Here is a 115343-nt window from a genome sequence, read left to right as displayed (position 1 = left end):
GAGGATGACGTGCAATCTTTGACAGTCAAAACTCAAAATCAGACTTTAAATCTGGAACGTACTGACAAGTCTGAAGAACCCAAGTGGATGATGAAATCTCCCGAAACTGCCCGAGCAAGTAGTGCTATTGTAGGTTATTTGATGAATTTGCTAGTGGAGGGAAAGAGCGATCGCATTGTATCCGCCTCACCCAACCAGCTTGCAGAATTCGGCTTAGATCAGCCGCAAACAACTATCGATGTCAAACTAAAAAATCAGAAAACACATCAGTTGATTTTGGGTAAGCCTGACTTTAACCGCCGTTTCCTGTATGCTCAAGCTGATCCTTCTACAAAACCAGGTGGCAATACTGATGTGCTATTAGTATCTACGGATTTTGAAAATGCAGTTAATCGAGAACTGTCAGAGTGGAAACAACCGATAGATGATGGCAAAAAACCCACTCCCAATACTGATAAACCGATAGATGATGGCAAAAAACCCACTCCTAGTAGTGAGAAATCTATAGATGATGGCAAAAAGCCCACTCCTAGTAGTGAGAAACCGATAAATGATGGCAAAAAGCCCGCTCCCAATACTGATAAACCGATAAATGATGGTAAAAAACCCACTCCTAGTAGTGAGAAATCTATAGATGATGGCAAAAAACCCACTCCCAATACTGCTAAACCGATAGATGATAGCAAAAAGCCCACTCCTAGTAGTGAGACATCTATAGATAATGGAAAAAAACCCACTCCCAATACTGATAAACCAACTCCAGCAAACAGCAAATAACAGCTTTTCTTATTTGAGGTGATGGTATAGTTTATTTTCAACAAACTTCACTCGTCATAACTACCACCTTTAGGTACGTTTATCAGTAAATCGATGAGATTTTTATGCTTTTTATGGAACTTCAGTAATTCCAAGTAAGCTAAAGGAACAATGATTGGCCACAAGATAGTAGCTACAACCAAAACGATAGTAGAATAGAAGCGCTGATCTGAATCCATGTCTTCATCTGCTATAAAAAATACCACCCATTGATTAAATAAACAGGAAGCCATGATTAAGTAGACTATAATTGCAAGGTAAGTAATAAGCATTTGTGTCATAATATAGTTTTAAATAAAACCAAGTACAGTAGAAATCTTGCCTCACGTTTATAACAAGACCCTAGTTCAGATATATCATGTATTTTTTTTATTCTTTCGTATAACGTCTAGCTTAAAGTACGACTCAACTCTATTCTAGACAAAACAAAAAAGAGAAGTTATTCACTTTGCATAAAACCTACTATAAGATTAGAAAGTTCTCTTACATTAATAATGTATATAAAAATCCTTTTTCAAGAGTAATTATACGGAAAAGGTCATTTTCAAAAATTTGTTAGTCTTTATAATGTGTTCATGATAAGTCCAACAGCAACACTACTCATTTCCTGTCCCGACCAAAGAGGATTGGTCGCAAAAATTGCCAACTTCATCTACGCTAATGGTGGTAATATTATCCATGCTGATCAGCATACAGACTTTACAGCAGGGTTATTTCTCACTCGTATTGAGTGGCAGTTAGATGGGTTTAATTTGCCGCGTGACTTAATAGCACCAGCATTCAGTGCCATTGCTCAACCACTGCAAGCTAAATGGGAATTGCACTTTTCTGATACTGTCCGGCGTATTGCCATTTGGGTGAGTCGTCAAGACCATTGTTTATTTGATTTAATTTGGCGACAACGTGCAAAAGAATTTGCTGCACAGATACCTGTCATTATCAGCAATCATCCTGATTTAAAAGTAGTAGCAGAACAGTTTGATATCGACTATCACCACATCCCCATCATCAAGGAAAACAAACAGGAACAGGAAGCCAAGCAACTAGAATTACTACAGCAGTACAAAATAGATTTAGTTGTATTAGCAAAATATATGCAAATTGTTAGTGGAGAATTTATCGCAAAATTTCCACAAATTATTAATATTCATCATTCCTTTTTACCAGCTTTTGTTGGAGCAAATCCCTATCACAAAGCTTTTGAAAGAGGTGTAAAAATTATCGGCGCAACCTCTCATTATGTCACTGATCATTTAGATGCAGGACCAATTATTGAGCAAGATGTGGTACGAGTCAGTCATCGTGATGAAGTTGAGGATTTGATTAGAAAAGGAAAGGATTTAGAGCGAGTTGTTTTAGCAAGAGCAGTGCGTCTACATTTACAGAATCGTATATTAGTGTATGGTAATAAAACAGTCGTTTTTGAATGAGTAAAGCAGCCATAGCACTTCTTTTTGAGTTGTGAAAATTATCGATTAGCAACAAGACGAGGCTGCTATATTGCTTATTTCAGACAACCTCAAAGTTTCCAAGTGTGCAAACTGCCTCTTGAGATTTTAGCTTGTGGGCTTCTCTTCTATTTTGTTGTTGTTAGCAACTTTAACGTGTTCAAAAAAGTTAGACATCCAAGGTAAAACCACAAGAATTATGCCTAAGACTATCAGAAATAAAGATATTCCAAAGATTTGGTCACGAGGAATTTCGAGAACACCGCGTAAAATAACTTCTCGCAAAGCAGAAACAATAGTAATTTCTACTGCTGCTATTACGGATATTCGTTGGTCTTGCAAGTAATCAATTAACAGTCTAAACAACTCTACCAGAATCAAAATAAACAGAATATCAGATGTAACTTGCCGTAAATCTAGTGGATGCAAAAAAGAGAAGAACATATCTCCCAATCGTAAAAGCATCACACAGAACAAACCAAGACAAAGAGAGATGACAATAAAGTCTTGAAAAATCTCTAGATTACGTACGATTGTATCTCTTTGGAACCAAGTATTTAATCCTATAATTATCCGTTTTGGCATGGTATCTCCGGACATTCTAGATTCGTCCAGCCCCATGATAAGCAATTCAAAATTTAAAGTATGTTCTTCAAAGACGCTACGCGAACAAAACTACAAAATTTGTTTTGGTCATAATACCGATTTTAAAACCGCACCAGCAGGAAGCTTGGGCAGGCTTGTAAACAAGCAGGACTTATACCATGTCCGCCTAATTAGTTATAATTTGGTGCATCTGTGCCAAAACCTGAAAACTCTTTCTGCGGTGCTCCCTACCCCCTGCTCCCTTACAGCCTTAATGATAAGTCTTTAACCGGACACGATATTATACACGAACGACCTAACTATAGTCATTGCGATCGCAGGGGTTGTTTTTCTGTAATAAGTAGTATTTCCTGCTCAGCTCATATCGATTCATAATTAAAAAAGAGTTAAGAAAGATTAAGCTGAACCATGAGCAAAATATCTCTAAACTTAATAGCAATATCTGTCTTTATCATGACGATGTCTAGCCTCCTGGGACCGTTGTTGCACATATCACCCACAATCCCGGCTACACTAACCTTTACCGTTTTGGGAATAGCAACTCTTGATTCATTTAGTTTACAAGGTAAGGGTGGTAGTTTACTTATAGACTGGATAGCTGGTTTTTCCCCAGAACACAGAGAACGCATCATTCACCACGAAGCTGGACATTTTCTCGTTGCTTATCTCTTAGAAATTCCAGTGATGAACTATACCCTCAGTGCCTGGGAAGCAGTCAAACAAAAACAACCAGGACAAGGTGGTGTGAGTTTTGATGATGGGGAATTAGCATCCCAACTAGAACGGGGTACAATCAGTGCTCAAAAACTAGATCGTTACTGTACCATTTGGATGGCTGGTATTGCGGCTGAAACATTGGTTTACGAAAACTCAGAGGGGGGAGCTGATGACAGAAGTAAGCTCTTAATGGTCTTGACAAATTTGGGTTTTTCTGAGTCGTTAGGTGACCAGAAACAGCGCTTTTGTACACTCCAAGCCAAAACCCTTTTGCAAGAAAACTGGTCGGCATATCAAGCCTTAGTGAATTCTATGCGAGAACGCGCAACAGTCGCAGAGTGTCAAACTGCAATTGCACAAGCTTTTGACACTCCCCAAACTGCGTAATTTATGAGAATTGAAAAATTAAGCTCCTGGACTTCTGATGAGAAGTCTGGGAGCTTTTTTATAAGGAATCATTTAGAATCACTTCTGTATTCTGCGTTCTTCTTTAAGGTATATTTGCGGTGTTGTGGCATGAGAACATTCGGGTATCAGCCATGTTTCGTTCTATCAGCGTTGTTTGAAGCACGCAGTTTGGAAGCTGTGAATGGTGCAGTTGCACAGTTTGTCAATGGTACAAGTTGGAGTGTTGGAATGCGAAATCCTTCCTCTTGCTCTTTATACAGGACTTGAGGAGTTGTTTGAACTTTAAGATCACGTTCATTGCACACATTGAGAGGAAGAAAGTATGACCATTTCAAAATTATCTGCTTCAGAGCAAGAGACAATCACAGATGCGGTTTTAGCTAATAGCTTAAAAACTCAGCAAGAAAAAGGACCAGATTTACGCCAACTACACCCAAAAAGCCATGCGTTAGTTTGGGGAGAATTTATCGTCGAGAATGACATTCCTGCTGCACTAAAAGTTGGCGTGTTCGCAACAGTTCAAACCTATCCCATCTGGGTTCGTTTTTCCAATGCTGCAGAAGCAGAAAAGCGGGGTAAGTTAGTTTCAGATAAACAACCTAATGCTCATGGCTTGGCAATAAAGTTAATGAGTGTTGAGGGCGAAAAAGTTGTTGATGATGAAGAAAAAACTCAGGATTTTATTCTTCTCAATCATCCAGTCTTTTTCGTTCGAGATGTGCAAGGATATGTTGATCTTGCCAAAGTAGGAGGTGGACAAGCTGATCCAGAATTAACACAAGCCATGCAACCTTCTTTTGCAATACTCCAGGAAATGGCTAGTAAAAAAATCAGCAATCCACTTTTTATTCAGTACTGGAGTACGACACCATACAAATTAGGTTCTCAAGCTATCAAGTTCTCTGTCAAACCTCAACAAATAGAAGCAGTTTCTGACTCAATTCCAGAGTCTGATAATTATCTACGTGAAGCTGCAGTCAAATATCTGACTCAGGAAGGTCAGGATGCTTTTTTTGACTTTTTCATTCAGCTTTATGTAGATGAAGAAAAAACTTCTATTGAAAATCCAATGCAGGAGTGGAAAGAGGAAGATTCACCTTTCATCAAGGTAGCTACTATCAAAATTCCTAGCCAAAAGTTTGACTTTGATGAGCGAAAACGATTGGATGAGGGTTTATCTTTTAACCCTTGGCATACTTTACCTGAACATGAACCAATTGGTAGCGTGAATTTAGCTCGGAAAAAAATTTACCAAGAACTTGCTAAATATCGACGGGAGGAAATCGAAAAGCGTTTGAGAGAACCTCAACCTTACACTTTTACAGAGGATGATCCTCGTTAAATAGACTTCTTGCAAAAGTCATCATAACTGAGATCCTGCACTATTGTTATTTAGCTCCGACTAAGGAGGCAGAGGCTCCCAACCCTCGTTACCAGGCTCAGCCTGGTAACGAGAATAAGGCTCATCCCCTACACCCTTACACCCCTAGTTCACGACACATTCTTTACAGCAACTTGCTGTTGTTTATTTTGCAAGGATGCATACAGTCTATTCAATGCATTCACGTAAGCTTGAGCGGATGCTACGATGATATCTGTGTTTGCTGCATGACCGGAAAACACTCTACCCTCATGCTTAAGACGGATAGTGACTTCACCAATTGCATCAATACCCGCTGTGACTGATTGTACAGAAAACTCAATTAACTGGTTCGGTACGTTGACAACACGATTGATAGCTTTATAAACTGCATCTACTGGTCCTGTACCGATCGCAGCATCAATTAATTCTTCGCCTTCTGGAGTCCGCAGTGTAACTGTTGCAGTGGGACGAGCATTACTACCACAGGAAACTTGCACTAATTCTACACGGAATAAATCTGGAGCTTGTTGGATTTCATCAATAACAATTGCTTCCAAGTCCCAATCAGAAATTTCTTTCTTTTTGTCTGCGACTTCTTTAAACCTGACGAACGCTTTATTTAATTCAGTTTCTGTCAGTTCATAGCCTAATTCTCTCAAGCGTGTCCGGAAAGCATTTCTCCCTGAATGTTTGCCCAAGACAATTTGATTTTCTGTCAAGCCAACGAGTTGGGCATCCATAATTTCATAGGTGAGCTTATTTTTTAGCACACCGTCTTGATGAATTCCAGACTCGTGAGCAAAAGCATTCGCACCCACAATTGCTTTATTCGGTTGAACGAGCATTCCTGTCAAGTTAGAAACCAGACGGGATGTTTTGTAAATTTGTCTGGTGTCAATATTTGTTAATGGTTCTTCCGAATCAATTGAACGTCCAAAGAAGGGGTTGAAATATTGCCGACGGACGTGCAAAGCCATCACCAGTTCTTCTAATGCTGCATTTCCTGCACGTTCACCAATACCGTTGATAGTACATTCTAACTGTCTGGCACCATTTTTCACAGCTTCTAAGAAGTTAGCGACGGCCATTCCTAAATCATTATGTCCATGAACAGAAATAATTGCTTGATCAATGTTAGGTACGTTTTCTTTAATCCCTTTAATCAGTGCGCCAAATTCACTCGGTGTGGTGTAACCTACTGTGTCAGGAATATTAACTGTTGTTGCTCCTGCGGCGATCGCTCGCTCTAAAACTTGATAGAGGAATTCTGGCTCAGATCGTCCTGCATCTTCCGGAGAAAATTCTACATCATCAGTGAATGTTTTGGCATAAGCCACCATTTCTTCAGCAATTGCTATAACTTCTGATTTTGTCTTTTTCAGTTTGTACTTGAGGTGAATATCGCTTGTTGCAATAAAGGTATGAATTCTTCCTTTGGCGGCTGGCTTGATTGCTTGGGCTGCAGTTTTAATATCTTCGTGTCGCGCTCTTGCTAAACTACAAATCACAGGACCATCTTGTGTCCCCACAAGTTGAGCAATCTTAGTCACAGCCTCAAAATCTCCAGGGCTGGCAAAGGCAAAGCCTGCTTCTATCACATCCACACCCAGACGTGCCAGTTGCTTAGCGATAGTCAGTTTTTCATCTATGTTCAGTGTTGCTCCTGGACACTGTTCACCGTCTCGAAGTGTCGTGTCAAATATGATGATTCTCTCTTGTGTCGTGTTCATTTGCAGCTTGTTGTTGACTTCTTACTTGTGACTTAAAATACTTTTTACCTTAGTTTCTTTGCTATTCCTCTTGTAAATTATTGCTAAGGTAACTGAGAATCTACTTTTTCTATTCTGTCCCGAATATCATTTAAATCTATATATCTATCAGTAGCGTTACGTAGTTCTCTGGCTATCATTCCTTCTGTTGATACTACTGTAATATGCGTATTTTTCCCGCGTAACAGTTCTATTGCTCTTTCAAAATCTCCATCTCCACTAAATAAAACAACTCGGTCGTACTGATCTACTGTATTAAACATATCTACAACAATTTCTATATCTAAATTAGCTTTTTGTGAGTAACGACCAGATGAATCATCATAATATTCTTTTAAAATTTTTGTCCTAACTGTATAACCTAAACTAATGAGAGCATCTCTAAATCCTCGCTGATCTTGTAGATCTTTTAAGCCAGTGTACCAAAAAGCATTGATTAATGTTGTCTCTGATTGTTCGTGCCTAAAGTATTCTAAGACTCTTCGTGGGTCAAAAAACCAGCCATTTTTTTGTTGAGCATAGAACATATTGTTTCCGTCTACAAAAATAGACAGACGATTCATCGTAAAACCCATAGTAAAGTTACACCTAATAATATATAAGCAATTTAGATTTAACAATAGATGATAGCAGGAATTAGAAAATATTAAATTTGGTCGTATCTATAAATTATATATTGTCATATCTAGCTTTTATCTAACCTCTCGCATAGAAAAAATCGACGGAAGCATTTTAGTAGTCGCTGTCCTCCTGTTTAGTAGTGTTAACTTTTTTCTCTATTGGCTGGTAAGCGTGCCGCTATAATCAAAATCTACCAATAAAATTGACTACGTAACAGCATTCTTGAGTCTATACCAGTCAAGTTTACTCCTAAAGAGGTATCGAAAAGTTTAAGAATTAGGTCGCTTACCAAGGAGCAGACTGCCCGCATCGTCCAGACCGCTTTGTGCTGGCGTAACCTCTGTGAAGAAACACAGGGGTGTAAGGGTGTAAGGGTGTAGGGGTGTAGGGGTGTAGGGGAGCCACTGCCCTTGGGGTTCGCAGGCGACTGGCGAACCCCAAGGGGTCTCCTGCTCTCACGGCGACTGGCGTATGCGCAAAGCGCACGCCCAGAGGTCTAAAGCGCAGCGGAACCGGAGGTTCTCCCCGATAGCCCTCCGGGTTCGCCAGTCGCCTGACGCCACATTCTTCAACGGGGGGAACCCCCGCACAGAAGTGGCTCCGGAGGGAGACCCTCCCGCAGCGCTGGACTCACCGTAAGGCGTGGCCGAAGGGTTTAGGGGTGTAAGAGAAAAAGGTGTTTTTTCATTCGTAGCAGGTGGTGGACTGCCAGTTGAACTGCTGCTAAGGAGTTATGGAGCTATGCAAAGCCTCTGGTGGAGGAAATACAAAGCAGTGTCTGGGCAGGAGATATTCCGAATTCTGAGTAGAGTAAGGTAAACTAAGAGTACGGTTATGGTGCTAAAATTTACTATATCTAACCTATTGATCACTAAAACAATTCTTAGCCACTGTGAACTCACAATTTTTGAGGAGCCGCCTGAGAGTGCATCTACCGCAACAACTACCACTAATGGTGGCTGCTTCACTCACAGAAATTTGGAGAAGAAAACAGAATTGTTTACAAATCTATAAGATTTTCATTTCAGGTGTGTTGCACTTCAAGACTCTGTCAATAGATAAAAAATGTTGAACGTAATTAAATTAGCAGTCTGATATGGCACCAGAACCTACAACATTAACCAAAAAAAACGTCTCTGCTGCCAATCGACCGTCAAAGAATTCTACAAAAGCAACTTTGACGGTATCAGCACGTCGATCAAAGCGATTAGCTCGTTTGGGTCATTTACTTGCTGGTGTTTGCGCAGTGGGTGCTACACTCCTGGCAGCTTCGAATGTGAACTTGGCTAATTTCATGGAGAGCCAAGCTCAAAGTACATTTTATCTATTACGAAAACCACAAACCCCTCCGAAAGATATTGTGATTTTGGCAATAGATGAACAGTCCATATCACTTGGCGAGCAATACTATAAAGCAGATCCACAAAAATATAGTTTCTTTGAACCACTCCAAGCTTTTCCCTTTAAACGTGCTGCATATGCTCAAGTGATTGAGAAGTTAATCAAGGCAGGGGCACGTTCTGTTGCGTTAGATGTAGTTTTTAGTACGCCAAGTAGTTACGGTGTTGAAGATGATCAAAAGTTGCGACAGTCGCTGCAACGCTATGGAAGTAAAGTGACTCTGGCTGAACTCTACGAAGAGTCTCAAACACCTCAAGGTCCTGTCATGCAATTGACACAGCCCCGGCAAATGTTTCGCATTGGATCTGTGGCAATTGGCTCTGTTAATTTCCCTCTAGAGATAGATGGCAGAATTCACAAACTGGCTAATGAGTACCCCAAGGTCATCGATAAAGAAGATACTTTAACAGTGAAGATGCTCTCTTTTGATGAAGCAGCATTAAGAGCAGCCGAAGTAAATTATCCTCCACCCAAGGGCGATCGCATACATTTTTACGGGCCAGCAGAGACATTTGACCAAGTTCCCTTTTGGTACGTACTCGATCCAGAAAACTGGAACAATTTGCAGCAGCGCAAGCTTTTTAAAGACAAAATTGTGCTAATTGGAGCAACAGCTAAGTCAGACAAGGGGGACGATTATCATTCAGTCCCGGCTATGGGCAATTGGTTGTATCCAGAGCGAATGTCAGGGGTGGAGGTTCACGCCAACGCGATCGCAACTTTAATGCAAGATAAAGCAATCAGCGAAGCAATTGAGAATCCATTCATCCGTGGTTTATTTGTGCTTTGTTTAGTGAGTGGATGTGCAGTTATTATTACCTTAAGAAAAAGAGGTATAACTAGATTTGTCATTAGTATCGCCCTCGCTATAACTTGGGGAGGTATTAGCTATCTCACCTTTGTCTACAATTTACTCATCTTGCCGACTGCGGTACCGGTGGTGGCGATCGCCATGATTGGACTCGGTTACCTGGGAACAGAAGCAGCAAGAGAAATTATCAGGAAAAGCCAATTACTCGATATTTTCCAAAAATATTCCTCTCACCGTGTTGTTCAAGAAATCCTTAGCCAGCAGGATGACTTGAAAGATTTGTTACAGAAAAGGGAGATGGCAGTATCAGGAAAAATCTTGGATGGACGCTACAAAATTGTCAAAGTTCTTGGTTCAGGTGGATTTAGCGAAACTTACATTGCTGAAGATACCAAACTTCCAGATAACCCTTTGTGTGTTGTCAAGCAGTTAAAACCAGCTAACAGCAAACCAGAGCAGTTGGCGATCGCTAGACGTTTGTTTAGTTCCGAAGCTCAAAGCCTACAAAAACTGGGAATTTACAAACAAATACCACAACTTTTAGCTTATTTTGAAGAAGATGAAGAATTTTACCTAGTTCAAGAATATATAATTGGTCATGCTCTTAGCCAGGAAATGTTGCCAGGTCAACGGCTTCTAGAAACACGAGTTATCGAGATTTTACAGGATTTATTAGAAACATTGGCATTTGTTCACAACAATAACGTTATTCACCGAGACATTAAGCCCAGTAACATCATACGACGAGACTCAGACGGCAAACTGGTTCTGATTGACTTTGGTGCCGTTAAAGAAGTTACAACACAAGTCCTGGATCATTCAGAGCAAACTGCCTTCACCATTGGAATTGGCACTCGGGGTTATGCACCAAGTGAGCAATGCTACGGACGTCCACAATATAGTAGTGATATCTATGCAGTCGGCATGATTGGCATCAAAGCCTTGACTGGCATGGCTCCCCACGAAATAGAAAGAGATGCCAATGGAGAATTGAAATGGGTTGATAAGGCATACGTCAGCCACTCGTTGTCAAATATTCTTACTAAAATGGTGCGGGAAGACTTCCAACAACGTTATCAATCTGCATCCCAGGCTTTAGATGCGCTCGCTTTGTTGAGTAGTCAACACAGCGAACGAAGTTTGCTTCAACACAACTCAGTAGGGAGTTTTTCTTTAGAAGAGATAGAGACTCCTACCACACCTTGGACAGGAATATCCGAAGACAGTTCACAATCGGCTGTTTCCACATCTCTACTACCAAGTCGTTATGAAAATTCGATAGAAGACTGCCAGGATTTTCCTACTGACACACGCCCGTGATCCTCCCGCTTTCTTAGAATGTGGCCTCAGGCGACAGGCGTTCCCGGAGGGCTATCGAGAACGCCCGTCTCCTGCGCCGTGCTGACTCACAAAATCAGAGATTCTCTCGTTCCTTGCCTCTGGAAAGGAACGAGAAACTAAGTCTAGTAGTCACCAAATTAGGACAGGTCGAAGTCCCCATTTTATGGGGCTGTTATTCCATCCACCTGAAAGCCTCAAATCTATATGGGTAATACCATGTCCGCCTAATTAGTTATAATTCGGTGCATCTGTGCCAAAACCTGAAAACTCTTTCTCCGGTGCTCCCTACCCCCTGCTCCCTTACAGCCTTAATGATAAGTCTTTAACCGGACACGATATAAGACACTTTTTCGGGTCGGTAAAAGGGTTGGTAAATATCTCCACATCAGTCACCCCTGTCACATCTCGAAAAGCTTCCATTGCTCAGAAAAAGCTTGGATTTCGTCTGTTATCCGTTCTCCTAGATGCTCGTAGCAGACAATCACACTAACCCACCTTCCTGCACAAAGTTCAAAATTAAAGAATCTTTTTTTTGAATTTTGAGAGAAGTTTGAGCCCAGAACAGCGCCTTACCGAGTGTATCTGGCCATTACTTAGAGAACGATTAGCCAATGAAGTGTTTGATACCCTCGATTCTTTAGAGACCGTTTTGATTGAGCAGTGTCAGTGGTTGATGAACAATCCAACCACTGTCAAAGGAGAAGTCGGATTTTCCTGGTTGTGTTCAATATAACGAAATGTAACAATACTATCTTTGGCAACTTCGTATTACTAAAGTTATGTCGCCTCACCAGATTAGACATAGCGCGATAACCAGCTACCTCAATTCATCTGATGGTGATACGCGCGGTGCCCAAGCCCTCAGCCGTCACGCCGATGCCCGCACTTTGTCCATCTACGACAGTAATCGTCATCAACGCCAGAAGCATGTCTCCAACACATTGGGTGGAATGTTGGATTAAGGGATGAAAATAGCCAAAACGCCACCTGATGAGTTGTCCGACAAATTCTGTACTTAAGGAACAGTCTGCAAACTCAGGAACTGCGACTTACATACACAATTGTTCATACCACTTAAGTGATGAATTGCTGCTTTCAAGGAATGATATTCTCGTGGCGTAATCTCTCGAAGAGATCAAGGAAGGACAGCAGCGTTTTTTGATAATCGAGAAATCCAAAGCCCCTGCTCTTAGACATATCGTTGAGGCATTCGATTTCCCGGTCCAAATCTGCATCAGTATGCCACCAAGAGGCAAGTTGGGTCAACAAATGCGGCTTGAGACCGTGTTGAACAACAATACCATCCCACACTGGTTCAGCCTCTCTCATCTGTTCAGCCAAAGGAGTCGCATACCCAGGGTAAGGTGCGGCCTCAATGCCAAAGAATGCCGCGAGCTGTGGCCACAGCCAGCGCCAGCGGAAGATATCACCATTGACGATGTTGAAAGCCTGGTTGGCGGCTTCAGGCGTAATCGAAGCCCACTCGATATGCCGTGCGAGCAGACGTGCGTCGGTAACATCGACCAAGCTGTTGTACTGCTGGGACGAGCCGGGAAAGACAAAGGGGCGTCCGGTTTCGCGGCAGATAGTCGCGTACACTGAAAGTGTGACGCCCATGTTCATCGCGTTGCCGAGTGCGTAGCCAATGATCGTTGATGGCCTGTGAACACTCCACTTAAAGCCTCGCTGTGCTGCCTTTTCAAACAGAATATCTTCCAGCACGTAGTAGAAGTTCAGACCAGGGACACGAGGCTGCTCCTCCCGAAACGGCGTGTCCAACCTGCTTTGTCCATAGGTCTCGAACGAGCCTAGATAATTCTTCGTGCCGGTTACAAGCGCAACGTGAGTAAGCCTGGGTGCCTCATCCAACGCCTCAAGCAGGTTGCGAAGCATCGCACCATTGACATCGCAGTTCTCTTGCTCGGTAGCCTGACGAGACCAGGTACAGAAAAAAACGTGCGTCACATCGATTTGGACCAGTGCCGACTTCAGTTCGTCACGGTCGAGCAGATTTGCCGAAACGGGAAGGATTCCTTGCTCTGTCGATGGGTTGCGGGCTAGCCCGTACACCGTCCAATCGCTCGTCCTTACAAGGTGGTCGCAAAGGTTCTTGCCCACAATGCCTGTCGAACCTGCGACAAGCGCAATCTGTCTGGTGCTCATCAAGATCGTCCTTTCTACTGCAACTGTCAGTTTCAATAGTGCCACAGGTTGAAAACAAGTACCATCTGTGTGTACTGGTACCAGGATCAGTTGTACCATTATCACGTCTACGGCAAGTGATAGATGATTTTAGATCAAAGTGCGATGCCCTTGGCAACCACTTCGTGGTATCGCGCCACTTTTACGGAAAGAAATTTCTAAACTAGTATCGTAAGGTGCGAGTCAAAAAGCAACTTGACAGTGCCAGTTGGATCATTACGATGCTTTGCAACGATCAATTCGGCAATTCCTCTATCTTGCGTATCATTGTTGTAAGAATCATCTCGGTAAAGCATTAGCACCAAATCGGCATCTTGCTCAATACTGCCGCTATCTCTCAGGTTAGAGAGGATGGGGCGCTTATTTCGTTCTTGTAAGTCCTTACGGACACGCTGCGCGTTCGCCCAAGTCGCGTGCGCTTGCGCTTACGGGCACGCTGCGCGAACGGTGATGCGTGAATTTTGAATTTTAGCGTATCTCCTGAGCCTGCGGCACGGCTGCGCCAAACGGAGACGCGCTCGTCGCTTTGCGACGAGCGCGAGTGACTTCAACTAAACTGCTGCGCGTAGAATCTAGCATAGCGACGCCCAAGCGTTAACAATTCTTCATGAGTTCCTGATTCGACAATTTGCCCGCGTTCGAGAACTAAAATGCGATCGCACCGCCTGACTGTACTCAAACGATGAGCAATAATAAACACAGTTCGCCCCTCCATCAATCGTTCCAGTGCTTCCTGTACCAAAGCTTCCGACTCTGAATCTAAAGCAGATGTGGCTTCATCTAAAATCAGAATTCTGGGGTTTAATAAAACAGCACGTGCAATAGCAATTCTTTGTCGTTGTCCACCAGATAAATTTACCCCCCTTTCTCCCACCCATGTGTGATAACCATCTGGAAGTTGCGTAATAAACTGGTGAGCATTAGCAATTGAAGCCGCTTTCTCTACCGCTTCCATCTCAAAAGAATCTTGCCCGAAAGCGATATTTTGGGCAATTGTTCCAGAAAACATGATAGTTTCTTGAGGAACAATTCCAATCTGTCGCCGCAAGCTGTCAAGCGTAACATCCCGAATATTAACGCCGTCAATGAAGATCTCACCAGCAGTTGCATCATAAAAGCGGGGGAGAAGATTGACAAAAGTCGTTTTACCTGCACCCGAAGCACCGACAAGAGCGATCGCTTCTCCCGGCTGTGCCAACAAACTGATATCTTTTAAGACAGGTTCACCTGGTTTGTAAGCAAAAGACACACGACTATATTCCACCTTACCAGTCACTTGGGGAAGCAAAAGAGCATCTAATTTTTCTACCACAGTTGGCTGAACTGCCAACAATTCAAAAACTCGGTCAACAGAGGCCTCACCTTGCTTAAACTCATTGTAGTTGTTCGTAACGTGACCGATAGGATCAATTAACAACGCTGCTGCAGTCAGGTAGCTGAAAAACTCTGCCACCGTCAAGTTATCATTCGCAATTTGCGCCGCGCCAACGAATAGTAGTGTTAAAGCACTCACAGCTTCTAAGAATCCTACAATAGGAATTTGAATTGCTTTGAGCCGTTCCACTGAGTATTTCGCGCTCATTGTGCGTTCTGCTTCCCGACTAAACCTGGCAGTTTCGTAGTTTTCTGCAGCAAAAGCTTGTACTATGCGGATACCACTAACAACTTCGGTGAGTATTGCTGATAAGTCTGAGATGCGATTTTGACTTTTAAGAGAGAATCGGCGTAACCGTTCACCAAACCAACCAATTAAAATACCCATTAACGGTGCAACGATGACTATGGCTAATGTCAGTTGCCAATTCAGAGAAATCATGTAAATGGGAATTGCTACTAGCTGCAAAATGCAGGGGATAAAGTCGTGGAAGACTTTGTGCACAACTTCCCCAACTCGGTCGATATCTTCAGTGAGGCGGTAAGATAAATCACCTGACTTGGCAGTTTCAAAATAGCTGAGATTGAGCTTTTGCAAATGTGAGTAAACTTTTTTACGGAGGTTAAAAGCAACTCGCAGTGCTGCTTTTGCCATGTAGATATCTTGCACGGACTGAAAAAAGCCTCGTACGAGAAAGACTGCTGCGATGATGGCAAGTTGTAGGGCGATCGCCTTCAAATCCCCCCCACCAAAGACAGTTGCAAATCGACGCACATATGTCAGAAGTGACAAAGTTGCCAGGACATATCCTAAAATGCCAATGAACCCCTTAACGATAGTTTGCCATTGGGGTCGAATATACGGTAGAAGCTGCCAATAGTTAGAGCGCGTTTTCAAGCTGTCACATCCACAAAAAGACTCTTCTTTGTTTGACGCTATCAGCTTTTGTGTAGTTTCTGAAGACTTATTGATGTTGGAGCGCGAATGACTAATACCGTTTCACTTTAAGGTTGATACAAATGGGGAGCAGGGAGCACCGGAGCAGGGGGAAAGAATTAGAAACCAATCATTTGTATCAGGGATTTCGTGAAATGGTATAAGCTGTAGGTTTATTGAGAAACATACCATTTTTCAAAAAGGTCGCTTTCCAGCCCCATCCAAGCGCCGCTATCATCCACGTTGATAGACGCCCTCCCTCTGGTCGGGCGTCACCGCCAAAATTTATAAGTTAAACTTGTGTGAACGCCTAACTTCTTTGAGATTTACCTTATCAATCAAATTTGGGGTGTCATATCAAATCCGGTAGCATCTGAGTGATAAAAAAACCGCAGAGGCGCAGAGGACACAGAGAGAGAGAGGAAGGAGGAAAAATTCCGATATAAACGGATTTGATATCACCTGTGCTTGCAAATTTGCACGCTAGCATTTGCCTCATCTCAAAAGCTGATTCTTCCGTCTGACCCGCGCGACTCCGAACATTCCACCGAACTCCGAACATTAGCACCGCCACCGCGCGGTCGCTTCGCTCCCGCGTCTGCTATCGTCAACTCAAAAAAAGTGTAGCTAAAGTTACAAAAAAATATCGGGCGCAGGATCTATATCCCCAGAGTAAGCAAAATTTGCGCCCGATATTTTTGTAGTACATTTCAAAAAGCTCTCCATAAATGTTTCAGGCTGTGTGTACTACAAAAATTTTGCTCCAAAAACCCGACGACTCGATTTTTTGGAGCAGATTTTGACTTTCAACTATTGCTAAATGCTTCTATTAAAAGCAATTTTTGAAGGAGATAATCAGGGTTTCAGCGATTGTCTGATGGCTGAAATCGATCCAAGTATAAATACTTGGTTCATTTCAGTCATTTTCAAATATGAGATTTGAAATCAATTTTTTTTTAGATGAAAAATGTTCTCAGACACCAAAATCACCCATAAACACATCGAGATGCAGGTGATTATGAGTTATGAAGGGTGGCTCGGCGACGACGCGCTATTGTTAACTGACCCTCACCCACCTAAGTTTTGGCAATCTGTCAGGAGTCACCTAGGAGAGATATGGTGTCTAGGTGGTACACCAGGATTAATAGTGGCTGCCAACTCTTCTAACAATTTTCCACACTTAGTTTGCGGTGTTTTGACTGTTAAGTGATAACCACGTAATTCAGTAAAATTATGTACCATTGCAATTAATTTCCTATTCGTAAAAAGCCAATCTACCAATTCGGTAGATCGTCCGTAAACACGGCAAAAATTCAACTTGCTTTAACTAGGGTATGGCATCTGTTGCATCAGCATAGTAACGAGTACTAATACAACGATGCCTAACAAAACACTGATAAACAACAGACCTACTTGAGAGCCAGCGCCTAGTTGCTTATTTTCTAGACCACCAGTCTTGGCGGGTGACCTAGCTGGGAATGAATTGATCGGGTTAAAGCTACTAAAATCAGGTCTAACGACAACAGAACTTAATAGTTTATTTGATTTTAAATGTAAATCTGTTTCCATATAATTATTCTAAAAAAAAATGCTAAAAAAACCGTTTTATGGTATAAAAATTATTCTTCAACCGAGAAGACTACACACTATCGTTTTTATTTTCAAATATTCTACCGCCGCCCATTCCCGCCACCACACCCGCTACTCTCAGAGCGCAAAACCAACACAGTAAGCGTTTCACAACATTAGTTGTGATGAGGCTTATAGACGCCTCTAATGGGATATTTGCAAAATAAACTAACGTACCTGAAAGAAATTTTGAAGGTGTTGCAGTCTATTATAGAGGGGCTTTTTGATGAACATTGCACAAAACACCTACGTTGAAAGATGCCCTCCTTCCGGTTGGAGCGATCACGCCACACCCCGGAAATTTTCAACTTCAAAAACGACCACCATAGCTGGCTGTTAGTTTTTTTTAGATCAGACGGTGGCTAATTAGTCGAGTGTATTTGCCAGCACAAAAATTCTTAATCAAATCCCAATCTTTTGAGGGAATTAAAGGAAACTTGATCTAATTACTATTACAAATAGCTGGTAGAAAAAAGCCCCCATTTTTCAAAGATGGTAGCTAATTCTGTACCCTCCAAAACTATCTGGAGGGCATTTTATCTTACCTAATTAAAAAAATCCGACCTCCTTAGCTGGCTGTCGGTTTTTTAATACGTCAACCACGCCATAACCCTATCCATACTTTTTAATAAAAAACCCTCAGTGGCGCTCCGAGGGTTTCTGTCAAGTTATTGTTAAACATTTGGTTTCTCCAATACTATAGCTATCGGGTTTTTAGAAAACCCCTTTCTCAAGCATGAGTTGAAGTTACAAATAACTGTGTTGACCAATACCTCAACCACGCCATAACCTGATCCACAGTTCTTAATTAAAAACCCCCAGTGCCGCTCCGAGGGTTTCTGTCAAGTTATTGTTAAACATTTGGTTTCTCCAATACTATAGCTATCGGGTTTTTAGAAAACCCCTTTCTCAAGCATGAGTTGAAGTTACAAATAACTGTGTTGACCAATACCTCAACCACGCCACAACCTGATCCACAGTTGTTCATTAAAAACCCCCAGTGACGGTCTGAGGGTTTATACCGAATTAACGTCCCATATGTTCCAATACTATAGGTGTTGTTTCTTGTAAGACCCTTGTCTATTGCAGGATTTAAGTTACAATAAACTGTGTTGACCAATACGTCAACCACGTCATAACCTTGTCCACTGCTTACAATAAAAAAAATCCCCAGACCTGTTACTAGGGGATTATGTCGAATTACTTGTATTCGTTCCAATATTACTAGTGTCGTATTTGTAAACCCCTTTCTAAAGCAGGAATTTAAGTTACAATAAACTGTGTTGACCAATACATCAACCTTTTTCTATTGGAGCGCCCCCTACGGCCACGCTTATGGACATTCGGGCAACCAAGTTGCCCCGACCGCGCCCGTCCACAACAGCCGCCACAGGAACCGTCACAGCTTACAATTAAAAACCCCCAGATCTGCTACTAGGGGTTACATCGGAGATTTGTAATTGTTGTCCCAATATTACTCACGTCGTTTTTTGTAAAACCCTTGTCTATTGTAGGAATCGCTCGTTACAAAGAACTGTGTTGACCAATACGTCAACGTTTTTTATTGCTGTATGGATATCAATCATCCACAGTTTACCGTTTTGAAAAATCCGCAAGATATCAATTTAACTGGATTAAGTCAGCTTGATTCTATGAAACACGCCTAAACATTCCTCTTGGCTAAACCAAATTGAGATTTGGTTTAGTATCCTTGTACGTAAATTGCTAAAGCGTGCGAGCTTTTATAGCAAAGATAATCTCAAAACCCGCATCGAAGATTTCATCAACTACTTTAATCGCACTATGGCGAAACCATTTAAGTGGACTTATAAGGGCAAGGTTTTGGCTGCTTAATGGTAACTCTATTTCCGCCGTGCTGTACTAGTCGCACCAAGCTTGGAAGTCCGTGATGATGTCTGGGGTTGTGGTTGTGGTTTGATTTCAAATTTGAGTGTTCATCGTCGTATTTGAAATAGTCATCAACGTAATTTCCTTAACATCTCACCGATGAACCAAAGTAAAACCAACTGCTCCTTAATACTGAGTTGATTGAATGATTCAACAATAGCTGGAACTGCATTAGCAACTTGAGTGTCACCAAAAATGGAGTGTGCAGACTTGATAGTAAATGACATTTTTTCAAAATCCCCAGAATCAAATGACATTGATTTGTTGAAAGTTTTTCAAAAATGGTGATACTAACTTTGGAATTCGAGTTCTAACTGCTTTTCGAGACTTAGCTCACCATGTCTAGAGGCATGAGCCAAAACCAGTTGTGTCATCGCTAAACAGGCAAGCATAACAACGAACTCATCAAAATCCAGGGGTTTGGTGAACCACAGGTCAAAGCCAACACACAGAGCACGTTGAAGCATCCTTTCATTGATATAGTCTGTCACAGCAATGGCTAGCACCACTTTCCCTTGCTCTCCTGTTTTGGTTCTCACTTGTTGAATCAGCGAATAGCCATCCTCCTTTGGCAGGGCAATGTCACTTACGAGGACATCAGGTTGCCATTCCACAAATATTTTCAAAGCTTGCTGGGTTAAAAATGCTGTTTGCACCTGGACACCATAGGGTTGCAGTAACACTGCGAGCAATTCGCACAAATCGACATTATCGTCTACAACAAGTACTCGCAGCCCTTGGAGGGACTGAAGATTAGTCGGAAATTTCTTATTTGAACACATACCTGTCCCAATCGTCATTTCAGCTACACCTGGATTAATAGTGGTTGCCCATTCTTCTAACAATTTGTCACGTTTAGTTTGCAGTCCTTTAACTGTTAAGTGATAACCACGTAATTCAGCAAATTATGTACCATTGCAGTTAATTTCCTATTCGTAAAAAACCGAGTGTAGGATGAGTGATGTCTTATTGATTTACCTACAGCATGACAGGCTACTGTTTCATTTCTGGGGTTATTTGTTTAACTACAATATAAAATATTACAAAGGTTTCCAAGGTTGGTAACCTCTTAAATCCTACTAAGTAACCGTTGATTAGTTAGTTTTGGGATATACCTGCTAAAATTGCCTGCAACGCGTCTATACCCAAAAACAGCCGTGACTACCGCACCGCTAAAAACAAACCCATACTAGCTCATCCTGGAAGAACTATTTATTGGATAAGGCTTGGCTACGGAATGAGGTGCTTGTCTACCAAAAACAAAACCCCACAACCACATCGGATTATGGGGATAATTACTAGTTTTTCGTTGATAAGACAGAAAATTACCATTTAGGATTTGTATTCATCAACACAAAAAAATTTACATCGATTCAGACTTATGTATGACTTTTAATAACAGGCAAATAAATCTAAAGAAAGATTTAAGTAGCGATGATTGAAGACAATAATTCCTAATATAAAAATCCTATTTGATTTTTGAAAAAAATCACGAGAAAATACGGATAAGTGTACAAGTGTAAGAGTAGACAATGACCAATCAGGATCTACAAACGGCAACACGCCCTGTAGTGGCAACTGCGATAAGCCGGAGGCTTGACGCAAAGCGTATCGCGGAGTTACAGGATTTTATCGCAGGTTGTCGTGATGCCCGTGAGGCAAGAAAAGCCTTGGCGGTCAAGTTGGTTTACCAAGATTACTTGTACGAAGAAATCCAAACTATTTTAGATGTGTCTTTAGGCTCGATAACAGGTTGGAAACAAGCCTATGAGCAAGATGGAGTTGATGGACTACGGTTAAACTACAAAGGGAAGAAAAGCTACTTGAGTAGCGAACAACGAGAAGAAGTATTGAGATGGTTGCAAACCAAGGACTGTTGGGAGCTTGGAGAACTAGAGTATAAGTTAGCTTTTGAATACGACCTGGTTTATGAGTCAAAACAAAGTTACTATGACTTGTTCGATGCAGCTGACATCAGTTGGAAGAAAACAACAAAGCTAAATCCGAAAGCCGATGCAGAAGCTGTTGCAGAAAAAAAAAGAGATTCAGTCATTGTTGGCAAACCACCGCTACAAAATCCAAACACGAAAGCTAAGAGTACTATTAATTGATGAGTGCCATTTAATGTGGGGAGACTTAAGCGGCTATGTCTGGGGGAAAACAGACTCAGAAATTGCGGTTCCAGTTGTAAATGAGCGAAATAAACAAACTTACTATGGGGCAGTAGACTATATTACAGGATAATTATTGCTCAAAGCCTACGATGCAGGAAACTCAGATTCGACTATTGATTATCTACGCTATCTTCTAACACAGTCCCCCAACCAGAGATTACTGATTTTTTGGGATGGTGCGATGTATCACCGTTCCAAACAAGTTCGAGGTTTTTTGGATGAGATTAATCAAGGACTACCGACCAACCAATGGCAAATATACTGCGTTCGCTTTGCTCCCAATTGTCCAGAACAAAATCCAATTGAGGATATTTGGTTGCAAGCTAAAACATGGGTTCGACGTTTCTGCGCCTTGATTCCAAAATTCTCGCATTTGAAGTGGATGTTTGAGTGGTTTATTCGACACACTACCTTTGATTTCCCCACTCTTGGGATGTACGGAGTTTTTTCAAAAATCAAATAGGAGTCCTATATACTCGTCGTGTCCTGAATCATCAACACCACATCATGTTCTTTGATTCGAGCAACTGTGCTTTTTACATGGGCGTTAGGTATATCATCTGGCTGAAAGTAGGGTGAGTTCCAAAAATCGTATGCTGCGCTGGTTGCGGCTATGTTTCCACAGGCTTGAGGTACGCTACTGCTTGGTTGTACTGCCAAATCTTCTACGATCCTTACTAGACGCTTGTTTCGTCTTGTGTCTCCTAAATCTGCCTGTTTTAATTCAACTGAAGCCCATTTTTCCATGATCCACTATTACCCGCAAATATTCTCTTCTCTCAAAAACTATACCTATCAATGTTTTTGGCATATTTTAACTAATACCAATTCTGTATGAACATGCGCCCAATTATATGAGGAACGAACCGCGTAGACGCGCAGCGGCTTCCCGCAGGGTAGGGCGCAAAGCACACAAAGAAAGAAGAAGTCAAGAAAATTTGGCGCATCCTCACAAAGAAATGGTATAAGTTGTATAAATGTTGAGAAAGATGCGGGTAATGGATAGCTTTTTAAGGGGGGGACAAAGAGGGGCTCGACCAAAATATTTTATACTTCTCAAACATCCTCTAAACCTTCTCCGTCATTTATTCTTGTTTTCTTTAATAAGATGAAGAATTGATGGCAATAAAGAAACAACAATAATTAATCCAATAATGGGTAACAAATACTTATCTAGCTGTTCAGCTGGTAGAGATTTTCCTAAGAAAAATCCTAACAGAGTGATGCCGAATGTCCAAAGAAACCCACCAATCAAGTTATAGGACATAAATGTGCGATAATCCATGCTACCAACGCCAGCAATAATGGGCGCGAAAGTCCGCACAATTGGAACAAATCGAGCTAAGATAAGCGTTTTTTTACCATGTTTTTGATAAAATTTGGTTGTTGAGATCAAATGTTTTTTATGAAATAACCATGAATCTTCTTTTTGAAAGAGCCTACGACCAAATTTGTATCCAGTCGCATAACCGACATTATCACCAAGTACTGCAGCAAGAAAAGCGCCAATGATGAGAATCCAGATATTAAGCGGTGATTGCGGAACAGATGCTATAAATCCAGCAGTAAATAGCAAACTATCTCCAGGTAGAAAAAAGCCAATCAGTAACCCAGACTCTGCAAATACAATTGCCCATACTCCAAAGTAGCCTAAAGACTTTATTGTTTCTACTAAATCAAAATGCATAGAATATCCTCTAAATCAATAACTTATTTAACACAAATTTAGAGGAATATCAGAATTTTTTTTGGCGATAGCGTTTGCGTAGCGCCCCTCCGGGGCTAGCGCTGCTGCTTTGCTGCACGCGCACTTATAGTGCTTTTCCGTTGCATACACGCAAATGGAACGAGATAAGTCAGCAACCATAAATCCCCCAGAACAGTTGTCATCTATACTAGTTACTGAAGATAATTCGGTTTGGATTAACTTACCAGAACTAAGGAACATCCTCATACATAAGTATGAAAAATTACATAATCACAGCTTATTACTCGTTCATTTCTTTCATTGTCGCCAAGGCTGAAGGAGACAATTTACTCAGATAGCGGAATATCCAGTATTTAAAAATAGTGTCCAAAATCACAGGAAAAGTGGCAATAAAAAGAGATATTGCGCTTTTTTGTGCTGGAAGCCCTAAATGTTCCGCAAATGCTTCAAGAATCACCTCCCAACCATGTGGTGAGTGAAATCCGACAAATATATCTGTGAATAAAATAATCAAGAAAGCTTTAGCACTGTCACTCAAACCATAGATAACATCATCCATGAAAGATTTCACAATTGCAATTTCTCTTTTGCTTGTAACAATTACGAATGCAAAAGCTACAAGTGACAGCAAATCAGCAAAAACATTGCTAATAGCGCTATTGCCTTTCTCTTTAAATTCTTCAGCAATTTCGTGGACTTTATTTTTTACTTTTTCCTCTACGGCTTCTGAAGAAAGTGGTGGTGCTTTACTAATTAGGCTCTGAAACTTTAATTTTTCTTCAAAAGTTTTTAACTCTGTCAAAGCTTCTTCTTCCATTTCATAGTTGAGGAAAACGTGACTTAGATTTTCGCCTCTTATCCGCTCTACAATTGGACTAACTAAGAATTGTTTAGAGAGATACTGAGTTAAGAGCGGCACAATAACTAGGATTACCAAAAATCTGACAGCACTTCTTGTTCTCTTTCTAGAACTTTGAAAATTTCTAATATATTGTTGTTCTGCTTCCGGCGAAAAATCTGCTTTAATTCTATTTAATGTTCTTCCAATTGATCTAGGAAATATACCTGTTTTATTAAAAAGAGGGTCACCTTTTATATTGTTTACACCAGATGAATCTGACTGGTTATTAACTTCGTCACGGTTAATTTCTAATGGTTGAGAGACTGGTGTTATCCCGTCCTGATTTAATTCTTGTTCTAAATTATATTTGAGGCTCACCTCATCAATAAAAGTTAGTTTCTCTAAAAAAGCAGAACTTGACATATTCAACAGAGAAGAACTTAAACGGAACTCTGCTAATTTTGCCTTGATAATCATTAAGTTCTTGTTAAGAGAAACCTGCCAATAAGCCCTGACACTGTCAGTGTAGTTGCTTAAATAAGGTGTAATTTTTTTACCATTAAACTGATCGATCTCAATATTTCTAATTCTTTGAGCAGCCTCGTAAGCTTCTAATAGTGCTCTTTCTGGTGTACTCAGGAACCGTTTGTTACCAGCCTGTAAGTATTGTTGAATTTTTTGTCCGATGAATCCTGAATTTTTGTTTAAAAACGAAATTTTCATATTCTACTCTTGATTTCTTATAGATTTTACTGTTATTATTTTATTTAATTTAAAAATCATTAATTGCTAAAAACCTATAATTTATCTTTATACTTGATTAGCCAATTAGATTGGGTATCCTATTCTGAGTGTACACCTAGCAGCTTCGATTTATTTTATAATTGTGAAGCACTTGCCCATCAGTTAACCATAAGCTGGACTAGCGTAAAGCAGCACCCATAACCAGGCAAGAACCCAAATCATAATTAATCCCAATATACGAAGTAGGATTTGTTTCATCATGTTGTGCTTGGTCTTTTGTCAAAAATCATTTGTCCCCAACAAAGGACAAATGACTTATGATTAATAACTACTTCCAATCCTTACCAATCCGGATTGTGATATCAGATTCTAGATCGCCCGTCGCGGACACTTCAACCTGACCCAAACCTAAGATTTTTTGTAATTGTTCTCCTGCTTGTCGGTTGCCTTTTTGGACAATAATCTTAGTTTCGCTTCGGTTATCAGACCAATCTGGTATAGCGTAAACTTTTGTAAATCCTTGCTGTTTAAGATTATTGATAACTTTTTGAGTTAGTTGAGGTTTTCTAGAAGCATTCTGAATGGCAATTTTCAGGCTAGCGGGCGGTTTGACACTTGAGGACACACCCCCTATTGTCACCCCAGCGTAATCTTGTAGCAAGTCAACTCGCCCAGTCAGATCCAACCAATAGCTACTCGGATCTTGGCTCAGACGGCTGAAAATTCCAGGTAATATGGTCATCTGGTAATTATCTCGCTCTATATTCAAAGTAAAGTTCACTATTGCCATCATTTCTTCCAGCTTGAGGTTAGTGTCGAAGTGCCTTCCCATAACGCGGATGATCTGAGGCAATTTGGGTAAAACAGTAGGACTGTTTAGGCGATCGCGCAATCCCACCAAAAGTGCTTGCTGTCGCTGGACTCTTTCCAAATCGCCCATACCTGGTTCGCGAAACCGCACAAACTGTTCTGCCTGTTCACCATTGAGTGTTTGCCAGCCGTTGACTAAGTTAATCGAAAATCGTGTTGCAGGATCTTTGTTAACCATTGGTTTAGGAACAAAAACCTCTACTCCACCCAACTGATCCACTAGGCGTCGTAACCCACTGGTAGAAATACGAATATAGCGGTCAATAGGTGCATTACTGAGAGTACGACTGACAACCCGCGCTGCTAAAACTTTACCTCCTTGCGCGTTGGCATCAGATACCTTAGTTAATCCTTTTCCTGGAATAGCTGTCATGGTATCTTTAGGGATAGAAAGTACCCGGATTGTTTTGTTGCTTGGATCGAGTCGTATCAGCAGTATCGTATCGCTATGACCTGCAAAACTTTCGGGAGTTCCATCTACACTGCCAGGTACTGGCTCAATACCCATGACCAAAATATTCATTGGTCGAGTGAGGTGATATTGTGAAATGTTACTCCACAGCTCCCCTGGTAGAGGTATTTTTTGGTCTTTCCCACCCAATCCTACTTCTTCATCTGTTCGATCAATGTCACTCCACAGTGGAGTCCAAAGTGCCAAACTCGATACCAGCAAACCCGACAAGGTCATTCCTACAACAATTGTCAATACCCAAAAAAGCCATCGAGGCATGGCTAACCCCAGCCGATGATACAGCTGGCTGGGAACAGAACCCGAAGATACGAATTTACGAGAAATACTTTTTTGGTTTGTGAGTGTTACCCCATTTGAGGATTGTTGTAATTTATTTGAGCTGCTCTGGTGTTTTTGACTTGCTATTTGCTTGACCACAATACTTTCCCCACTCATCCACTCCCTAAACGTAATGTTAATGCAACTTAAAAATCTTGCCGGTGAACTACCTTACTCGAAGTTTGAGTAAGAGTGTAAATTTATCATCTAACCTCATCCTAGCTATCCTACGGTAAGTCCCCCAGAGTCGCTCTATACCTTTACCATTCGCTTTTTATGGTGTCTATTTGTGTCATTTCCTCTGACTTGATCCAAGTATATTTATACTTCATTACTTTTATTTGTCACAGTACACTTGTAGTATTCTTTAGTAAGTTACTCTGACCCAATGACTAGAACTTTGTTCCCTGTAATCCTTGCTGGTGGGAAAGGTGAGCGTTTTTGGCCCTTGAGTCGTCAAAATCGACCCAAGCAATTTTTGAATCTTGATGGTACTGACAGAAGCCTCCTACAAGCAACGGCTGACCGACTATTGACACTTGCAGGTGGTTGGGATAACCTGTGGGTTATTACTTCTGGTCAGATAGCTCAAGGAGTTACAGAACAACTACCCGAGTTGCCATCAGATAACCTACTTGTTGAGTTGCAGGGAAGGGACACCGCTGCAGCGGTTGCCTGGACAAGTTTGGAAATTCAAAGACGTTATGGAGACGACGCTATTATCGGTTTTTTCCCCGCTGACCATTGGATAGCCGACCAAGAAGCATTTCTATGTACAATAGATGCGGCAATTCAGCTTGCAGCTACCCAGGCAGCAATTGTCACACTCGGGATTAAGCCTGCCTTTCCATCAACTGGTTACGGCTATATCGAACAAGGGGAAAAGATTGGCAGTTTTAAGGAGTTGCCAGCTTATCACGTCAACCGGTTTACTGAAAAGCCTGACCGTCAAACGGCTGAAAACTTTCTCTCTACAGGACGTTTTAGCTGGAATAGCGGGATGTTTGTTTTTCGAGTAGGTGTTGTTCTCAAGGAACTGCACAGACACGCTCCAGAAATTATCGAACCGATAGAAAAGTTCGGTCCTGATATCTACCAGGATCTCCCTAAGAAAAGTATAGACTATGCTTTGATGGAAAAGACAGATATTGCTTATGTCTTACCCGCAGAATTTGGCTGGGATGATTTGGGAGATTGGAATGCGATCGAGCGTTTACTGAAAAAAGAAGGCATCCCCAATGTTGAATTTGCGACTCATATCGGACTGGACACACAGGGAGCTATAGTCTATTCCACAAATGAGGAGGATGTCATTGTTACAATTGGGTTAGAAGATGTGGTGATTGTGCGCGATCGCAACGTTACCCTGATTGTCAAAAAAGACCGTACCCAAGAAATTAAGCAAGTCCTCAAAACCTTACAAAGTGATGCGCGATTTTCTAACTTGCTTTAAAACTTAAAACCCCTGGCAGAGGCGCATGAGGTGTATCAACCAGTATAACATTTGTGTCTGTTATTTCATTTGAACAATTATGCAAATTAGTCGTTATCAGCCTCTAGCCAAAAGCATGGCAATAAACAGCATTATTGCCTATCAAAAGCAGATTTCTCCTCGTAAAGGATTTTCGTGTCCCCATCGTTTATTACACGGTGGGGATTCCTGTTCAAATTACGTTAGGCGGATGCTGAGCGAACGCAGTTTTATAGAAGCTGTCAAATCATCTTTATCAAGATTTAAGGATTGCACTAGAGCAAGCCAAACCCTTAAAACCAACAGCAGTACCAACGGCTTCAGGTGTATCATCATTCCCTGCTGCTTACCTCTATAACCCCTCTGTTTGCTTTGTATTTTTTTGTGATCTTTGCGGCTCAATAAAACTATGTTCCTCACCCAAACTGTTCCTCGTCAAAGAGAAATCATTGAAGTCCTGCTTCGTAATGGTTGGGACTATATGCGACGACTGCTGACTGGAGGAAAAGCCGATGAACCCCAGCTACCCCCACCTGCTGTTTTAAAGAACATCTTGGTAGACTTAGGACCAGTCTACATCAAGCTAGGTCAGTTAATGTCTACCCGTCCAGACTTGCTGAGCGGAGCATACATAGAGGAATTGTCAACACTACAAGATGAAGTACCACCAGTTCCTTGGGCAGATGTAGAAGTCGTCATTCGCAAACAGCTCAAACGTCCTTTAGAAGAAACCTTCGCTACAATAAATGCGATCGCAGTCGCAGCAGGCTCGATTGCCCAGACACACAAAGCCACACTCGTAGATGGGCGGGAAGTCGCTCTCAAGGTGCAACGTCCAGGAATTGATATCACTGTTCCCCAGGATATCGCCTTAATTCAAGGTATAGCCGATTTAGTGGCTCGTACCGAATTTGGGCAAAATTATGAAATCAAAGCGATCGCCGAAGAATTTACCAAAGCCTTAGAAGATGAATTAGATTTTACACGGGAAGCAAGTTTCACCGATCAGTTACGACGCAATTTATCCCAGAGTCGCTGGTTTGATCCCACACAATTAGTTGTTGCCGAAATTTTCTGGGATTTGACGACACCAAAATTACTCGTGATGGAGTGGCTCAACGGAGGTCCTCTGTTAGACGCAGATCTTGAGAGTGACAACAATGGCAAAGATCCAGCCGAAAAACGTAAAGAAATTACTACATTACTATTCCGAGCTTTCTTTCAGCAACTGTATATTGATGGCTTTTTCCACGCTGATCCCCATCCTGGTAACTTATTTTATCTAAAAGATGGTCGCGTTGCTCTGTTGGACTGTGGCATGGTGGGACGGCTTGATCCCCGTACACAAGGCATATTGATAGAAATGTTGTTGGCAATTGTAGATCTAGATGCTCAGCGGTGTGCTCAGTTAACTTTGCAGCTGGCGGAGTCTACACAGCCAGTGATTATGGTTAAACTGGAAAATGATTATGACCGAATGCTGCGAAAGTATTACAACTTGAGCGTATCGCAAATTAATTTCAGTCAAATCATCTACGAACTTTTGCAAGTCGCTCGTAACAACAAAATTCGCTTGCCCAGTAACATGGGTTTATATGCCAAAACCCTGGCTAACTTAGAGGGAGTGGCACGAGGATTTAACCCAGAGTTGAACTTTCTCGATGAAATTCAGCCATTGCTGACAGATGTGTTTCGCCAACAGTTGCTTGGTGACAATCCCGTGCGATCGCTCCTTAGAACAGCTTTGGATGTCAAAAGTCTTTCTTTACAATCTCCTCGACTCCTAGAGTTTCTGCTAGAGCGAATTACCTCGGAAACATTACAGTGGAATATCTCACTGCGTGGTTTAGATAGCTTACGCCGAACAACAGATGATGCTGCAAATCGTCTTTCTTTTAGCATCTTAGTGGGTTCACTGATTATGGGTGCAGCAATTATCTCTAGCAACGCGAGGACATCTCAGTTGTTGTTATTGAGCAATGTGTTGTTTGCTACTGCTAGTTTATTGGGGCTGTGGTTAATTATCAGTATTTTGCGCTCAGGACGGCTACGTTAACAAGAATAGGACTTACGCACGAACAACGTAACTATACTCATTGCGACCGCATCTCCTGCGGAGACGCTACGCTAACGCGCAGCGTGCCGTTAGGCATAGGGAAGCAATCGCAACCGGCTCTTTTAAAGTAGCGCGTGCGTAAGTCCTAAAGAACTCAGAAGTCAGAATGGACTTCTGAGTTCTTGTTTAACTTTTGATGCAAGAATATATCGAAAATGGTTGTCAGCTTGGTTGGTTGATTAACCAGCAAAAACAGGAAGTAGAAATCTATCGTCCAGGACAAGAAGTTGAAGTTTTAAAATCTCCTCAAACTCTTTCTCCTCAATTTTTTGCCATATTTTAAGTATTATTGCTTATTGATAAATGGTGTCAGACCTTAACCTCTCACGAATGGAGGGAAATGTTGCCATTCCCCTCGACTCTACCTCTGGGCTGTACCCCATCTACGCCAACTTAAGATATTAGAATCGAGTATTTTCAATAATTACCGATTCGATTAATTCAGTCAGTTCAAAGCCGAAAATACGTGAATAAAAGTAGAGTTCCGCTTCTAGTGATTTTTTGATGTTTTCGGCTTTGCGGAAGCCATGTTGTTCACCTTCAAAGGGAACATAAGCCACTGGCAGACCTTTAGCCTGCAAGGCTGTAACCATTGCTTGTGTTTGGCTTGGTGGAACGACTTGATCTTCTAGTCCCTGAAAAAAAATTACAGGGCAGGCAAGACGGTCAGTAAAATTGATTGGCGAGCGTTGTTGATAAATCTGACGCTGTTGTGGGTAAGCACCAATTAAACGCTCCAAGTATCGCGATTCAAATTTGTGTGTATCCCGTGCTAAAGCTTCTAGGTCACTGACTCCGTAGTAGCTGGCACCGGCTTTGAAGGTATTACGGAAAGTCAAGGCACAAAGCGTTGTATAACCACCAGCACTGCCACCGGAAATTGCCAAACGCTCGCCGTCAACTATCCCTTGTTCTACTAGGTAACGCGCACCAAAGACGCAATCATCTACATCAACAATTCCCCACTGACCATCTAATCTTTGACGATACTCTCGTCCATAACCTGTGCTACCACCATAATTTACATCTAGAACCGCTATACCCCGGCTAGTCCAGTACTGAATACTAAAGCTCAGGTTACTAGAAGCAGCTGCGGTTGGCCCACCGTGGCTTTTGACAATCAGAGGAGGTTTCTCAGTTTCAGGAGCAGTGCAATCAAGGTTTTGAGGTCGGTAAAATATAGCATAGGCGGTTTGACCGTTAGCTGTCGGGTACTCAATTGGCTGAGGCAGGGAAAGATAACCAGGATCAATTGTTACATCATTAGAAGGGCGTAACACTTCCAGTTTTTCGGTAGCCAAATCAAGTTGCACAATAGCGGATAACTCAGTCGGAGAACTTGCTCGGAAAACAACTCGTCCTAAGGTTGCCTGAATACCACTAATTTCCGTATATGGTGTTGGCAGCGGTTTCAATTGAGTTGTTGTTGTGTCAAGACTCGCTAAGTGCCAAGTACCTTGTTGGGTATATGTGCAGATAATGCGGTTAGCTGACTCGAAAGCATAAGTTGACATACCTAAAAGCCACTGGGGACGACCAAACTCTGCCTTCATTTGTGTCAAAGCTTGTATTTCTCCATCTTGCCAACGGTAAAGATTCCACCAACCAGTACGGTCACTGATAAAGTACAATTTGCCATCACTAGACCACTCCGGCTGAAATATGGATTCATTGAAACCACCAGCAATTTGTTGAGTATTACCTAAACAGCCATCTGCTAGAAGTTCCCCCACCCATAGTTGAGTACCATCCCAAGGCATATTTGGATGGTTCCAAGCCAGCCAAGCCAAGCGAGAGCCATCAGGGCTAAGACGGGGTGAGGCGTAAAAGTCGTTTCCAGATACTAACGGTTTGCTATCTCCTTCTAATCCTAGACTCACCAGTGTGTTGATTGGCTCACGGTCAGGAATGGTGTGATCCTCAGATACACAAATAATTCGGTGGCGTTGACGGTCAAAAATTCCGTCTGCATAGCGCACAGCAACTAGGGGTGTGATGGCTTGCGGTTCAGTATTAATCTCCTGACGATAGAGACGTTGGTCGGCAAAGTTGCTAAAGTAAACAGTGTCATCAACAACGAAAAAAGAGTTACCGCCATATTCATGAACACGGGTACGCACATTGAAGGGCGCAGGAGTGACATCCTGAATTTGATTATTGGCACTCCGTCTCACTACCACAGTTCTGCCTTGCTCGGACGGTCGTAACTCACTCCAATAAATGTCTTCGCCATCAATAACAATTTGCCCCAATCCAATTGTACGTGCAGTAATTAAGTCTGTTGTGATCGGTGATCTCCAAGAACCGTAAGATGCTACCTCTGGTTGAATCACAGGCTATAAACTCCCTAATTTCAATAATTATTTTTAAAAAAAATTCTTAACACCGAAGAAGGAATAAAGGTGTTAAGAGTTCCCCGATTGCCGAAGTTCAAACTGAGTCGATATGAGCAGGTTTCCAAGTACCGTGGAAACTGTGGGGAATCACGCCAGGTAATGCCAATCTGCACACAGGTGAATCATCTAACCTATCTGCATCGTAAACCCAAACTTCACTACAATCAGAATTGCCATCATACACAACTGTGATGATCCATCCTTGCTCAGGATTTTGGGGATTTTGAGCATAAATGGGTTCACTTGGATAGCGGTTTTCGCCACAGTCAGCAATTGTGAGGGTATCGGTTTTGTGATCGAAACGGGCGATCGCCCCAAATATTTCTTTGCTCGCACAAGCCCCTTGGCGATGTACGACGAGATAAGTTTGGTTACTGTATTGTCCCGTCTCTTGCGGTGGTACAACTGGAAATTCACAGTGGCGATCTACAATTTCCTCAATTCCCTTGACTTTAGCTGTACTCGGTTCAATATGTATTCGCCACAAAGTACTTACAGCAGGAGTGTGAGTCTGACCTGTTGCGACTTGCCTTAGATACTCGTTGATTTGAAAGTCTTCATAACGCACGACATCGACTACTATCAATCCACTATCATCCACATACCCATTACCAAAATGCCACTGAAACCAAGGTTCGGTTTCACCACGACTTACCAGAGACAGAGTTTCACAGTCAAACACCAGAACCTGAGTACCCAGTTGCGGCTTCCATTCAAAAGAATTACTATAGCTGCTAAATCCAGTTAATACTGCTAGGGCATTTAACCGCAACGGAGAAACGAAAAATACTAGATATTGCCCAGCGAGAACAAAATCATGTATTAACGGGAAACCATCAAGTTCAAACGATGTTTTTTGTTGAATTTTACCCGTAAAATCGCTCTTATATATATTCAGTATCCCATTTAATCCTATGGAGATACCAAAGTTAAAAATTGAGCCAGATTTTTGCTCAATTTTAGGATGGGCAGAATAAGGCAATCCATTCTTCAATGCTCCTAAATCATCTTTGCCCAAAGTGTGGAGCATTTGCAAGTCGAGGGCATGAGGGTTACCGCCTTCCCACAGTGCAAGTAATTTATCTGGTAACGCCAGCACAGAAGTATTGGCAGAATTCTTAACTGGTTTCAACCATCTGTTCCAAAATGCCCCTGGTGCAGTCATTCCATAATTGCCGTAAAGCAGTTGTCCTGCTGCTGCTTCTTCTTTATATTCATCAGTTTGTACGTAGCGGTAAACTGCTGTTGCACCCTCCTTTTTCCCCTCTTCATAAGGAGAGTTGAAATGTACGGCAAGAATCGCGCCATCGCCATCAAACCAGTGTCCCATGTTCATACCGCCGCGTTCTAACCTTGCCGGACCATTGCGGTACAGTGTGCCCTGTAAGCCTTCAGGTATTGTGCCAGAAAGGATTTGCAATTGGGTGAGAGGGAATTCTTTTGCGGGTTGGGCAAGAGCTTGTGCCCAGGTTTTTTTTGTTGACTTTTTATCTATTGTATGCATTAACACTAGAAAATGTATCAATAAAACAACTGGATTATTTTAGATTGTCGTTATAATCTTGTTACAATTCCTCTGTCCGAAGGATTCTTTCCTAAGTAAAGGTGCTGTGCCACAGGAGATCTGAGGTGGTTTGTTGCAGATAAATCACAACTTGGTGCATCTGCTTTTAGGAAAGCAACGATTTGCTTGAGTTCTTGATGAAGCATTGACAAACACCTAGAGCATATTTGCAAAGTCAGTATAAAGTGTCCCGATTTCTGAGAATCTTTTGTGCTTAATGTTACTAGAGCGCCAACGATTGGACTTGAAAAAACAGTTCAATGGATGTCTCAGCAAAAGTAGCTTTTTTTATAGCAAAGGAAAGAATGTATGAGTAATTTTGATTTTGATGAGGAATTGCCTTTAGATGTTCAGATTGGCGATGCTCTGGAAAAAAAAGATATCGATGCTCTGCGCTTAATTCTGATTAAGATCAAGGAGACTATAAAGAAATATCCCGATCAGGCTATAACCCACCGTACAAGGGTTTGTAAGATTCTGGAGGAGTTTCCTGATTTAATGGCTGAGAACCCAGAGCTTTGGCATCAGTGTGCATGTCCAGTAGACCCCTCCAAAAATGATTGTTAGTGCAAGCGCGGTAAACTCCTAACTTGCACATTTTATAAGCCTTATATAGCAAAGCTTTTAGCCCTCCTTTGAAAAATGTACAAGTTTTATTTGTTGCTAGCGGCGAAAAAACGCGGCTAGTCGGGCGCTCAGATCTTGCACCATTATTTTCGTCCGCCAAGAAATAAATTTCTTGGCTCAAAGTTCAAGTCCGTTAAAACGGACTGGATAAGTCTTTGAGGAGGCACTGCGTTGGGGAGCCAGTACTGCAGGAGGGTCTCCCTCCGTAGGTATCTGGCGTCCGGGTTTCCCGACTTGAAGCATGTGCCGTTCCGTTTTAACGGACTTAAGCTATTAGCCTTGAACTTCAGTTCAAGGTGTGATCAGGTGGAGATGCAAGATCTGAGCCTCTCACGGGCGCGATTAACGCTCCCGCAAAATATGAAACAAGCACATTTTTATGATGTTTCTCAATGCCTTACTGTATAACGGTTCTAAAATGTGCAAGTTAGGAGTAAAGGTTTCATAGCCATTTTTGGAGAGGTCTAGTAGAAGAGTTGACCAATAGCTGATTGACTCTATATTTATACTTTACACGATTCTAAAAGGACATTTTTTGTTCTGGAAACTGGGAAAAGGATGAAATTTCTTCCAGATACCCAATCTCCAGAGCTAAAATGTCAATTTTTGACCTAGAGCAGTCTAGAATTTATAGGAGATTAGTTGGAGAGTAGAAAGTAGGTAAGTTATCAAAGTGATTTAATTTTTTTGAGTTCATCCCTAAGAAGCAAAAAGTATATTTTCAGCCGCTCTAACACTTCATCAGATATCTGCTCAGACTCACTATCTAGACATCTTGGAATTATCTCCTCCCAAATTACCCTAAATATGTCTAAGTATACAGAACTAGGCAGTTTAAGCTTCATTGCCTCTGAAATAGAAAGATTCTGGTGTGCAGAGAGACTTTCTACCAAAAGATTTAACAATCTTTCAATATCCTCGCTAAGTTGATTGATTTTCTCAGGTGGATACAGAAGACCTCCCGCCTCTTTGATCTCAGGTTTTTTAGTGAGAATAGCTTTTATTCCACAATCTTTCAAGCTTTGACACTTAAGTTTTAACCACTCACTGGCAATACTCTCAAATTTCTGTCGCTTGTCAACATTCTGTATTGCTATATCAGCAGTATCTTGAAAAGCCTGTAACTGATTCCTGAGTTTTTCATCTAAATCTCTATTATTGTCATCTGAGTTTTTCTGAAGCAACTCTTCTACAACATCTCTAACAATTAATTCTGCAGAAATTGTATCTTGTGTTGAAACGGTTTTCTCACCACTGAGTAACTCCATTGCTTTATCAAGCTTATTCTGTAGCATTAAACGTTCTTTTCTTTCAACAGACTCAGTAGAAATCAAGATGTTGACTAAACGTTTAAATAACTCATTTTCTGCTGAAGTTTTTCTTTTGTCTTTCATTACAAATTCGTCAGTATATTCCTCTCGCGACAACAACTCGCCTAGTTCTGGTGCAAAGTCTTTTCCATATGTAGCCTTTTCCCAATTTTTAGCTTTCTTAACTTGATTTATATCAAGTTTTTTTGCACCTGCAAAGTTGGCATGCTCTACATCGGCTTCCTTAAGCTCGGCTCGCCACAAATTAGCACCTCGAAAGTCAGCACCTGATAGATCAGCTTCTTGAAGTTGAGCTTCTGCTAAGATTGCTTGCCTAAGAACTGCTCCACCAAGTTTTGCGCCTTGAAGCTCAGCTTTCTCTAAGTTAGCCCTTTGGAGATAAGCCATTCGTAGATCGGCTCTGCGTAGCTTTGCTTCTTGAAGTTGAGAATCTTGAAGTTCAGATTCTTGAAGTTTAGCACCTATTAAGTTGCAACGTTGAAGTAGAGAGCCTCGAAGATTAGCATTTTCCAAAAAAGCTCCTTTCAAGTTAATCCCGACCATATCTGCACCCTCGGCATCAAGTCCTCTCAGAGAGACCTTATCTTCATGTAGCTCATTAAGAGCCAAAATCCTTGCTCCGCTTGTTTCAGACTCTCTAGCTCCATCTATCAAACTCCATGCCTCGCGGTATGCCTGTTTCTTGCGTTCAAATGTATCAAAAATAAATAACCACGCAGCAAAAAGAACACTAAAGTTCTGAACTTGCTGTAATACTTTTGAATTTGCAACTCTACAGATCAAGTAATCTTTCCAAGGGAGATTTTCCTCGCATAGAGGTTTACCTGCGTCGTTCTTGTATGGTGACTCCCAATAGGCGGTTGCGATGAATATACTAGAAGTGAGTCCGAAAGCAAGCAATATAAGACAAAAGCCTTTTACAGTACTTCTTCTGGGTATCAGCTGCGAAAGGGAATTTTGAGCCTTTGACCTGTGTGGAGAATTGGTCATGGGTAAAAGCTTCCTGATAAAGTACTTTGAATATTTACCAAAGTATAAGTGTAGTCAGCACTGACTGTAGTCACAATCAATACTGACCCAAATCACAGATTAAAGTGTTTTTCTGACTGCTTGATTGCTGCTCTTCCTTCCCACAAGCAGGGAATTATTCTTAAACCACCACCGCAGTCGCCTTCAATTCCAGAATCTTCTCAATCACATCTTCCACAACTATATCCGGTGTAGAAGCACCAGAAGTAATTCCGACAACAATTTCTCCATCTGGTAACCAGTTTTCTGTAATCTTCAAATCTCCATTTAATTCCCGATGCTCAATGCGATTTCCTGACAGAATCCGCACTTCTCTATCGATATGATAAGAAGGAATTCCTCGCTCTAGTGCAATCTGTTGCAACTGTGTTGTATTTGATGAATTAAACCCACCAATGACTATCATCAAATCTAGATTTCGTTCCACTAAATCCAACATTGCATCTTGGCGTTCTTGGGTGGCGTCACAAATGGTGTTGAAGCTTTGGAAATGCTGATTTAACTCAGTGGGACCATACTTTGTCATCATCGTCCGCTCAAAGAGTTTCCCCATTTGCTCGGTTTCACTTTTGAGCATTGTGGTTTGGTTAGCGATACCAACCCGTTCCAAATCTTTATCAGGATCAAATCCAACAGAGCAAGCTTTACTGAATTTTGCCAAGAATTCTTCCCGATTTCCACCATTCAAAATGTAGTTAGCAACGTATTCTGCTTGCTGCATATTCAGCACAATCAGATATTTCCCGGCAAAGGAACTTGTTGCAACAGTTTCTTCGTGTTTATATTTACCGTGAATAATTGATGTGTAATCGACTTTTTTATGTTTTTCAACAGCATTCCAAACTTTAGAAACCCAAGGGCAAGTTGTATCAACAATTTTGCAACTTTTCTCGTTAAGCAACTGCATTTCTTGCACACTTGCCCCGAAAGCAGGTAAAATGACGACATCACCAGAATCGACAACAGAAAAGTCTTTTTGACCTCCCTCAACAGGGATAAATCCTACTTCCATTTCCTGCATCCGCTGATTCACAGAAGGATTGTGAATAATCTCATTCGTAATCCAAATGCGTTCAGTGGGGAAATGTTTGCGGGTTTCATAAGCCATAGCTACAGCACGTTCTACACCCCAACAAAAGCCAAAGGCTTGTGCTAAATGAATGGTGACGTCTCCTCTTTGCAGAGTATAGTTGTTATTGCGAATTTCTTGAATTAAACTGCTTTGATACTCAGACTGCAACTGAGTAGCTATTTCTGCTTGGTGACCAAATCCTTTACGATGGTAATTTTCTGATTGTTGGAGCGAACGTTTAAAAGCTTTGGTATCCATTGTTTTTTCTGTTTCATCTAAAAGTTACTATTTTTTATTTTCTCGCGCAAAGAGGCAAAGACGCCAAGAGTCTGTTTGTGCTTTTGGGTAAGATTATTTTTTATGTGCTTGCAATTTTATTTGACTATATAGTTTTAAAGTAGAACAGCAGACGAAAGAAAAAAGCAGGGCGATAACGTAAAGCGATCGCCTTGAAGAGTGTCAACCGAGTCAAGCTGGGGGACTCTGCACAGAGTCAGGAGTGCAGGAGCGTAAAGCGATTGCCTACGGCAGAGCTACGCTTAACGCCAATATAAAAACAACATTGATTAGTAGAGAAAAAAATCTCCACTACTTGTTGCTGAAATTGATGCGCTCTCCAAACTCCTCATTGTAACCTTCTTCGCCATGTTCATTGATATCCATGCCTTGCAGTTCAGCTTCTTCCCTCACCCGCAAACCAACTGTGACAGCTAGGATTTTCAGAATGATCCAAGTACCAACAGCAGCAACGACATACGCAATGGCAATTGCTGCTATTTGTGTAATCACTTGAGATGGATTACCATACAACAAGCCATTTTTCCCTGCTGAGTTAACTGTCGTGGTTGCAAAGATGCCTGTGAGAATCGCTCCTACTGTACCGCCTATGCCATGCACGGGAAATGTATCCAAGGCATCATCAACTAGTAACTTGTGTTTGAGGTTAACTGCATAGAAGCAAACAACACTGGTAATGCTACCGATTAAAATTGCTGCCAGCGGTGTGACGAATCCTGCGGCTGGGGTGATGCCCACTAAGCCTGCAACTGCTCCTGTCGCGGCCCCAACTGCTGTTGGTTTGCCGCGCAATACCTTTTCTAGGATCAGCCAGGTTAAAGCCGCCGCTGCTGCACCTGTGTTGGTGGCAACAAAAGCGGCTGTTGCCAACGCACCAGAAGCCAAAGCACTGCCAGCGTTGAAGCCGAACCAGCCAAACCACAGCAAGCCTGCTCCCAGCAAAATGAAAGGAACGTTGTGAGGAGGGCTGAGACGCTCAGGATAGGTTTTGCGAGGTTTGAGGACGATCGCCGCTACAAGAGCAGAAACACCAGAACTGATGTGGACGACTGTACCACCAGCAAAGTCGAGAGCACCCAAGCCACCGTATAATCCCAACAATCCACCTTTCGCCCATACCATGTGCGCGAGGGGAGCGTAAATAAAAGTTGACCACAAGAGCACAAACAAAGAGTAAGCAGTAAAGCTCATCCGCTCTGCGATCGCACCACTAATCAGTGCTGGGGTGATAATGGCAAACATGGCTTGGTAAATCATGAATGCCTGGTGGGGAATAGTCGGAGCGTAGGAAACTACATCAGCAGGATTTGACCCCTTGAGATAATCAGTTACCTCATATCCGACATTATTCAAACCTAACCATTCCAGTCCACCAATAATGGGGTTACCTGGAGCAAAGGCGAGACTATACCCCCACAGAATCCAAGTTACTCCCACAATTGCCATGAGCACAAAGCTCATCATCAGAGTATTGAGGATGTTGCGCGATCGCACAAATCCACCGTAGAAAAACGCCAGTCCGGGAGTCATCAGCAGCACTAATGCCGCGCAAATCAGCATAAACGCTGTATCGGCTGCTGTTTGAGCATTAGTTATCGCTGCGTTGACATCAACGGGTGCAGCGAAGGCATTGCCCATCACAGGTACACCAAGAAGCAGCAGGGTCATAGCCCCAATCATCACAAGTTTCTTTAACACTTGTTTTTGTCCCTCGGCACCAATAATTTTGTCTATAGTAAGTTGATTTGAGCAATTTTTGATGCTCATATTCAGTGTGGAAAGTTACTAAAATTTTAGTAAGGCAAAATTATAATATAAATTTCATTGAGATTTTGTTGTCCATTTTTGATAATTGTGTAGATATATAGCAATCCGACTTGATTTTTGTGAATCACGCTTAACAGGGAACGCTTAACAGGGAACAGGGGACAGGGAAGAAGGAATAAAGGTGTAGCAAGCTTCGCAAAAATCTTTGGAAGAGTCCTATATCATCTATTTTTTTATTTTTTTAGTAGACAGGCGGAAATAAATCCAGTTATATAAAGATTTGTAAAAATGCCTTCAACAACTCTACCGAAACGCAAATGACCGCCCTATTGCCCCCACCAATCACACCCTTACACCCTTACACCCCTAATTGTTGACTCTCATCATGGCATTTGTTTTAAATATTGCTCGTAACCAAGTTCTTCTAGTTTTGCTTGCTTTGCGATCACTGATTCAGACAAGGTTTGACGATACTGCAGCACCTTTTCTAGTAATTCGCTTTGATGAGTTGCAATAATTTGTACCGCCAAAAGTCCAGCATTTTTAGCATTGCCAATAGCAACAGTTGCTACTGGTATACCTGCTGGCATTTGTACTATAGAATACAATGAATCAACTCCTTGCAAGTGACGGCTAGAAACAGGAACACCAATAACAGGCAGAGGAGTTAAAGATGCTACCATTCCCGGAAGATGAGCTGCTCCACCCGCCCCAGCGATAATCACCTTAATACCTCTTTGGTGAGCAGATTTGGCATATTCCACCATCCGTTCCGGAGTGCGATGAGCACTGATAATTGCTACCTCGGTATCAACGCCAAACTCTTCACAAACTGCGATCGCACCTTGCATGGTTGGTAAATCCGAATCGCTACCCATAATGATGCCGACAAGAGGAGCCATAAGCAATTCAAAATATGTCCTTCGGACACGCTACGCGAACAAAATTCAAAATTCAAAATTGGAATTTGACTTTCCGATTAACAATCATCTCACTCTGTGTGTATCTGCTGACCAGAACTAGGGGGATATGGGAGTAGGGGATCACGGGTGTAGGGGAAATGCATTTATATTTTTATTCCCTACACCCAGCCTACGGCTCGCTGCGCTAACACACCCTTATACCCTTACACCCCTACACTCTTACACCCCTAATTGTTATGATTTTTGATTCATCGTCGCCTCTTACCTCTAAAATCAGGTCAGATTTCATTATCTTTGTGCTGATGTAATGATCGAAGCAACACACAGCTTGCCAGGTACTCCTGTAGATATTATCAATGCTAGAATACCTGGTTACACAGATTTGCAGATTCTCTCAGTTAACCCGCAGGGTATAGTTGAACAAATCCTGCCAATGTCTAAAGTCCTTAAACGTGTTCCGCCAGTTGACTTACGGGTGTTGGATATTGGTGGCGACTGGATTTCACTGGGTGGTGTAGATTTACAGATTAACGGCGCGTTGGGATTGGCGTTTCCTGATTTATCAACAGAAAACTCTCACAAATTGCTAGATATTTGTCGTTATTTATGGTATGAGGGGGTAGATGCTTTTTTACCTACCCTGGTGACAACTTCGGTAGACAATATTCAGCGTGCGCTTTCTGTGATTGCTGATTGTATGAACTTCAACCCCCCCTCTATCCCGCCTGAAGTTCGGGGAGGAAGGGAAGGTGCGCAAACAAGTTATGCGAAAATTTTGGGAGTGCATCTAGAAGGACCATTTTTAAATTTTCAAAAGCGTGGTGCACACTCCCCAGAATACCTAAAACCACTTAATCTTGAGGAAGTAAAGAGGGTTTTGGGAAATTACGCTCATCTTGTGAAAGTCATGACGCTAGCGCCAGAGTTAGATCCAACGGGTGAGGTGATTCCATATTTACGTTCTTTGGGTATCACTGTGAGTTTAGGACATTCCCAAGCGACAGCAGCAGAAGCGCAACGTGCTTTTGAACTAGGTGCAACAATGGTGACTCATGCTTTTAATGCTATGCCACCATTACACCACCGCGAAAGCGGATTGTTAGGGGCGGCAATTGTCCATCCTCATGTTATGTGTGGTTTTATTGCGGATGGTGAACACGTCTCACCAACAATGCTGCAAATTCTACTACGCGCCAGCACTCCTGTTTCTCAGCAGAAAGAAGGGGAGATAGGCAAACAAAAACTTTTCCTTGTGAGTGATGCCCTTGCCCCTCTAGGATTGCCCGATGGGGTGTATCCTTGGGATAATCGCCAGATTTCAGTGAAGAACAAAACTGCAAGACTTGCAGATGGAACTTTATCAGGAACGACTTTACCTTTATTGGTAGGTGCGCAAAATTTGGTGAAGTGGGGAATATGTGATGTAGACAGGGCGATCGCACTCTCAACAATTGCACCACGAAGTGCGTTAGCGGAGCTTACCGAAGGTATCGGCTTGTCTGCAATTCTCTCTGGCGCTTGTGCTAGTCAATTATTGCGTTGGCATTTGGACGAATCTACACAAGAACTTTCATGGCAGAGGTTGTTCTCTTAAGATTTTGCCCCAAGGTACACCAGGCGCAAAAATATTTCTGGTGGTTCCTTACATGGTACTTTTTAGCTTTGGAATGGATAGATATTGAGTTTTATGAACGTAACAGATGATAAGACGATTGTTAAAGAATATTTCAATTCTACAGGCTTCGACCGTTGGAGACGTATCTACGGTGATGGCGAAGTCAACAAAGTCCAGCTGGATATCCGTACTGGGCACCAGCAAACTGTAGAGACAGTACTCAGTTGGCTTAAAGCTGATAACAATTTACCAGGGCTATCTATCTGCGATGCTGGATGTGGCACAGGTAGTCTCAGCATACCACTTGCGGAAGCTGGAGCAAAAGTCTATGCCAGCGATATTTCAGAAAAAATGGTAGGAGAAGCTAAGGAAAAAGCTTTAGAAATTCTCGCAAATGCAGAAAATCCAACATTTGCTGTACAGGATTTAGAAACGATTAGTGGTAGCTACCATACGGTGATTTGCTTGGATGTTCTGATTCACTACCCTCAGCAAAAGGCAGATGAGATGATTTCTCACCTCTGTTCTTCAGCGCAGTCACGGATTATTCTCAGTTTTGCACCGAAAACTTTCGCCCTCAGTTTATTAAAGAAGATAGGCAGTTTCTTTCCAGGTGCTAGTAAAGCGACTCGCGCTTATCTGCATCGTGAAGCTGATGTGGTGAAAATTTTGGCAAAGAATGGTTTTTCTGTTCAACGTCAATCTATGACTCGAACTCGCTTTTATTTCTCTCGTCTACTGGAAGCGACACGTCAGTGATCTCAAAATCGCAGCAAGATAAGCTTTATTTTTTGCTGCGATTTTGAAGCCAGAAGCCTACATCGTACTGGGAGAGTCGGTGTAGGTTATTCATACTAAGTTGCGTATGTTTCAAGGGGACACGCTTACGCGAACAAAGAAAAAAAAACTGCACCAGAGCGAATTTGCGGTGTGGATGTTCCTCCCGCAAAGTTCGCGGTGGGCGCACCAGAGCGCAGAGAAAGAGAGAAGAAAAATTCTCTGTATGAATGCAACGCGCGTATCACGCTGTTTTGAAAAAACGAATAATTTCGCGCACATGATCCAAAAATTGCCCATCTGTAGAAAGTTGAGCGATCGCCCCCCGTGCTTCTTTTGCCAGACGTTCATGTTCTGTTTTATTTGTGGCACGTAATTCTTCTACACCAGCGGCAATTTTGGCTAATTCTTTACGCGTGTCTTCTATATAAGTTTGCTGATTTGCGGCTAAGGAGTAGGGCTGTTCTGGATTAAGTTGTTCTTCTAAACGCTTGACGGTTTCTTCTAGAGTGTTGAAACGGGAGCGAAGTTCAACAACATCTTCACGTGGATACTTCCATTCTTGGCGAATCATAACCAATCTTGCATACAAGTACTCATAAGCACTGATGGCTGGACGTAATCCAGTTAATAACAAAGCAGCACCAGAACTAATATAGCCGACTGCACTAATACCAGTGGCGGCGAGAAGGTAAAGAGCAATAGCTGAAAATAAGTGTAAGGCAAGAGCAACGATAAGCGATCGCTGTGCCAAAACTTTAACGTACTCCAGTTGTTTCTCATCCACTGGAATTCCTTTTTCAGTTGATTGTGCCCCTTCTGCCAAGACTTCTTTTGCCTGAAAATGAACATTCCACGGTACAGTCACAATCACCAACAACCACCAAAAATTTGCTCCTCCAATCACCCAGTCAAGAAAGTTGCCAGTAGGAATATGGAACCATTGCAATACACTAAAACCCAGCAGCACTAGAACCATAATTCCAAAACTGGAACCTATAAAGAAGTTAGAATACATACTGTCTTGTGTTCAAAAGATATGATCTCAATCTTGGCGAAGGGTTAACAGACACGCACAAATGCTTGTGATGGTTTTTAGAGTTACACACAGATTAGATAGAATAACTGCGCCAAACTTGTTTAGAATCCTTGCCATGATCTTCAGGAACCAGTAAGCGCCAAGTTTTACCTTCTTTCTGGAGTTGCAGGTAAACCTCAAAAGGTTTTTGAGGTTGTGTCAATTTTCGTTTTGGAAGTTTGAACGTAAGGTTGTAGTTTCCCTTAACGCGGTATGTGGGTAAATTATCAACTGTTAAAGCTTTTCGCTGAGTAATTGATAGCCGATTGATTTCAAATCCCTGAAAATCTAAACCTAATTGTTGGTTGAGTTGCTGTTGGGTTTGCTGTAATTCAAATGCAATTGCTTTTTCCACTAACTGGGTAGTTGGTGCGAGAACACTCGTGGTACACGCAGTTAATAGCCACACCAGAATAATCGCGATCATTCGCCGCACCATCACCGAACCTCCTCTATACTCATGTCTGCTATTCCAAAGCGATAGTATAAGCTGTTGCTGGTCTCATGATCTAACTATTTGTGGCAAAAATATTAGTAATAATTGAGACTTTTAAGAACATAATATTATTTGCTTGATATTTGCTATATACAACTAAGTAATCCTGGGACTTATACCCATTGCGAATGACTTATCTATGTCTATCATCAAGTCAATTTCTGAAATTGAATTTAAGCTTTTTCACAAAAAATCACCCAGAAAGTTGGTTTTTTTGGATGAATATTCAGAAAAAGTAAAGCACAGTCATCTTGTCACCGATTTTATGTGAAGTTCATCTAAAGAATGTTACTACAAAAACAAAAAAATAGACATCAACAGTAGGTTTACTTATAATACTCAGATCTATCTTTGTCAAAGAGATGACAATATGAAGACACTTGCAACACAGGTACGTAACCAATTCTTAAAGAATATTTACGAAATCTCACTGATAAAAACTCCTGCTGAGTTTGCTTATCAAGCAGCATTAGCAAAACACATGAGTCATCTGCCGATCCTTTCGAGCACTGACAGGGCTATAGTAGAGACTCTTAATACTGAGGGAGTTTTTATCACTTCGTTAGAAGAACTTTCGATTCCTTCTACTCCAGAAACGCTGCAAGCCGCAAAAAACTTAATGCCAAAAATCCCAAGAGTCCTTTGTGGTGATGAAAATGAATTTGTTATTCATGCAACTTCCCAGCAAATAATGGAATATCCAGAAATTTTTCTTTGGGGATTAGAACAACGTTTACTCAATATTGCTGAGAATTATTTTGGTCTACCTGTAGCTTATCATGGTGCTTATTTTCGTAGAGACCTTGTCAATAAAGTACAGAGGAAATCAAGGTTATGGCACATGGACACGGAAGACCGAAAATTATTCAAAGTCATTATATATCTAAATGACATAAATGATGATGCAGGTCCATTTCAATATATTCCAAAAGATATCACTTCAAAAGTTGCTCATTCATTAGGATATAAGTCTGGCTACATTAAAGATGAATCTATACAACGATTTGTATCTCCATCAAATTGCAAATCTTGTACAGGCTTAGCTGGTACGGTAGTTATTGCAGGCACAGCTAGCGTCTTTCATCGGGGAAAAGTACCTGTAGCTGACGATAGATTGGCAATATTTTTTGATTACACTTCCAGACAACCAAAATTTCCTTTCTATTGTAAATCTTCACTACCTATGGAAGATTTGCATTCACTCTCTCCGATGTTTTCCGAACACCAAAAGCGCTGTGTTTTTTGGCGAGAAGAATCTTAGTAACAGTGATATAGCAATCCTAAATCATTTATAAACAATTCCTGTTCCTTGTTAAGCGTCCTCATGGGACAATTTACAATCTCATTTAGGACTGCTATATAGGAAACTGACAAGAGTCGGAAGTCTGACAACTTGGAAAATTATATAGGACTACTATTTGATTTTTGCGAAGCTTCGTACACCTCAAAGAGCCTTTTTTCCTGTTAAGCGTTAAGCGATCGCTCTCTACACAAGTAATTTCACCAAATAAAACCAGATTTTTATTTTTCAAACCTCATTAAAGTAAGCTGGATAGGACACGTTCCCATTAATATTCATCAAAGCATTCGGCTTGAGTTCTAACACCATAAATGCCTCATCAGGAATTGGTAACGATGAGTGCAAGCCAAATTGACTCGCCTTTTGAAAACCAAAACGTCTGTAATAGTGCGGTTCGCCAACAACGACAACAACAGAATAATCTGACTCACGACATTTCGATAAACCTACTTGCACCAACTGGCTACCGATACCTTGGCGCTGGCGTTGTGGTGTTACGGCTAAGGGTGCTAGTGCTAGCGCTGGAATTTGCTCTGATGCTTTAATGAAAATGCGGCTAAAAAGAATGTGTCCCAGTACATCCCCATTTTCTAGCGCGACAAGGGATAATTCAGGTATGAAATTCGCAGAGTTGCGGATTTTATCTACAAGTGATGCTTCTTGTGTTCTACCGAAAGCATCCGTGATCACTTGACTAATCTTTGCTCTTTGGTTGTGTGTTTCTGGCGCACAATTTAGCATAACTAAAACATTACTTCAGGTAAAACAACAATCCAATCCCTGCGATCGCAACTATAACACCAGCGATCGCCCTGACGCTGACTTTCTCTTTCATCGCGATCGCAATGGGGATGACAAATAATGGACTCGTCTGCAACAAAGTGAAGGAAATTCCCGCAGGTATAAGTTTAATTGCTGTCTGTTGCAACCAAATTCCTAAGTAAGTGCCACAAAAGGAAGCTAAGATAGCCACGAGAATAAATCGAGGTTCTTGTAATATTTTTAACTGAACGCTGCTGACTTGTTGCTTGCGGCAAAGTATCCAAATCAAAAGCATCAACACGGCTGCTGTCAATCGCAACAAAGCTGCCCACAAGGGGCTGATACTCGTGTTTGCCAAAGCTGCACGCGAAAGGACACCCCCTGTCGCATTTGCGATCGCCGCCAACAAAGCAAAACATATTCCTTGCCACAGGTGCGTTGAGGAATTCTCACTTGTACTGGGGACTCTTTCGGTAACAACCCAAGCAACACCCAAAACAGTCAGCAAAATACCGCACCAAGCACTCACATTTAACTGCTCTTGAAGAAAAATCAACGCCAGTATTGCCGTTATCGGTGGGGCAAGAGTTCCAATCAGTAAGACACGACGTGCGCCGATAAAATTTATAGCTGCCAAAAAAGCTGTATCGCCTAAACAAATGCCTACAAAACCACTCAGGAGGATGAGATACACAGACAGGGGTGGAATACTAGGAAACAATTCGCCACGGATAACGATGGTGAGCAATAGGAAGGCGATCGCAATTATCCCTTTGATCAAGTTGAGTTGCAATGGCGGGATACGTTCTCCCAAGCGCCCATACAATACTGATGCCAGCGCCCACAAACAGGCAGCAGACAAAGCTGCTATTTCACCCTGAAAACTTGTTACAGACAATATTAAATAATTATTAATAGTAACAAACATCCGTTTTTTTTAAATAAATTTTATAATATTTTCATATCAAGACCTCTATAAACTTTAGCACTCAATGCACTTCACTGCTAATTTTCTTGGGACAACTTTTAGCACTCAACGTTTTTTACTGCTAACTCTTTTTGGGGAGAAAGCCTAGCACTCTCAAGACTAGAGTGCTAGTTTTTGGGATTTTATTACCTATAAGATAGGAGGATTGGAAGTTTTTTCTGGTGAGACTCAAGAGATTTTTAAGACATTAAACTTTTTAGCAACTCTGGTTTGAAGAAAATTCACGTCATAATTTGGAGAAGTAGAATGAAATACACTTTTGATATTGTAGGCGTTTCTCCAGTTTTAGATTTTTTTAGTCATCAACAGCACAATTTACACAAACCACAGCATCAAGCGGTGGAATATGTGGGAACTCATAAGTGTACGCTTGATGCGATCATCAAATCTGTAGAACCATTGCCACCAAAGTGGGGCTGGAATATAGATGAAGTTGTAGATACAGTGATTTCGTTTTGGATGAAGAATTCAGAGAGTATCTGTTATTGGAACTCACGTCTTGTGGATGCAGGTAGTAATAACTTGTTAGTAGCAAGAATCGCGGATATTAAGGCTTTAAAAACAGAATTTGAAGTCTTGCTGAGTCAGAAGTGGTAAATTTTGTGCTCTATAGCAATCCGTGCAGGAGTTGTGAAATTACTCGTTGAGGTAGGGAACGCTTAACAGGGAACAGGGAAGAAGAATGTACTTTGTTTTTTCACAAATGAAATAGGACTGCTATAGAAAAATGTTTGGAAAGTTTATAGCGGTTATCTTTTAAATCACATACACCACCGCGATCAATGTAGAGACGTTGCATGCAACGTCTCTACAACCATGTATTGCACGCATATGTCCTTCGGACACAATTTGCTATTCAACAATCTGTTAACCGACATTTCTACTTAAAGACGTAGTGACAAAATTCGTTTACTTTATAACTTGTGACTAATCCTGAAAAGCTTGATATCGCTTGAGGCTGACTGCCCGAATAGTCGGCTGTACTCTCGGCTGAACTGTGTTGAGCTCTCGTAGCCCACGTTTGCGGCGGCAGAAGCAACATCGAATTCCTCTAACAGCATCAGACGCCGTGCTTCGTGGAGACGGAGTTGCTTTTGATACTGCAACGGACTTAGCGCTGTCATCGCTCGAAAGTGGTGATGAAATGTGGAAACTCCCATGTGAACACTTTGCGCGAGTTCCTTAACCCTTAAAGGTTCCCGGTAGTTTTCCTTGAACCAAGCGACGGCTTTCGCTATACGGCTGCTTTGGGATCCGGATGAGACAACTGCCCGTAGGCGTTTTCCCTCTTCGCTTGTCAACAGCCGATACAACAGCTCCCGCTCAATTAGGGGAGCGAGGATCGGAATATCTTGTGGCTGGTCCAACAAATCAAGCATTCGTATGAAGGCATCGAACACCTTCCCGGTAGCAGGTCCTGTACCGATAGCGCGCATGACCGACATCGATCTCATAGTGTCCAAGTCGTAATCAAGAATGAGCTGTCTTGCCGCTTGGAGATTTAGTCTCAATACGGCTGAAAGATATGGTCGGCTTCTGGTGGCCTTCACTACCTGGTTTATTGTCGGGAGATCTACGGTTGTGAGCAGGAAATGCGACTCATCATATGTGTAGCTTTCTCCTCCAAGTTGAACTTTCTTGCTTCCCTGGACAATCAGGGCGAGGCCCGGAAGGTGAAATTCGCAGGTCTCAACAGTCGGCTGCGGACGTTTGTACAGCACTAGTCCAGGAACTGCGGTCAGTTTGTCCGGTTCAGATTCTGTCCAGCGGGAAATTTTGGCAATGAGGTTCTGGCGTAGCGCGGCAATATGTGCAATATCGCCAACGGCTTCTGCTTCGGACTGCCTTATGAGCATCTCTTCATTCTGTATGAACAAGACAGTGACAACAATTAAAGCATAGCTTAAAATTCCGCAAGCGAGAGGATTAGGCAGGAAATAGGAAGGATTGGGCTGCTACGAGCAATGACTTGCGCGTTACCTTGAATGAAGATCAGAGGTTTCGCACCTGAAGATGCAGAAGCACGAGACGCATGAACGAAAACCGAGTTTGTTGAGTCCAGTAAAGAGGAAGCAAATGCACACTTTTGTTAAGGGAGACAAAATGATTGAGCACTTGAATGATCCGGCTAGTCCACCAATCGTTATCGTTTGGCAACGGGTGAGATAAACTCTGGCTTCTGGTCGCCGAACTGACCAAGTGTGCATTTAAATATGCTGCGCGTCAGACTGACTTGGTTACAGATACGGCGCGTACTATTTAAGTTTTGTGCCGTGTTCCAAAACTCACTTCACACAAAATTTCCGGAGTCTTAACTAGCTTGCAATCGAGTTTAGAAGGGAAGGACAGAATGAAAGAAAACACAATTCTGATCACGGGCGTAAGTTCTGGTCTAGGGAAAGCCCTGGCGGAAGAGGCGCTGCATCAAGGTTGGCGAGTTGTCGGTACAGTCCGCAGCGAGGAGGCCGTTGCCAAGTTTGAAGCGACTAAACCCGGTCATGCGTTCGGACGCATTCTGGATGTGCGGGACACCGTACGCATGGCAGACCTCGTCGCTGAGGTCGAGGCTAACGTGGGTGCGATCAACGTGCTGGTCAACAACGCGGGTTACGGGCTTTGGTCAACCATCGAAGAAGCTCCGCTCGATGAGATCCGGCAGCAGTTTGAGGTCAATGTGTTTGGATGTATCGCCATGCTCCAGGCGGTTTTGCCCTATATGCGAAAGCGGCGTGCGGGTCGCATCCTGAACATCACTTCAATGGGCGGTCTCGTCACGTTTCCTATGGTTGGCATTTATAACGCCACGAAATTTGCGATGGAAGCGGTTACGGAGGTCTTGAGTCAAGAGGTCAAGAGCTTCGGCATCCTGGTCACCGCAGTCGAGCCTGGCGTATTCAAGACCGACTGGTTCGGGCGGTCACAACGGCAGGCTCCAGCCACTATCCGCGACTACGATGCGTTGCGAAAGGGGCGAAACGAGCAACCGATGCCTTTCAGCGGCGACCTGACAAAGGGGGCAAAAGCCATACTCACCATCCTGGCAGACCCGAACCCACCCGGTCATGCGCTGCTGGGCTCCATCGCCGACGAATACGTGGGCAAGAAGCTGGAGACGCTGCATCAGGAGTTCACGGCGGGGAAAGAGCTTTCCGCATCTACTAACGCAGATAAAGCGGTATGAGATAGAGGAAATTAATTGAATGGAAACTCCACGTCGACGCCGGCTGGTACATGACCTGAAACGAAGGAGATCGCCCTTGCTGATCCGTCGAGCCCTTGTCCCCATCCTGATCGGAGTGTTACTAATGAGCAGTGCAGCCGAAGCAGCCCCCCGCAACAAAGTCGTTGGCACCTGGCGAATGGTGTCGGCAGAGATCGAGAAGCCAAGCGGCAACGAGCCCGCCTACGGCAAGCATCCGAGCGGGCTGCTGATCTTCGCGCCCGACATGCATTACGTCGAGGTCCTGACCGACGGCGACGTGCCCCGTTTCAAGTCCGACGTGCGCGGCCAAGGCACGGACGAAGAGAACCGCATCGCGATGGCGAAGAACATCGGCATGTTCGGCACGTACACGGTCGATGAGAATGGCGAGTTCACTGGCGATCGCGTCGAGGGGTCGACCTTCCCGAACTGGATCGGCGACGTGCGGACCCGCAAGGACCTGCGCATCGTGGTCGAGGGGGGTCGGATGACCGAGAACTTCACCCGTCCTGACGGGACGAAGATCGTCATCGTGTTCGAGCGGGTGCGGTAGGAATGGGGCGGCCACCGTAACCGCAGCCGGACGCTTCCGTCCGGGTTGTGTTGCAAAAAATCAGAAGCACACTACAAGTAGCAGCTTAGACAAGAAAAATTACCTGTTAGCACGCTATAGGTAACGGGTATGAAAATTTTTGCAACACAACCGCGCGACTCTTCAGCCAGCATGGTAATCGAGTCATCATGGTGGCGAGAGGAGCGCCTCTCGTTCACTTAGGGCACATTTTGACAGTCTAGATGCCTTAATAAACACATTGAACTAAGAACACAACCATACCATGATTTTGAGGAAGCATTGACACAATGACGCAGCAAAAGGCCAGTCGACATCAACACGCTCTGGTAACGGGCGGTAACCGGGGTATCGGTGCAGCGATCGCCGTTGCGATCGCTGCGGCAGGTTGTGACGTCACGATCAACTATCGTGAAGGACGCGATGCAGCCGAACAAGCGGCAGAAGCTGTTCGCTTGGCAGGTGTCCGGGCCACAATCGTGCAGGCCGACATCTCCGATTCAGCGAGCGTGACAGCGTTGGTGCGACAGGCGTATGAGGCATTGGGACCGATTACCATCTTAGTCAACAATGCTGGTGTCGGGCGAAAGACTGAAGTATTCGAGAACAGTCTCGAAGATTTCGACCAAACCTTTTCCATCAACGTGAGAGCTGCCTTCGCACTGACTCAGGCAGTAATACCCGAGATGAGCAAGCAAGGGTTCGGACGGTTGATCTACCTTTCTTCACTGGCTGCAATGACCGGCGGGATGATCTCCACTGCTTACGCCAGTTCCAAGGCGGCACTGATCGGCATGATGCACCACTATGCGGCGTCATTGCGGGACAGCGGGATCACGGCCAACGCTATAGCACCCGCGTTGATTGAAACCGACATGGTCGCGGCTATGGACTTACCTCCATTGGAGAGCTTACCCATGGGTCGCCTCGGTTATCCGGATGAGGTCGGACAAGTCGCACGACTGCTAATCGAGTGTGGATACATCACAGGGCAGACGATTCACCTCAACGCTGGTCGTTATATGACTTAGCGGGACTTAAACAAAAAAGAAAACCAAAATAAGGTATTAAGGTACTCACCGTTCGCGCAATCAAGGATGAATTTGGTGAAATAGATGAAATAAGGAAGAGTTGTAAGTTCTCTGTGCTAGTTCTTACGCTTAACGCTCTTTGAGTTCAAGCTTTACACTCTTGATGACATTAATTTGGCACTGCAACAAATAAAAAGTCACTATACAGGGTTAAACCTGAAGGTATTGTTGGTTGGCAACGAAAAAATTTTTATCTGTATGGTCTTGTTGAACCAGCAACAGGAGATAGTTTTTTTTGGGAGTTTTCTCACTTGGGCCGAGTTCGCAGCGATAGTGCAGGGGTGTCAGGAGGCGAAAAACCTTCCCGGTGTTCCCAACGTGGAGCTGACCGGATGTCGGTTAACAGATTGTTTGTCGCTTTAACAGATTGATGTCATCAAAAGAGAAAATTATACGATTCTGGCGTTGTCACTCAACACATCGACAAACCAATCACAATATCTCTCAACAAACCACTACATCCCATAGTGACATGCTTGTTTTGGAGTGTTGCAGCCACTTTGTTTTTTGGCTGGTTCACTTGGCGTTGGACTCAACGAAAGAAATAGTACATTTGCACTCAACTATTCTTTGTTGGGTTTCCCTACGCCAAAATCTCTTCTCACCTTCTTATTTCTCAACCAAATTTGCGATCGCTGTCGCCAAGAGAACTGGTTCAATTGGCTTGGGAAAATGAAGCGTAAAACCAGTACCATTAGCTTGCTGTTGAGGAGTCTGCCCGGGGTAAGCAGTGAGGGCGATCGCCGGAATTTGTCCTCCTCGTTCAGCTGGCAAAGATCTGATTTGACGAATCAGCATATAACCATCCATTTCTGGCATTTTAATATCACTCACCAGCAAATCTGGCTGTTCTTCAACCAATGATGAAAGCGCTTCATATCCTGAGGCGGCTGCACGTACAGAAGCCCCATAAGCTTCTAGTAGAAAAGCCAAAAAATCGCGGTTGTCTGGTTCATCATCCACAACCAGTACCCGCACACCATGTAAATCTGGACTGTTATTATCTTTTCGAGTCTCACCACCAGTTGTGATCGCAGGATCAAGCATCAAGGGAAGCCTAACACTAAAAGTTGCTCCCTTTCCCTCACCAAAACTTTCAGCTTTAATAGTTCCGCCGTGTAATTCAACTAAGTGGCGCACAAGAGAAAGCCCTAACCCCAAACCTCCAAATTTTCTGGTATAACCACTATCTTGTTGACGGAAGTAATCAAATATATAAGGTAAAAATTCTGGTTTTATACCTTTGCCTGTATCAATAACTTGAACTTGAGCGTATAAGCCAACCTTTTCTAACTGAACTGTCACTTGTCCATTTGATGGCGTAAATTTCACCGCGTTAGAAAGAAGATTCCAGATAACTTGCTGCAATCGTTTGGAATCACCAAAAACTAGTCCCAGATTAGCATCAAATACAGTCAATATCTCAATTGACTTAGCTTGAGCCGCAAGATCTACACTTTCTATAGCTTTAGTAATTACAGTTTGCAGGTTAACAGCAATTGGATTAAGAGTTAGCTTACCACGTAAAATTTTAGATACACTCAGCAAGTCATTAATAAGTTGCACCTGTAAGCTTGTGTTACGCTCAATAGTTTCCAGTGCCTGCTTTTTCCTGTTATCATCAAGCTTACCACTGCGTAAAAGTTTCACCCACCCGAGTATTGGATTTAAAGGTGTTCGCAATTCATGCGAGAGGACAGCAAGAAACTCATCTTTTATGCGATTTGCTGCTTGAGCCTCTTCCAAAAGTTTATTCCGCTCTTGTTCAGCTCGCCTGCGTTCTGTGATATCTCTTAAAGAAACAAGATAAGCAGTTTCTCCTTGCCACTCAATTTCTACCACGCGCATTTGGGCAATTTTTTCGAGACTATCCTTTGCTGCGGTGCGTTCTGTGTTACATGTATATGGGTAAATATCGACCTCTGTATTATCCCCACCAACAACAGGAAAGCCAAACAACTCACCTAAGAGTTCTTCTTGCTTGCAGGCAAAAAGGTTTAGTGCTGCTGGGTTAATAAAACGCACAACACCACCTCGATCTACAACCACTATACCGTCAGCATTTTTGGTAATCAGCGTTTGCAACTGTAGCTCAACCTTTTGCAGTGTTGCTTCGACTTGTTGGGAGTGCTCTTTTTGCTTACCGAGTTCTAGTGTCTGTTGTTGTAGCTGTTGTTCTAAATCTTGCTTATACAATTGGGACGGTTGTGTTTTTTCCGCAAGAGCCTGTTTTATAACTTCAGGAAGCCGTGCCAGTTCATCCTTGGAAAGGTAATCTATTGCCCCTGCCTTAATACATCTTACGGCAATAAATGCGCTATCCGTACCATTAATAATCACAAAAGGGATGTTCAACTTTTGCGCGTGCATTTCTTGCAATGCTTCCAAGGCGTCTAAATCTTTTAAACTGTCTTCGGCAACGATCGCATCCCAAGCACCATTGAGATAAGTCAGGTAATCAACTTTTGTTGCTATACACTTATCATCGACTGCAAAACCAGCCCCATTCATCACAGCGAGGATATTTTCTCTAGATTGGGGCGAGTTTAATAAAAATAATATGGTACATTTGTTATCCACTTTATAACTAGTTTTCGTAAATTGAGGATTAATATAATTTAATATTAATCGCTAATGGTGCTGCACAATATCACCCAAAGACTTATGTTTATTACTCTTCCTGTAGAAAGAGGAGAAAAAGAGGTATTCAGCAGTGAACGCTTAACGCTTAACGCTTAACGCTTAACAGTGATAACTGATAACTGATAACTGATAACTGTTTTAATCATTTTGGTTTGTAAAAACCAGACATAGGATTACCAATCAAAATGCCAGTGATGTTGCGAAATGGTTTGCCAATGTGCATACCCCTATTGTCAATTGTAAACTCTCGGATTTGTTTATCGTGCTGTGAGCCGCGCATTTTTATCACTGCTATTCCTCTGCGAATTTCCCCATAAACTTCAACATATCGTAGTAATATAATGACATCAGTAGTAATAGAGATATGATTTTCGGAAGTGGAGGTACTACTAACAAGACTCATCGGAGTTGTGGAAGTGTACAGTGCCGTCATTTTACGTTCTCTAATCATTGAATTAAGACCAATAAGAAATTGCCGAAATCCTTCTGTATTAGAAGCCCACTCTAATGCTGAAAGACTATCAATTGCTACCCGATGAGGTTGAAATTCCTCAATCATTTCTTGCATTTTGATCAAGTGATACTCTAGTGGATGTGCTTCTGGGTTGCGACACACAAATTTCAATTGCCCGTCCCGTTCCATCTGTCGAAAGTCAACACTCCACCCCAGCGCATTTCTCAAAATCAGTTCTCGGTTTTCCTCAAAAGCAAACAATAAGCAACGTTCGTTATTATTAGCCCCCGCTGCAATAAACTGAGTTGATACCAAAGTTTTGCCTGTACCTGTAGCTCCTGACACAAGAATAATAGAATTTTGAAAAAAACCACTGTCACACATAGCATCCAGTTCGGTAACGCCAGAAGTTATACGGATATCAGTTGTGCTTTCTTCTGCTGTTTCCGTTCTAAACAGGGGAAGAATCACAATTCCTTTGTCAGGAACAATTGAAAAAGGAATTTCTCCCTGCTTGTGAGGACTACCTCTATACTTAAGAATTTCTATAGTTCGTCGGCGCTTCTGTTGGAATATCACATTCCGCAGGATAATCACATTATCAGCAACAAACTCCTCAACACCGTAGGTGCTAATATCACCGTACTCTTGATTGCGTTCAGATGTTACAACTACCGTACTTTCAATTTGTTCCAAGACTGAACCAATCATGAATAAGTCATTGCGGACTTGAGCTTTATCAGGCAAATAAGTAAACATTGCTCCCAAGCAATCCATTGAGACTCGCACTGCACCCACCTGATTGATGGCATACTGAATCCGAGCAATCAGAGAATCGAAGTCGTATTCTCCACTCACCAAAGGCTTTTCTCCAGGTTGGCGAGAAGCATCAACAAACGCCCATTTCCCTTCCTCCTCCCATTTGCGGATATCCCAGCCAAAGCCTCGCATATTTTTTCGTATACGCTGGGGAGATTCTTCAAAAGTCACAAACACCCCATTTTCGCCCCGTTTAATTCCCTCTGCAAGGTACTGAGATGCAAATACAGTCTTACCACTACCTGCGGTACCAACTACTAACGTGACTCGTGACTTGGGTAATCCGCCCTCAGATAATATGTCAAAGCCAGGAATTCCAGTTACAAGCTTCTCAACCAAATCTTGTTCTTTTTCTTGATTCATTTGGTGAAATTTAAACTTTTATATAAAAAAAATCAATACAACTAATTAGTATTCTTAATGTATTTTACTGCTTATGGGGAATATTAAGCCCAAACAAAACTGTGTGTGTATTTGATAAATCACCGATAATTCGTACTTTTGGTAAGGGAAATTCCTTAATTAAAGTTGGGGTTACTAAAATTTTCTCAGCTTCAGCAACCTGGGGTTGCTCCAGCACATCTATAATTACTATCTCATGTTTATTCCGCAGATGTGACTCGCACAACTGAATCAAATTGGATATCGCTCGTTGGGACCTGGGCGTGTATCCTGTAATATACAGTTTGAGCAGATATTTCTCACTCATTTGTCAGTCGAGTCATAAGTTGCGATCTTTATGTATTCACTTTTTATCGAAGTTATTATAAGTTTTTATAATATTGGATTTGCTCAGACTAACGAGGTATTTCTAAATGTCTAGAGGTAGTGAGTTATTTGTGCATTAGCCTTCAAGGAATTTTCTGATCAGGCTATTTGCATAGAAACTGACATGAAAAATCAGGGGCGAGAGGCGATCGCCTCTCGCCTCTGGCTTACCCTGGCGATGTTCCGGAGAAACCGCCCCAAGAAAGTGATTTCGCAACTTATGGAAAATAGCGATAAATATCTTTACGGTGAAGCACCCGCAAAAAACATAACTGTTTAACCATGAAAAAGAGGGAAAAGGGGGAAAGGGGAAAGGGGCAAGGGGAAAGCAAACCACTAAATTAAAAATAGGGGTTTCAAGCATGGGCGCTGATTTTTAAGGGCACTACGTGCCCTTAAAAATCTTCTGTTTAACGCGTGATCCACAATTAAGATAGGAGCTAGTGCCTCACCCAGGCATCAAGCGCGAGGCTTATATCCCTTTCCCCCTGCCTCCTTACCCTTTCCCCTCCCCTCGGTTATGTAAGACTTTGGAATAGAAGAAATTTTTTTCTATGTATAAATAAAAGTAAAAACGATAAGTAAGAGGACTTGAAGTTTAGATGAACTTCAGAGTATAACCAGAAACATATTAAGGACTTGAGCAGGAATAATCTCATGAGCACATCACTCAACGCCAAAATCAGTTTGAATGACTTTCAACTTCGGGATGGCATCTATTTTCCTAACGATTATGAACAGTTAAACAGTACGGAACAAAAACAAAGATGGGACGAAATTGGTAAGACGTACTACGGTTCTCAAAAAATTGAACAAGCAGAAGAAACATCGCCACTTAAACAAGATTACACTCTTTTAACCGGAAGACCTGGAGGAACTTGGAATAAGTTTCCTATCAATAAGTCTGTTGATTCTATTCTGGAAATTGGCTGTGGCTATGGTCGAATTCCTTTGTTTCTTTCAAAGGACAAAAATTTGAGGTGTCAAAAATATTATGGCATTGATATCTCGGAGTCTTTATTGCGACGCTTACTCAAGTGTAAGCAAGAATATGATTTTTTCCCAGGAGCAGAGTTTTACATTATTTGTGCTTCTGCTGAATTACTGCCTTTAGAAGATAATTCTGTAGATTTGATAATTTCTAACTGTGTTTTTATGCATATACCAGAAGCACAGATTAGAAACCTCTTGGTTGAAGTATCTCGTGTACTCAAGCCAGGTGGAACTTTTGTCTTCAATCATTCTTTCCACAACAAGTCTTGTCCTTCTCATATAATTCATAATTTAGTCAGAAGGCTTAACCCAAAACAAAACTCAGTTTATCTCAAGCAATATTCATCTGCAGAAATAGATGCAATGTTAACGAATTCTGGAATGAAAGGCAAGTGTCCACAATACACTGTGGAACCAACACAAGAATACGCGATTTTACCAGAAACCATCAAAGGAATCCAGATACCCTTTGCTAATTCAATTAACAGAAGTCTTAAGCCGTCGGCTGCGATGAAAGAAACTCTAGCCTATGGTTATAGTGCTTACAGTACCCAACTATAGCAATCCTATTTGATTTGTGTGAAAGTGCCTGCTCAAATTCCCGACTTCGCAAGAGTTGTCGGGAATCTTATTATTCAGTGGGCTATTTTACCCCCTTTTTAACTCTGTCGTAGTACAGTTCCGTGATATTAATATTAGCGGTTCCCAAGCATCTAATCCTACTAATCCTGGAAATAATTGTACTTGTCCACCACAGACAAGTCTGAAAAAACCAAACGCAAGATAAATTGCTCTCTAGTATAATTAGGTAGTGACCCAAGTGCCTTGTATCAGGTGTGTCTACCAAAACTTTGCTCAGGACATCCGGAATACGGTTGTTTCGTTTTGTATATTAATTTTATTACTATAGAAATTGAAATACTTCCCTTCAACAGGGATTGCCTTGTTGTGTTTAGGGTTAAGAGTGTTATTTTAGTACAACAGAAGTGTTGAGGAATAGCGACACGATGCTGCAAACGCAACAGGTTATACATAATCGCTATCAACTGAAAGAAAAACTGGGTGAAGGTGCAGGTCGTCAAACTTGGTTAGCACTTGATTTGTCAACACAAGACGATATTGTGGTGAAACTGTTGACCTTTAGCGACCAGATGCAGTGGGAAAGCTTGAAATTATTTGAGCGAGAAGCACAGGTATTGAAACAGCTGAACCATCCTCGTATTCCTGACTATCGTAATTATTTTTGCTTTGACGACCAGTTACTCTACTTTGGGTTAGTTCAAGAATATATTCCCGGTACATCACTCAAGCAATTACTCACAAAAGGTCAAGTATTTGCAGAACCAGAAGTTCGCAAAATTGCTACTGCGATCCTAAAAATTTTGATTTATTTGCATGGTTTGAGTCCTCCTGTGCTGCATCGGGACGTTAAGCCTAGCAATGTGCTAGTGGGTAAAGATTCTCGTATTTATTTGGTTGATTTTGGTGCAGTACAAGACCGTGCTGCAAGAGAAGGTGCTACTTTTACAGTCGTGGGAACTTATGGCTATGCACCACTAGAACAGTTCGGCGGAAGAGCAACCCCAGCATCTGATCTCTATGCTTTGGGAGCAACATTGATTCATTTGCTGACAGGTATTTCTCCAGCAGATTTGCCTCAAAAAGATTCTCGCTTGCAGTTTGCTCACCTTGTCAGGCTCAATCCTGGGTTTGTCCGTTGGTTAGAGCAACTGACTGAACCTAATTTGGAAAGACGCTTTAGTAGCGCTCAACAAGCACTTGACACTCTTAGGGCTAATCAAAATGCGATCAAAATTGCTAGTCAACGACTCCCTGAAAGTTGCATTTGGCTGGACAAATCACCAAGGCGCTTGCAGATTCAACTTCATGTCCCTTGGTACAAGGTAATATCTACCCCAACAAATTGGCTTGTACTGACGGGGTTGGGACTTTGGTTATTTTTGCTGTCGATGATTATCAGTGGTTGGGTTTATTTGTTTTGGTTGGCAGGTAGTCTTGTATTGGGGGCTTGGTTTCTATTACCTGTGTTTGTGGAAACCAATATCAACTTCGATCATCAGCAATTTGAAATTGAGGTGAAAGTACTGGGTTTTTGCATCAAACGACAGCGAGGAAATGTCTTAGAGATTGATAATGTTTTTAAAAGTGACTCTGGCGGCTATGGTAACAAGAAAATTCCTGAGGTAACTTTGGCTGTTGGTGTCGAAGAGTATTCATTTGGAAGATTGAAGCCACCTCTTTATCATGAGGTATGCCGTTGGCTCGTAGATGAAATCAAGGATTGGTTGGGACTTTAGATTTTGGGCTTTTGGTTATGGCAGAAGGTGGACAAGTTCTTTGCATTCGGGAAGCGACTTCCCAAGAGTCTCGTTATCAACTTAAAGAAAAATTAGGGCAAGATGCTAGTCGTCAAACTTGGTTAGCAGTAGATTTGTGTACACAGCCTCAAGAACAAGTGGTTGTCAAACTGCTCGCTCTGAGTTCGCAGATGCAGTGGGATGAACATAAGCTGTTTGAACGTGAAGCTCAGGTGCTGAAAAATCTCAATCATCCCCGAATTCCCAAGTATCGGGATGACTTTGTTTTGGAAAAGCAACCTGATTCGAGATTTCCCTGGTTTGGGTTAGTGCACAGTTACGTTCCCGGAGCATCATTCCAGCAACTGCTGAATCAAGGGCATCGGTTTTCTGAGTCACAGGTGGAAAAGATCGCAACAGAAATTTTGAGCATTCTTGTTTACCTACACGAACTCAACCCTCCTGTGTTGCACAGAGATATCAAACCCAGCAATTTAATTTGGGGTGAGGATGAGCGCGTTTACCTGGTTGACTTTGGCGCAGTGCAAGATCAAGCGGTGTTGGAAGGTGCCACCTTCACAGTTGTAGGAACCTACGGCTATGTGCCAATGGAACAGTTTGCAGGTCGTGCTGTTCCCGCTTCTGACTTGTATGCTGTTGGTACAACCTTGATTCATCTCCTCACCGGAACGCCTCCTGCTGATTTACCATACCAGAACTCCCGCATTCAATTTGCTGATAGAGTAAGTGTCGATTTGGGTTTTGTGAATTGGATTGGTAAACTGACAGAACCAAATGTTACAGAGCGACTGAGTTCTGCACGCCAAGCTCTAGACACGCTCAAGAATAGACACGCACTCACGCCACCACTCACTAGCCGTAAGCCCACAGGTAGTCTGGTTCAAATCAAAAAGTCTGCTCACAAAATAGAAATTAAAATTCCTAGACGCGGAAGGAAAACGTTCAAAATATTCTATCTTATAGGCTTAATTATTCCTTTTGTCTGGCAAATTCCACAATGGTTTAATTTACTTTCAACAGGACTTGTCTACCATTCGATATTGTATATTATGCCTCTTTTAGTATTACTGTTTGTCCTATTCCAAGCAACAGTTCTACCTGCTTTTAGACATACAGATATGTACTTTTACCGTGAACATTTTGAAATCCGCTGGAAGTTATTTGGTTTATGTTATTGGCGGTATCGAGGAAAAACTCCACTGATTTGTAGAGTGTATGAAGAGATAGTTCAACAGGGTTCTGCACCTCGCGGTGTGACAATTGAATATTCTAATAAACAGAAGCTCACCTCTAGTCCTTTAGCAACTGTGGAACGCCATTGGTTAATTGACGAGATTAAGGATTGGTTGAAATTAAATTAGGGAATAGGGAACAGGGAACAGGGAACAGTCAACACTAACAACTGTAAGACTTACACAAAAGAGATCCCCCAACCCCCTTAAAAAGGGGACTTTTAAGATTCCCCCCTTTTTAAGGGGGGCTAGGGGGGATCGAGGTTTCGGGTTTTCAGTGCGTAAGTTCTGAACTGATAACTGATAACTGATAACTAGTAAAATAACTAAGGATGATTTGTCCTAAGCAAGTGGGCTTTAACTTGAGCTTTAGCTAGTTCTATAATAAGTCGCTGAGCTTGATGTTTATAAAGTGGGAAATGTAATGTTTCTGGTAAATTTTTCATCACTGTTCTAGCTGTGTTGAGACTGCATCCTGAAATGCGAACAATAACATTTGCTCCTTCAAACTCTGCCTCCTCTGTCAAAGCTTTTGTAATATGTACTTGCCAGGTTTTTGAGGCGATCGCTGCTCCCTGCTCAATCCGCTGTAGACCATCGCTTGTTGCTAACACTACCATGCGATCGCCCACAACTAAACTAATATCCTCAGAAGGCATAAGCTTAGGTATTTCTGTTTCTTTTTGGTAAAGAATTGGAATAACTCCATAGCCATAGGTGACTTCAGATAGCAGTAAGCCATTAAGCGTATCACCAGCTTCAATTTGGTATTCTGTGACCAAAATAGTTTTGTGCTCAATACGAAACAAATTCATAATTTTTTCCCCAAATGCTGCACCAGCAAAAGCTTCAGCAACTACAGCATTGACACACAACACTTGAGCATTCGGCAAGAGTTCGGTTAAATTGTCACTTAAGCTAAGACCTGTACTGCGGAGAACCAAATTGCTTTCTGGATTTGCATCATAAGCCATTAAGCTGACTTCCAAATTCAGCATCTCATCATCAGTCACCACAACGACACTTTTTGCTGTTTGAAGATTTGCCTTAGAAAGAGACTTTTTTAGGGAACCAGTTATGAGGGGCATCTCTGGTAGAATTGTGGTGTCAAAGTCTGTGTTTATGCTGAAGCCAACAATTGGTTGGTTAAATTCTTGTAAAATCTCTGCGATTCCCACACCTGTGCGACCAAGTCCCACCACGACGACATGATCTTTTTGAGGAACAGGTGGACGTCGCTTATTTAAGTGAAATCTAGCAGCTAAAAGCCTTTCTGTCAAGAAACTGTAGAGTATTCCTACTAGAACTGTACCAGTAATTGTCATTCCCAAGCTAATCAACCGCAACCAAAAGGGAACAGGAAGTGTGAAATTGAACCCACCAAACAAATCACCAAATCCCCCTAGAAGTAGCATGGTTGAGGTCAAAAAGGCATCTATCAAGCCAATTTTGGGATAGCTCAATCGATACAAAACTGTTCCCAATATCAATAAAAAACTTACAATCACTGCACAGATAATGCCTACCTGCTTAAATCCATTCTCATCAGATTTACGTAAAAATGTCAAAAATTGCCGCTTAATAGTGAACCAGTTGAAGTGTTTGAGTCTTGTTAAGAAGTGTCGGGGATTATACCAAGTATTTCTTACCAGTTTTTTAGAATCAGTGGAAGTTGTTTTGACTGGCTTAATATAAACAATTGTATCTCCCGGCAGAAGACGTGTATCTAAATCCCATTCATGGAAGGCTTTGAATGAAGAAGTTGCATTAGATGTGTAATAGAGAATTTGACGCTTGTGATTATTCAGTTCGTGCAACAGACAGTTGTTGAACCAACGGTCTGTTGGTGATATAGTACGTTTGACAACTTGCAGCCACTGTCCTTCTAAATGAAATAATGCTAGTGTCTCTGTTCCAAGAGCAGCAAGGGCAAAAGCTAGCGCAGGCAACTCAGTTGGTTCAAAGGCAACAAAATTTCCTAAATGTTGACTCAATAATTGATTGAGATTTTTTTGAGATGAACTAACAACCAAGCGGGTTTTGGGATTAAGCTTGCGCACCGCTAAAGCTGTCTCTGCATTCACTTGCTCATTATTAGTGACTATAATGGCAGCTCGACACTGCTGAATTTTAGTTTGCTGTAGAACACTGATTTGACGACAATCACCAATGACTAAGGTATCCAATAAATTCTCAACGTGAGGAATTTCCCAGTCTTCAGGCGGCTTTTTATCAATAGCAATGACGCTGACTTCAAACTGTTTGAGGGCGACAACACAATGTTGACCTAAACTCCCCAATCCGCAAACTAAAAATTGATTCAATAGCACCCCCGGCTGTGCCACTTGATGCATGTGTATTACTGATTGTAAACATATATTTACAATTATGGACGACTTATAGGTATTAAAACTTCACCCAAAGGTACTAGGGGATAAGCATGACTCATATCGGCAACCGTCTGATCCGAAATGTCTCGTTAGTAACAGAAATAATGACACCTTGTTCTAAATCTTGCTGACATTGACTCAATACCTCTGTTAAACGTTTATTAATTCCCTGATAGTTTTCATTTCCTAACCTAAATAAAATTACACTTGGCAAAGCTTCTCCACTCACGGCTAATAGTTGAGCAAAATCTAAATCCACTGTTAACAGAATTCGTACTTCTGTACGTGCTTTAATTAAAATCTCCTCATCCGGTAGCCTTTGCAAACCCTGATCGCGCAGATGCACAACATCATAGCCAGCATCGCGCAACCAAGCTACTGTGCGTAGCGAAATTCCCATATCTGCTAAAAATTTCATGATGCTTGTTTTTCAGCATTTGTGAAAGAATAAACCCGCTCTTGAGTCAACCAGGCAGCATAAAGGAGAGATTGGCGAATATCCTCTGGTTCTAAGTCAGGGTATTCTTCTAAAATTTCCTGTACGGGTTTCCCATTTGCCACCAAATTGACAATTAACGAAACAGGAATTCTCATTCCGCGAATACAAGCTTGTCCAGCCATGATGCGGGCATCGAAGGTAATTCTCTCTAAACCTAACATAAATCAACTCTCCAAAATACTTAGTCTAAGCTAAATTTAATTCCTTGCCTAACCAGTTCGCAAAGCTGGTATGATAGAAACTATAAAAAGTTTCTTCTTCTGTGATTTCCTGATATAAGAATTCCAGCCAATTTTCCAGCACTTTTTCTACTTCGTATTCATCTTCATCAACTATTTGGGCGATTAATTCTACTGAAAGCGATCGCACAAGCTGTGCTAGACATTTTAATACAGCTAATCCAACTGGAGATAAACCTTTACCCTTGATACGCTGGTAATGATTTTTGTAATACGCTTCTAACCCTGGAGGGAGTGGTTCAAATTGGAAGGGTATGGCTAACGCCACGCTTGGGCTATCGGGATAAAAGCCTTGGGAGATTGCTTTTAAGATGTGGTAGAGATACATGAAATTGTTTTCGCTCTTGACTGTTAGCTGTTGGCAGCTTGTAGAGACGTTACATGTAACGTCTCTACAATTGGTTATCCAGCCAGCGTTGTTTAAAAAGGAGGGTGTGAGTGAAATATATTGTTGTATGTATGTCTGCACATCTTCTCGGTTTTGTTCGGAATATGCTTCTAAATCCAAAATTTGAGCAGGGGTTTCGATTAATAAACCAGATTTTTCGCTCTTGAAGGGGCGACGGGTGAGGAGAAAATAAACTCGCTCTGGGAGATATCTAGGAAGGTAAAATAGATTTGAGTCTGGGGATTGGTTGTTGAGGTCGATGCAGTCGCACCCATCAATCGCAATAATCAAACGCTGATCTGGTTCTAGTAAATCGCTGACTTTCTGAAGTAAAAGTGAGAAAAACCAACTTCCCTCAGTAGCGTTCTCAGGAAGCGACACATTTGTATCCCCCATTTCCCCCATTAACTGAGTGCAAACAGTTATGAGAAATTCCTGCGCACAATTTTTTCCTTCAACTTCCGCACTGTAATAAACAACAGAAGGATTTTCCATCACATACTTGGCGAGGATGGCACTTTTGCCACTGCCAGGTGTGCCCACAATGGTAAAGTAACCACAGCGTTGGTGGTTGAGGAAGTCGGTAATAGCAGCAAAGGCAAATTCACGACCAACAAAATTGCTGCTCCCTTCGTGGATAAGTTGCTGAAATTCTTTTTGGGAAGCGGTTGGGGGGCGAGGTGTGATGTTCATAAACCTGCTTCTAACTGTAAGAAATGAATCTGTCCTGAAGCATCTCCTGCCATAATTGTCATTCCATCCGGTGCAACAGCACAACACCATAGTGGACTATCAGCAGTAAAATTGGTAATAACTTTGCCATCAGCCAAGTCCCAAACTTTGAGAGTGCTGTCACGCGAAGCAGAAATCACCTGCTTGCCGTTTGGAGTGAGGGCAACTGCCGTTACCCAGTTGCTATGAGCGTTGAGTGTGAAAACTTCTTTGCCATCAGCCAAGTCCCAAACTTTGAGAGTGCTGTCAGATGAAGCAGAAATCACCCGCTTGCCGTCTGGGGTGATGACAACTGCGTTTACCCAGTTGCTATGAGCGTTGAGCGTGAAAACTTCTTTGCCATCTGCCAAATCCCAGACTTTGAGTGTGTTGTCAGATGAAGCAGAAATCACTCGCTTGCCATCTGGAGTGACGGCGACTGCGTTTACCCAGTTGCTATGAGCATTCAGTGTGAAAACTTCTTTGCCATTAGCCGAGTCCCAAATTTTGAGTGTCTTGTCAGCAGAAGCAGAAATCACCCGCTTGCCGTCTAAAGTGATGGCAACTGCATTTACCCAGTTGCTATGAGCGTTGAGTGTGAAAACTTCTTTGCCATCTACTAAATCCCAAATTTTGAGAGTGCTGTCACGCGAAGCAGAAATCATCCGCTTGCCATCTGGAGTGACGGCGACTGCCCTTACCCAGTCGCTATGAGCGTTGAGTATGAAAACTTCTTTGCCATTAGCCGAGTCCCAGACTTTGAGTGTCTTGTCAGAGGAAGCAGAAATCACCCGCTTGCCGTCTGGGGTGATGGCAACTGCGTTTATCCAGTTGCTATGAGCGTTGAGTGTGAAAACTTCTTTGCCATCTACTAAATCCCAGACTTTGAGTGTTTTATCAGATGAAGCAGAAATTACCCGCTTGCCGTCTGGAGTGACGGCGACTGCGTTTACCCAGTTGCTATGAGCGTTGAGAGTGAAAAATTCTTTGCCATTAGCCAAGTCCCAAAGTTTGAGAGTGCTGTCACGCGAAGCAGAAATTATCTGCTTGCCATCTGGAGTGACGACGACTGCATTTACCCAGTTGCTATGAGCGTTGAGTATGAAAACTTCTTTGCCATCTGCTAAGTCCCAAATTTTGAGAGTGTTGTCAGATGAAGCAGAAATCACCCGCTTGCCGTCTGAAGTGACGGCAACTGCCCTTACCGAGTCGCTATGACCGTTGAGTGTCAGAACTTGTTTGCCATCTATGAAGTCCCAGACTTTGAGTGTTTTATCAGATGAACCAGAAATCATCCGCTTGCCATCTGGGGTGAGGGCAACTGCGTTTACCGAGTCGCTATGAGCATTGAGTGTGAAAACTTCTTTGCCATCTACTAAGTCCCAGACTTTAAGAGTTTTATCATTGGAAGCAGAAATCACCCGCTTGCCGTCTGGGGTAAGGACAACTGCCCTTACCGAGTCGCTATGAGCATTGAGTGTGAAAACTTCTTTGCCATCAGCCAAGTCCCAGACTTTAAGAGTTTTATCATTGGAAGCAGAAATCACCCGCTTGCCGTCTGGGGTGACGGCGACTGCGTTTACCGAATCGCTGTGAGCGTTGAGTATGAAAACTTCTTTGCCATCTATTAAGTCCCAGACTTTGAGTGTCTTGTCAGCGGATCCAGAAATCACCAGCTTGCCGTCTGGGGTGACGGCGACTGCGTTTACCCAGAAGCTATGACCTGTGAGAGTACGAAGCAAACGCCCACCGGGAGGAGTTAAGCTAGGTGTCAGGGGACGCAACCAAGGATCATCTTGCCACTGCTTTGCCTGTGCTAATAATGCCTGAATCCCAGGTTGTGGAAAAGACAGCAACCGCCCTAATAATTGCCCTGCCAGTTGCGTGTGATCCTTAGCTAAAATATGCGCTGATAGACGCAGCGCTCCTTGAATCCGTTTCAGCGTTCCTACTTCATGGGAGTTATCGTCTGAGTGAGTTGCCACCTTTGACGAGTCAATCAAATCGTAATCTACAATCAGCGCTTGCACTCCAAATTCAGGACGCTTAATCTTGGCTTCTAAATAGTCGAAATCAGTCAAAGTTTGGTAGCACTCTGCAAAATTCCCCGACTCCACTTGACTTTTTACAAAACTACTTAGATAGGCGTTCTGGAACCACAGAGGTTGTGCAGCTAATTTCTGGGCAAGTTTCCCCATCTTACGCCATCTTCCTTGTAAAATATTCAGCAATGTTTTGGTTAACTTCGTCAAATAGTTTCCGGGTTTTCTTCAGTTCCCGTTTCCCTTTCAGGAATTCAAGGAAACTTGTATGGTAGATGCTATAGCAGGTTTCTTGAGCTATTTTCTGGTCTTTCAAATACTCAACCCACTGATCCAAAATTTTTTCCACCTCATATTCATCCTGGTTGGCAATTTCTGCCATCATCTCACAAGGAATCGGCGTACTAATTTCCACTAAAATAAATAGAATAATTACAATATTTTCCTGAGGTTCTGTATCCATACCCATCCTCACCCAATGGGTTCGATAGTATTCCTGAAGACCTTTGGGAAATTTTTCTAAAGAAAGGTCATTGTATTCTCCCTTAGCAATTCCAGGTAAGAGATAAGACAAATACATAAAGTTATTTTCACTTTTGTCAGCTACCTGTTCAACGAAAGTGAAAGCAGCTATTTTACGCTCCTCAATCCATTTCCTGAGACTATCTTCAGTTTTGGGATTTTCTTGGATACAGAACCAAATATAATTTTCAATATCCTGACGGCTCAAATCTCCATATTCCTGACATCTTAAATCTAACTCCTCCTCAGGAACTTTTTGAGTGTACAAGCGCTTGTTATCTGCAACATAAGGTCGTCTCGTCAACAAGAAAAAAACTTTATTGGGGAGTGTCGTCGGTAAATTTAAAATATTTTTATCTCGGTCTTCTTGCTCTACCTCATCAAGCGCATCAACCACAATCACAAGGCGTTCGTCATCTAACAGATTATCGCTGACTTTTTGAAGCAAAGTTTGTAAATTATCATCCTTAGCATTCTGCAACCAATAACGATTAATTAGCTGTTGACGAATACTTTCCAAAAACAACTCAGGTCTATTGCGACCCTCAGCACGAATATTGAAATAGCAAGGAAATTTATGATTCCAAATAAACTTAGCGGCGATCGCGCTTTTTCCCATCCCTGCATCTCCCACGATAGTAAAATAACCGTTAGAGTTACGGGAAATAAACTGTTGTATTTTCTGAAAAACAAATTCCCGACCGCGAAATGACTGTATTTTTTTCTGTATTAATGCTTGAAACTCTTTTGGATAAGGCGAATATTCTGGCAAATCAGGAAATTTTGAATCCTTCAAAACTTCTAGAGGAGGTCTAGTCCATTTTGCAACTTTAGTGTAGATACGATAAAAATTCTGAATCTCTGCTCTCAAGTAAACTTCTTCTTCTTTGAATTCAGCCCACAACCCCTTACGAACAATAAAATCTTTTGCTGATTTTAAAAAATTTTGTAAATCATTAGCGTTAAAGTTTTCAACAAAAGTCTTTTTTATCTCGTCTTCGCCCAACAAATTTATCATCGGCTGCATTTGTTGAGACTCGTCATAATACTTGACGATACTCCAAGCATAAATAGCATCCGGTTTTTCTGGAGGCTGAGTCGGATCTAGTCCCCATTTCTGTAATTCTTCAATAAGATTTGGATAGTTCTGAGCTTGTGTGCGAAGTTGACCAAGAACATTAGCAATCTTGGGTAGCTGCCCAATAAGTTCTTTAAAGCTCATAATGAATGGTTGTGTAATAAATGACTGTATATTAGCTACAAGTACGATAGCAGTCTTTCCAGAAAATATTTAGGGTATACTCTGAACAAATACAGGGGTGTAGGCGTGTAAGGGCAACGCCAAGGCGAGCGCTCAGCCGAACGGTGTAAGGGTTTTCCACACCCTGGGAACTGGCGCTCTTCCGTCAGGCGTGGCTGTTCCCACCAGGGCGTTGAGCACTGGCAACCGTGCGCTAATACCAAATTGCATATATAGGAATAGGACTCATATTTGATTTTTGACGAAGCTAGGTAGATCTTTTATTGCTTCTTCCCTGTTCCCTGTTCCCTGTTCCCTGTTAAGCGTTCCCTACCTCTACGAGTCAATTCAGAAATCAAACCGGATTCCTATATAATTCCAAGATTTTCTCAGGTTTAACAATATGAACTTATGCCTATTTGTCATTGATCTTCAAAACGGATTCATAACTCAAAATACAAGTCATGTTATACAACGGATTAAGTCTCTATTAGAGCAAAAGATATTTGAGTACGTTATCTTCACAAGATTTCTCAATACCTTTGATAGTCCTTATGTAAGATATCTAAATTGGAACAAATTTTTTTCAGACACAGAGCGCAAACTTGTTGATGAAATTGAACCATTTGCTAAGGTTGTTTTTAATAAAACTATATACACTGGCTGCAATGAAGAAACTCTTAGATTTCTTAAAAAAAGGGATATTCATACAGTCTTTATTTGTGGAATTGATACTGAAGCTTGTGTCTTAAAAACTGCCATTGATTTTTTTGAAAACAATATTAATCCTTATATTTTAGAGTATTACTCAGCATCAAATGGAGGTGATAATTTTCACCAAGCAGGTATTTTAGTTTTAAGTCAGCTAATTGGAAGAAGCAATATTATAACTGAACCGATAGATAAATTTGATATCAGTAAATATTTCTAATATTATAGGACTCATATTTGACTTTTGACGAAGCTAGGTACACTTTCTGTTCCCTGTTCCCTGTTAAGCGTTCCCTACCTGCACGAGTCAATTAACCCTATGGCTAACGCCACGCCTTACGGCTATCGGGGAGAACCTCCGGTTCCGCTGCGCTTTAGACCTCTGGGCGTGCGCTTTGCGCATACGCCAGATGCCTAGGTCGGGAAACCCTCCTGCAGCACTGGTCTCACCAAATTAAACCGGATTCCTATATATCCGACAAATTACTTGTCAAATAATTTGGCAATCTACATAAAACGAGCGCGGAGGGATTTGAACCCCCGACCCACAGGACCGGAACCTGTTGCTCTATCCACTGAGCCACGCGCCCTTAAAGTAGTAAACATCAAAGTTCGCTACTGCAATTAATTATAGCATAGCTTTGATTTGCCACCAAGATCTTTATTCCGTCCGCTACACCAGATTGTTATACCGTTTCACTTTAAGGTTGATACAAATGGGGAGCAGGGAGCAGGGAGAAAGAATTAGAGACCAATCATTTGTATTAGGAATTTCGTGAAATAGTATTAGACTGCTGCTTGGGTTGCAAACACACCAATTTGATTTGTGAAAATTGAAAGCCACAGATCCCCGACTTCTTTTACGAAGTCGGGGATCTTGTTTCTCACGTAAGCGCAAAGCCTGCCCGCAGGGCTTATGATTTAGGATTGCGATAGATGCATAATGTGCAGCAAAATATAAGAAAAAATCGCTGCTCATTTTTCCCTGATGTTCTGGAAGGTGAGCTTTTATGCCCTTGATATTAGATTTCCCAGGGTATTATTCCCGGAATTTTCTTTCACCTCAGAGTGGACGATTTTTCTAATTTGTTCGCCAGATACTATCAATAAATGCTCGCCATGTCAGCATTAACTCAAATATATTGCCTAACGAGGTTGTATGAGCATAGGCAGAGCAATTCTCTTTATTGCCTTGGTTATTCCAGGTTTATTGATAGCGGGATCATCGCTTTACTCGTTTAACACTGAGTATACGGAGTTACAAAGAACGGAAAGATATGTGGACAAGTTAGCTAGGGATGGAAGAACCAATAATAGACAGTTGGATCTTGCCTATCATCGTAGTTTCGTTCATCGGATGAATGCATTCACAAATGGGACTTGGGGCTTCATTGGTATAACGATCGCAGCGATCGGTATACACGGAATAGCTACAACCAATGACGAAACAATTATAGACCAGCGAAGGATATCAAAATAGTCCTGAGTTCTGAGTCTTGATGAAGGACAAGGGGACAAGACAATTCAAAATGGACTGCGTCCCGCTGCGCTAACAAAATTCAAAATTCAAAATTCAAAATTCAGAATTTAGAATTAGAAGTCTCTCCCTCACTCCCAGCCTACGGCTCGCTGCGCTAACACTCCCTCCCTCACTCCCAGCCTACGGCGACCTACGGTCCACTTCGTTAACGCTGCGCTAACACTTCCTCAGTCCCTGACTCAGCACTTTACTGCTGAACACTGTTTATCAATTCCTTCAAGTCAGCCAAAGCGCGATCGCGATAACGTCCGTAACGCTCTTGTTTATTTTTGATTTTCTGACCCAATTCTGGTAATACCCCAAAATTAGGAGGCATCGGTTGAAAATGCTTAGGCGAAGCGGAACTGATAAACTCAAACAGTGACCCCATCATCGTCGTCTTGGGTAGAGTCAAAGGTTCTTTCCCCAAAGCTAGCCGCGCTGCATTCGTTCCCGCCAACCAACCACCGGCGGCGGCTGCAGTATATCCTTCAGTTCCAATTAACTGTCCAGCAGCTAGCAACGTTGGACGGTTGATAAATTGCAAATTAGGCTGCATCAGCACAGGCGCGTTGAGAAAGGTGTTGCGGTGCATGACTCCCAACCGCACGAACTCAGCATTTTCCAAACCAGGGATCATTTGGAAAATACGCTTTTGCTCACCCCAACGCAGATTTGTTTGGAATCCTACCATATTCCAAAGTTGACCTGCTTTGTCTTCTTGCCGCAACTGTATCACAGCATAAGGGCGTTCTCCAGTCCGACTATCCGATAACCCGACTGGCTTAAGAGGACCATAACGCATCGTGTCTTCCCCTCGGCGTGCGAGTTCCTCAATTGGTAAACAGGCTTCAAAAAATTTCGCCGTTTCCCGTTCAAAATCCTTCAATTCTACTTGTTCAGCAGTACGCAGTTCTTGCCAAAACTGCAAGTACTGCTCTTTATTCATCGGGCAGTTTAAATATGCAGCTTCACCCTTGTCGTAACGAGAGGCGAGAAAAGCAATATCGTGGTTAATCGATTCTCCGACAATGATTGGGCTTGCGGCATCGAAAAAGCTGAGGTATTCCATCCCTGTGAAACGGCGTAAATCTTCTGCCAATTCCGGACTTGTTAAAGGACCAGTTGCCAAAACGACAATTCCTTCTGGGATAACACGTAATGCCTCTCGACGCAGTTCAATCAGAGGATGCTGAGCGAGAGTTTGCGTCAAATCCTGACTAAATTGTCCTCTATCGACTGCAAGTGCTCCACCAGCAGGAACCGCGTGTTCATCGGCTTTTGAGATCACAATAGAATTGAGTTGGCGTAGTTCTTCATGCAAAAGACCAGCGGCGCGATCGCTTGCCATTGCCCCAAAAGAATTGCTACACACTAATTCCGCTAAATGTTCCGTGTGATGTGCACCACCGAAGCGATTTGGGCGCATTTCCCACAGAACGACCGATATTCCAACAGAGGCAATTTGCCAAGCTGCTTCTGTCCCAGCTAGTCCACCTCCGATAACATGAATTGTTTGTTTTTCCATATTTCTTTCCATATTTATATTATTTTAAAATACTAAACTTTCATAATTTTATCCCACTGCAAAATCAGTATATTTACGCATAAACGGAGATTTATATGCCAGAACAATGTTGTCTTTGGGAACGCCTAACTCCACTAACTCATTAGCGATTCCATCTTCAGTGCCATCGTACTGAATCCAAATTTTGTCGCTTTTGATATCAATGTGGATTAAGCATCCATAAACGCGACGACGATTTTCCCAGCCAACGCTAATCACCTGATAGTGATCTTGCTCAGTATCAAATGCAGTATAGCGCTCAATCTCGCCAAAGGAAGGCTTGATCTGACTATAGCGCGTCAAAATTTGCTTGATTGCTTGACAGTACTGGTTTAGTTTATCCACTGTGTGATGACCTCCAGTTCAGGATCGAATACCAAAACCTTGATCTGATATTCCTTTAGACTAAGCTGAGGGAGTTCTTCAGAAAAAAAATCTTCATAAATGTCCAATGGGACTGCTAAATAGAGAATTCGTTGTGGCTGCTTCAGACGTAAAATAAGTCGGTAGTTCAAAAATTGTCATAGCGCTATATGAAACTCGGAAACATTAGAAGGCGCGACAAAACTCTTGATTAAAACAGCAATTTGCTGGTTATATTTCTGTGCGGCAATTAGTTTTTCTGCTCCAAGATGGCTAGGTTTGCCTAGCTCTGTGTAGGTTTTTCGGAGCGGGAACTTTCAGTACCCGTACCATCTAATTGTAAGCTATCGTACTTAAAGGCAGTAGCCTATTGCTTTTCCACACGAAGGAATGGAGTGTTATAAAAAAAGAAGAGATCATCGCATCTTATGGATTCGACGCTAACAGTATCCGTGCTTACTGGGGTGTCATTATACAGTTATACAATTCGTTTTGCCAAGCAGGTGAAAAACTCTCTGTGTTCACTTGCACAAACAAAGGAGTTGGGCTATTAGGTTGTATGTGCCAAAATTTAAGAGAATTCATTTTGTTTTTGGTTAAATAGTAATGCTCCTCGGTCAAATTCTCCGCCAACGCTACAAAATTGTCAGACTCTTAGGAAGTGGTAGCTTTGGAGTTACTTATTTAGCTGAAGATTTAGATTTACCTGATCATCCTCTGTGTGTTGTAAAAAACCTCAAGCAAATGCAAAATCCAGAAGATTTGCAACTTGCCAGAGTGTTATTTGACAGAGAAGCAAAAGTTTTATATAGCTTAGGCAATGAGTGCAGTCAAATTCCCCGACTTTTCGCCCACTTTGAAGAAAACGGCGAATTTTATCTAGTACAAAAATTTATAGATGGGCACGATTTAAGTGGGGAAATTTTTCCTGCTAAGAGGTTAAATGAAGCTGAAGTTACACAGCTATTACAGGAAATTTTAGAAGTTCTTACATTTGTTCACAATAAAAATATCATTCACCGAGACATCAAACCACAAAATTTAATGCGGCGCAAGACAGACGGCAAGATAGTATTGATAGACTTTGGCGCTGTCAAGCAAATTAGCGCATTAGTAGTGAATGCTCAAGGGCAAACAAACGTCTCCGTTATTGTTGGTACTTATGGCTATATGCCCAGCGAACAATTGAATGGGTATCCCAAGTTAAGCAGCGATGTTTATGCAGTGGGGATGCTGGGAATTTATGCTTTAACTGGGATCAGACCTCAAGAACTGCCAAAAAACTCCGAAACTTTGGAAGTCATTTGGCGAAATCGGGCTTCGGTTAGCCCTAGACTGGCAGATGTATTAGATAAAATGGTGTGCCATAACTTCAATAAACGTTATCAAACAGCATCCGAGGCGTTGCAAGCGCTAAGACCATCTTCATTACCCTCGCCATCGCCACTACCGGTACCGCCATTACCAACCCCAACACGACGAGAATTGAAACTTTACCAAAAAGTATTAATTGGTACTGGAGTTGGCGTGGGTGTGCTAATCGGAGTGGGATTGTTATTTATGAGTTTTTGGAGACAACCCACACCCGATTTAGAAAAACCCGTCGCTGATTCCAAACAACCCACACCCGATTCACAAAAAACCGTCGCTGATTCCAAACAACCCACACCTGACTCGCCACAAACCACACCTGATTCGCCACAAGCCACATATGACGTGCAACTGGTTTGCCCAGAAACACCAATACCACCTCTACCAAGTACGCCCGATAGGAAAATTGGTTCAGCCAAAGTTTATGGTTTCCCAAAGAATTCACCACTGACAGGCAAAGGAATCATTATCTTTCCCGATCGCAAGTTTGGTGGATATTCTCGATATGATGGAGAACTAAAAAATGGAGTATATAGCGGTTGTGGAAACTTGGTACGTGGAAATGGTGAGCGTTACGTAGGTCAGTTTGATAAAAATTCTTTTCAAGGTACAGGTAAATTTACTTTCAAAAATGGTTGTCAATATATAGGAGAATTCAAAAACAACCAATTTGATGGTCAAGGTACTTGGATATCTAAAGACGGCTTGCGTTATAGTGGAATTTGGCAGCGGGGAAAATTGCAAGGAAGTAATAAGGTTTTAAGCTGTCAATAATTTTTCATCTTATATTATTTCAGCATATTTTGTCAGAGCCAGTGTTTAAATAATCACACTGCTTAGGAAAAATTTTCTATCAACTAGGAAAAGCATAATAATCAAGCCAAATGAATATTGTAAATTTCTTTTGGCAAAAATGTATGATAAAATCAGAAACTTTAAATTGGACTTATTACGTTATATTTTTAGTATTTTTTACTTAAAAGAAAACTAAACATAAGTAGTTCAAGCTAAAAAACATGAGATTATGTAGAGTGTGTTAAGTGCTGCCGCAATGCTTATAAACCCATCATTCGGCGACCTGCAACACTCCAAAACCGATTTTACAAGCTTTATTTGCTTATACTTTTAGGCTGTCTACCTTCTAGCTTCAAGTACCAGTCAGTGATCGGTCTATTTATGTCTTCGGTGTGTGTTGATATTTAGAGGAGTGAGAAATGAATCAAAAGTTACTTACAAAGCTGAGATTAGTTTTGTCTAAAACTTCTTTACTAGGTATTACGAGTTTAGCTATTTCTCTACAACCATCCTTAGCGCAACCTTCGGCTGTTAATCGATCGCCAACAACACCATCAACCTTACCACCTGCAAAAAATCCGATCAGCCAAACACCTCCAGAAAATCCCGTCAGCCCAACCCCAACACCTTCACAAAATCAGACACCTAGTCCAACACCTCCAGAAAATCCGCTCAGTCCAACACCTCCAGAAAATCCCGTCAGCCCAACCCCAACACCTTCACAAAATCAGACACCTAGTCCAACACCTCCAGAAAACCCCCTCAGCCCAACACCTCCAGAAAATCCGCTCAGCCCAACACCAGCGCCAACGCCGACTTTAACACCAGCGCCAACGCCGACTTTAACACCATCACCCGCGCCAACTTTAACACCATCACCCGCGCCAACTTTAACACCATCACCCGCGCCGACTTTAACACCAGCGCCAGCGCCAACTTTAACACCATCACCCGCGCCAACTTTAACACCAGCGCCAGCGCCAACTTTAACACCATCACCCGCGCCAACTTTAACACCATCACCCGCGCCAACTTTAACACCATCACCCGCGCCGACTTTAACACCAGCGCCAACTTTAACACCAGCGCCAGCGCCAACTTTAACACCAGCGCCAGCGCCTACGCCACGAATACGAAACGGAGCATCAGAACTGTTACCCGTTAGAGGAACTCGTAACTATATCGGAATTGGTCCAAATTTTGGATTCAGTGGCGGCGATACTGCTCTAGCTGACAATGCCTTCACTATCTTTAGCAAAATTGGTATAACAAAAAACTTTTCTTTTCGCCCTGCTGCTGTATTTAGCGATAATGCTGTTTTTCTTCTGCCTGTAACATTTGACTTTCCAGTTAAACCAGTCACAGACTTTGAAGAAGAACAAATAAATTTTATTCCTTACGTTGGCGCAGGAGCAGCAATTTCCACAAGTGGAGATAGCAGCGTCGGCTTTCTTCTGACTGGTGGTGTGGATGTGCCCTTATCACGTGAGTTCACCGCCACTGCAGGTCTAAACGTTGGTTTCCTTGATCAAACTGATGTTGGGCTAGTGCTTGGTGTTGGTTACAACTTTTAAGCACTTCACCCCGTACATCAAGCTAGTAGGTCTTCTCTCCTTGCACCAAGTGCACCCAGTGCTTATTGGTCAACTTAGGGTCTAAATAGCTTTACAAAAACTCGTTTAAATTTTTCAAACTCTTCTGTACTCATACCAAACTGTAATAGGACTTACGCAAGCGTCACAATATAAGGTCAACTGGCACATATATTTCAAATTGAGTAAATGCTCATAAGCATGGATTTATAAACGTTATAGCCAAATTCTATCCGTGTGAAAGTTTGAAGAAAAATGTGCCAGTTGCGTAAGTCCTGTGTAATCTAAACTGTAAAACTGAAGCAGTTATTGCTCCACGAATTGCCTGAACTTTCCACTCCATGCCAAAATCCTCCATTTTGATATAAACAGATTTCACACACTAGACACTAGACTGTGGACTTTCGACTTAATTTGGTCAGGCAGAGATACTGAAGTGATCGAATAGCTGCCAAAAATCTTGAGCGTTTTTGTACATGTTGCTAGTACAGTGCGGCGTAAGTTTAGATAGGGTTATACTGCCAAACGCTTCCCCTTAAAAGTCTATATTTACACCCTAACCGAATTTACGCCTTGAAGTACTAGTTCTTGCAGCGCAGATTGCACAGAAGCTTGCTTAACATCAGCTTCCACGTCAATGAAGAAAAGATACTCGCCGAGCGATCGCTTAGTTGGACGAGATTCTATCCGGCTAAGATTTATACCCCGACTCGCAAAACAAGAAAGCGGTTTGGCGAGTGCACCAGGAACATTGGCGGGAACGCTAAAAGCAAGGGAGATATTACTTCCGCCAGTGGAGGGTTGTAAACCTAGCACCCAAAAACGGGTGTAATTGTCGGGATAATCATTAATTGGGCAAGCCACAACTGGTAGATTGTAGAGTTGGGCGGCTCTAGTGGAAGCGATCGCACCGGCGGTCTTGTCTTGTTCCAAATACTGTAGCCCCTCGGTAGTCGCGTTGGTGGGAATTAACTAAACTTCCGGGAGAAATTGCAAAAGCCACTTTTGACATTGAGCCAAGGCTTGGGGATGAGAATAGACGGTGCGGATGTTTGCTAGGGATGTCGCACATGAGATCAGGGCATGAGAAATTGGTAAGACTATAGCGTGTTGAATTTGTAGTTGATCCAACTGCCACAGCGTATCTAGTGTCATAGAGACACTACCTTCAACAGAATTTTCCACAGGTACAACTGCCAAATCGGCTAGACCTTGTGCGAGTGCTTGTAGCGTTTTGGCAATACTGGAATAAGGACGTAACAGCGCTTGTTGTTCCGCTTGTGCCTCTAACTGCTTAACATAAGCTATGGTTGCAGCTTCTGTATAAGTGCCTGGTGCTCCCAAGTGTGCAACTGATATGACCATTACTTTGACCTTCCTCCTGATTTCACCATAGGCTGCAATTGTCGGCTGACACCAGACAAACTCCAATCAGGTCTCAAATTTTTGGCTCCGCGCAGATAGGGATGATAAATCTTGATGTCAGGGTTAGGAGTGTTGAATTGTATCAATAAGCGAATGCAGCGCTCTAGACTACCTTCCACATGCATATGTTGCACATCTAATAAAGGGACATTCTTCCAATGAGGGCGATCGCGAGCGATTTGCGCAGGGAAAACGGCATCTAAATCGCGAGTGGCAGAGAAGATGACACTGATGATTTCGCTAGATTCTATTTGATTGTGTGCTTCCAGTGCGTCTAGAAGTTAATTGACCGCGTCTCGAATTGCTGCGATAGAATTTTCTGAGGCGGTTGTGGCACCGCGAATTGCTCGAACTTTCCACTGCATGATCAAGTCCTTTACACAAGTGTATGAGACAAATATTTAAAGTACTTCTTTGCAAAAGTTAGCTAAATCTGTTCGACCTCGCTAGCCGCTAGGAGTATGCTCAGGTAGTCGATAATGCGATCGCTTTCCTTGACAGCACGGCCAGCTTCTGGTCTAAAAACGCTGTGGGCTTTTTCAAACTCACGTTTTAAACCAGCTTGGTCTTTGTGCATCACCAGGTGTGCCAAGTGGCTGTAGGTATTTGCTAACCTGCTAATAGCCTGACGACGTTCTTCAGAACCTGATATAAGGTTCATATGCAAGGATGCATCTTGATTAAACAGACGGCTAACCATGTCGAGTTCAATGCGGTAGGGTGGGCTAGAAAACTCCAAGCTGCGACTTATGTCAATTCCTTCTTCCGCCAAGAACACACCAAGACTAAACGCACAAAAGTGCCGGACAGCTTGAATAACAACCATCATCTGGTCATGTTCTGAAGGTGTGCATACAATCACTTTGCCACCCTCGCCTTTAATCATTTCTAGGAGCCATTGGAATGCCTCAAACTGACGACCTGGACAAACAATAACGTTTTGTGACAAAAACGATTTGATGCTAGAACCAAACATCGGATGTAAGCTTAGTACAGGTCCTGTATGGTGTTCAAGCATTGCTTGTACTACAGGAGTTTTAATGCTGGTGATATCAGCTAGCGCTGTAGTTGGCTCCAGATACAAAGCTGCTTTTTGAATGACATCTAGCGTATGTTCAATGGGAACGCAAACTAATACTAGATCCACATCAGCCAGCAGTTTATCTGCACGATTCCAGTCATCGTGTTCGAGAATATTAACTTTGTGTCCTGCTGCAGAAAACCGAGAAGTGAAAAAGCGCCCCATTATACCGCGCCCGCCAATGATAGTAACTTTTCGCGGCTGAGTATTAGTTGACGAAGAAGAATGATTGGCAACAGCAGCTGCACAACTGATGACTACGTTTTTCCAAACAAACTCTGGAACACCAGCCTGGGCAAGGAGCGGTATAATTTTGTCTAATGGTTCATCTAGGCAAGGGAGTTCTGATTCTGCCAAGACAGCAATTCTTTTGCCTAGTAGCTCAATCAGTCCACTGTCAATTTGTTTAAGCTTCTCTTTGATCATTAGACCTTGCATTGTTTATCCCAAACTTGTTTGCGGCACCATTGGTTTTCGAGACACTTATTGAACCGAGTGAATGACTTAATTCAATGGAAAGGTGTTAATACCAATTCTATGTGAGGCTGCACATTATTTTGACCCCTCCAAACCTCCCTAAACCTGCGGCGAGGACAGTTAACGGCGATGCGGTTGTTTCTATGCATCTTCATATGAAAATGGTATATCTTACGTTTTTTTTAGTTGACCTACTTACCAGACAAGTTTTAATCATTTAGGTGTTGAGCGGCTTTAGCTCATGCCACATCTTTCCATTTTGATATAGCAATCCTCAATAATTCGTGAACAAAAACATGATTGTTACTAATTGCTAACGATCCATCGCTATTAACTATTAGCTATCCATTTTGCGGATTAAGAGCATTCGAGCATCCCCGTGTTCCTGTGTCTTCCACTCTTGAGACCTTTGCTTTATTGCCAATCAGAACTTAAGTGTGCAAGTCCTAGTTTTTGTTCCATGTCACTCGACCTTATTCACCCAACGTTGATAGAATTCTCTGAACTTTAATATTCCTCGGTCGTGCTTGACATAAGCCCTGCCTGCATCTGTGTTCAGTTGATTGAATACTGGTATGTCCTCCTTACCAAATGCAATTCTGCTTTGCCAGCCAAAAAGTAGTAAATAAAGTAAATCCAACCAGAAATTGCCAGTTTTCCTGATCATTACCAAAAAATGTGCGATTGTCTTGTTGTCAGCGACTGGAGTTGCGCCAAATAGTACCGTGAGTCTCTCTTCAACATCTGTAAAATTGGTTACCCTATTTCCGCCAGGCCAAGAATCTACTCGCTGTGTAAAGGCTTTAGCACCTAACCCCAAAGCATCAGCAACTAGACCTAGTCGTCCTACATAGCTTTGGAGTGGGTATTGAATTAAGGCTCCAAACCAGGCTGCTTCTGGAACAGGTGCTTTTTTCTGTTGTAAGGCTTCCCAAACTTCTTGATTAATAGGTGATTCTTTCTGTTGTGCTGTGTGCTCATCATCAAACAAGGAGAGTTGAATGGAGCCAGAAATCTTTTGACCGTGTAATGTGATTACATGATAGTAGTCGCATGCGTTTTCAACCAACATTCGCACTGTTGTCTTGGTGTTGTATGTAAAGCGTAGAGGCATATATTTATGACTCTCGCTTTCAGCTGCTGAACACTTGGGCAAAGGGAACAGAGGAGCTTCAGAACCATACCACACCCAGATATAACCATATTTTTCAATGGTGGGATAAGTAGCCTGATGAGCCGTTGGGGGAATGCGGTCTACTGCGGGTGCGGAAACACATTGTCCTGAGCCATCAAAGCGCCAGTGATGAAAAGGACATTGAATACAACCGTCTACTACTTTACCCATCGCCAAACTTGCACCCAAGTGTGAGCAGTAAGGTTCCATGATCACCGGGTGATCCTTTTCATCTCGCCAAGCAACCAAAGATTGACCAAATAACTCAATTTTTTTTGGCTTTTTACCCAAAGCTTTGGAGGGCATAGCAATGTACCAACTGGTGGCAAGATTTGTTACCTTTTGATTCTCTTCTATTTTCCGCTGAGTAGACTTTGGCTGTTTAATTTTCTCAATCGTGCTAGTCATTTGTTTTTCCTTCGCTAGTTCTTTATCCTGGATACAAGTTTTTTGAAACTTTCGTTTGTTGACAGTTGATTGTCAACAAACGCAGGCGGAAATGACATATCTAAACGTAATGTCATGTTAAGTTAAGAACACCGTCAAACCTCTTCAAAAAGTTGGCATTGACTTGACAGTACCTAAGGCAGAGTGAAGACTTTATCCTCCTGCGATTTCATGCTGACTGGGAGAGAAGGAGCCGGACCTAGTGCCACATCGCCCCAGCGCATCACACTTGCCCCTGCGTTAGATACTGAACCAATGGCATAAACCAGAACTAAATCGTTTTCTCGAATCCTGCCTAATTCTGCACCGTGATACAGATTGGCGAGGGGAAGCATAGGTCCAATATTTGCATAGCGATCATGAAGGTTAATCGTGCGCGCTGGATCGATTTCCAATGCACGGGCACAGAGGCTTGCGTACCAGGCAGTGGGTGTATTGAAAGCAAAAAAGTTAATCTCATCGAGGGTGACGCCCGCAGCTTCCAAAGCTCCTGAGCAGCACTGCCGCAAGAACTGGGCAGCGGTTTCACTGACTACCTTGCCCGTGCCTTTAGCTGCCCGGATAAGCATCTGTGGATTGCCTTGGGCATCCGTCGTTAGTTCATTAAAGAAAGTCCCACAAGTCGAGGCAGTGTTAATAATTTTTGTACCGAGTACTCCTTGATTAGCTTTGAGTTTGTTAACCACAAAAGCTCCTGCCCCATCACCTGACAAAAACGCGAGGGTATCATTCTCATCTGTAAACTTGGAGTAGTTAGTGCAAACTACCACCAAAATATTCCGGTACTCTCCAGCACGTACCAGTCCAGAGGCAGTCTGAAGTGCAACTATAGCATTCGAGCAGGTGGAATCAATATTCCAGGCAGCGCCCTGCAATCCGAGTTCACTAGCTAAAAAGGCAGCATTGCCAGGTACGATTTGCTCAGGATGGATGGTAGCAACGAGCATCAGATCGATCTCGTGCGGCAAAAGCTTTGCTGCGTCGAGGGCATTTTTGGCAGCGCTATAAGATAGCGTTAGCGATGTCTCACCCGGACCAAACACCCGTCGCTCAACAGTACCGCGAAATGGATCAGACAAATAGGGTGCCATCTCTAAGTCAAATTCATTTAGGGAATTGGGGTTAGACGTAGAAAATACCCTAGATAAGGTTTTTTCCTCAGCTTCAGCAACTAATTTGGGGTAATTCTCTCTATAATACTCGTTGGTGCGGATGATGCTGGGAAAGCTGACTGCAATTGAACGAATACCTACTGGTTGCAAGCTCACGATAAAACTCCTATTTATTAAACTAGGACTTACGCACTGTACAAAAAAGACATCATGTGTATAATGTGATTTCGTCGTTCCAGACTTTTGAGAATTACCGCCAGATGGATGGCGATTGCCCAAGGGGCAGTGCGCTCCGCGCAATCGCGCTCAAGATTATCGGAAAATCAGATTTGAATGCCTCAAACCCATAGCTCATATTTGGTATTTCCTGTCAATGCGTAAGTCCTATAGACTTAAATTTGTACTTCTTTGGTTCTTTGCGAGATTAAACCTTGAATGCGACCACCGATGGGTGCAGGTCTGGTCGGGTCAATAATTACGTCAATAACGAACGGGGTTCTGGAGGCAAGTGCCTTTGCCAACGCTGCTTCTAGGTCAGACTCCCTCTCAACGCAGATACCGTCAGCTCCCATACTTGTTGCAAATTTAACAAAATCAGTACGTGGAATTTTTGTATCGGCTCCCTTGAGTCCCTGTGCCATATTCCCCTGATCACACATATTGTAGCGAGCGTCGTTGAGTACAATCCAGACAGCAGGAATTTCGTATTTCACAGCAGTACTCACTTCAGAGTTCATCAGCATTGCCCCATCACCAACGATCGCAACAGCCTTGCCATTGCGTCCGAGGGCAGCACCCACGAGACCTGTTACAGTATGACCCATAGCACCAAACCCGGTACTAATGCGGAAACGTCCTGGTTTGGCAAATCGCAGCATATGAGTAGCCCAAGCAAATGAGTTACCCGACTCTGCCATAACTAGTGCATCGCTATCTTCTACGATCGCATGTTGAATTGCATCCATCAGCACTTCCGGTCGCACTGGAGTGTCTATGTCGGGATTGATGCCTTGGTCGTATGGACGAGGTAGTGACAAGACTGTCGAGCGCTCAAGATGTTTTGGCAGATGCTCCAACAATGCCCTGACAAACATTCCTACATCAGACTGGATAGCAAACGTCTCGGCTGATGGATAGGCGGCTCCTGGGACTTCCGGGTCGATGTCAACATGAATAAACCCTCTTTTTGGAATCATGACCGGACGCCAAAAACAAGTGGGTTCGCTCAAGCGTGTTCCCAGAACTAGCACGCGTAGAGGACTTTGCTCCTGCATATAGGTTAGGACTGACAGATGTCCGGCAAAGCCTGTGACACCGACAAACTGAGGATGATCCTCAGGAAAAATGCCCTTGCCACGCGGTGAACACATTACCACTGCTCCTGTCCTTTCGGCAAGTTGGCGTATCTCATGGGCAGCATGCCTAGCACCAAAGCCAACCCAAATCGCAAATGGTCCCTCAGAGAGTAACTTCACACATTCGGCGATCGCTTTCTCATTCGCTGTTGGGATAGTTCGAGATAAAAGCACTTGTGGTACTGATACCTTGCTGGGGCTGCTCTGAATGCTCGTTGGGATACTAATATGGGCGACAAAACCTCCTGGTTGTGCCAGACCCAGAGCTAGCCTGCGTGCAATCTCTGGCAGTTCAGCGTCACTCTCTAAGCTATTAGCATAATGGAATAGCGGACCTGGGGTAAAGATACCGGAGATAGGCATTGTATAGGCGCTAGTTTCTTGGATAGCCGATCTTCCGCGTTGCGGTGCTGGGGTGGAAGCCGACAGAAAAATCACCTTTGCCCCTTCTCCGCGAGCCGCAAACATCCCAGTCAGTGCATTGGTGAGACCAGGTCCTGTTGTCGTGAACACGACAACAGGGCGACCATTTGCAAAGTACGACTCGACAGCAGCAAAGGCTGCTCCTGCTTCATGGCGGAAGTGAAGCACTTGGAGCGGACTACGCTCCAGTGTTGTCCACAGCGGTGCAATTCCGCCTCCTGAAACACCAAATGCATGGGTCACTCCCATATCTTCCAACATCTTGACTACCATCTCGGCAACAGTCAGTGACCCAGATTGCTGGTTGTTGAAATTCGGTATAAACTTGGTATCAGATAAAGGCGCAAACTCGACATTGGTGTTGAGCTTGACCTGTTGGGCTATGTTGCCAGCTTTTGTGTGAGATTGAATGTTCATAATTAGCTTTAACTTTGCAATGCGTGTATGGACAAATGCTCAAATCTTTGGGACACAACTGCTAGCTCTTGCTGCTGTAGGAGCCTCTTGAGTACTTTGCCAGTGGCGTTTTTTGGTAGCGAGTCGATGAATTTGATAGTATGAGGAACTTTGTATGTCGCTATTCTCTGGGAGCAGAAGGCAATGATTTCCTCTTGTGTCACTGCAAAGCCTGTTTTTAGGAGGATATTGGCAAAGACTCGTTCACCTTTGACTTGATCTGGGACACCATAAACGGCACATTCAGCAACGGCTGGATGTTGATAAATCACATTTTCTACTTCAGTCGGATATACTTTAAAGCCAGAGACATTAATCATGTCTTTCAAGCGGTCAACTATATAGAAGTAGCCGTCTTCATCCATCCGTCCAATGTCCCCAGTATGAAACCAACCATTTTTGATAACTTGAGCAGTTTCCTCAGGGCGATTCCAATAACCAAGCATGACGTTCGGACCGCGAACAACTATCTCACCCACTTCCCCTGGTTGTACTGACTCACCATCAAGATTGACAATCTTCACTTCTACATTTTCAATTGGACTACCAATTGAACCGAGTTTGTATTTCAAGTCGTGGTTATAGGTGGAAAAGGGGGAAGTTTCAGTTAGACCGTATCCTTCGTGAATGACCATACCATGCTTTGACTGCCATCTTTGAATCACTTCCCGAGGCATGGTTACTGCGGCTGTAAAGTAATAGCGCACGCTTGATAGGTGATCACTAGATATGTTCAGATTGAGCAGTTTGATGAAAACTGTCGGCACGCCAAAAAACAAGGTCACACCATGAGTAACGATGGTTTTGAGTACTTGTTCTGGCTCAAAACGGCGTTGCAGAACTATAGTTGCACAGGCGTTGAGTCCAGCGTTGAGAATCGCGTTTTGACCAAAGCAATGGAATAAGGGTAGGAAAAGCAGTAATCGATCTTCAGGCTGAGTGCGATAACAATGGTTGGCAGCGTAAACGTTGGAAATCACATTACCATGCGAAAGCGTCGCCCCCTTGGGAAAGCCTGTTGTGCCTGATGTATATATGATTGTCGCTGGGTCGTTGCGGTTCATTTCAACCGCTCGTGCATTAGGTGAAGCATTCAACATGAACTGTTGTAGACTGATTCCCTTTTTAGCTTCACCTGATGCAATCAAAATATGTTGGAGTTCAGGTAATTCTGTATCCGGTACATTTTCAATCAGGGAATCTATTGTAATTAGTGCTTTTGCAGAGCAGTCATCAAGAATGAATTTTACCTCATTCTTTTTTAGCATAACATTTAATGAGACTACTATGGCACCAATTTTTAAAATTCCAAGATAAGAAATGATAAATTCCGGAATATTTGGCAGAAACAATGCCACTCGGTGTCCGCGTTCAATACCCAAGCCTCGCAAGGCATTGGCAACGCGGTTCGCCATGTCATCAACATCTTTGTAAGTCCAAGATTTCTCCTCAAAAATTAAGGCAGTTTTATTAGGAAAAAATCTCCGACCACGCTCGACATTTTGTGCAATATTCATAATCTTTGAAGACTCACTTCAAGCTGGACAAAATATCGTTCACTGCTTGCACAATCCCACCACCAGAAGCAATATCAGCGGCAATCAGTGCAATATGCTTGTCTAAAGATTGCTCGCAATCATTCCAGATGTATGGTTGGCTCTTTGTCGGTGGCTGTCCGACGATCTCACGCACTGCTGTGTACAACTGTGCAGTTGCAGGTGACAGACAAGCACGGGCATCGTAATCACCAGCCATGATATATGTCCGCAAGTCAACTGCTTGGACTCCAAACATCAGAGCGATCGCCATATATTGTTGAAAGATTTCAACTGAGCGCCGCGCTAAATTTGCGGAAGCAAAACCTTGGCTGTTAATATTTTGGTTAAATTGTTCTGCATGGGTAGGAAATCTATCCGTGATCGAATTGCCATAGAAAGTAAGCAGCGGCATTATGGAGTTTCCAGCTACTTGCAAACCCTTTAGCCCCATGTTGACAGTACGTTCTCGGTTACCGACTAAACATGGTGGGAGTCCGTTGTTAAATTCCGCCGCTACGAGCAAGGCTATTTGTACATCCAAGTGTTTCGCCAACAACCCAATGTAGTAGCGCAGTTGATCCATTCCTACGCCAACATACTGTCCCAAGAAATTGCCGCCATGTAAGCTTGCTTGATTTTCGACATCAATCAGTGGGTTGTCTGTGGCAGAGTTAATTTCCACCTCAATTTGTCTTTGAATCTGCTCAATGCCATCGACAACCGGACCCATATATTGTGGCAGACAACGCAGCGAATAACGATCCTGAATCAGATGCTTATCGCGATAGTTGTGAGAACCATCTAACTCATCACGTATAAGTCGTGAACCTGCAAGCAAGTTCAGCATTTGCTTGGCAGCCCATTTTTGACCGGAATGTGGTTTGAGCTGATGGATAAATGGGTGGAATGATTGATTCGTGCCATTCAAACCTTGGATAGCTAAGGCATGTGCCCCCATTGCTAGGGATAACAGAATTTTGGTGTCGTACACACAGTTGGCGGCGATGCCTGTCATAACTGAAGTGCCATTCGTCATCGCCAACGCTTCTTTAGCAAGTAGTTGCATAGGCTCTAAACCCAGCTTGCACAGCGCTGTTGGTGCATCCATTTCTTCGCCTTGGAAGTCAACTTTAAAGCTGAGATCGTGACCAATCAGCGCTCCAGTGATGTAGGACAATGGTACTAAATCGCCACTGGCACCAATGGAACCAAATTCATAGACATAAGGTGTGACACCAGCATTCAAGAACGTCTCCATGCGCTGGATCAGTTCGAGGCGGATGCCAGATGCACCATGCAAGTGTGAGTTGATTCGCAAGAGCATAGCAGCGCGGACATCAGCTAGCGGTATTCTTTGTCCTGCTCCTGACTTGAGAAACCACATCATGTTGTTCTGTAGATTGGCTGCTTGTTCACCGGAGATCACAACATGAGCCATACCGCCAAAGCCACTTGTCACGCCGTAAATAGGTGTTCCCGTTTCCACAGCATTCTGAATGTAGTCACAGGATGCTTGGATACCTCGCAAAACATCATGGTTATCGGTTATGCGTACTTGTGCCCCATAACGCGCTACGCTGACTACTTCGTCTATTGTCAAATTGTGGTTGCCCACAACTACGGTTTTGTCAGAATTCCCAAGGAAGGGAGATAAAAAACGAGAGGTTGTATTGAAAACTTGGGATACTGTATTCATCTGAGGTTTCTTTCTCCTTCTTGGCAGTTAGTTCCAAAAACGATTAACTTGTTCAAACGCCTGCAGTGGAGGAAATTCTGGGAGCAAACTTAGGCAAAGTTGCGGTAGCACTATTGTTTTGAGTCCAACGACCAAAGAATTTGCCCAAGGGAGCCAATTCGAGCATTAACTGTTCAAATCCTTCCAGTGTTAGAGACTGAGGTCCATCTGAGAGTGCTTTCGCTGGGTTAGGGTGAACCTCAATCATTAAAGAATCTGCACCAGCTGCAATTGACGCCATTGCCATTGTTGGAACATATTCTGAGAAGCCAGTAGCGTGACTGGGGTCAATCATGATGGGCAAGTGAGTCAGGGTACGCAATACTGGAATTGCAGATATATCAAGGGTATTCCGTGTATACTGTCTGTCAAAGGTGCGAATTCCCCGCTCGCACAAAATTACATTGGGATTACCAGCCGCCAGAATATACTCAGCTGACATCAGCCAATCTTCTATCGTTGCTGACAGTCCGCGCTTGAGCAGCACTGGTTTACCTGTAGCGCCGACTTTCTTCAGTAGCGAGAAATTTTGCATATTGCGGGCACCAATTTGCACAACATCCGCTACTTCTGCAACCTTCTCCAAGTCAGCTGTATCCATGACTTCCGTAATAATCCCCAATCCAGTGGCTGAGCGTGCTTTTGCTAACAGCAATAGCGCACTCTCGCCATGACCTTGGAAAGCATAAGGAGAAGTACGAGGTTTGTAAGCTCCTCCTCGTAGAAACTGTGCGCCTGCAGCTTTTACTCGCCGTGCAGTTTCTACAATCATTTCTTCGTTTTCGACAGAACAGGGTCCGGCTACTACAACTAAAGGATAGTTTTGACCAAAAGTGACTGCTCCATTGGGTGTTGGTACAACCACATCAGTTGGTTCTCCATAGCGAAATTCTTTTGAAGCTCGTTTAAAAGGCTTTTTCACCCGTAAAACCTGCTCAATAAAAGGACTCAAATTTTGGATTTGTCGGGGATCAATTTCCGCCGTATCACCTATCAAACCAATCACGACTTTGTGCGTACCTTCCGTTTTTTCTGGTGTTATGTCCCAATTACGGAGTTCTTTGCTGATTCGCTCAATTTCTGTTGATGGGCTACCAGGTTTCATGACGATAATCATTAACTACAATCCTCCTGAAATTTTGGAAATCCTGAAATCTTGAAAATAATGATGTTGATGACTGACACAAACTCATAGGTGTCTGTTCAAAGCGCCGACAATCAAGTTAGATACACCAGTAACCTTGGTAAATGTCCTCATGACATTCAAAAAATTACCTTGCTGTTGATTACATTGGGAATAGCTTTGAGGAAATATGAGGGTGTTTGTATTTTTTTTGGTATCTTTTTGAAAAATTTTTTGCTTTCGGCTGTCAAACAGGCTCTCTACAATGACATTCTCCCTACACTGACCAAAACTCTTGGTGTCATAGCCCCCACTAAATCTTTGATGAGCGTGGTCCTACTGAGTCGTGGGTTCGCTGCCCCCACTAATCACATCGCTTACCCCCTTATACCATTTCACGATCGCACCTGATACAAATGATTGGTCTCTAATTCTTTCTGCCTGACCCCTGCCCCGTGCCATGCTACCCATTTGTATCAACCTTAAAGTAAAAGGGTATTACACCGTTCGGCGCTCGCGCTCACCTTGGCGTTGCCCTTATACCCTTACACCCCTGGCTTATTGAACAAGACCTTAATTTGGGTCGAAGATTGGCTTGGTCACAGGTTGGGGCATTTCTGGCAAGTGGATCGCTACAGATAACCCCTCATAAAACGCCTCAAGCAGTACCAATAAGTAAGTAACAGTTTGATACAAACTAGTTCATAGTCACTATGCCCAATAAGTTTCATACCATTCCTAACCAAATAACAATATATAGTGAATTGCATCTGTACAGACTACACTCCTCCCTAACCTTCACGCGGCTGTGCTACAAGGGGGGGAACCCTCCGCAGCCGCCACAACGGGACGGACAGTTTGCCGCGCAGAGAAACCCTCCTGCACTACTGGCTCCTCAAGGTACTGCTCTGAGCAACGCACTGGCTCTCCAAAGTATCGAGGAGGATGCGCGCTCACCCGTACACGCCCAGTTTTTAGAGGAAACCCCCTTCTCAAATCGAAGATTTGAGAAGGGGGTTTGTGCGATAAGCCGGAGGCTTGACGCTACGCGTATCGCGTGAGTGGGGTATGCGGTATCTCATTGATCTGAAAAGCGCTATAACTAATATCCTCTCTTTACAAAGTAATAGCCATAAACGACACATACTTACATTGCTTTAGTTTCTATTATGACATAAAAATAAGATTTCTCGCTCTAGAACAAATTCATCCTGACCGCTACTATACGGAAACGAAGTTTCTACACTTGTATCTTCTTTAGAAATATAGCCCTTTGGCTTTGAAACAAGAGGTCAGGATGTTTACCAGGATGTTTACCAGCATACCCAAACTGCCCAGTCGTCAAAATTCTACTGAAAAATTTTCTATGTATATGACTGTGGAGAATAATCAGGGTTACTCAACGATTAAATGGAAAACAGAACCTCATTTGCAAACCAACATTGAGTTATACAAAAGCAGACACTATAAGTTTGCATCGTTAGTTAACCAGGATGATAACGGCAAGGGGTTAGTGCAGTTCTGGATAGATATGGCTTTCAATAACCTACAACCAAAAGAAGATTGGGAGCCAGAAACACGAGTACAAAAGGCTTGGGAACACCTAACAGCTTACTGTGAAGAAAGTTGCTACAGGGCTGCTGTTCAGGTATGGAAAGATGACACATCTAAATCTTGGGAAGAATATATATTTCTTTCTAGATGTTTTATGTATGAAGCTACCAAGTTTAGACAAATATTAGCGAAATATAACTCCAACGATTCTTCTATCAATACTTATGTGACAGGCGTCTTGATAAAAAATATTAAAGATTCAGCTGCTGTTGCTAAGTTTTCTAAGTGGCGGCTGTTGCATAAAAAGAGCGATAAAGAACTGAAAGAAGCACTTGCTAGAACTGGAAGGTATGAACCGGAAATTTCTCGATTTCTCTTAGCTCGAAAATATTTTAAACAAGTTTATCAAATGAACAAAATTCAAAATCCTGCTAAAATAACAGGACAAAAGTGGCAAGAACCTGATAGTACAGATTTTGCAGAAGCAGCTAATTACTACAATGCACAGATATTACTCCCTTGTGCACCTCATGAAGTGGCTGTAGCTGGAAATATCACAGGCGAGCAACTTAAAGTTAGTATGGAAATTTGTATTGCCGCATTACAAAATTATCCCAAATCAATCACACCACGCTTTTCTTTGGAAGCACTCACAGAAACTGGTCGTCAAGTTGAAAAGAATGAGTCTCTAGAAATTTTATCACAAGATTCACTGACTTCTGAAGAAGTGGAAGATTCTCTAGAAAACCAGGGAAGAATAGTAAAGCAAATTGAGCCAGCTTTACAAGAGCAGTTGCTTTCTTTGAAAGTAGAACAAAAGGAAATACTACTCCTTTATTATGGTTTGGAACTAAATCAAAAACAGATAGCAGATAGATTTCAAGTCACTCAGGGAGCAATTGCTCATCGCCTGAAGACGATTGAAATCAAATTACTGAAAACTTTATATAGATTAAGCAAACCTCCTCAGTGGGTTTCTCAATATGTTGCAGTATGGTTAAATCGTAATTACCAAGCTCCTGTCTATATAGATTTAATTCACGTAGCTTTGATTGAGGCGATAAAGAAACTTGAACCACAAGAGCAAGAAGTCTTGCTACTAACCTATGGACAAAAACTGGATGAACAAGAAATTGTCAAGCAGCTTGGTATAGCCTTACCAGAAAGTAGATACATACTACGGAAAACAAAAGCAAAATTAGAGGCTGCTTTAATCAATAGTATTGATACCATGATTAATAAGTATTTGCAAATCTGGTTGACAAAGATAACTAAAAGTGTCGTAAAATCAGCTTGTGAAAAATTGGGTATTCTACGAGATAAAATAACAGATATCCCAACAATTCATACGGTATTAGAAGAATCGTTAAAAAATTGGGATTTCGAAAAAAAATGAGGTTGTAGTGATGTTTTCTTTTAATGAGTTAGACAAAGCTTCTAGTAATCAATTATGGTTAAATATCTCATCGGCACACAAAAACAAAGCCTGGGAGCAAGCTCAGAGCCATTCTAATACGCTTGCACGCTACAACGCTTATCTCAATCACCTTTCATTGTATATTTTATTTAACTGGTTTACAGAGTGGTTAGCACAAGAGTCTATACCTAAACCCTCAATTTTCCCAAGTGAGGATAGCTTACCTAGTATTTGGGAAGTGGTAAATGGCGCAGCAATGACACTGAGTGAGAGGCGAATAGTCCTAATTCCTAGTGAAACAATAGATTTGGAAGAGTTGTGCGTACCCCAAGAGTGGGTAGACATTCCTTCTTTTGCTGGTGATTATTACTTAGCAGTACAAGTAAATCTAGAGGGGGATGAGGATGAGTGTTCTTTGGTAGTCCTCGGTTTTACCACTCATCGCCTACTTAAGAATTTTGGATCCTATAACTCGAATGAGCGTACTTACGTATTACCTACAATAAATTTAACACATAACCTTGCCGTGATGCTGACGACATTGGGACTACCTGTACAAGAGGAGATCCCAGAATTTCCTAATTTGTCTGAAGCTAAGGCACAAAAATTGTTAGAACTGTTAGGCGATTCATCTATTTATTTTCCCCGTTTACGAGTCGATGTACCGTTTGAGCAATGGGCCGCACTACTAGATAGTGACGAATGGCGTATTCAGTTGTATCATCGACGAATAGGTGACTTGGCTGTTGCCAAAAACACGGCATCAGTTAATAACTTGAGCAATTGGTATCAAAATATTTTTGATACCGGTTGGCAGTCTCTTAATACAATCCTAAATATAGAATCAGAAAATTTAGCTTTTGCTTTTAGACAACGTGAACTTGCTGTTGGAGGTGTGTCTGTCGAGGGAGTCAAGTTGATTGATTTGGGAATAGAATTAGGCAACCATTCTGTTGCACTGCTGGTTGGTTTGACAAAAGAAAATGAGCAGAAAGTGGGCATCCGCGTCCAGTTACATCCATCTCATGGACAGACTTACCTACCACCAAATATCAAACTTGCTTTACTTTCTTCTTCAGGAGCAACTCTCCAGGAATTTCAATCACGAACTCAAGATAACTTGATTCAACTGAAACGATTTACATGCCCCAAAGGAAAAACATTCAAAATCCAAGTAACTATTGATAATTTTAGTATTACGGAAGATTTTGTGGTTTAACGACTTGCGCGATCAGAAAAAATGAATAAGTTAGTTATCTTAAACTTAGGAAGGGGTACTCTACAAGAGGGCTTTGACTTTGTGACTGTTGTTTTACAGTCAGAGGAAAATTCCAAAACCAGTCAATTTCAGGGTAGTTTACCAGCGGCTCCAGATATTCTTGACCTCTACCGTCGTTGGCAATTGCTGTATGATTTAATCTATTCGGCTCGCTCTATAAATATAGGTTTGCGTCTATCTCAGCTAACCGATGAAGATATCAAAATTGATGAAGCTGACGTGACTCACGTTTCTGATGCTGATTTTTATAAGCTATGTGAAGAATTACAAAATCAAATAGATAATTGGTTGGATACTGAGGCATTTCGTAACATTGACCGCCAACTGCGGATGCGATTATCTCATGATGATGAAATCCGAGTCATTATTCAAACTGAGGATAATTTACTACGAAAACTGCCCTGGCATATTTGGCGTTTTTTTAGGGATTATCGTTTGGCGGAAGTAGCTTTAAGTCCTATAGAATTTGAGCCTGAAAGTCAAACAAAAAGTTCTGCCCAAAGAGTGAGAATTCTGGCAATCTTGGGGGATAGCACGGGAATTGATATTGATGCTGACAAAAAGTTATTGTCAAGCTTATCAAACGACGTAGAGACAGTATTTTTGGTAGAGCCAAAACGCCCAGAAATAGATGAGCAGCTTTGGGATAAGCGGGGATGGGATATTTTGTTTTTTGCTGGACATAGTTTTAGCAGAAATGATGGAGAAACAGGTCACATATATATAAATCCTACCGAAAGTTTAACTATTCCCCAGTTAAAAAATGCCTTGAAAACAGCGATAGAACGCGGGTTGCAGTTGGCAATTTTTAACTCTTGTGATGGCTTGGGATTAGCACAGCAGCTGGATGATTTGCATATTCCCCAAATGATTGTCATGCGAGAACCAGTGCCGGATAAAGTGGCACAAGAATTTTTGAAGCGTTTTCTTCGGGGGTTTGCTGATGGTAAGTCGTTTTATTTAGCAGTGCGGGAAGCGCGGGAACAGTTGCAGGGTTTAGAAACTGAATTTCCTGGTGCTAGCTGGTTACCTGTGATTTGCCAGAATCCCGCAGAATTACCACCAAGATGGATAGATTTGGGGGGTACTCCTCGTTGCCCGTACAAAGGATTATCCGCTTTCCGACAAGAAGATAAGTCGGTGTTTTTTGGGCGGGAAGCTTTTACACACCGGCTATTAGAGGCGGTGAATAAAAAGCCACTAGTGGCGGTGATTGGACCAAGCGGTAGGGGCAAGTCTTCGGTGGTGTTTGCTGGACTGATTCCCTATCTGCTTAAGAAACCGGATAACTTGCAAATTGCCCATTTCCGTCCTGGAAAGCGTCCGTTGGATGCCCTAGCTACGGCACTTTTAACTTTGCAATCAACTCAAGCTGTTGCTGGTAATGAGGCTGAACCTCAGCTAAACCCATCTGTTCGCGCTTTGGGCAGTTCAAAGCTGGAGCATCACCTCTTTCAAATTCACCAACTGGCAACGGAACTGCGCTCAGACAAGAATGCTTTAACTCAATTTATAGCTAGGATATCATCAACCAATCCCAAATCGATTGTGTTGGTGGCTGACCAATTTGAGGAACTCTACACCCTCTGCCCAGATTTTGAGGAACGCGAGAGTTTTCTGGACTGTGTATTGGAGGCGGTGTATAATGCGCCTTGTTTCAAACTGGTGTTGACGCTGCGGTCTGACTTTTATGGCTATGCTCAATCCTACCGCGCTTTTAACGATGCCTTGGAAAATAACTGTTTGAACCTGGGACCGATGAATGAGCAGGAATTAGGGGAAGCGATCGCACATCCTGCATACTCCTTGGGTGTCACACTAGAGACAGGACTGATAGAGCGGATTCTCAATGATGTTGGCAAGAAAACACACAAGCAAGCGGAAAACTCGCAACACAAATCGCCACCAGACAAACTACCTTTACTGGAATTTGCCCTGAAACAGCTTTGGACAGAAGCGATAAAACACAGAACTTGCCAACTGACGAATCAAGCTTACGATGAAATTGGCGGTATTCAAGAGGCTCTGGGTAAATACGCAGAAGAAGTATACAACAAGATAGCTCAAGAGTATCAACCAAAACAGATACGGCGAGTTTTCACACAACTGGTGCGTCCAGGAGAAACAACGGGGACGGAAGATACCCGTCGTCTAGCCACGCGCCAAGAAATAGGACAAGAAAACTGGGAGTTGGTGACGCGCCTCAACAGTGAGGATATGCGTCTGGTGGTGATTGGTTATGACGAAGCGACTTCTGAAGAAACAGTGGAGGTGGTGCATGAGGCTTTGATTCTGGGTTGGGGACGCTTGAGAGAGTGGATGAAGAGCGATCGCACTTTTCGCACTTGGCAAGAGCGATTACGGGGAGCAATGCGTCAATGGGAGGTTACCAATAATGATGAGGGAGCTCTGTTGCATGGTACATCTTTAGCGGAAGCAGAGGATTGGTTGCAACAGCGACGAGAGGAGATTAGTCCATCTGAGCAAGTGTTTATTGAGTTGAGTTTGGGGTTACGCGATCGCTTGCAGCGAGAAGAGCAAGAACGTAGACAAAGAGAGCTAGAGCAAGAAAGGAAAGCGCGTCAAGCAGCTCAAACAAGAACTGGTGTAGCCATTGCTTCTACTATACTTGTGAGTGCAGCAGCTATTTTTGCCATTAACCAGTGGAATCAAGTGCAAAAGCAGTACAAAAATGCGGCACTACAGGCAAAAAGTAAGACTGCTAGTGGAATTTTGGAACTTGATGGGTTGATAGAAAACATCAAAGCAGGGAAAAAACTACGCCAGTTGATACACTCAGGTGAAGCAGAACCGTACACCCGAATACAAGTCGTGACGGGGTTGCTGAAAGCCGTTTACGATGTGAGAGAGCAAAACCGCCTTATTGGGCATAGTGCTCAGGTGATTGGCGTCAGTTTCAGTCCAGATGGACAAACCATCGCTTCTGCAGGTTTTGACCATACCGTGAAACTCTGGAAGCGGGATGGCAGCTTGCTCACCACTCTTCCTTCGGAACGCTACGCTAACACTGGGCATAAAGCTTGGGTGATTAACGTTAGTTTCAGTCCAGATGGGCAGACCATTGCTTCTGCAAGTTCAGACTATACTGTGAAACTCTGGAAGCGGGATGGCAGCTTGCTCAACACCCTGACTGGGCATCAAGCTCCAGTGACTAGCGTCAGTTTTAGCCCAGATAGGCAAACCATCGCTTCTGCAAGCTATGACAAAACCGTCAAACTCTGGAAACAGGATGGCAACTTGATTGCTACCCTGACTGGTCATCAAGCTCCAGTGACTGGCGTTAGTTTCAGTCCAGATGGGCAAACCATCGCTTCTGCAAGTTTTGACAAAACTGTGAAACTTTGGAGGCGAGATGGCACATTAATCACCACTCTCATTGGACAGAAAGGTGCGATGACTGGTGTTAGTTTCAGTCCAGATGGGCAAACCATCGCTTCTGCAAGTGTTGACCAAACCGTCAAACTCTGGAGGCGAGATGGCAACTTGCTCACCACCTTCACTGGGCATAAAGCTCCGGTTAATTTCGCCAGTTTCAGCCCAGATGGGCAAACCATCGCTTCTACAAGTGTTGACCAAACCGTGAAACTCTGGAGGCGAGATGGTCGCTTGATAACTACCTTCACTGGACATAAATCTGCAGTGACTGGCGTTAGTTTCAGCCCGGATGGGCAAACCATCGCTTCTGGAAGTATGGATCACACCGTGAAACTCTGGAGACAAGATAGCAGCTTGATGACCACCCTTCCTTCGGAACGCTACGCTAACACGGGTCAGAAAAGTCCGATGATTGGCGTTAGTATCAGCCGAGATGGACAGATCATCAATTCTGCAAGTGTTGACAATACCGTGAAACCCTGGAGGTGGGATGGCCGCTTTATAACTACCTTCACTGGTCATGAATCTCCAGTGATTGGCGTCAGTTTCAGCCCAGATGGGCAGACCATCGCTTCTGCAAGTGTTAACAATACCGTGAAACTCCAGAGGCTAGATGGCATATTGATTACTAGCATTGCTGGGCATAAAGCTCCGGTGATTGGCGTCAGTTTCAGCCCAGATGGGCAGACCATCGCTTCTACAAGTTTTGACAAAACTGTGAAACTCTGGAGGAGAGATGGTCGCTTGATAACTACCTTTACTGGGCATAAAGCTCCGGTGATTGGCGTCAGTTTCAGTCCTGATGGGCAAACCATCGCTTCTGCAAGCTATGACAAAACCGTGAAACTCTGGAGGCGAGATGGCAGCTTAATTAACACTCTTCCTTCGGAACGCTACGCTAACACTGGGCATAGTGATTGGGTTAATAGCGTGAGTTTCAGTCCTGATGGGCAAACCATTGCTTCTGCAAGTAATGACAAAACCGTGAAACTCTGGAGGCGAGATAGCAGCTTAATTAACACCCTTACTGGGCATAGCGATTGGGTTAATAGTGTGAGTTTCAGCCCGGATGGACAAACCATCGCTTCTGCAAGTAATGACACAACTGTCAAACTCTGGAGGCGAGATGGCAGCTTAATTAACACCCTCACTGGGCATAACGCTCAGGTGATTGGCGTCAGTTTCAGCCCAGATGGGCAAACTATCGCTTCTGCAAGTCTTGACAATACTATCAAACTTTGGAGGCGAGATGGCAGCTTGATGACCACCCTTCCTTCGGAACGCTACGCTAACACTGGGCACAATGCTCCAGTTGTTGGCGTCAGTTTCAGTCCCGATGGTCAGATGCTTGCTTCTGCAGGTGCAGACGGAAAAGTGATTCTGTGGAATTTCAATCTTGATGATTTGTTAAGACGCGGTTGCTCTTGGGCGCGAGACTACCTGAAAAACCCTAACAACGGTATGAGTAAAGATGACCCCCAGCGGCGGATTTGTGATGACATAAGTTGAAACTACACTTTATCCGCCATGCGGTGGTACTTCACTATAGCAGGGAACAGGTACATGAAGTACATTTTTCAACCTCACTCCCAACTCCTCATAAAACGCTTCGAACGGCACCAATAAGTAAGTAGTACACTTAATACAAACTACTTCATAGCCATAATACCCAACAAGTTACATGCCAACCTTAACCCAATAGCAGTATAATTAATATCCTCTTTTTATAAAGTAGTACCCTCAGACTAGATATATCTCCTTGAACTAGCTTAAACAATGTAATTTTTCTTACATTTTTATCCCTGTTTTTCGCTCTAGAACAAATCCATCCGGACCATTACTATACGGAAACGAAGTTTTTACACTTGTATCTTCTATAGAAATACAGCCCTTTGCTTTGAAACAAGAGGTCAGGATGTTTACCAGCATACCCAAACTGCCCAGCCGTCAAAATTCGATTGAGAAATTTTCTATGTATATGACTGTAGAGAATAATAAGGGTTACTCTACGATTAAATGGAAAACAGAACCTCAAATGCATTGCAATCTTGAGTTATACAAAAGCAGACACTATAAGGAGAGCATCGTTAGGAGCAACTCTCCAGGAATTTTAATCACGAACTCAAGATAACTTGATTCAACTGAAACGATTTACATGCCTAAAAAGAAAAACATTCAAAATCCAAGTAGCTATCGATAATTTTAGTATTACGGAAGATTTTGTGGTTTAACAACTTGCGCGATTATAAAAATGAGTAAGTTAGTTATCTTAAACTTGGGAAGGGGTACTCTACAAGACGGCTTTGACTTTGTGACTGTTGTGCTACAGTCAGAGGATAATTCCAAAACAAGTCAATTTCAGGGTAGTTTACCAGCTGCTCCAAATATTCTTGACCTCTACCGTCGTTGGCAATTGCTGTATGATTTAATCCATTCGGCTCGCTTTCTAAATATAGGTTTACGTCAACAAGAACTCATTGATGAAGATATTAAAATTGATGAATCTGACATAACCCACGTTTCTGATGCTGAATTTGATGAGATATGTCAACAGTTACGAATAAGCCTCAATAATTGGTTGGATTATCAGGATTTTCGACAGATAGAATTACAACTGAGAACGCGATTATCCAAGTCTGACGAGATTCGATTTATTATTCAAACTGAAGACAGTTATTTAAGAAAACTCCCCTGGCATATTTGGCGCTTTTTTGAAGATTATCGCTTGGCAGAAGTCGCTTTAAGTCCCATCGAATTTGAGTCAGAAAATCAGGTAGTCAATTCGGCTCTTCCAGTCAGAATTTTGGCAATTTTAGGAGATAGCACAGGAATTGACATTGACGCTGACAAAAAGTTATTGGAGAATTTATCAAAAGATGCAGAAACGGTATTTTTGGTAGAGCCAAAACGCTCAGAGATAGATGAGCAGCTTTGGGATAAGCAGGGATGGGACATTCTATTTTTTGCAGGGCATAGTTCTAGTCAAGCTGATGGGGAAACAGGTTTTATACATATAAATCCTACCGAAAGCTTAGCGATTGAGCAGTTAAAAAATGCCCTAAAAAAAGCGATAGAACGCGGGTTACAGTTGGCAATTTTTAACTCTTGTGATGGCTTGGGATTAGCACAGCAGCTGGATGATTTGCATATTCCCCAAATGATTGTCATGCGAGAACCAGTGCCGGATAAAGTGGCACAAGAATTTTTGAAGCGTTTTCTTCGGGGGTTTGCTGATGGTAAGTCGTTTTATTTAGCAGTGCGGGAAGCGCGGGAACAGTTGCAAGGTTTAGAAAGTGAATTTCCTGGTGCTAGCTGGTTACCTGTGATTTGTCAAAACCCTGCTCTTGCGTCCCCAAATTGGAAAGAGTTGCGAGAGAAAACTAAGGGCGATGCTCCAAAAGAGCCGTTCCAAGGGGGCGATCTGCGCGTCTCCCAAGGGGAGACGCCAAGGGCGAACGGCGCAGCACTGAGTGCAAAGCACACGCTCCGCATAAGTCCTGTGGACAGGCTACGCCAAGGCAAAGCGTCTGGGCAGGAGATACGCTATCGCCCGGAGAGTGCGTCCCCAAAGCAGCATCGCCAACCGCTTCTCCTACCTTTACGCCAACCTAAACTCAATTTCAAAACAGTTTTGATGATTAGTTTTATAGTCACAAGCTTGTTGATGGGAGTGCGCTGGCTTGGGATACTACAAGCATGGGAGTTGCAGGCTTTCGACCATTTCATGCGATCGCGTCCACAGGAAAAACAAGATTCGCGCCTGTTGATAGTCACTATCACTGAAGATGATTTGAAACTACCAGAGCAAAAGGACAGAAGAGGATCTCTATCAGATCTCGCACTAACTCGACTGTTGGAAAAACTTGCACCTCTCCAACCGAGAGCCATTGGCTTGGATATCTATCGTGATGAGCCATCACAACCGAAGCAAACTTCTTTAGCGACTCGATTGAAAACAGATAACAGTTTCTTTGCGATTTGCAAAGTAAGCGACAAGACAGAAAACCGTCCGGGAAATCCACCTCCAAAGGGGGTTCCCCCAGAACGCCAAGGATTTAGTGATGTTGTTAAAGATCCAGATGGCGTTCTGCGTCGCCATTTATTAGCAATGCAACCAGCAGATCCAACATCCCCTTGTACTGCACGCTACGCCCTTAACACCCAACTGGCATTTCACTACTTAGAAAAGGAGGGTATTTATCCCAAGTATACCAAAGCAGGGGAATTGCAATTAGGCAACATTGTTTTCAAGCAGTTGCAAGCGCACATGGGTGGCTATCAACAAGTAAATACAGAGGGCTATCAAATATTGCTCAATTACCGCTCTTACCAAGATTCTCCTTTGGAAATTGCCCCTACAGTCACGCTTACAGATGTTCTTAAGAATAAAGTTAACCCCAAACAAGTCAAAGACCGAATTGTCCTCATTGGTACCACTGCTCAAAGCTTCCGTGATTATATTCCTACCCCTTACATAACTGGGCAGGGTTTTTACCAGGAAATACCAGGGGTCATTCTGCAAGCACAGATGGTCAGTCAAATCGTGAGTGCGGTAAAAGATGAACGACCTTTGTTATTAATTTTACCTCTTTGGGGCGAAGTGTTATGGGTTTGGGGTTGGTCTTTTGTGGGAGGTATAATTGCTTGGCGCGATCGCTCTGGACGACATCTCATCCTGGCGGGTGGAGGCGCAATAGGCATCTTATATTTTCTTTGCTTAATTCTCTTTTGCTCTAGCATTTGGGTTCCCCTCGTCCCGTCAGCCTTAGTTTTAATAGCGACTGGCAGCATTGTGGTAATTTATCTCAATTCACCACAAACTTAGCAACAACTAATTTCTACAAGTTGAAGTAGAAAAATTTTCTACAAGTTGATAACAATAAAAAAATTGTTTATGCAAAAGATTCAACTTTCCCTCGCCATCAGTTTAACATTCCTTAGCTGTATACAAGTCCGAGCACAGTCTGTTAACTCCCTTCTTGGACAAAGCCCAACATTAAAACCCAAGGGACAATTCAACCAATCATTGATTTTCGCTGCGCCACCTCCACCACCAGATATCGGAGAACCAGGTAAGCGAACAGAAGCAGGTAGCCGTGGCTGTGGAGGGAACATGAATAAGCCCCTGGCTTCTGTTTCTCAAAAGCGGCTAACAGCTTTAGTACCCGTTTATTCAAAATCAGAATTGGTTTATGCAGCAACAGTTGCTGAGCATCCTAGTTTCTGGTTTTATGTTCCTTATTCCTCGTCTTTTGCGTATGGAGAGTTTGTCCTAGAAGATGAAGCACAAAATCAGACTATTTACAAAACTTCTTTGACAGGGACACCAGGAGTGATTAACCTTGGCTTACCATCAAAAGCAGCACCTCTGGAGATTGGGAAACGATACCGCTGGTATTTCAACATTTACTGTCAGAAGGATAATCAAATTATTGCGAATGTTGAGGGATATGTAAAACGGGAGCAAGTAAACTCCGTTTTAAAAACTCAATTGGAAAAAGCAACACCAAGCCAACGGGTAAACCTTTATGCTGCTAATGGTATTTGGTATGAGGCGTTGAGTGCTGCTAGTGAACTGCGTCGAATGAATCCGCAAGAGACTTCTTGGGCGAGGCTGTTGCAAGCTGTTGGTTTGAATGATATGACAACTGAACCAAAAGTGGACTGCTGTAAGTTGGAAAATCAGCAGTGAAGTTCAGTGCTGATTTGCTTTGCAATTTGGCTGGTTATACCAAGGACTATGGGGCGTGGTAGGAGAATTTGCTATGAGGACGACTTCCCCTTTTTCGTTTATTATCCAACCACTCGCTTCTATAATGGGTTCTGGTGTGGTGGTAGTTGTTTTGCTGGTAACAGTTGGACTCTTGCGGTTATCACTTTTGGGATTGAGAGTAATTAAGTCTACTTGAACTGCATCAGTGTTGAGGAGTTCGCCTGGGTTGGAGGGCAAGCCGCCGCGTCCGGTGATAGTAAATTGGCTTTTAGCTATAGGGCTACCCGCAGTACAGCTTTGGGCTAATTTGGTGTCAACTGGTACTGAGGGCAAGTTGACTAAGCCGCTGTTGGGATCAATATCTGGTGTGTTAATTTGCACCGTGCCACTTAGAGAAGGATTTGTTTGTGAAATGGCAATGATGTCATTTGTTGGTAATTGACTGGGGTTTAAATCAGGACGCAACCTCTCAAGCTCTTGCCGAGTTAGGGGTGCGATGCCAAAAATATCAGTAGCTTTAATCGTGATTCTCCCACCACTGCCCTCAAATGCATTAGCAGTGATATCACTATTTTCACCTGGTACGGCGACGATGAAACCATTAGGAGCATTGATGGTGATGTTGCCACTGTCTCCTGGTTGTTGTGCGGTACCTGCGGAGGTGGATATCTGACTGTCGTGACGCATCAGCAATAAGTCCAGATTTTGTAGGGTAATATCGCCACCTTTACCTGATGCAGTTTCAGCTACGATAGCACCTTGGTTGTCTAGCTGAATAGAGCGTGCTCCAACTTTTATATTGCCTGCCGCGTTATTATTCCCTTGACTGCTGACAGCCAGTTCAGCACCATTAGTCACTCTAAGCGACTCGGTGGTGATGTCAATGCGACCACCATTGCCCACAGCTTTCTTGTCCACTGTGCTGAAGATCCCACTAGAGAATCCATTGCTACCCACCTCATCCAAGACGATATCGCGGGCGTTAATGAGCACTTTTCCCGCATTCCCCTGTCCCTCGGTGCTGGTAGTTATGACAGCACCATTGGTGACTCTCAGCAAATCAGCTTTGATATCAACACTACCTGCCTGACCCACACCATTCTTTTTTACAGCGCTGAAGGCACCACTGGATTGTCTGAAATTTTCAACTAAGGTACCCATCCCATCAAAGACGATATCGCGGGCGTTAATGAGCACTTTTCCCGCATTCCCCTGTCCGTCGGTGCTAGTAGTTATGACAGCACCATTGGTGACTCTCAGTGAATCAGCTTTAATCTTGATATTACCCCCCTGACCAACACCTTGTTGGTAAACAGTTTCTACTCGGCTGTATGCACCACTACTGGTGGAACCATTGGTAGTCTGCCCATCGAAGACAATATCACGGGCGTTAATATTTACACTACCTGCATTTCCTCGTCCTGAGGTACTGGACTCGAGTACAGCGCCATTGGTTAGTCTCAGCGACCCCGCTTGGAGATTGACGTTACCCGCCTGACCCCTGCCGGTTCTTTCCACTCTGCTGGATGCACCACTGACTAAGTAAGGAGAGCCTGGGCGCTCTCCATCAAAAGAGGCTGTATCGCGGACATTAATGGTCACGCTGCCCGCATCTCCTTGTCCAGAAGCGCCAGCATATAGTTGAGCGCCACTGCTTACAGAGAGCGACCCCGTGGAGATGTGGATATCACCTCCGTTGCCTTTTGCGTTACTTTCCACGTTATTAGAAATAAAGCTTCCTCTTCCAGTATCATCAGTAAGGGTAATTGCCTGTGTTGCATTAATTTCAATATCTCCTACTTTGGTGTCAGGTACCCCTTGCCCTGACGCTATCCCCGCCCGCACTTGACTTCCTTGGAAAACCTCTAGGTTTCGGGCGTTGATGGCAATACTCCCGCCACCGCCAGCACGTACATTCACTACAGCGCCATTGTCAAGGGATACGTTGGCTCGCGCTACACTATTAGAAAAATTTAGCCACAGGTTACTGCCATTTATATTCAGATCTACCGTTCCCTGTCCTACTATACCTCCCAACTCGATTCGACCACCCGGCGCAAATAAAATTCCGCCATTTAAGCTGACATCGCCACCCACTAGCGCCAAAGTTTTACCAGGCTTTACCTGTAAACCAACAGGGACACCGCTAGTATTGGTTGCCTGAGATTGATTTCGCATGCTCCCCGCACTCCTCCCATATTGCAAACCAATGGGCACATTGATAGTCAACAAGGGTGTTCCTTGAGGTGCCGTAGCGCTGAACTCGAAGCCATCCGCAAATTTCAAGCCACTAGCAGTACTTGCTACAAACGAACCGCCAATATCCAACCGCGCATTCTGTCCAAATATAATCCCCGACGGATTAATCAAAAACAGATTAGCCGTACCCGACGCACGAATCAACCCATCAATATTAGATGCTGATCCACCCGTTACCCGACTGATAATATTCTGAATGTCCGCACCATTATTAAAAAAAGCAGTACCGCCAGTAGAAATAGAAAACTCCCGAAAGCTGTGAAATAAGTTGCCACCAGCTTGGGTTCCTCCAGTGATATTGAAGGTGTTTCCCTCTCTTTGGACACTAGAGTTATTAGGCAAAGTGCCATCAGGAATAACTTGAGCTACTGCACAATCTCCAAACAAAGAAAACACACCACCAATCGCAATCCCTAACAAAACGCCCCAACGAGTACTTATTTCCAACATTGCACCCCCCAAGAAAACAGCAGTCGCTCTCCAACGATTACGCTGCATCAGTATCAAATCAGTCACATCTACTGGTCGTGAAAGTCACCTCTGCCCAATTTTCTATTCAAGCACACAAATTTTACACAAAATCCGCTATTTCTTTACAAAAATTCATCAATCTTTTGCCACACAGACACGAAATTTAGCACTAGTGCTCACGCCGTTTCCATCTACGGTTATTCAACTACACATAATATTACATCCAATTACCTAACAGAACGTAAGGTGCCCAATACATAGGACGCTTATACTTAGGATTTTGTAAAAGAGCTAACTGGGCGCGACGAAGCGCCTCGGCTTTCGTGAGTTTCTTGTTTGCTAATTCTTGGTAAAATTTACTCATCAACACAGCAGTAGACTCATCATCTAAGTTCCACAGGGAAGCGATGGTACTACGTGCTCCCGCTTGAAAAGCGACACCAGCAATTCCCAATCCAGATCGCTCATCCCCAGTAGCTGTTTGACAAGCACTCAGGATAAGTAATTCAATAGCTTCAGGTCTGTTTAACTCTACAGTTTGCACTAACTTATTCAAATCCTTAACATAAATGCGTTCATCCCAAGCGACAATAAATGTCTCCTCAGCTTTAGAGCTAAATTGACCATGAGTTGCAAGATGAACGACTGGGAATGGTAAAGAATTAAGTTTGTTTTGCAAAGCCGTGCTAGTAAATTCTTGATTGAGAAGTATGCTGCTGGGTACTTGAGAGCGGATTTCGTTTAATTCACGCTTCACGTTGAGCAGTGCATCAAATCCGGAACGTGGTTCAGACAATCCTGCGGCTATTGTCTTTAATCCTTTGCGCAATGGTTTGGGTGAAATCAGTTGCAAACCGGGGGTCAGTGCAATGCTATACTTCTCAATCAAATACTGTTTGCCGTCGTAGAGAGCCGCCATTGGGATATTCCGCAAGGAACCATCTGGCACAAACACCAAAGTCGTGGTTTTACTGTTGGCTAAGTCAGAGTCAGCCGGTTTAATCAGCCAGTTGTAGACTTTTTGGGATAAGAGTTGAACCTGTCGCAGTGTGTGGGGCTTGGTTAAATTTTCCTGTAGTTGTTTTAAAGTACTTTGCACTTCTTTTTCATCTACAGGAGTAGCATAGTGCAGCCAGCCCTTTTGCGGTAACTTGAGGATAACCTCTAATCGGTCTGACAAAATGAAAGGATAAATGACTGCTGCTGCTATTTGGTCTTCTTTTTTACTTTGAATCCGAGCATTTAAACAGGTGTTGCGAAAAAAGTTGTCAAGTTCTGCTATTTGCAGTAATTCTATTGTTTGGCTAGCTTTTTTGATATTTTCTTGACTAGGTTGGGAATTTCCTTCAGGTTGCAAAAGTAATTCTACTAGCTCCCGATATACAGGTTCAACTTCATACCGAAAGGAAAATTTCACTTCAGGATTGACAGCAACTAAGTCGTTACGTAAGTCTTGCAGGTTGTTAACTGCTTCTGTGTAAGCGACGGTAGCCCCTTTTATATCTCCTTTAGCTTTCAGCAAACGTCCCAGTTGCCATTGCCATTGATAGGTAATATCTTTAGCATCAATAGCTTGAGCAATCAGCAAGGCTTGCTGGGTGAGATTTTGGGCATCAGACTTCTGTTGGGTTTGTTCGTACACTCCTGCTAGAACACCAAGAGCATAAGATTCTGTACGTTTGTCTTGCAAGCTTCTCGCTTGCTGGATAGCAGTTGACAGGAGTTGGGCAATATCCAACCATTCGGGAGTGTCTGCGGTTGTATCTTGTTTGAATCGTGTTAGACTCTGAGCAAAGTTGATGCGAGCAGAAATTGCTGTACGGCTGGGGGGTAAGTCGCTAAGTTGAGTTTGGATTTGGGACGACAAGGCTTGGAAAGTTTTGAATTTCTTGGTTTCCAGAAGTAGTCTTAGTTGATTGACTTGAGCTTGGATGCGCGTAGTAGGTGAGGTGGCAGTTTTGGCAGCTTTTTGATAAAAATCTATCGCTTCTTGCGTACGCTGTAAGGCACGAGCTGTGTTGCCTAGACTAACTAGAATATCACCTATTGCTTGCTGATCTGGCAATGAGTCAGCGACTTCTAGACTTTGCTGCAATATCTGCCAAGATGTTTCTAAATCTCCCGTGACTTGCAGGACGTTGCCGAGGCTACGCAGTCCTGTGACTTTAAGAGGCGAGTTGGGTTGACTTTGCAGAGTCTTGGTACTTTCTTTTAATGTCTTCTCGGCTTGACGATACAACCCTAAAGCTTGCAAAGCTTGCGCTTGGTTAATGTGGTTACGAATAACTGCGCTATAATCTCCTATTTTTTTATAAATGTCAACTGATACTCGCCAAGTATTTAGGGCATCTTCAGCTTTGGAAAGAGCCAATTGCAGACGACCTTGGATATCTAGGACTTGCGCTAGGATTTGGGAGTGCTCTTTTGTGTTTATATTTGGTGAGGTTTTTAAGAGATTGAGACTTTGGGCGATTGCACTTTCTGCATCAGTCCATTGTCCAAGTTGCTGATAAGCTAATGATAGATTGCCTAGTATTATTGCTTGTCTGAGTTCATCCCCATTAGCTTTGAATGCAGAGATAGCCTGTTGCCATATTGCAATTGCTTGGGCAAACCGTTCAGCTTCATAAAGTTTTCTGCCTTGTTCAAGCAAGTTTTGGGCATTGGGTAAGGCTTGAACGGTTGAGTTTCTCTCCGTCACATGTGCGAAAGTCGGTGGCAATAATCCCGCGCCCAAGAACATAGCACATAGCAGCAGTACACTTAAAAGGCGTTTGATTCTGCGGAATCTATATTTTTTTCTGACCATATTGTAGCCCTCATCTGCACCGCGTCCTTACTAAAAATATACAGTGTAAGTTGCTACATCAGTGCCTTTGCTGTTGATTGAATACACGGCAATCAGCCAGAACGTCCTACTAAATTTTCTGGAAAAAAAATTTCCCGCACTTCCGCAAAGTAAATCCGGAGGTTTGATTCGATCAAGGATATGGAGCGTTTGGAGCTTGTAAATACTACCTATCTAAGTGACGGGATCTACGAGAAAGACTCTGCCCGGTTCCAGAAATATTTGGCTCTTTTGAGCGCCGAGGAATGCTTATCTTTACTCAAGTAAGGAAAGGATATTGAAGATAAACGGCTATCGGTTTCGCTTGATGGCGCGGGTAGCATTGCTGACTATAAGGAATAGTTACGCGATCGCCTTTTCATGATTACCGAAGAGCGATCGCCCTTCCTCTAAGTCCAATGGATATGTTTTGAACGAAAAGCTCTATCCCAATCGTTGGCAACCACTTCCATCATATTGATCATTCCTTCATAGCCAAAATATGGCTTGTCAAGATAAGTCTCTCTGTTAGTAGGGCTGAATACATCAAAAGAGATTTGGATTCCTAGTTCTTCTGCTATGTATTTTTCCCATGCCGAGCCAAAAACAGCATCAGTATCAATCTCTGTTAAGGCTTGTTTTATTTGATATCCATCGGCAGAAAATACCACGCTAGGAGAAAGACCAAGGCTTTGCAATTCTTGCTCCAGAATTGGGCGAGATTCACGCATTGCTGAGCGAAACAACAAAACTTCTGGAATCATTTCCAACTCTTCAAAGAGCATTCTCACCAGTCCGATACCAAGCGTCCCATCTGTAGATACGGCAACTCTACAGTTACGATATCGGGGAATAATCATTAATGCTCGTCGGCGAAGCGTATCTACAACCATTTCTTCGCCTTGTTTGATCAGCGGTTCTACTCTTTCTTCTATCTTGAAATGTGCCGCCAATGCCTGCAACCACCGCGTAGTGTTTTTTACACCGATTGGTAAAGGTATATCATCAAGAATGAGGGGAATGTCATGAGTCTGTTGCATTTTCCGAGCAAACTTATACCCAACATCATGACTAAGAAGAATATTGGCGGTTGCGTTACCAGCTTGTTCCAGTTCTGCGAACGAGGTATTGTGGGAGAATACCGTTTGTACCTTAATTCTTAAAGATTTTAACGTCTGGGTTACCCAGTGCAAATCAGCCCACCAAGTAGGATTCACATTTGCCTGTGGTGCAATGATGTTTACAATCCTTGGCTTTCTCCCCCTCCTCTTGGTTTGCCTTTTTTTGATGAAAGGAAGTAAAGCCTCTAATCCCATTTCTAAGCCATCATAAGCATTGCCCCGAAACCCACCAGCAAGTATAGGAACAAGTTTAGCATTGACCTGTGGCTGAATATTGTTGCATAAACCCTGAATATCCTCACCAATAATGTCCGCCGCGCAAGTGCCAACGACAAACATGACCTTAGCATGAAAAGATTGATCCGCCTCTTTAATCATACCTTTGAGTTTATCAGACGCTCCCATGACAATGTCTGACTCAAAAAGACGAGTACAACCTACTTTGCGCTTTGTAAAATCAACCTCATGGTTATCATAGCCAGCCGCAACAGTTGACGCGCAACCTTGGGGAGAATGAATCACAATACTGACATCTTTCATTCCAGCAACCATGTTTGCAATACCTTCCAAGGCACAGCCAACAATTGGGTCTTTGCTATGGTCACAATTGTCAAAAGATAGTCCAGCAGACATTTTACCTTCTTGTGGGTTGAAGGGTATTGTATTGACTGCGGTAGAGTTTTTACTTGTTATTCCTGACAACATTTTCCTTTTCTCTTCTCTGCATATACAGTACAATCCGGCAAGTCTTGGGCTAATTTGCCTGTGAGTGATTGAGCAGATGCTAACCCTGAGTTTTTGGGGAATACCATTTGCTTGGTTAACGAACTGCGAGGTCTAAACCCGTATTGAAGCGCTGTTTTAATACATTTAGCTACCTTTAAGGCTCCGCGATAGCCGAATCTAGGACGATTTAAGATAGCATTTAAATCGACAACGGGAATGTGTGGGAAACTCAAGGAAGAACCAAAATATACCACCGAATCTGCATCAAGACCACCAATAAAATTCAGTAATTCGTCTTCAGTTTGCTTCATCGACTCATACTTACCAAAAGCCAGCGTCCCCTTGGTAATTAAGATTTCCGGGTCTAACCCAGTTTCCAACAAGTAGTCTACACTGGTTTCCCGTGCCTCCGTGCTCCAGGGATGGAAGTTATAGATCACCGCACGCATCCCAAAATCGCGCTCTAACATATGGGCAATGGACAAGCACTTGATAGCATCATGCCCTTCGATAATCGCTAACTTCCCTTCTATATATTTTTTAGCTTCTTCAAATTCGGTCTTGATTGCGGCATATTCCTGCTTCATCAAGGCATCCGCCTGTTCTTCCATCCCTAAATATTTTGCAGCTCCTTGGAGCCATTTTTCTGTAGCGCTAATACCATAAGGAAGGATAGTAGAGTTCAGCGGAGTACTGAACTTGTCTGACATGGCTTTGCCGATAGTATAGCCAAGATCCAAACATAAGGTACAGTTGACTGCCGCACTCGGTGCTTGCTTGAGTTCATCTAATGTGCAATCCCCAGCAATCACACTGTGAACCCTAGCTCCCATTCCTTTAATCAGTCGTTTCAGTTCCTTGACATCGCTTTCCACTTCTGTCCTTTCAGGACCCATCTTTGCACCCACAATATTAACGGCATCAGCAAGTTGTGCTTTCCGTTCTGGAGTGGGTGGCTCCATAAAGTCTACGATTTGCCGAAATACAATATCAAATCCACTACGATACTCCCCTGCGAATCCTTCGCAATGTATCGTCATGATCTCAGACTGTATTTCAGTGCGTGCCTTACTCACCACGTCATCAACACAGTCACCGATAATTCCAGATGCACAACTCGTTGCCACAACGATCGCATCTGGATTATATTTTTGATCTACTTCTAAAATCGCGCCTCGTAATTCTTTTTCCCCTCCAAAAATCACCGATTTCTCACTCATGTTGGTAGTGACTACAGGTTCATAAGGGGAACCACTATTGCGGCTGTTGGTTAACTTATATGCTCGCTTGACTCCATAAGCACAGCCACTTGGACCGTGAGAAATTACGATCGCATTTTTAATCCCACTTAAAATCTTCGTTGCAGTCCAAAATTTGCAGGGACGGGTATGACTACCTTGTAAGCTAGTCTTAATCTTACCCTCTTTTGCTAAACGATACAGTTCGCTTAAATTTCCGTAAAATACAACGTTTCCATCTATACTGGTAGCCATAATACCTCTCCAATTTCTGGGTGATAGATTCCTGACTTCTTCTGCGAAGTCAGGAATCTAGCTAATCATCAAGTGTCTTTATCAGTCAATACGGTTCGGTTAACATTTTAATATTTTGAAGATCCCCCCAACCCCCTTAAAAAGGGGGCTTTTAACCCTCTTTTACCCCCTTTTTAAGGGGGTCGCCGCAGGCGGGGGGATCTTAACCGAACTGCATTGTCCTTATCAGCCTCTTACCAGACATTTAAGATCCACTCGCGATCAAGCTTGTACTCCATATCTACAAACATGGCGTTAGCGATCGCATCTCCCAGCCATTCTGCACCTCTATAGCCAATGACGGGGTTTTTCCACAAACCTGAGCGGTCAAAGGTAGGAAAGCCTACTCGAACCATTGGAATTTTGTTATCGATGGCAATATATCGACCTTTAGAATGACCCAGAATCAAGTCGATATCGCCTTTTTCCTTGACGCGGCTTTCTAGTTCCCACAAATCCGCATTCCAGATCACATCGATGTCATACTCAGCGTGGTTTGCTCTCTTCTCCAACTCCGCAAGTCTAGGGTCTTTGGAAGGAGCTTTGTTATCATCTCCCAACAAGAGTAGCACTGGCTCTAACTCAACTTCCAGACAAAACTCTGCCAACCCAATGACCAAATCGGGATCTCCGTAGATAGCCACTCTCTTGTTTGCAAAGTACATATGAGCAAGGTCAGCTAAGGAGTCGATCGCTTTGCCTCGTTCTACTACCAAGGATTCCGGTATTGGTTTACCAGTTAGTTTCTGGATATTTTGCAGCCAGGCGTCAGTATTTTTGAGGCCAATTGGTGTAGGACCAACAACTGCGGGAACACCAAACTCCCTTTCCAAAAAGTTAGCTGCGTTACCGCCTTCATATTTGCATAGGGCAATGGTGCCGATCGCATTGGCAGAATCAGCAATCTCTTCAATGGTGGTATTACCATAAGTAAAGCTGGACTTATCCGGCATAGTCGCCGAATTGAAGGTTTCGGTATCAAATAAGATGTTGCCTTCAACTTCCATCTCTTGTAAGATGTGCTTGATTTCAGTGACATCTCCAGGGTTAACCCATCCGGTAATGATATTCAACTTACCATTTGGTTCGCCTTTCTTTGCCAGACTAGTAACAAGCGCCTGTACCCCGACATCATATCCTGTTACTTGACTACCTCGGTAACTGGGAGTATGTACAGGAATAAGAAGAACCTCGCGATCGGGATACTCTTTCTTTAAATATTTGTTGACCTTGGTAATGGTTCCTTCGATATCGTCCCCAATTGTCTCGGTTGAACAAGTCGTAATAATGGGAATAATCCGCAGATCAGGATATCGTTGTACCAGCGTCTTTACACCTTCCTCAATCCGTGGCATACCTCCAAAAACAGCGCTAGCTTCATGGAGTGAAGAAGAAGCAATGTCAAAATTTTCCTTCAAATGCTGAGCAAAGATGAGTCGAACAAACATGCTACAACCCTGTCCCCCGTGTACCAAGGGGATACAATCTTTGACACCAATGGAAGCATATTCTGCTCCTGCAGGCTGACAGGTAAATATGGGATTGATGACCCCACTGCGTTCTTTCTTTTTGACAGCTAAAGACATCTTAATTGTCTCCTAAATAGTGTAGAAATTTGGAGCAGAAATTTGACCAGAACTTAGAACACTCTGTAGATTTGTCGGTGGGGGTTGGACTCAACTTGCCACCCGATCGTACAGAATTGAATTTTGCCTGAATTCTTTGTTGGTGATTGTGTGAGTTTGGTGGAATTGGCACTGAGAGAAATTGCTCATAATCCACCAAACTAAATTTACGAGGTTTGTAGTCAGCGATTTATCGCTTATTTAAACACGCCTATTGCTGACTACAAACTCACACCCCTTGTACTAGAAAATACTAGTAGTCCACCACACTAACTTTGACGGGTTGATGATAGAAAAAATCTTACTCTCCCCCTGCTTCCCTTACTTCCCCTACTCCTCCTGCTTGCCTTAACCTGGCAATTTTGGGTTGGTCGAGCACTAGGGAACTCCTCTTTAATAAAGAGAATGATTCAATTCAGCATTGAGCGAGCCAGTGATGGCGATACCAATCAGCTTTTGTCTAACTAACTCCAGTACTGCCTTTATGTGTGCATGTTCCATGCTGGCTAACCATGAGAACTTAACTTTGAGCTCAACTACAAGAATCTTTCCGTCTGCATAATAAAGCTTGTCATTAGGTGTTTCAGCAGCTACCTGTTCTCCAGTCAAGATTTCGATGGCTTTGTTGATCACACCATTGATGTTGTCTTCTCTATCCCATGAACGAGAGTGGAACTGCCACAAACACCGCTCTTGAATATAGGCTGTGATTTCCTCAGTTCGCTCTTTAATGTAGGCTGCGATTTCGTCAGATTTCTCCTTCAAACTTTCATTGTTTTCACCACTGGATGTATCTTCTTCGGTAGGATCCTTACGGACATCCACTGCAGCCAACTTCATCAAAGGCGAGTAAATGGCATTGTACATATCCCGCGCCATATTCACAGCACCTTCAAAACCCATGTACGGACCATTGTGATATCCATGTC

81 protein-coding genes, 1 tRNA gene and 11 pseudogenes (1 of these 93 running past the window's edge) are annotated in these 115343 nt (G+C 42.8%); 38 read left to right on the top strand and 55 right to left on the bottom strand.

Going from position 1 to position 115343, the window contains the following annotated elements; all coding sequences use genetic code 11:
* A pseudogene (locus tag AC5JM2_RS27390) lies at positions 1-480 on the top strand (DUF4340 domain-containing protein) (its annotated part extends 135 nt beyond the left edge of the window); the annotation flags it as partial.
* 344 nt (positions 481-824) lie between these two features.
* Here the strand turns inward: AC5JM2_RS27390 and AC5JM2_RS27385 are convergent.
* A complete protein-coding gene (locus AC5JM2_RS27385) occupies positions 825-995 on the bottom strand; it encodes a hypothetical protein (protein WP_495837963.1) in 171 nt (56 codons plus the stop codon).
* 396 nt (positions 996-1391) lie between these two features.
* On the opposite strand from AC5JM2_RS27385, the gene purU reads away from it, so the two are divergent.
* Complete coding sequence (purU, locus tag AC5JM2_RS27380; RefSeq protein WP_495837962.1) at positions 1392-2246, top strand: formyltetrahydrofolate deformylase; 855 nt, start codon at positions 1392-1394, stop codon at positions 2244-2246.
* Between the two features lie 126 nt (positions 2247-2372).
* Here the strand turns inward: purU and AC5JM2_RS27375 are convergent, their stop codons facing one another.
* On the bottom strand, positions 2373-2849 hold the full coding sequence (locus AC5JM2_RS27375) for a phosphate-starvation-inducible PsiE family protein (RefSeq protein WP_495837961.1): 477 nt from the start codon (positions 2847-2849) through the stop codon (positions 2373-2375).
* Positions 2850-3278: 429 nt separating this feature from the next.
* Between AC5JM2_RS27375 and AC5JM2_RS27370 the strand changes: the two genes are divergently transcribed.
* The 3 genes from AC5JM2_RS27370 to AC5JM2_RS27360 all read left to right on the top strand — a co-directional run bounded on the left by AC5JM2_RS27370 (position 3279) and on the right by AC5JM2_RS27360 (position 5337).
* Positions 3279-3974, top strand: a complete 696-nt coding sequence (locus AC5JM2_RS27370) for an ATP-dependent Zn protease (protein ID WP_495837960.1) — start codon at positions 3279-3281, stop codon at positions 3972-3974.
* Between the two features lie 129 nt (positions 3975-4103).
* Positions 4104-4262, top strand: coding sequence for a hypothetical protein (locus AC5JM2_RS27365; protein WP_495837959.1), 159 nt, complete (start codon positions 4104-4106; stop codon positions 4260-4262).
* A 55-nt stretch (positions 4263-4317) separates the two neighbouring features.
* Positions 4318-5337, top strand: a complete 1020-nt coding sequence (locus AC5JM2_RS27360; protein ID WP_495837958.1) for a catalase family protein — start codon at positions 4318-4320, stop codon at positions 5335-5337.
* Between the two features lie 149 nt (positions 5338-5486).
* Here AC5JM2_RS27360 and AC5JM2_RS27355 read toward each other — a convergent pair whose 3' ends face one another.
* Both AC5JM2_RS27355 and labA read right to left on the bottom strand, forming a co-directional pair.
* Complete coding sequence (locus AC5JM2_RS27355) at positions 5487-7088, bottom strand: 2-isopropylmalate synthase (protein ID WP_495837957.1); 1602 nt, start codon at positions 7086-7088, stop codon at positions 5487-5489.
* An 83-nt stretch (positions 7089-7171) separates the two neighbouring features.
* Positions 7172-7702, bottom strand: a complete 531-nt coding sequence (labA, locus tag AC5JM2_RS27350) for a low amplitude/bright protein LabA (RefSeq protein ID WP_495837956.1) — start codon at positions 7700-7702, stop codon at positions 7172-7174.
* Positions 7703-8844: 1142 nt separating this feature from the next.
* On the opposite strand from labA, the gene AC5JM2_RS27345 reads away from it, so the two are divergent.
* The 3 genes and pseudogenes from AC5JM2_RS27345 (at position 8845) to AC5JM2_RS27335 (ending at position 12263) form a co-directional block, all read left to right on the top strand.
* The gene (locus tag AC5JM2_RS27345) at positions 8845-11280 is read left to right on the top strand and encodes a CHASE2 domain-containing protein (protein ID WP_495837955.1); all 2436 of its coding nucleotides are present in this window, start codon (positions 8845-8847) and stop codon (positions 11278-11280) included.
* Between the two features lie 586 nt (positions 11281-11866).
* Positions 11867-12034 (top strand): annotated as a pseudogene (locus tag AC5JM2_RS27340) (IS630-like element ISAva6 family transposase); the annotation flags it as partial.
* Between the two features lie 46 nt (positions 12035-12080).
* Positions 12081-12263, top strand: coding sequence for a hypothetical protein (locus AC5JM2_RS27335; RefSeq protein WP_495837954.1), 183 nt, complete (start codon positions 12081-12083; stop codon positions 12261-12263).
* Between the two features lie 133 nt (positions 12264-12396).
* Here the strand turns inward: AC5JM2_RS27335 and AC5JM2_RS27330 are convergent, their stop codons facing one another.
* The 5 genes and pseudogenes from AC5JM2_RS27330 to AC5JM2_RS27310 form a co-directional block, all read right to left on the bottom strand.
* Positions 12397-13464, bottom strand: a complete 1068-nt coding sequence (locus AC5JM2_RS27330; protein ID WP_495837953.1) for an SDR family oxidoreductase — start codon at positions 13462-13464, stop codon at positions 12397-12399.
* A gap of 197 nt (positions 13465-13661) precedes the next feature.
* A pseudogene (locus AC5JM2_RS27325) lies at positions 13662-13886 on the bottom strand (DnaB-like helicase C-terminal domain-containing protein); the annotation flags it as partial.
* 164 nt (positions 13887-14050) lie between these two features.
* Positions 14051-15775 carry an ABC transporter ATP-binding protein gene (locus tag AC5JM2_RS27320; protein WP_495837952.1) on the bottom strand — a complete coding sequence of 575 codons (1725 nt, stop codon included), beginning with the start codon at positions 15773-15775 and terminating at the stop codon, positions 14051-14053.
* A 1140-nt stretch (positions 15776-16915) separates the two neighbouring features.
* The gene (locus AC5JM2_RS27315) at positions 16916-17056 is read right to left on the bottom strand and encodes a hypothetical protein (RefSeq protein ID WP_495837951.1); all 141 of its coding nucleotides are present in this window, start codon (positions 17054-17056) and stop codon (positions 16916-16918) included.
* 81 nt (positions 17057-17137) lie between these two features.
* Positions 17138-17383, bottom strand: coding sequence for a hypothetical protein (locus AC5JM2_RS27310; RefSeq protein WP_495837950.1), 246 nt, complete (start codon positions 17381-17383; stop codon positions 17138-17140).
* 1731 nt (positions 17384-19114) lie between these two features.
* On the opposite strand from AC5JM2_RS27310, the pseudogene AC5JM2_RS27305 reads away from it, so the two are divergent.
* Positions 19115-19297: pseudogene (locus tag AC5JM2_RS27305) on the top strand (IS630 family transposase); the annotation flags it as partial.
* A gap of 125 nt (positions 19298-19422) precedes the next feature.
* Here the strand turns inward: AC5JM2_RS27305 and AC5JM2_RS27300 are convergent.
* Together AC5JM2_RS27300 and AC5JM2_RS27295 are read right to left on the bottom strand one after the other, a co-directional pair.
* Entirely contained in the window at positions 19423-19578 is a 156-nt protein-coding gene (locus AC5JM2_RS27300; protein ID WP_495837949.1) for an orange carotenoid protein N-terminal domain-containing protein, read from the bottom strand.
* A 63-nt stretch (positions 19579-19641) separates the two neighbouring features.
* A complete protein-coding gene (locus tag AC5JM2_RS27295) occupies positions 19642-20196 on the bottom strand; it encodes a response regulator (protein ID WP_495837948.1) in 555 nt (184 codons plus the stop codon).
* A 687-nt stretch (positions 20197-20883) separates the two neighbouring features.
* Here AC5JM2_RS27295 and AC5JM2_RS27290 point away from each other — a divergent pair.
* Positions 20884-21988: pseudogene (locus AC5JM2_RS27290) on the top strand (IS630 family transposase).
* A gap of 8 nt (positions 21989-21996) precedes the next feature.
* Here AC5JM2_RS27290 and AC5JM2_RS27285 read toward each other — a convergent pair.
* The 4 genes and pseudogenes from AC5JM2_RS27285 to AC5JM2_RS27270 form a co-directional block, all read right to left on the bottom strand.
* A pseudogene (locus tag AC5JM2_RS27285) lies at positions 21997-22272 on the bottom strand (IS4/Tn5 family transposase DNA-binding protein); the annotation flags it as partial.
* A 334-nt stretch (positions 22273-22606) separates the two neighbouring features.
* Complete coding sequence (locus AC5JM2_RS27280; RefSeq protein ID WP_495837947.1) at positions 22607-23212, bottom strand: DedA family protein; 606 nt, start codon at positions 23210-23212, stop codon at positions 22607-22609.
* Between the two features lie 301 nt (positions 23213-23513).
* Entirely contained in the window at positions 23514-24797 is a 1284-nt protein-coding gene (locus AC5JM2_RS27275) for a proton extrusion protein PcxA (protein ID WP_495837946.1), read from the bottom strand.
* A gap of 349 nt (positions 24798-25146) precedes the next feature.
* Entirely contained in the window at positions 25147-26595 is a 1449-nt protein-coding gene (locus tag AC5JM2_RS27270) for an LCP family protein (RefSeq protein ID WP_495837945.1), read from the bottom strand.
* A gap of 271 nt (positions 26596-26866) precedes the next feature.
* Here AC5JM2_RS27270 and AC5JM2_RS27265 point away from each other — a divergent pair, with 271 nt between their 5' ends.
* The 4 genes and pseudogenes from AC5JM2_RS27265 to AC5JM2_RS27250 form a co-directional block, all read left to right on the top strand.
* The gene (locus AC5JM2_RS27265) at positions 26867-27931 is read left to right on the top strand and encodes a mannose-1-phosphate guanylyltransferase (RefSeq protein WP_495837944.1); all 1065 of its coding nucleotides are present in this window, start codon (positions 26867-26869) and stop codon (positions 27929-27931) included.
* A 79-nt stretch (positions 27932-28010) separates the two neighbouring features.
* Entirely contained in the window at positions 28011-28307 is a 297-nt protein-coding gene (gene yidD, locus AC5JM2_RS27260) for a membrane protein insertion efficiency factor YidD (protein WP_495837943.1), read from the top strand.
* Between the two features lie 51 nt (positions 28308-28358).
* Positions 28359-30005 carry an ABC1 kinase family protein gene (locus tag AC5JM2_RS27255; protein WP_495837942.1) on the top strand — a complete coding sequence of 549 codons (1647 nt, stop codon included), beginning with the start codon at positions 28359-28361 and terminating at the stop codon, positions 30003-30005.
* A 196-nt stretch (positions 30006-30201) separates the two neighbouring features.
* A pseudogene (locus AC5JM2_RS27250) lies at positions 30202-30348 on the top strand (Uma2 family endonuclease); the annotation flags it as partial.
* A 118-nt stretch (positions 30349-30466) separates the two neighbouring features.
* Here the strand turns inward: AC5JM2_RS27250 and AC5JM2_RS27245 are convergent.
* The 3 genes from AC5JM2_RS27245 to AC5JM2_RS27235 all read right to left on the bottom strand — a co-directional run bounded on the left by AC5JM2_RS27245 (position 30467) and on the right by AC5JM2_RS27235 (position 34171).
* Positions 30467-32398: a S9 family peptidase gene (locus AC5JM2_RS27245; protein ID WP_495837941.1), complete on the bottom strand. Its 1932-nt coding sequence runs from the start codon at positions 32396-32398 to the stop codon at positions 30467-30469.
* Positions 32399-32495: 97 nt separating this feature from the next.
* Positions 32496-33965, bottom strand: a complete 1470-nt coding sequence (locus AC5JM2_RS27240) for a carotenoid oxygenase family protein (RefSeq protein ID WP_495837940.1) — start codon at positions 33963-33965, stop codon at positions 32496-32498.
* Positions 33966-34015: 50 nt separating this feature from the next.
* Positions 34016-34171, bottom strand: a complete 156-nt coding sequence (locus tag AC5JM2_RS27235; RefSeq protein ID WP_495837939.1) for a hypothetical protein — start codon at positions 34169-34171, stop codon at positions 34016-34018.
* Positions 34172-34334: 163 nt separating this feature from the next.
* On the opposite strand from AC5JM2_RS27235, the gene AC5JM2_RS27230 reads away from it, so the two are divergent.
* Entirely contained in the window at positions 34335-34592 is a 258-nt protein-coding gene (locus tag AC5JM2_RS27230; protein ID WP_495837938.1) for a hypothetical protein, read from the top strand.
* Positions 34593-35320: 728 nt separating this feature from the next.
* On the opposite strand, the gene AC5JM2_RS27225 is transcribed toward AC5JM2_RS27230, so the two are convergent.
* The 4 genes from AC5JM2_RS27225 to purE form a co-directional block, all read right to left on the bottom strand.
* Complete coding sequence (locus AC5JM2_RS27225) at positions 35321-36637, bottom strand: pentapeptide repeat-containing protein (protein WP_495837937.1); 1317 nt, start codon at positions 36635-36637, stop codon at positions 35321-35323.
* Positions 36638-37133: 496 nt separating this feature from the next.
* Entirely contained in the window at positions 37134-38342 is a 1209-nt protein-coding gene (locus tag AC5JM2_RS27220) for a 4-hydroxy-3-methylbut-2-enyl diphosphate reductase (RefSeq protein ID WP_495837936.1), read from the bottom strand.
* Positions 38343-38672: 330 nt separating this feature from the next.
* Complete coding sequence (locus tag AC5JM2_RS27215) at positions 38673-40061, bottom strand: ammonium transporter (protein WP_495837995.1); 1389 nt, start codon at positions 40059-40061, stop codon at positions 38673-38675.
* A 470-nt stretch (positions 40062-40531) separates the two neighbouring features.
* Positions 40532-41050 (bottom strand): 5-(carboxyamino)imidazole ribonucleotide mutase, encoded by a 519-nt coding sequence (gene purE, locus AC5JM2_RS27210; protein ID WP_495837935.1) that lies wholly within the window; start codon positions 41048-41050, stop codon positions 40532-40534.
* A gap of 328 nt (positions 41051-41378) precedes the next feature.
* Between purE and nagA the strand changes: the two genes are divergently transcribed.
* Both nagA and bchM read left to right on the top strand, forming a co-directional pair.
* On the top strand, positions 41379-42665 hold the full coding sequence (nagA, locus tag AC5JM2_RS27205; RefSeq protein WP_495837934.1) for an N-acetylglucosamine-6-phosphate deacetylase: 1287 nt from the start codon (positions 41379-41381) through the stop codon (positions 42663-42665).
* A 93-nt stretch (positions 42666-42758) separates the two neighbouring features.
* Complete coding sequence (bchM, locus tag AC5JM2_RS27200) at positions 42759-43445, top strand: magnesium protoporphyrin IX methyltransferase (RefSeq protein WP_495837933.1); 687 nt, start codon at positions 42759-42761, stop codon at positions 43443-43445.
* A 262-nt stretch (positions 43446-43707) separates the two neighbouring features.
* Here the strand turns inward: bchM and AC5JM2_RS27195 are convergent, their stop codons facing one another.
* On the bottom strand, positions 43708-44481 hold the full coding sequence (locus tag AC5JM2_RS27195; RefSeq protein ID WP_495837932.1) for a hypothetical protein: 774 nt from the start codon (positions 44479-44481) through the stop codon (positions 43708-43710).
* A 94-nt stretch (positions 44482-44575) separates the two neighbouring features.
* Positions 44576-44980: a hypothetical protein gene (locus AC5JM2_RS27190; RefSeq protein WP_495837931.1), complete on the bottom strand. Its 405-nt coding sequence runs from the start codon at positions 44978-44980 to the stop codon at positions 44576-44578.
* Between the two features lie 427 nt (positions 44981-45407).
* Between AC5JM2_RS27190 and AC5JM2_RS27185 the strand changes: the two genes are divergently transcribed.
* Positions 45408-46298, top strand: coding sequence for a phytanoyl-CoA dioxygenase family protein (locus AC5JM2_RS27185; RefSeq protein ID WP_495837930.1), 891 nt, complete (start codon positions 45408-45410; stop codon positions 46296-46298).
* 267 nt (positions 46299-46565) lie between these two features.
* Here AC5JM2_RS27185 and AC5JM2_RS27180 read toward each other — a convergent pair whose 3' ends face one another.
* On the bottom strand, positions 46566-47078 hold the full coding sequence (locus tag AC5JM2_RS27180) for a GNAT family N-acetyltransferase (RefSeq protein ID WP_495837929.1): 513 nt from the start codon (positions 47076-47078) through the stop codon (positions 46566-46568).
* A 10-nt stretch (positions 47079-47088) separates the two neighbouring features.
* Positions 47089-48027 carry a DMT family transporter gene (locus tag AC5JM2_RS27175; RefSeq protein WP_495837928.1) on the bottom strand — a complete coding sequence of 313 codons (939 nt, stop codon included), beginning with the start codon at positions 48025-48027 and terminating at the stop codon, positions 47089-47091.
* 306 nt (positions 48028-48333) lie between these two features.
* Here AC5JM2_RS27175 and AC5JM2_RS27170 point away from each other — a divergent pair, with 306 nt between their 5' ends.
* Positions 48334-48684, top strand: coding sequence for a hypothetical protein (locus tag AC5JM2_RS27170; RefSeq protein WP_495837927.1), 351 nt, complete (start codon positions 48334-48336; stop codon positions 48682-48684).
* 317 nt (positions 48685-49001) lie between these two features.
* On the opposite strand, the gene AC5JM2_RS27165 is transcribed toward AC5JM2_RS27170, so the two are convergent.
* Entirely contained in the window at positions 49002-49943 is a 942-nt protein-coding gene (locus tag AC5JM2_RS27165; RefSeq protein WP_495837926.1) for an AraC family transcriptional regulator, read from the bottom strand.
* Between the two features lie 494 nt (positions 49944-50437).
* On the opposite strand from AC5JM2_RS27165, the gene AC5JM2_RS27160 reads away from it, so the two are divergent.
* From AC5JM2_RS27160 to AC5JM2_RS27150, 3 genes are all read left to right on the top strand, one after another.
* Positions 50438-51268 carry an oxidoreductase gene (locus AC5JM2_RS27160; RefSeq protein ID WP_495837925.1) on the top strand — a complete coding sequence of 277 codons (831 nt, stop codon included), beginning with the start codon at positions 50438-50440 and terminating at the stop codon, positions 51266-51268.
* 124 nt (positions 51269-51392) lie between these two features.
* Positions 51393-51842: a lipocalin-like domain-containing protein gene (locus tag AC5JM2_RS27155; protein WP_495837924.1), complete on the top strand. Its 450-nt coding sequence runs from the start codon at positions 51393-51395 to the stop codon at positions 51840-51842.
* A 308-nt stretch (positions 51843-52150) separates the two neighbouring features.
* The gene (locus AC5JM2_RS27150) at positions 52151-52891 is read left to right on the top strand and encodes an SDR family NAD(P)-dependent oxidoreductase (RefSeq protein ID WP_495837923.1); all 741 of its coding nucleotides are present in this window, start codon (positions 52151-52153) and stop codon (positions 52889-52891) included.
* Between the two features lie 669 nt (positions 52892-53560).
* Here AC5JM2_RS27150 and AC5JM2_RS27145 read toward each other — a convergent pair.
* From AC5JM2_RS27145 to AC5JM2_RS27135, 3 genes are all read right to left on the bottom strand, one after another.
* Positions 53561-55531 carry a hybrid sensor histidine kinase/response regulator gene (locus tag AC5JM2_RS27145; protein WP_495837922.1) on the bottom strand — a complete coding sequence of 657 codons (1971 nt, stop codon included), beginning with the start codon at positions 55529-55531 and terminating at the stop codon, positions 53561-53563.
* A 205-nt stretch (positions 55532-55736) separates the two neighbouring features.
* A complete protein-coding gene (kaiC, locus tag AC5JM2_RS27140) occupies positions 55737-57230 on the bottom strand; it encodes a circadian clock protein KaiC (RefSeq protein ID WP_495837921.1) in 1494 nt (497 codons plus the stop codon).
* A 64-nt stretch (positions 57231-57294) separates the two neighbouring features.
* On the bottom strand, positions 57295-57576 hold the full coding sequence (locus AC5JM2_RS27135; RefSeq protein ID WP_495837920.1) for a circadian clock KaiB family protein: 282 nt from the start codon (positions 57574-57576) through the stop codon (positions 57295-57297).
* A gap of 183 nt (positions 57577-57759) precedes the next feature.
* Here AC5JM2_RS27135 and AC5JM2_RS27130 point away from each other — a divergent pair, with 183 nt between their 5' ends.
* The 4 genes from AC5JM2_RS27130 to AC5JM2_RS27115 all read left to right on the top strand — a co-directional run bounded on the left by AC5JM2_RS27130 (position 57760) and on the right by AC5JM2_RS27115 (position 62328).
* On the top strand, positions 57760-57915 hold the full coding sequence (locus tag AC5JM2_RS27130; protein ID WP_495837919.1) for a hypothetical protein: 156 nt from the start codon (positions 57760-57762) through the stop codon (positions 57913-57915).
* 377 nt (positions 57916-58292) lie between these two features.
* On the top strand, positions 58293-59189 hold the full coding sequence (locus AC5JM2_RS27125; protein ID WP_495837918.1) for a class I SAM-dependent methyltransferase: 897 nt from the start codon (positions 58293-58295) through the stop codon (positions 59187-59189).
* Between the two features lie 446 nt (positions 59190-59635).
* On the top strand, positions 59636-60946 hold the full coding sequence (locus tag AC5JM2_RS27120) for a serine/threonine protein kinase (protein WP_495837917.1): 1311 nt from the start codon (positions 59636-59638) through the stop codon (positions 60944-60946).
* Positions 60947-60963: 17 nt separating this feature from the next.
* A complete protein-coding gene (locus tag AC5JM2_RS27115) occupies positions 60964-62328 on the top strand; it encodes a serine/threonine protein kinase (protein WP_495837994.1) in 1365 nt (454 codons plus the stop codon).
* Between the two features lie 197 nt (positions 62329-62525).
* Here AC5JM2_RS27115 and AC5JM2_RS27110 read toward each other — a convergent pair whose 3' ends face one another.
* From AC5JM2_RS27110 to AC5JM2_RS27085, 6 genes are all read right to left on the bottom strand, one after another.
* On the bottom strand, positions 62526-64553 hold the full coding sequence (locus AC5JM2_RS27110) for an NAD-binding protein (protein ID WP_495837916.1): 2028 nt from the start codon (positions 64551-64553) through the stop codon (positions 62526-62528).
* Positions 64554-64644: 91 nt separating this feature from the next.
* Entirely contained in the window at positions 64645-65007 is a 363-nt protein-coding gene (locus tag AC5JM2_RS27105; RefSeq protein WP_495837915.1) for a DUF5615 family PIN-like protein, read from the bottom strand.
* Positions 65004-65249, bottom strand: coding sequence for a DUF433 domain-containing protein (locus tag AC5JM2_RS27100; protein WP_495837914.1), 246 nt, complete (start codon positions 65247-65249; stop codon positions 65004-65006). The genes AC5JM2_RS27105 and AC5JM2_RS27100 overlap by 4 nt, the downstream gene beginning before the upstream one ends.
* A 25-nt stretch (positions 65250-65274) precedes the next feature.
* Positions 65275-66408 carry an ATP-binding protein gene (locus AC5JM2_RS27095; protein ID WP_495837913.1) on the bottom strand — a complete coding sequence of 378 codons (1134 nt, stop codon included), beginning with the start codon at positions 66406-66408 and terminating at the stop codon, positions 65275-65277.
* Positions 66405-68657, bottom strand: coding sequence for a WD40 repeat domain-containing protein (locus AC5JM2_RS27090; protein ID WP_495837912.1), 2253 nt, complete (start codon positions 68655-68657; stop codon positions 66405-66407). The genes AC5JM2_RS27095 and AC5JM2_RS27090 overlap by 4 nt, the downstream gene beginning before the upstream one ends.
* The gene (locus tag AC5JM2_RS27085; protein WP_495837911.1) at positions 68626-70212 is read right to left on the bottom strand and encodes a P-loop domain-containing protein; all 1587 of its coding nucleotides are present in this window, start codon (positions 70210-70212) and stop codon (positions 68626-68628) included. The genes AC5JM2_RS27090 and AC5JM2_RS27085 overlap by 32 nt, the downstream gene beginning before the upstream one ends.
* A gap of 421 nt (positions 70213-70633) precedes the next feature.
* On the opposite strand from AC5JM2_RS27085, the gene AC5JM2_RS27080 reads away from it, so the two are divergent.
* Positions 70634-71161 carry a cysteine hydrolase family protein gene (locus tag AC5JM2_RS27080; RefSeq protein WP_495837910.1) on the top strand — a complete coding sequence of 176 codons (528 nt, stop codon included), beginning with the start codon at positions 70634-70636 and terminating at the stop codon, positions 71159-71161.
* Between the two features lie 24 nt (positions 71162-71185).
* A complete protein-coding gene (locus AC5JM2_RS27075) occupies positions 71186-71359 on the top strand; it encodes a hypothetical protein (protein WP_495837909.1) in 174 nt (57 codons plus the stop codon).
* Between the two features lie 99 nt (positions 71360-71458).
* Here AC5JM2_RS27075 and AC5JM2_RS27070 read toward each other — a convergent pair.
* Positions 71459-71531 (bottom strand) — tRNA-Arg (locus tag AC5JM2_RS27070).
* A gap of 569 nt (positions 71532-72100) precedes the next feature.
* Here AC5JM2_RS27070 and AC5JM2_RS27065 point away from each other — a divergent pair.
* A complete protein-coding gene (locus AC5JM2_RS27065) occupies positions 72101-72421 on the top strand; it encodes a hypothetical protein (protein ID WP_495837908.1) in 321 nt (106 codons plus the stop codon).
* A 247-nt stretch (positions 72422-72668) separates the two neighbouring features.
* Here AC5JM2_RS27065 and trmFO read toward each other — a convergent pair whose 3' ends face one another.
* The 3 genes and pseudogenes from trmFO to AC5JM2_RS27050 all read right to left on the bottom strand — a co-directional run.
* Positions 72669-73988 (bottom strand): FADH(2)-oxidizing methylenetetrahydrofolate--tRNA-(uracil(54)-C(5))-methyltransferase TrmFO, encoded by a 1320-nt coding sequence (gene trmFO, locus AC5JM2_RS27060; RefSeq protein WP_495837907.1) that lies wholly within the window; start codon positions 73986-73988, stop codon positions 72669-72671.
* Between the two features lie 48 nt (positions 73989-74036).
* Positions 74037-74372, bottom strand: coding sequence for a XisI protein (locus AC5JM2_RS27055; protein ID WP_495837906.1), 336 nt, complete (start codon positions 74370-74372; stop codon positions 74037-74039).
* Positions 74360-74656, bottom strand: a pseudogene (locus AC5JM2_RS27050) (element excision factor XisH family protein); the annotation flags it as partial. The pseudogene AC5JM2_RS27050 and the gene AC5JM2_RS27055, both read right to left, overlap by 13 nt.
* Positions 74657-74996: 340 nt before the next feature.
* Here AC5JM2_RS27050 and AC5JM2_RS27045 point away from each other — a divergent pair.
* Together AC5JM2_RS27045 and AC5JM2_RS27040 are read left to right on the top strand one after the other, a co-directional pair.
* Positions 74997-76535, top strand: coding sequence for a protein kinase domain-containing protein (locus tag AC5JM2_RS27045; RefSeq protein WP_495837905.1), 1539 nt, complete (start codon positions 74997-74999; stop codon positions 76533-76535).
* Positions 76536-76975: 440 nt separating this feature from the next.
* Positions 76976-78130 (top strand): porin family protein, encoded by a 1155-nt coding sequence (locus AC5JM2_RS27040; RefSeq protein WP_495837904.1) that lies wholly within the window; start codon positions 76976-76978, stop codon positions 78128-78130.
* 567 nt (positions 78131-78697) lie between these two features.
* Here the strand turns inward: AC5JM2_RS27040 and pheA are convergent.
* The 9 genes and pseudogenes from pheA to aroF all read right to left on the bottom strand — a co-directional run bounded on the left by pheA (position 78698) and on the right by aroF (position 90488).
* Positions 78698-79513 (bottom strand): annotated as a pseudogene (pheA, locus tag AC5JM2_RS27035) (prephenate dehydratase).
* Positions 79513-79938 (bottom strand): annotated as a pseudogene (gene aroH / locus AC5JM2_RS27030) (chorismate mutase). The pseudogenes pheA and aroH overlap by 1 nt, the downstream one beginning before the upstream one ends.
* A gap of 62 nt (positions 79939-80000) precedes the next feature.
* On the bottom strand, positions 80001-81092 hold the full coding sequence (gene tyrA, locus AC5JM2_RS27025; RefSeq protein WP_495837903.1) for a bifunctional chorismate mutase/prephenate dehydrogenase: 1092 nt from the start codon (positions 81090-81092) through the stop codon (positions 80001-80003).
* A 502-nt stretch (positions 81093-81594) separates the two neighbouring features.
* Complete coding sequence (locus tag AC5JM2_RS27020; protein ID WP_495837902.1) at positions 81595-82713, bottom strand: Rieske 2Fe-2S domain-containing protein; 1119 nt, start codon at positions 82711-82713, stop codon at positions 81595-81597.
* Between the two features lie 173 nt (positions 82714-82886).
* Positions 82887-84020: a 3-oxoacyl-ACP synthase III family protein gene (locus AC5JM2_RS27015; RefSeq protein WP_495837901.1), complete on the bottom strand. Its 1134-nt coding sequence runs from the start codon at positions 84018-84020 to the stop codon at positions 82887-82889.
* Positions 84021-84256: 236 nt separating this feature from the next.
* Entirely contained in the window at positions 84257-86059 is a 1803-nt protein-coding gene (locus tag AC5JM2_RS27010; RefSeq protein ID WP_495837900.1) for a ScyA-related TPP-binding enzyme, read from the bottom strand.
* A gap of 8 nt (positions 86060-86067) precedes the next feature.
* Positions 86068-87615, bottom strand: a complete 1548-nt coding sequence (locus tag AC5JM2_RS27005) for a class I adenylate-forming enzyme family protein (protein ID WP_495837899.1) — start codon at positions 87613-87615, stop codon at positions 86068-86070.
* Between the two features lie 13 nt (positions 87616-87628).
* Positions 87629-89332: an HAL/PAL/TAL family ammonia-lyase gene (locus AC5JM2_RS27000; protein ID WP_495837898.1), complete on the bottom strand. Its 1704-nt coding sequence runs from the start codon at positions 89330-89332 to the stop codon at positions 87629-87631.
* Positions 89333-89384: 52 nt separating this feature from the next.
* Positions 89385-90488: a 3-deoxy-7-phosphoheptulonate synthase gene (aroF, locus tag AC5JM2_RS26995; protein ID WP_495837897.1), complete on the bottom strand. Its 1104-nt coding sequence runs from the start codon at positions 90486-90488 to the stop codon at positions 89385-89387.
* 78 nt (positions 90489-90566) lie between these two features.
* Between aroF and AC5JM2_RS26990 the strand changes: the two genes are divergently transcribed.
* The 7 genes and pseudogenes from AC5JM2_RS26990 (at position 90567) to AC5JM2_RS26960 (ending at position 103832) form a co-directional block, all read left to right on the top strand.
* Positions 90567-90905, top strand: a complete 339-nt coding sequence (locus AC5JM2_RS26990) for a hypothetical protein (protein ID WP_495837896.1) — start codon at positions 90567-90569, stop codon at positions 90903-90905.
* A 1297-nt stretch (positions 90906-92202) separates the two neighbouring features.
* On the top strand, positions 92203-93444 hold the full coding sequence (locus AC5JM2_RS26985) for a sigma factor-like helix-turn-helix DNA-binding protein (RefSeq protein ID WP_495837895.1): 1242 nt from the start codon (positions 92203-92205) through the stop codon (positions 93442-93444).
* Between the two features lie 10 nt (positions 93445-93454).
* Positions 93455-94684: a DUF1822 family protein gene (locus AC5JM2_RS26980; RefSeq protein ID WP_495837894.1), complete on the top strand. Its 1230-nt coding sequence runs from the start codon at positions 93455-93457 to the stop codon at positions 94682-94684.
* Positions 94685-94705: 21 nt separating this feature from the next.
* Positions 94706-99649 (top strand): nSTAND1 domain-containing NTPase, encoded by a 4944-nt coding sequence (locus AC5JM2_RS26975; RefSeq protein WP_495837893.1) that lies wholly within the window; start codon positions 94706-94708, stop codon positions 99647-99649.
* A 620-nt stretch (positions 99650-100269) separates the two neighbouring features.
* Positions 100270-100371, top strand: a pseudogene (locus tag AC5JM2_RS26970) (hypothetical protein); the annotation flags it as partial.
* A gap of 20 nt (positions 100372-100391) precedes the next feature.
* Positions 100392-102965: a CHASE2 domain-containing protein gene (locus AC5JM2_RS26965; protein ID WP_495837892.1), complete on the top strand. Its 2574-nt coding sequence runs from the start codon at positions 100392-100394 to the stop codon at positions 102963-102965.
* 69 nt (positions 102966-103034) lie between these two features.
* Positions 103035-103832, top strand: coding sequence for a DUF928 domain-containing protein (locus tag AC5JM2_RS26960; RefSeq protein ID WP_495837891.1), 798 nt, complete (start codon positions 103035-103037; stop codon positions 103830-103832).
* 3 nt (positions 103833-103835) lie between these two features.
* Here AC5JM2_RS26960 and AC5JM2_RS26955 read toward each other — a convergent pair whose 3' ends face one another.
* The 6 genes from AC5JM2_RS26955 to vnfG all read right to left on the bottom strand — a co-directional run.
* The gene (locus AC5JM2_RS26955; protein WP_495837890.1) at positions 103836-106628 is read right to left on the bottom strand and encodes a two-partner secretion domain-containing protein; all 2793 of its coding nucleotides are present in this window, start codon (positions 106626-106628) and stop codon (positions 103836-103838) included.
* Between the two features lie 172 nt (positions 106629-106800).
* Positions 106801-109392 (bottom strand): CHAT domain-containing protein, encoded by a 2592-nt coding sequence (locus AC5JM2_RS26950; RefSeq protein WP_495837889.1) that lies wholly within the window; start codon positions 109390-109392, stop codon positions 106801-106803.
* A 428-nt stretch (positions 109393-109820) separates the two neighbouring features.
* Positions 109821-111236, bottom strand: coding sequence for a nitrogenase component 1 (locus AC5JM2_RS26945; protein ID WP_495837888.1), 1416 nt, complete (start codon positions 111234-111236; stop codon positions 109821-109823).
* Positions 111221-112750 (bottom strand): nitrogenase component 1, encoded by a 1530-nt coding sequence (locus tag AC5JM2_RS26940; RefSeq protein WP_495837887.1) that lies wholly within the window; start codon positions 112748-112750, stop codon positions 111221-111223. Before AC5JM2_RS26940 ends, AC5JM2_RS26945 begins: the two co-directional genes overlap by 16 nt.
* Positions 112751-112983: 233 nt before the next feature.
* On the bottom strand, positions 112984-114375 hold the full coding sequence (gene vnfK / locus AC5JM2_RS26935) for a V-containing nitrogenase subunit beta (RefSeq protein WP_495837886.1): 1392 nt from the start codon (positions 114373-114375) through the stop codon (positions 112984-112986).
* Between the two features lie 432 nt (positions 114376-114807).
* A partial coding sequence (vnfG, locus tag AC5JM2_RS26930; protein ID WP_495837885.1) for a V-containing nitrogenase subunit delta occupies positions 114808-115343 on the bottom strand: 536 nt, incomplete at its 5' end.

This window comes from Brasilonema angustatum (genome assembly GCF_059505445.1).
The sequence above is the reverse complement of the archived record's forward strand: the minus strand, read 5'-3'. Positions and strand labels throughout refer to the sequence as shown.

What these genes read in the sequence shown, in the direction of transcription:
- AC5JM2_RS27195 (WP_495837932.1), bottom strand. Translation starts at nt 44,481, where the DNA reads ATGTATTCTAACTTCTTTATAGGTTCCAGTTTTGGAATTATGGTTCTA.
- AC5JM2_RS27080 (WP_495837910.1), top strand. Translation starts at nt 70,634, where the DNA reads ATGAACTTATGCCTATTTGTCATTGATCTTCAAAACGGATTCATAACT.
- AC5JM2_RS27230 (WP_495837938.1), top strand. Translation starts at nt 34,335, where the DNA reads ATGAGTAATTTTGATTTTGATGAGGAATTGCCTTTAGATGTTCAGATT.
- AC5JM2_RS27160 (WP_495837925.1), top strand. Translation starts at nt 50,438, where the DNA reads ATGAAAGAAAACACAATTCTGATCACGGGCGTAAGTTCTGGTCTAGGG.
- AC5JM2_RS27355 (WP_495837957.1), bottom strand. Translation starts at nt 7,088, where the DNA reads ATGAACACGACACAAGAGAGAATCATCATATTTGACACGACACTTCGA.
- nagA (WP_495837934.1), top strand. Translation starts at nt 41,379, where the DNA reads ATGATCGAAGCAACACACAGCTTGCCAGGTACTCCTGTAGATATTATC.
- AC5JM2_RS27130 (WP_495837919.1), top strand. Translation starts at nt 57,760, where the DNA reads ATGAAAAATCAGGGGCGAGAGGCGATCGCCTCTCGCCTCTGGCTTACC.
- AC5JM2_RS26975 (WP_495837893.1), top strand. Translation starts at nt 94,706, where the DNA reads ATGAATAAGTTAGTTATCTTAAACTTAGGAAGGGGTACTCTACAAGAG.
- AC5JM2_RS27275 (WP_495837946.1), bottom strand. Translation starts at nt 24,797, where the DNA reads ATGAAAATTTCGTTTTTAAACAAAAATTCAGGATTCATCGGACAAAAA.
- yidD (WP_495837943.1), top strand. Translation starts at nt 28,011, where the DNA reads ATGCAAATTAGTCGTTATCAGCCTCTAGCCAAAAGCATGGCAATAAAC.
- AC5JM2_RS26945 (WP_495837888.1), bottom strand. Translation starts at nt 111,236, where the DNA reads ATGTTGTCAGGAATAACAAGTAAAAACTCTACCGCAGTCAATACAATA.
- tyrA (WP_495837903.1), bottom strand. Translation starts at nt 81,092, where the DNA reads ATGCAAGGTCTAATGATCAAAGAGAAGCTTAAACAAATTGACAGTGGA.
- AC5JM2_RS27310 (WP_495837950.1), bottom strand. Translation starts at nt 17,383, where the DNA reads ATGGAAACAGATTTACATTTAAAATCAAATAAACTATTAAGTTCTGTT.
- labA (WP_495837956.1), bottom strand. Translation starts at nt 7,702, where the DNA reads ATGGGTTTTACGATGAATCGTCTGTCTATTTTTGTAGACGGAAACAAT.
- AC5JM2_RS27085 (WP_495837911.1), bottom strand. Translation starts at nt 70,212, where the DNA reads ATGAGCTTTAAAGAACTTATTGGGCAGCTACCCAAGATTGCTAATGTT.
- AC5JM2_RS27335 (WP_495837954.1), top strand. Translation starts at nt 12,081, where the DNA reads ATGTCGCCTCACCAGATTAGACATAGCGCGATAACCAGCTACCTCAAT.
- vnfK (WP_495837886.1), bottom strand. Translation starts at nt 114,375, where the DNA reads ATGTCTTTAGCTGTCAAAAAGAAAGAACGCAGTGGGGTCATCAATCCC.
- AC5JM2_RS27255 (WP_495837942.1), top strand. Translation starts at nt 28,359, where the DNA reads ATGTTCCTCACCCAAACTGTTCCTCGTCAAAGAGAAATCATTGAAGTC.
- AC5JM2_RS27330 (WP_495837953.1), bottom strand. Translation starts at nt 13,464, where the DNA reads ATGAGCACCAGACAGATTGCGCTTGTCGCAGGTTCGACAGGCATTGTG.
- AC5JM2_RS27105 (WP_495837915.1), bottom strand. Translation starts at nt 65,007, where the DNA reads ATGAAATTTTTAGCAGATATGGGAATTTCGCTACGCACAGTAGCTTGG.
- AC5JM2_RS27215 (WP_495837995.1), bottom strand. Translation starts at nt 40,061, where the DNA reads ATGATTGGGGCTATGACCCTGCTGCTTCTTGGTGTACCTGTGATGGGC.
- AC5JM2_RS27100 (WP_495837914.1), bottom strand. Translation starts at nt 65,249, where the DNA reads ATGTTAGGTTTAGAGAGAATTACCTTCGATGCCCGCATCATGGCTGGA.
- AC5JM2_RS27110 (WP_495837916.1), bottom strand. Translation starts at nt 64,553, where the DNA reads ATGCATCAAGTGGCACAGCCGGGGGTGCTATTGAATCAATTTTTAGTT.
- AC5JM2_RS26980 (WP_495837894.1), top strand. Translation starts at nt 93,455, where the DNA reads ATGTTTTCTTTTAATGAGTTAGACAAAGCTTCTAGTAATCAATTATGG.
- AC5JM2_RS27165 (WP_495837926.1), bottom strand. Translation starts at nt 49,943, where the DNA reads ATGCTCATAAGGCAGTCCGAAGCAGAAGCCGTTGGCGATATTGCACAT.
- AC5JM2_RS27265 (WP_495837944.1), top strand. Translation starts at nt 26,867, where the DNA reads ATGACTAGAACTTTGTTCCCTGTAATCCTTGCTGGTGGGAAAGGTGAG.
- AC5JM2_RS27115 (WP_495837994.1), top strand. Translation starts at nt 60,964, where the DNA reads ATGGCAGAAGGTGGACAAGTTCTTTGCATTCGGGAAGCGACTTCCCAA.
- AC5JM2_RS27300 (WP_495837949.1), bottom strand. Translation starts at nt 19,578, where the DNA reads ATGTCATTTACTATCAAGTCTGCACACTCCATTTTTGGTGACACTCAA.
- AC5JM2_RS27270 (WP_495837945.1), bottom strand. Translation starts at nt 26,595, where the DNA reads ATGAGTGGGGAAAGTATTGTGGTCAAGCAAATAGCAAGTCAAAAACAC.
- AC5JM2_RS26960 (WP_495837891.1), top strand. Translation starts at nt 103,035, where the DNA reads ATGCAAAAGATTCAACTTTCCCTCGCCATCAGTTTAACATTCCTTAGC.
- AC5JM2_RS27155 (WP_495837924.1), top strand. Translation starts at nt 51,393, where the DNA reads ATGAGCAGTGCAGCCGAAGCAGCCCCCCGCAACAAAGTCGTTGGCACC.
- AC5JM2_RS27345 (WP_495837955.1), top strand. Translation starts at nt 8,845, where the DNA reads ATGGCACCAGAACCTACAACATTAACCAAAAAAAACGTCTCTGCTGCC.
- AC5JM2_RS27120 (WP_495837917.1), top strand. Translation starts at nt 59,636, where the DNA reads ATGCTGCAAACGCAACAGGTTATACATAATCGCTATCAACTGAAAGAA.
- AC5JM2_RS27000 (WP_495837898.1), bottom strand. Translation starts at nt 89,332, where the DNA reads ATGAATACAGTATCCCAAGTTTTCAATACAACCTCTCGTTTTTTATCT.
- AC5JM2_RS27240 (WP_495837940.1), bottom strand. Translation starts at nt 33,965, where the DNA reads ATGCATACAATAGATAAAAAGTCAACAAAAAAAACCTGGGCACAAGCT.
- AC5JM2_RS27385 (WP_495837963.1), bottom strand. Translation starts at nt 995, where the DNA reads ATGGATTCAGATCAGCGCTTCTATTCTACTATCGTTTTGGTTGTAGCT.
- AC5JM2_RS27045 (WP_495837905.1), top strand. Translation starts at nt 74,997, where the DNA reads ATGCTCCTCGGTCAAATTCTCCGCCAACGCTACAAAATTGTCAGACTC.
- AC5JM2_RS27315 (WP_495837951.1), bottom strand. Translation starts at nt 17,056, where the DNA reads ATGGTACATAATTTTACTGAATTACGTGGTTATCACTTAACAGTCAAA.
- AC5JM2_RS27010 (WP_495837900.1), bottom strand. Translation starts at nt 86,059, where the DNA reads ATGAACATTCAATCTCACACAAAAGCTGGCAACATAGCCCAACAGGTC.
- AC5JM2_RS27375 (WP_495837961.1), bottom strand. Translation starts at nt 2,849, where the DNA reads ATGCCAAAACGGATAATTATAGGATTAAATACTTGGTTCCAAAGAGAT.
- AC5JM2_RS27370 (WP_495837960.1), top strand. Translation starts at nt 3,279, where the DNA reads ATGAGCAAAATATCTCTAAACTTAATAGCAATATCTGTCTTTATCATG.
- aroF (WP_495837897.1), bottom strand. Translation starts at nt 90,488, where the DNA reads ATGATTATCGTCATGAAACCTGGTAGCCCATCAACAGAAATTGAGCGA.
- AC5JM2_RS27150 (WP_495837923.1), top strand. Translation starts at nt 52,151, where the DNA reads ATGACGCAGCAAAAGGCCAGTCGACATCAACACGCTCTGGTAACGGGC.
- AC5JM2_RS27190 (WP_495837931.1), bottom strand. Translation starts at nt 44,980, where the DNA reads ATGGTGCGGCGAATGATCGCGATTATTCTGGTGTGGCTATTAACTGCG.
- AC5JM2_RS27065 (WP_495837908.1), top strand. Translation starts at nt 72,101, where the DNA reads ATGAGCATAGGCAGAGCAATTCTCTTTATTGCCTTGGTTATTCCAGGT.
- AC5JM2_RS27135 (WP_495837920.1), bottom strand. Translation starts at nt 57,576, where the DNA reads ATGAGTGAGAAATATCTGCTCAAACTGTATATTACAGGATACACGCCC.
- AC5JM2_RS27185 (WP_495837930.1), top strand. Translation starts at nt 45,408, where the DNA reads ATGAAGACACTTGCAACACAGGTACGTAACCAATTCTTAAAGAATATT.
- AC5JM2_RS27005 (WP_495837899.1), bottom strand. Translation starts at nt 87,615, where the DNA reads ATGAATATTGCACAAAATGTCGAGCGTGGTCGGAGATTTTTTCCTAAT.
- AC5JM2_RS27095 (WP_495837913.1), bottom strand. Translation starts at nt 66,408, where the DNA reads ATGAACATCACACCTCGCCCCCCAACCGCTTCCCAAAAAGAATTTCAG.
- AC5JM2_RS26985 (WP_495837895.1), top strand. Translation starts at nt 92,203, where the DNA reads ATGTATGAAGCTACCAAGTTTAGACAAATATTAGCGAAATATAACTCC.
- trmFO (WP_495837907.1), bottom strand. Translation starts at nt 73,988, where the DNA reads ATGGAAAAACAAACAATTCATGTTATCGGAGGTGGACTAGCTGGGACA.
- AC5JM2_RS27175 (WP_495837928.1), bottom strand. Translation starts at nt 48,027, where the DNA reads ATGTTTGTTACTATTAATAATTATTTAATATTGTCTGTAACAAGTTTT.
- AC5JM2_RS27220 (WP_495837936.1), bottom strand. Translation starts at nt 38,342, where the DNA reads ATGGATACCAAAGCTTTTAAACGTTCGCTCCAACAATCAGAAAATTAC.
- AC5JM2_RS27180 (WP_495837929.1), bottom strand. Translation starts at nt 47,078, where the DNA reads ATGCTAAATTGTGCGCCAGAAACACACAACCAAAGAGCAAAGATTAGT.
- AC5JM2_RS27365 (WP_495837959.1), top strand. Translation starts at nt 4,104, where the DNA reads ATGAGAACATTCGGGTATCAGCCATGTTTCGTTCTATCAGCGTTGTTT.
- AC5JM2_RS27125 (WP_495837918.1), top strand. Translation starts at nt 58,293, where the DNA reads ATGAGCACATCACTCAACGCCAAAATCAGTTTGAATGACTTTCAACTT.
- AC5JM2_RS26950 (WP_495837889.1), bottom strand. Translation starts at nt 109,392, where the DNA reads ATGGTCAGAAAAAAATATAGATTCCGCAGAATCAAACGCCTTTTAAGT.
- bchM (WP_495837933.1), top strand. Translation starts at nt 42,759, where the DNA reads ATGAACGTAACAGATGATAAGACGATTGTTAAAGAATATTTCAATTCT.
- AC5JM2_RS27040 (WP_495837904.1), top strand. Translation starts at nt 76,976, where the DNA reads ATGAATCAAAAGTTACTTACAAAGCTGAGATTAGTTTTGTCTAAAACT.
- AC5JM2_RS27360 (WP_495837958.1), top strand. Translation starts at nt 4,318, where the DNA reads ATGACCATTTCAAAATTATCTGCTTCAGAGCAAGAGACAATCACAGAT.
- purE (WP_495837935.1), bottom strand. Translation starts at nt 41,050, where the DNA reads ATGGCTCCTCTTGTCGGCATCATTATGGGTAGCGATTCGGATTTACCA.
- AC5JM2_RS27235 (WP_495837939.1), bottom strand. Translation starts at nt 34,171, where the DNA reads ATGCTTCATCAAGAACTCAAGCAAATCGTTGCTTTCCTAAAAGCAGAT.
- AC5JM2_RS26965 (WP_495837892.1), top strand. Translation starts at nt 100,392, where the DNA reads ATGAGTAAGTTAGTTATCTTAAACTTGGGAAGGGGTACTCTACAAGAC.
- AC5JM2_RS27170 (WP_495837927.1), top strand. Translation starts at nt 48,334, where the DNA reads ATGAAATACACTTTTGATATTGTAGGCGTTTCTCCAGTTTTAGATTTT.
- kaiC (WP_495837921.1), bottom strand. Translation starts at nt 57,230, where the DNA reads ATGAATCAAGAAAAAGAACAAGATTTGGTTGAGAAGCTTGTAACTGGA.
- purU (WP_495837962.1), top strand. Translation starts at nt 1,392, where the DNA reads ATGATAAGTCCAACAGCAACACTACTCATTTCCTGTCCCGACCAAAGA.
- AC5JM2_RS27020 (WP_495837902.1), bottom strand. Translation starts at nt 82,713, where the DNA reads ATGACTAGCACGATTGAGAAAATTAAACAGCCAAAGTCTACTCAGCGG.
- AC5JM2_RS26940 (WP_495837887.1), bottom strand. Translation starts at nt 112,750, where the DNA reads ATGGCTACCAGTATAGATGGAAACGTTGTATTTTACGGAAATTTAAGC.
- AC5JM2_RS27280 (WP_495837947.1), bottom strand. Translation starts at nt 23,212, where the DNA reads ATGCATTTTGATTTAGTAGAAACAATAAAGTCTTTAGGCTACTTTGGA.